The sequence below is a fragment of the Oxalobacteraceae bacterium OTU3CINTB1 genome, assembly GCA_024123955.1.
Classification (GTDB): Bacteria; Pseudomonadota; Gammaproteobacteria; order Burkholderiales; family Burkholderiaceae_D; genus Rugamonas.
The window spans coordinates 230,686-346,028 of record CP099652.1; the positions used below are offsets into that span (position 1 = coordinate 230,686).

Consider the following 115,343-nt stretch of genomic DNA (forward strand, 5'->3'; position numbering starts at 1 on the left):
GGTTGCAGACGCTCGCGCTTGAGCTTCAGCGCGGCCTGGTTGACGATCAGGCGCGAGGAGATGTCCATGATGGCTTCGACTTCGACCAGGTCGTTGGCGCGCAAGGTGTTGCCGGTGCTGACCACGTCGACGATCGCGTCGGACAGGCCGACCAGCGGCGCCAGCTCCATCGAGCCATAAAGTTTGATCAGGTCGACGTGCACGCCCTTCTTGGCGAAGTGCTCGCGCGCGGTCTGCACGAACTTGGTGGCCACCCGCAGGCGCGCGCCCTGGCGCACGGCGGTCTCGTAATCGAAGCCGTTCTTGACCGCGACCGACATGCGGCAGGCCGCGATGTTCAAGTCGATCGGCTGGTACAAGCCCTCGCCGCCGTGCTCCAGCAGCACGTCCTTGCCGGCCACGCCGAAATCCGCCGCGCCATGCTGCACATAAGTCGGCACGTCGGTGGCGCGCACAATGATCACGCGCACATCGGGATCGTTGGTCGACAGGATCAGTTTGCGCGACGTCTCGGGGTTCTCGGTGACGGTGATGCCGGCCGCTTCCAGCAGCGGCAGGGTGTCCTCGAAAATACGTCCCTTCGACAGCGCCAGGATCAGCTGCTGGTTGGCGGGGGCTTGGGCTTGGAATGCGCTCATGTTTTACTTAATCCGTTTGATGTTGGCGCCAACGGCGGACAGCTTCACTTCCATCTGGTCGTAACCGCGATCGAGGTGGTAGATACGGTCGATCAGGGTCTCGCCGCGCGCGGCCAGCGCCGCGATCACCAACGAGGCCGATGCGCGCAAGTCGGTCGCCATCACCGGCGCGCCGACCAGCTGCGCGACGCCCTTGATGTGGGCCGTGTTGCCGTCGGTCTCGATGGACGCGCCCAGGCGGTTCATCTCCTGCACGTGCATGAAGCGGTTTTCGAAAATCGTCTCGGTCACGCGGCTAGGGCCGGAGGCGATGGTGTTGACCGCCATGAACTGCGCCTGCATGTCGGTCGGGAAGCCGGGATATTCGGTGGTGCGGAAGGTGACCGGTTCCGGGCGCTGGTCCATCTGCGCGCGGATCCAGTTGTCGCCGATGGTCATCTTCAGGCCCACTTCGCGCAGCTTGTCGAGCGCCGCGTCCAGAATGTCGACGCGGGTGTTGCGGATCGTGATGTCGCCGCCGGTGGCAGCGACGGCGCACAGGAAGGTCGCCGCCTCGATGCGGTCGGAGATGACGGCGTGCTTGGCGCCGTGCAGCTCGGCCACGCCCTGGATCACCAGGCGGTCGGTGCCGATGCCTTCGATTTTGGCGCCCATGGCCACCAGCAGGTTCGCCAGGTCGGTCACTTCCGGCTCGCGCGCGGCGTTTTCCAGAATCGTTTCGCCTTCGGCCAGGGTCGCGGCCATCAGCAGGTTCTCGGTGCCGGTCACGGTGATCATGTCGGTGACGATGCGCGCGCCCTTGAGCTTTGCGCACTTGGCGTAGATGTAGCCGGCGTCGATGGTGATCTCGGCGCCCAGCGCCTGCAGACCCTTGATGTGCTGGTCGACCGGGCGCGAACCGATCGCGCAGCCGCCCGGCAGCGACACCTTGGCTTCGCCGAAGCGCGCCAGCAATGGGCCGAGCACCAGGATCGAGGCGCGCATGGTTTTCACCAGCTCATACGGCGCTTCCAGCTTGTCGATGTTGGCGCCGTTCAGCGTGACGGCGTCGCCGTCCTGCTTGACCTGCAGGCCGGTTTCCTTAAGCAGTTTGAGCATCGTGGCGACGTCGTGCAGGTGCGGCACGTTGGTCAGTTCCAGATCGCCGGCGGTCAGCAGGCCCGCGCACAGGATGGGCAGCGCCGCGTTCTTGGCGCCGGAGATGTTGATGTCGCCGTGCAGGCGGTTGCCGCCTTGGATGAGGAGCTTGTCCATGCTTATCCTTTGTATTCTTCAGGGGTGAGGGTTTTCATCGACAGCGCGTGGATCTCTTCGCGCATGCGGTCGCCCAGCGCGGCGTAGACGATCTGGTGGCGCTGGATCGGGCGCTTGCCCGCGAACGCCGGCGAGACGATAACCGCCTGGAAGTGCTGGCCATCGCCTTCGACTTCGAGGTGGGTGCATTCGAGGCCGGCGGAGATGTAGCCGTGGATCAGTTCTGGAGTGGTGGTCATGATGAATCCTTAAATATTAATGGCGCCGCTTTAGTGACGTAACCCTCAGTGGCGTAAACGATAGCCGCTGCGCAGAAGACGAATGGCGGCCAGCGACAGCACCACCAGGAAGCCGGAGACGATGGCAAGGCTGGTCCATGGATTGGTGTCGGACTGGCCGAAGAAACCGTAGCGGAAGCCGTCGATCATGTAGAAGAAAGGGTTCAGATGCGACACCGTCAGCCAGAACGGCGGCAGCGAATGGATCGAGTAGAACACGCCGGACAAGAAGGTCAGCGGCATGATCAGGAAGTTCTGGAACGCGGCCAGCTGGTCGAATTTTTCGGCCCAGATGCCGGCGATCAGGCCCATGGTGCCGAGGATGGCGGCGCCCAGCAGCGCGAACACGATGATCCACAGCGGCGCGGTGAACGACATATGCGCGAAGTAGGCGGTGGCGGCGAACACGCCCAGGCCGACCGCCAGGCCGCGCACCATCGCCGCCAGCACGTAGGCGGAAAAGATCTCCCAGTGCGACAGGGGCGTGAGCAGCACGAACACCAGGTTGCCGGTGATCTTGGACTGGATCAGCGACGACGACGAGTTGGCGAAGGCGTTCTGCAGAACGCTCATCATCACCAGGCCGGGGATCAGGAACGAGGTGTAGCTGACGCCTTCATACACCTGCACCCGGCCTTCGAGCACGTGGCCGAAGATCAGCAGGTACAGCATCGCCGTCAGGATCGGCGCGGCGACGGTTTGCGTGGCCACCTTCCAGAAGCGCAGGGTCTCCTTGTAGACCAGGGTGCGGAAACCGCTCGAGATGAAGTTCATACGGTCCCCTTGTCCATGATCTGCAGGAAGATGTCTTCCAGGTCGGCCTGTTGCAGCTGCATGTCGTCGATGACTGCGCCCGATTCGCGCAGGCGCGCCAGGATGGCCTCGACCTCCGAATACTCGTTGATGCGCAGGCTGTATTTACGACCGTGGTCCGAAGTTTCAGGATGCGTGACCAGGTGCTGCAAATCGGCCGGCAGCTCGCCCTGCACCATGTTGACGATCAGCTGCGAGCCGGAGATGCGGCGGATCAGCGCCGCCATCGTATCGAGCGCGACGACCTTGCCGCTTTTGAGCATGGCCACGCGCTTGCACATGGCTTGCGCCTCTTCCAGGTAGTGGGTGGTCAGCACCACGGTGTGGCCTTCGCGGTTCAGGCGCGAGATGAACTTCCACAAGGTCTGGCGCAGTTCGACGTCGACGCCGGCGGTCGGCTCGTCGAGCACGATGACCGGCGGCTTGTGCACCAGCGCCTGCGCCACCAGCACGCGACGCTTCATGCCGCCCGACAGCGCGCGCATATTGGTGTCGGCCTTGTTGGTCAGATCGAGGTTGTGCATCACCTCGTCGATCCAGGCGTCATTATTGGGCAGGCCGAAGTAGCCCGACTGCAGGCGCAGGGTTTCTCGCACGGTGAAGAACGGGTCGAACACCAGCTCCTGCGGCACCACGCCGAGCTTGCGGCGCGCCTCGCGGAAGTCGCCGGTGACGTCGTGGCCGTGGATCGAGACCTTGCCGGCGTCGGGCCGGATCAAGCCGGCGATGATGGAAATGAGCGTGGTTTTGCCGGCGCCGTTGGGGCCCAGCAGGCCGAAGAATTCGCCCTCCTCGATCGAGAGGGAGACGCCGCCCAGTGCCTGGAGCGACTTGTAGCGCTTCTCGACGTTCGTTATTTGGATCGCTGTCATGCTTGACTTATCAGTTGGTTGCGGCGGCATGGCCGGCGCAGGATGCGTATTGATGCCTAACGGCGGAAGGTGTAACCAGGCGCCACGGCTCTTAGGCGGTGGCAACGTTCAATTATATTGGAAATCTGGTCAGGCAGAGCCGGACCGGCAATAACTGGGGGTGACTCTGGCTACAACTAAAGATACAAACTGGGTAATGCGCGGCGGGGTGGGGCGGGGGTCAATGATGGTGGTGCAGGTCGGCAGGCACGTCGGCCTGGCCGGCGCAAGCTTGCGCGGGATCGCTTTGTTCGGGGAAGACCAGCGCGCAGACGCCGTACAGCTTGGTCAAGCTTTGCAGCGCCGGCGGCAGGTTCTTCAGTTCCAGCTTGAGACCGGCCTCGCTGGCGGCGCGTTGCCACGCCAGCAAGACCGAAACGGCCACCGAATCGACCGTCAACACGTGGCGCAGATCGAACACCGCCTGGCCGGCCTTGATGGCGGCCAGGCCGCGCTCAAGCGCCGCGGTGGCGTTGAGCACGGTCAGGGACGTGAGCGATTGCAGGTTGTCGGTCGGTTCGGACATGGTCGTTATTTTCTAATAAACATCGCGGTGGCGTTATTTTGCCGTAGTTTTCAAAGGTTTGCTGGCCAGCGACTGGTTTTTCGCGGTCAGGGTCTTGATCAGGCCGTCGACGCCGCCCTTGCTGATCTCGGACGCGAACGTACCTTTGTAGGTCTCGACCAGCCAGGCGCCCATGACGTTGATGTCATAGATCTTCCAGCCGGCGGCGCCCTTGGCCACGCGGTAGTTCAGGGTGATCGGCTCGCCACGGGTCATGTTGACCTTCGAGCGCACTTCCACCTCGGTGTCCGACGGGTCGGCGCGCAGCGGCTGGAAGTCCACGGTTTCGTTCTTGATCTGCGACAGCGCGCCCGAGTAGGTGTAGATCAGCAGGGTGCGGAACTGCTCCGACAGCTGCTTTTTCTGCTCGGGGGTGGCGTCGCGCCAGAAGCGGCCGGCCGCCAGCGAGGTCATGCGGTCCGAATCGACATACGGCAGGATCTTGGTCTCGACCAGCTGCATGACTTTCTTGGTGTCGCCGGCCTGGATCGCCTTGTCGGACTTGGCGGTCTCGATGACGTCCTGGCTGATGCGCTTGACCAGCGCGTCCGGCGCTTCGTTGGCGGGACCGGCGGCGTGGGCGTTGAACGCCAGCGAAACGGTGGCAATGGCTAACAGCTGTTTAAATAATTTCATCTTTTATCTACCTATGTGGGTTCTTCGGGGTCACAGGCTGGCGTTGCTCGCAGCCGGCGTACCGGAGTTTAACTCCTCGGGTGCCGATTCGGATGACACGCTTGCGGATTTTTCCGCAGGTTTCGCGTCGGCAGGGCCTTGCGGCGTGACCGGCGCGGCCGGGGCGGCGTCGGGTTTTGCCGCAGGCGCGCCCTCGTCGGCCGCTGGCTCTTGCTTCTTGGAACTATCCGGATTGCCGTCCGGATGGATCTGGCTCTCGCGGCGCTGCATGTAGCCGTCGCGGATGAACTCGTAGCGGTCCAGCGCGGCGTCTTCCAGCATGCTGGTGGCGTCGAGCAGGCTGGCGCGGGTGTCGACCAGGTTGACGCCGGTGCCGATGTTACGCACGTGCACCGGGTCCTTGTAGCGCCAGATGTTGCCGGCGAAGTCGGCAGGCAGCGCCACCGTGTCGCGCACCGTCGACGGGCCCAGCAGCGGCAGCATCAGGTAGGGACCGGAGGCCACGCCCCAGGTGCCCAGGGTCTGGCCGAAGTCTTCCTTGTGCTTTTGCAACCCGGCCTCGGAAGCGATGTCGAACAGGCCCAGGATGCCCAGGGTCGAGTTCAGCGCGAAGCGGGTGATGTCGGTCATGCCGGCCTCGCCCTTGCCTTGCAGCAGATTGTTGACGGCGGTCCAGGCGTCACCCAGGTTGCCGAAGAAGTTGCCCACGCCGGTCTGCACGAACGACGGCGTAACGTCGCGGTACACGGTCGCAACGGGCTTCAACGCGTAGGTGTCGACCTTGTCGTTGAAGTTGAACACGGCGCGGTTGTAGCTCTCGTACGGATCGCGCGGGTTGGGACCGGCGCAGCCGGCCAGCATCAAGGTGACGCCCAGCGCCAGCGCGGCCTGACGGAAGTGTTTCGGGGTGCTAGACATTTATTCTTCCTTTTTTCCTTCAGCGGCCTTGCTGTAGATGAACTGATTGATCAGGTCTTCCAGCACGGCGGCCGATTGGGTTCGTGCGATTTTGTCACCGGCGGCCAAATTATTGGTGTCGCCGCCGGCCTCGATGCCTACGTATTGCTCGCCCAGCAGACCGGCCGTCAGAATTTTGGCGGAACTGTCCTTAGGGAATTTATAACCTTCTTCCATATTCAAGGTTACCAGCGCCTGGTAACTCTTGTCATCAAACTTGATCTCGCCGACGCGCCCGATCACCACGCCCGACGCCTTGACCGCCGCCTGCGGACGCAGGCTGCCGATGTTGTCGAACTTGGCCGTGATCGGGTACGTTTTGCCAAAGGACATGGAACCCATGTTGCCGGCTTTCAGGGCCAGGAACATCAGCGCGGCCACGCCGATGACGATGAACAGACCGACCCAGACATCCAGTGATTTACGTTGCATAGCTCTTCCTCGCGTAATACTACTAAGTATTCTTTAATTATGTTTTATTTGCTGAACATCAAAGCGGTCAGCATGAAATCGAGCCACCAGATCATCAGCGATGAGATCACGACCGTGCGGGTGGTGGCGCGCGCCACGTCTTCCGGCGTCGGTTGGGTCTGATAACCCTGGTACAGCGCGATAAAGGTGATGGCGATGCCGAACACCACGCTCTTGACGAAGCCGTTGAAGATATCCTTCCAGATATCGACGCCGCCCTGCATCTGCGACCAGAACGCGCCCTCGTCGACCCCGATCAGCTTGACGCCGACCAGCCAGCCGCCCATGACGCCGACCGCGCTGAACACCGACGCCAGCAGCGGCACCGAGATCAGGCCGGCCCAGAAACGGGGCGCCAGCACGCGCTGGATCGGGTTGACGGCCATCATCTCCATCGCCGACAGTTGCTCGCCGGCCTTCATCAGCCCGATTTCCGCCGTCAGCGAGGTGCCGGCGCGGCCGGCGAACAGCAGCGCGGTGATGACCGGGCCCAGTTCGCGCGTCAGGCCCAGCGCCACCAGCAGGCCGAGCGACTGCTCGGCGCCGTATTTATTCAGTGTGTAATACCCTTGCAGGCCCAGCACCATGCCGACGAACAGGCCGGACAAGGTAATGATCAGCATCGAGTAATTGCCGATGAAGTGCAGCTGCTCGATCACCAGGCGCGGACGGCGCAGCAGACCGGGCGACAGGCGCAGCATGTTGAGGAACAGACGCGCGCCGTAACCGATGCTTTCGATGTAATCGCGCAACGGCGCGCCCAGCTGGGACAACCAATTTCTTACAGTCATGCTTTCCCCCCCAGGCCCAGATCATCGGCCAGGGACTTGCCTGGATAGTGGAACGGCACCGGACCGTCCGCTTCGGCGTTGACGAACTGGTGCACGTAAGGATCGGTCGACACCATCATGTCGGCCGGCGTGCCGTGCGCGACGATCTTGCCCTGCGACAGGAAGTAGACGTAGTCGGCGATCGCGAAGCATTCCTTGACGTCGTGCGACACCAGCACCGTGGTCGAGCCGAGTGCGGTGTTGAGGTTGCGGATCAGGTTGGCGGTGACGCCCATCGAGATCGGGTCGAGGCCGGCGAACGGCTCGTCATACATGATCAGTTCCGGGTCGAGCGCGATCGAGCGCGCCAGCGCGACGCGGCGCGCCATGCCGCCGGAGATCTCGGCCGGTTTCAATTTGGCGGCGTTGCGCAGGCCGACCGCGTGCAGCTTCATCAGCACGAGATTGCGGATCAGCTCTTCCGGCAGATCGGTGTGCTCGCGCAGCGGGAAGGCGACATTTTCAAAGACGGTAAGGTCGGTGAAGAGCGCGCCATGCTGGAACAGCATGCCCATTTTGCGCCGCAGCAGATACAAGCCGGCGGTATTCAACTTGTGCACAACCTGGCCCTGGACTTTGACCTGGCCTTTTTGCGGGCGGATCTGGCCGCCAATCAGTCGCAATACCGTCGTCTTGCCGCTGCCCGAACCGCCCATCACTGCGATCACTTTCCCGCGTGGGAAATCCATCTGGAGGCCCGACAGGATCGAGCGCTTTCCATAGGAAAAGTGTAAATCACGGATTTCGACAAGATTAGGCACGACTGAACTCATTATTTTTAATGCCGTATTGTAGTGCAGAAAGGTTAATCTCTGCTGGAGACGGCCCATTCCGGGCCGCTGGAGCCATGGTGCGTGGCAGATAATACAACACTACTGAATCTCAAGTCAGCAATTTACACGAGGCATGAAATGTTACATTGCTGCGGCGCGATAGCCAGTGTGCCAGCATAAACCTTACCGGATTCTGACTGACTGCCAATAAACAACCGTGCGCACAGGCACATTGCCCGCGATGTAAACCTGCAGGGTCAAGTCTGACATTCGGACACGAACGGATGCGTTGGCCGCGCAGTTTCCGTTCTACGGCTTAGCCTGTGTCCGAATGACAGACTTGACCCCAAATAAAAAAACCGGGCAGCGAACGGGGATCACCCACTCGCTCCCGGCTGGGAAGCAAACCGTTCCGCTGCCTCTACTTAGCGTGGCAGGTCGGAATAGCCCATCAGGAACTCGTCGACCGCGCGCGCGCACTGGCGCCCTTCGCGGATCGCCCACACCACCAGCGACTGGCCACGGCGCACGTCGCCCGCGGCAAACACTTTCGGTGCGGAAGTCTTGTAGCAACCCTCGCCATCGGTGGTGGCCTTGGCGTTGCCGCGCGCATCCTTGTCGATGCCGAAGGCGTCGAGCACGTTGGCGACCGGCGACACGAAGCCCATCGCCAGCAGCACCAGATCGGCCTTCATTTCGAATTCCGAGTTCGGCACTTCGGCCATCTTGCCGTCTTTCCATTCGACGCGGCAGGCGATCAGCTTGTCGACCTTGCCGCCCTTGCCTTCCAGACGCTTGGTGGCGACCGCCCAATCGCGCTCGCAACCTTCTTCGTGCGACGACGAGGTGCGCAGCTTGGTCGGCCAGTACGGCCACACCAGCGGCTTGTTCTCTTGCTCCGGCGGCATCGGCATCAGTTCGAACTGGGTGACCGAGGCGGCGCCGTGGCGGTTGGAGGTGCCGACGCAGTCGGAACCGGTGTCGCCGCCGCCAATGACGACCACATGCTTGCCGGTGGCCTTCAGCTGGTCCTTGACCTTGTCGCCGGCGTTGACCTTGTTTTGCAGCGGCAGGAAGTCCATCGCGAAATGCACGCCCTTCAGCTCACGGCCCGGCACCGGCAGGTCGCGCGGCTGCTCGGCGCCGCCGGCCAGGATGACCGCGTCGAATTCTTTTTCCAGGTCTTCCGGGAAAATGGTTTCCTTGGCCCAGTTGTTGACGTTGGCCGGGAAGTCCTTGCCCACCAGCACGCTGGTGCGGAACACGACGCCTTCTTCTTCCATCTGCTTGATACGGCGGTCGATGTGCGACTTCTCCATCTTGAAGTCTGGAATGCCGTAACGCAGCAGGCCGCCGACGCGGTCGCTCTTTTCGAACACGGTCACGGCGTGGCCGGCGCGCGCCAGCTGCTGCGCCGCCGCCAGGCCGGCCGGGCCGGAACCGACCACGGCCACTTTCTTGCCGGTCTGGTGGGCCGCAGGCTGCGGCACGACCCAGCCGTGTTCCCAGCCTTCGTCGATGATCTTGTGCTCGATCGACTTGATGCCGACCGGATCATTGTTGATGCCCAGGGTACAGGCCGATTCGCACGGTGCCGGGCAGATGCGGCCGGTGAATTCCGGGAAGTTGTTGGTCGAGTGCAAGGTGTCAAGCGCTTCGCGGTAGTTGCCGCGATAAACCAGATCGTTCCAGTCCGGGATGATGTTGTTGACCGGGCAGCCCGTGTTGCAGAATGGGATGCCGCAATCCATGCAGCGCGCGCCCTGCACCTTGGCCTGCTCGTTGGTCAGGGTGATGACGAACTCGGAATAGTTCTTCAAACGCGCCGCTGGCGGCAGATAGCCCTCGTCCTGGCGCTGGAATTCCATGAAACCGGTGATTTTACCCACGATAAATCCTTAAATTATTCAGTCAACAAGACGGCGCTTAAGCGGCGATCGGCTGGACGGCGGCGGCTTCGTTCGCCACGTCCTGGGCCATTTCGGCCAGGGCGCGTTTGTATTCGCTTGGGAATACCTTGACGAACTTGCTGCGGCCATCGGCCCAGTTGTCCAGCAACAGACGGGCGCGCGTACTGCCGGTGTGCTTGAAGTGACGCTCGATCAAGCGTTTCAGGATCACCTCGTCCGCTTCCGCGCCCTTGTCCTTTTGCTGGATGTGCCACGTGGCCTTGTCCGCTTCCTGCTGCTTGGCGGTCACGACCGGCTCGAGCGACACCATGGCGGTGTTGCAGCGCGATTCGAAATCGCCGTCCGGGTCGTAGACGTAGGCGATGCCGCCCGACATGCCGGCCGCGAAGTTGCGGCCGGTGCAGCCCAGCACAACGACGGTGCCGCCGGTCATGTACTCGCAACCGTGGTCGCCGGTGCCTTCGACAATGGCCGTGGCGCCGGAGTTGCGCACCGCGAAACGTTCGCCGGCCACGCCGTTGAAGAACGCTTCGCCGCTGATCGCGCCGTACAGCACCGTGTTACCGATGATGATGTTGTTGACGGCCCAGCCGCGGAACTCGGTGTTCGGACGCACGATGATGCGGCCGCCCGACAAGCCCTTGCCGACGTAATCGTTGCCTTCGCCGACCAGGTCGATGGTGATGCCGTGCGCCAGGAAGGCGCAGGCCGACTGGCCTGCCGTGCCCTGCAGCTGGATGTGGATGGTGTCGTCCGGCAGGCCGGCGTGACCATAGCGCTTGGCCACTTCGCCCGACAGCATGGTGCCGACGGTGCGGTTGACGTTGCGTACCGGCGAGATGAACGAGACGCGCTCGCCCTTCTCCAGCGCGGCCTTGGCTTGCGCGATCAGCTTGTGGTCGAGCGCCTTGTCGAGGCCGTGGTCCTGGTCCATCGTGTGATAGATCGAGTGGCCGTCCTGCACTTCCGGCTGGTAGAAGATGGCGCTGAAGTCCAGGCCCTTGGCCTTCCAGTGCGTGATCGCCTTCGACTTGTCCAGCAGGTCGACGCGGCCGATCAGCTCGTCATAGGTGCGGATGCCCAGTTGCGCCATCAGCTGACGGGCTTCCTCGGCGACGAAGAAGAAGTAGTTGACCACGTACTCAGGCTTGCCGGAGAACTTGGCGCGCAGCACAGGGTCCTGCGTGGCGACGCCGACCGGGCAAGTGTTCAGATGGCATTTGCGCATCATGATGCAACCTTCGACCACCAGCGGCGCGGTCGCGAAGCCGATCTCGTCGGCGCCCAGCATGGCGGCGATGACGACGTCGCGGCCGGTGCGCATCTGTCCGTCCGCTTGCACGCGGATGCGGCTGCGCAGGCCGTTCAGCACCAAGGTCTGCTGCGTTTCAGCCAGGCCCAGCTCCCAAGGGGTGCCGGCGTGCTTGACCGACGACAATGGCGAAGCGCCCGTGCCGCCGTCATGGCCGGCAACGACGACGTGGTCGGCCTTGGCCTTGGTGACGCCGGCGGCAACGGTGCCGATGCCGACTTCCGACACCAGCTTGACCGAGATCGAGGCGCGCGGATTGGCGTTCTTCAGATCGTGAATCAGCTGCGCCAGATCTTCAATCGAATAAATGTCATGGTGCGGCGGCGGCGAAATCAAGCCGACACCAGGCACCGAGAAGCGCAGGGTGGCGATGTATTCCGACACTTTATGGCCGGGCAACTGGCCGCCCTCGCCAGGTTTCGCGCCCTGTGCCATTTTGATCTGGATCTGGTCGGCCGAGTTCAGGTAGGCGGCGGTGACGCCGAAACGGCCCGAAGCAACCTGCTTGATGCGCGAGCGCAGCGAATCGCCTTCCTGCAAGGGAATGTCGACCACCATCTGCTCTTTGCCCATGACCGAAGCCATGGTCTCGCCCTGCTTGATCTTGATGCCTTTGAGTTCCATCGTGTAGCGCGATGGGTCCTCGCCGCCTTCGCCGGTGTTGGACTTGCCGCCGATGCGGTTCATTGCCACGGCCAGGGTCGCGTGCGCCTCGGTCGAGATCGAACCCATCGACATCGCGCCGGTGGCGAAACGCTTGACGATTTCCTTGGCTGGCTCGACTTCCTCCAGCGGGATCGCCTTGGCCGGGTCCAGCTTGAACTCGAACAGGCCGCGCAAGGTCAGGTGACGCTTGCTCTGGTCGTTGATGATCTGTGCGTACTCCTTGTAGCTGGAGAAATTGTTGCTGCGGGTCGAATGCTGCAACTTGGCGATCGCGTCCGGGGTCCAAAGATGGTCCTCGCCGCGCACGCGGAAGGCGTACTCGCCGCCGGCGTCCAGGTTGTTGGCCAGCACAGGATCGTCGCCGAAGGCCAGGTTGTGCAGGCGCAGCGCTTCCTCGGCCACTTCGAACACGCCGATACCTTCGACGTTCGAGGCGGTGCCCTTGAAATACTTGTCGACCAGCGACTTGTTCAGGCCGACCGCTTCGAAGATCTGCGCGCCGCAGTACGACATATAAGTGGAGATGCCCATCTTCGACATCACCTTCATCAAGCCCTTGCCGATGGCCTTGGTGTAGTTGTAGACCGCCTTGTCGCCGGACATGTCGCCCGGCATGCCGTGCGCCAGCTCGACCAGGGTTTCCATCGCCAGGTACGGGTGGATCGCTTCGGCGCCGTAGCCTGCCAGCAGCGCGAAGTGGTGGGTTTCGCGGGCCGAGCCGGTTTCGACGACCAAGCCGGTCGAGGCGCGCAGGCCTTTGCTGACCAAATGCTGATGCACGGTAGATGTGGCCAGAAGTGCGGGGATGGCCACACGATCGGCGCCGATCGAGCGGTCGGAGACGATCAGGATGTTGTGGCCGGACTTGACGGCGTCGACCGCCTCGGCGCACAGCGACGCCAGGCAGGCTTCGACGCCTTCCTTGCCCCAGGCCAGCGGGTAGCAGATGCTCAGCTCGTACGACTTGAACTTGCCGCCGGTGTGCAGGCTGATGCCGCGCAGGCGCGCCATGTCGTCGAAGCCGAGAATCGGCTGCGACACTTCAAGGCGCATCGGCGGGTTGACGTTGTTGGTGTCCAGCAGGTTAGGCTTGGGGCCGATGAACGACACCAGCGACATCACCATCGCTTCGCGGATCGGGTCGATCGGCGGGTTGGTCACCTGGGCGAACAGCTGCTTGAAGTAGTTGTACAGCGGCTTGAGCTTGTTGGACATGACGGCCAGCGGCGAGTCGTTGCCCATCGAGCCGGTGGCTTCTTCGCCGGCGGCGGCCATCGGCGCCATCAGGAACTTCAGGTCTTCCTGGGTGTAGCCGAACGCCTGCTGGCGGTCCAGTACGGACGCGACGGCTTTTTCGCCCGGCGCGGCGCTGTACTTGACGCGGTTGTGCGCCAGCTGGCTTTCGCTCAGCTTGATTTCGTTGAGCTTGATGCGCACGGCGTTGATCCACGCCTTGTACGGCTTGGCGTTGGCGTACGTGTCTTTGAGCTCTTTATCGTCGATGATGCGGCCCGCTTCCAGGTCGATCAGGAACATCTTGCCCGGCTGCAGACGCCATTTCTGGATGATTTTCGATTCCGGGATCGGCAACACGCCTGATTCCGACGCCATCACCACCAGATCGTCGTCGGTGACGATGTAACGCGCAGGACGCAAACCGTTGCGGTCCAGGGTGCCGCCGATGTAGCGGCCGTCGGTGAAGGCCATGGCGGCCGGGCCATCCCACGGTTCCATCATCGCGGCGTGATATTCGTAGAACGCGCGGCGATTGTCGTCCATCGTGCCGTGATTTTCCCAGGCTTCCGGGATCATCATCATCATCGCCTGGGCGATCGGATAGCCCGCCATCAGCAGCAGTTCGAGCGCGTTGTCGAAGCAGGCGGTGTCCGACTGGCCTTCATAAATCAGCGGGAACAGCTTCTGCAGGTCTTCGCCCAGCACGGCGGATTTCATCACGCCTTCGCGCGCGCGCATCCAGTTGAAGTTGCCTTTGACGGTGTTGATCTCGCCGTTGTGGGCGATCAGGCGGTACGGGTGGGCCAGCGGCCACTCCGGGAAGGTGTTGGTCGAGAAACGCTGGTGTACCAGCGCCAGCGCCGAGACGCAGCGCGCGTCCTGCAGGTCTTTATAGTACACGCCGACCTGGTCGGCCAGCAGCAGGCCCTTGTAGACGATGGTGCGGGCCGACATCGAGGCGACGAAGAATTCCTTGCCGTGCAGCAGCTTGAGCGCCTGGATGGCGTGGCCGGACGATTTGCGGATCACATACAGTTTGCGTTCCAGCGCGTCGGTCACCATGATGTCGGCGCCGCGGCCGATGAAGATCTGGCGGATGACAGGCTCTTTGGCGCGCACTGTCGGCGACATTGGCATTTCGCAGTCGACCGGCACATTGCGCCAGCCCAGCACGACCTGGCCTTCGGCGCGCACGGCGCGCTCGATTTCCTGTTCACAGGCGATGCGGGACGCGTTTTCCTTCGGCAGGAATACCATGCCGACGCCGTATTCGCCCGGCGGAGGCAGTTCCACGCCCTGCTTGGCCATCTCGTCGCGGTAGTACTGGTCCGGAATCTGGATCAGGATGCCGGCGCCGTCGCCCATCAGCGCGTCCGCGCCCACGGCACCCCGGTGATCGAGGTTCTTCAGGATCAGCAGACCCTGTTCGACGATGGAGTGGCTTTTATTTCCCTTGATGTGGGCGACGAATCCGACGCCGCAGGCATCGTGTTCATTGGAAGGATCGTACAGACCTTGGGCTTTCATGGGGCTTCTCCGCTGGCAATTAGGCTAATGAGAAACTAGAGTAGTGCAATGCAGCGTAAAAAACAACTATAACAAATAGGGTCGGAGTCGAATTAAATTTTTTGAAGTTGCTTAAAATTTTAATTAGGGACAGAGTGAACCGGCATTTAAAAAAACCGCAGGAACGTTAGTTTCCTGCGGTTTGGCCGAATTAGCTCAGGTGGATTCAGTCTTGATTTTGAAGGGACGGCCCCGTTTCGCCGGCAATACCTGACGCTTGACCTTGTTCTGCAATGCCGTTTTGAACTGGTCCGATCCCAGCGGCCAGCCCTTCAGCAGCGCCTTGCTGATAGAGGAGATCTGCTCTACCGTCAGCGGCGGTTCGCTCAGGGCCGTATACGCCGCCTCGCGCTGGAACGGCGTATTGCCAAGCGCCCAGAATTGCGCGTGATCGACCACCAGGCCGTCCGAGCGGATACCGGCGTGATGGCAATAGCTGGACCATGGATAGTCCTCGGCGCGGCTGACCATGCCGTTGCGGACCGGGTTGAACTCGATGTAACGGCTGCACAGCATGAAGTATTCATCGGCGTCGATCAGCGAGGTTTTGTAGCGTCCGTTCCACAAAGTTCCACTGCGGCTATATTTCTGGTTGAAGTAGGGAACGTAGTAGCGGCCGATCCACTGCATCATCTGGCCCAGGCCGTTTTCATCGGACGGCGTGACCAGCAAATGCAGGTGGTTGGGCATCAGGACGTAGGCATGCACCGCCACCTTGTGATTTTTGGCGGCGGTGCGCAGCCAGCCGTGGAAAGACTGGTAATCCTCGGCATCGTGGAAGATCAGCTGGTCGTTGTTGCCGGTCTGGATGACGTGGTGCGGCTGGGCGGGGACGATCAGGCGTGGGAGACGTGCCATATAAGCTAAGTGGAAAGCCGCCTTGGTGACACGTAGGGCGGATTAGGCGGCACGCCGTAATCCGCCAATGCATGCGCCATCGAAACGCACGCATTGGCGGATTACGCTGCGCTAATCCGCCCTACGTGTTTCAGATGGTTCGGGCGTTGGTGGTCGAATACGAGATTCTACACCACTCTGTCCCTAATTACGTCAGGACAGATTGAAGCTGGCCGAGAGGCTGTAGCCTTCGCCATAGGCGCTGCGCAGCGGCAGGTCCTGGCCCAGGCCGGTGCGCGCCTTTTTGCGCAGGCGATATACGAGCATGTCGACGCGGCGGCCGGCGTCGGGATCGTCGCCGCCGATGCCGGCCACGATGACCTGGCGCGGCACCGGACGGGTGTTAATCGTCAGCAGGTGCAGGAAATTGCATTCCTTTTCCGTCAGGGTGATCGCCAGGCCTTGCAGCTCGAGCTGGCGGGCGCTCACCTTCAGCGTCCACTTGCTCGGCAGCGGAATGGTTTCCTGCGGGCCGACGCGGCGGTCGAGCGCCTCGATGTGCGCGGCCAACTCGGGGAATTTGATCGGCTTGGTCAGGTAATGGTCGGCTCCGAGGCGCAGACCGAGGATGCGGTTGTCGAAGGCGACGCGGCCGGTCAGCACCAGCAGGCCGATCTGCGGGTAAAGCTGGCGCATGCGCGGAATGACGTTGAAGCCGTCTTCATCGGGCAAGCCGAGGTCCAGCACCACCACGCCCACGTTTCCCTGGCTGAGGGCCGTCCACATATCGCTGGCGTTATTGGTGATGTGCACTTCGTGTTGTAGCTCAATCAGGAACTCCGCCATTTCTTCGGCGTAGTCCAGATTGTCTTCCACGATAAGTATTTGCGTCATTGATGCGCCATTTGATCGATTGTTGAGCGTTGCGCCCGTACTCTTCAGCTTGTATGCGGGGAATTATCACTGCTGCCACCCGCTCGCGCAAGGCTTTTCCCGGGAACGGTAGTTACCGGCAGCCAAATCCGAAATTCCGCGCCGCTTTCAGAAACATTCCTGACCGTGACAGTGCCGCCGTGGACGTCGACGATGGCGCGCGCCATGTACAGCCCCAGGCCGGATCCCGCCACGCCGGCAGCGTTACTGCCACGGTAAGCCTTGGCGAAGATTTGCTCCAGCTCGGCCGCCGGCACGCCGGCGCCGCCATCGCGCACCAGGAACTCGACACCACCCTCGGTTGCAATTTTGCCCATCAATTCTAACGGAGTATTCGCATCCGTGTATTTGATGGCATTGTCGATCAATATTTCCAGGCACAGTCGGATGCCGGCGGGGTCGCAGCGCATCCATTGCGGCAGCGCCTCCACGCGCAGATTGACGCGGCTGCGGCGGCTGCGGGCCTGCTCGGCGACCGATTGCAGCAGCGCCGCCGGCGAGATCTCGTCGGGCTGGCGCGCGCGGCCGATGCTGGCCATGCGCTCCGGCGACAGGTATTCGTCGAGCATCGCCAACATACGGTCGACCGCCGTCTGTATCTTGCGGTAGCGCTTGCGGGTGCCTTCGTCGTGGTGGGCGCCGGTCATCTCCAGGCGCTGCACGGCGCCGTCGATAGTCGACAGCGGCGTGCGGAATTCGTGCGACAGCATCGAGGCGAATTTCTTTTGCTGTTCGGCCAGTTCGCGGCGCGCCGTCAGGTCGCGCACCACGCCGGCCACCTGCACCGGCACGCCAGCGTCGTCGAGGATCAGGAAGGAGTCTATTTCCACTGGCAACAAGCGGCCGTCGGCGTGCACAAGTTCGGCCTCGCGCAGTACGCGACGCCGGCTGGCGTCGCCGCCGGCAAAGCGCGTCAGGCGCGGCGCCAGATCGCCCAGCAGGCCGGCCGCCATGGTGTCGGCGCTTTCAAGCGTATAGCCGAACTGGCGTTCCGCCGCCGCGCTGAGCCAGGTCAACCGCAAGCTGGCGCAATCGGCCACCCAGCTGACATCGACGCTGTTGTCGAGCAGCAGGCGGTAGCGGGCCTCGTTCGCCCGCGATCGCGCCAACGCCGCCTGCAACTCGTCGACGGTGGCCGCCACCTTACTCAACCAGCGGCGCGAAGATCTGCTGCAGATCCTCTTGCGTGAGCGCCATTTTCTGCGACTCGCCCTCGGCCAGGATCGATTGCGCCAAGTCGGATTTTTTCTGCTGCAGCACCTGGATCTTCTCTTCCAGGGTGCCTTTGGCGATCAGCTTGTAGACGAACACCGGCTTGTCCTGGCCGATGCGCCAGGCGCGGTCGGTGGCCTGGTTCTCGGCCGCCGGGTTCCACCACGGATCGTAATGGATCACGGTGTCGGCCGCCGTCAGGTTCAGGCCGACGCCGCCGGCCTTCAGGCTGATCAGGAAGATCGGCACCGCGCCCTGCTGGAAGGCCGCCACCTGCGCGCTGCGGTCCTTGGTGTCGCCGGTCAACAGCGCGTACGGGATGTCGCGCGCCTCGAGCTCTTGCTCGATCAGCTCGAGCATGCTGGTGAACTGCGAGAACACCAGGATCTTGCGGTTTTCCTCCAGCAAATCCTCGACCATCTGCATCAGGTCGATCAGCTTGGCCGAGCCGGCCGTCTGCTTCTTCGACGGCAGCGACTTGACCAGGCGCGGATCGCAACACACCTGGCGCAGCTTGAGCAGCGCCTCGAGGATGACGATCTGGCTGCGCGCCACACCTTTGCGGTCGATTTCCTCGCGTACCTTTTGGTCCATCGCCAGCCGCACGGTTTCGTACAGGTCGCGCTGGGCGCCGGTCAGCTCGACCTTGCGCACCATCTCGGTCTTCGGCGGCAACTCCTTGGCCACGTTATCCTTGGTCCGGCGTAACAGGAAAGGCTTGATGCGGCGGTTCAGCAGCGCCCGGCGCATCGGATCGTCCTGGCGCTCGATCGGATGGCGGAACACGCTGTTGAAGCCCTTCTCGTCGCCCAGCAGGCCCGGCAGCAGGAAGTGGAATTGCGACCACAGCTCGCCCAGATGGTTTTCCAGCGGCGTGCCCGACAGGCACAGGCGGTGGCGGGCGCGCAGCAGGCCGGCGCTCTGAGCGGCCTTGGAGCGGGTGTTCTTGATGTAGTGCGACTCGTCCAGGATCACCAAGTGGAAATCGTGCTCGCGCAGTTTTTCCTCGTCGCGCGGCAACAGCGCGTAGGTGGTCAGCACCAGGTCGGCCTCGTCGATCTGGTCGAACTGGCCCATGCGGTCCTTGCCTTGCAACAGCAGCACGCGCAGGCTTGGCGCGAATCGGGCCGCCTCCTCCTGCCAGTTGCCCATCAGGCTGGTCGGCGCGATCACCAGCGCCGGCGCCGTCAGGCGGCCCGCCTCTTTTTCGATCAGGATGTGGGCCAGGGTTTGCACCGTCTTGCCCAGGCCCATGTCATCGGCCAGGATGCCGGCGAAGCCGTATTCGCGCAGGAACTGCATCCACGACAGGCCGTCGGTCTGGTAATCGCGCAGGGTCGCCTGCAGGCCGGCCGGCGTCTCGACCTTCTTGACTTCGCCGAACTGGTTCAGGCGCGCGCCCATTTCGCGCAGTTCGTCGCCGCCGTTCCACTTCAACTCCACGTTGCGGGCCAGCTCGTCCAGGCGCGCGGCGTCCAGGGTCGCCATGCGCAGCGAGGTCTTGATCTTGTCGCTGAAATACAGCTCGCCCAGGGTCGACAGGATCGGCTTGATGCGCGCCCACGGCAGCGCCACGCGCGCGCCGTCGGCCAGGGTGGCCAGCATCTGGTCGTCGTCGCCGTGGCTGGCGATGGCCTTCGGATTGAAATCGTTGGGCGCGTTGCGTATCAATTGCACCAGCACGGGCAGCAGCGGCACGCGCTCCTGGTCGACCATGATGCCCAGTTCCAGTTCGAACCAGGCGCGGCCGCCGTCGGCAGGGTCCGCCGTGACGTCGGCATACCAGTCGCCCACTTCCATGACGTCGTAGCGGTATTTGGTGGTTTTTTCGACTTTCCAGCCGGCGTCCTTCAGCGCGGCGATGCCGTCGCGGGCGAAGCGTATCCATTCGGCCTGGCTAGGCAACAGCAGCCCGCCTTTGACACTGCTCAGCGGCAACGCGGCCGGCGTCTGGAAATGGCGCTCGTTCAGCAGAGCCAGCGCTTGCTCCTCGGCGCCGGCGTCGCGCTGGATGATCTCGGTGACCTCGCCCTTCTGGCGCACCACGCGCTGCGACGGATCGAAGGAGACGCGCTCGCCGTCGTAGTCGAACGACAGCACGGCGAAATCGTGCCAGCGTTGCAGGGAGCCGTCGGCCAGCATCGCCGAGTCCAGGGTCAGCACCGGGCGCGGCTTGACGTCGTCGCGCACCCGCTGCGGCAGCGGCTGCGGCAGCGGCATCAGCTGTTGCAGGCCGTGCGCCAGCAACAGTTGCGACACGCGCATCTTGTCGTTGGCCGTCAGCAGCGGCGCCTGGGCAACCAGCGCCTGCAGGTCGGCCAGCGGAATCGCGGCGCCGCCCTGGTTCAGTTGCAGCACGCCGCAGGACAGGTTGTCGATGTACCAAGGCGGGTCGGTCGGCAGCATGTAATCGACCTGGTCGGCGCCGTTGCTGGTTGCGCGCGCGCCCGGCGGCGGCTGCACCTGCCAGCCCAGACGCAGGCCCTTGCCCTCTTCGCGCCAGGCCAGGTTGGCTTCGCGCAGCACGCCGCCCTTGAGCGGATACACCAGGCCGTTGCCGACGTCGGCCCACGAATTTGCCCACAGCAATTTATCCTGCTCGGCCAGCATTTGCAGCAGCGCCGCGCCGATCTTGCCGCGCGGCTCGGTGGCCGAGCCGGTCTGCGAATTCTGGCCGCTGCGCATGGCGACAAAGAAACGAATCAAATCCTCGTCGCCGGACGCCAGGAAGGTCGGCGGCGCCGACAGCAGCGAGAACACTTCGCTGACCGGGGTGGCGGCGGCGACGTCGCCGTTCGAGCGCAACCGCGCCTTGTACAGGCACAGCGCCACGTGGCGGCCGCCGCTGGTCGGCGCCATCACGTAGATCAGGCGGTACTGGGTTTGTTTCGGATCGCTATCGACCGGGGGCGCGGTCAGCTTGGCCTTGGGATGCGCGGCGGCGTCGACCCGTTGCAGCCAGGTGGCCACCGCGTACGACAATTGGTTCGCCGGCGGCGGCGGCAGGCGCGTGGGAATCGCAGGAACTGCGGCCGGCACTGCCGCCGGGGCGGCTGGCTTGGCGGGAACCTCGTCGGTGGCGTCGTCGCGGGTAAAATCCATAGGTCGCATTGTTGTTCAAAGATGGTTCAAAAACGGCAACAGGCGATATTATCCGCCATACACGCGTTCGTGTTTGCGGATTCTTTTGAAAAACCCGCGTGCTTATGTGCCTTTGGTGTCTTTCGACGCCTCAAACACGGTTCAAACTTTGCGGATCGGCCATATCTTCGTCCATTTGGACTGTCAAGACTGGCACAATCGCGCCGATTGCGTATCATTCCGGGCTTGACCGCTAAGGAACGACCCACATGCTGCCTTCCATCGAACAACGCCTCGCCCTCGAACTTGCCGCTAAACCGGTCCAGGTCGCCGCCGCCATCGCCCTGCTGGACGAAGGCGCCACCGTGCCCTTCATCGCCCGTTACCGCAAGGAGGCCACCGGCGGACTCGACGACATTCAGCTACGACTGCTCGAAGAACGCCTGCGCTACCTGCGCGAGCTGGAAGACCGCCGCGCCGCCATCGTCGCCTCCATCACCGAGCAGAACAAGATGACGCCGGCCTTATTAGATGCTGTCATGCATGCGGAAGACAAGACCCGGTTGGAAGACTTATATCTTCCGTACAAACAAAAACGCCGCACCAAAGCGCAAATCGCCATCGAAGCGGGCCTCGCGCCGCTGGCCGACAGTCTGCTGGCCAACCCCGAACTGACTCCTGAAACGGAAGCCACCCGCTTCCTGCGCGAAGCCTTCACCACCGCCGACGGCAACAATCCCGGCGTCGCCGACACCAAGGCCGCGCTCGACGGCGCCCGCCAAATCCTGATGGAGCGCTTCGCCGAGGACGCCACCTTGCTGCAGTCGTTGCGCGAGTACGTACAAGAGCATGGCATCGTTGAATCGAAAGTTATTGAAGGAAAGCAAGACGAAGGCGAAAAATTCGCCGATTACTTCGACTATTCGGAGACCATCGGCACCGTGCCGTCGCACCGCGCGCTGGCGCTGATGCGCGGGCGCCGCGAAGGCATCCTCGACGTCACCCTGCGGCTCGACACCGAAGCCGAGAAACCGAAGTGGGACGCGCCGCACAATCCGTGCGAAGGCCGCATCGCCGCCCGCTTCGGCATCAAGAACCAGGGCCGCGCGGCCGACAAATGGCTGGCCGACACGGCGCGCTGGACCTGGCGCGTGAAAAGCTTCATGCACCTGGAGACCGAATTGATGGGTGCGCTGCGCGAGCGTTCCGAGCTTGACGCGATCAACGTCTTCGCCACCAATTTGAAAGCCCTGCTGCTGGCCGCGCCGGCCGGACAGCGCGCCACCATGGGCCTGGACCCGGGCCTGCGCACCGGCGTCAAGGTGGCCGTGGTCGACGCCACCGGCAAGGTGGTCGACACCGCCGTCATCTATCCGCACCAGCCGAAGAACGACTGGGACGGCTCGCTGCACATCCTGGGCCGCCTGGCCGCCAAGCACAACGTCTCCTTGATTTCGATCGGCAATGGCACCGCCTCGCGCGAAACCGACAAGCTGGCGCAGGACCTGATCAAGCAGCATCCGGATCAGAAGATGACCAAGATCGTCGTCTCCGAGGCGGGCGCGTCGGTGTACTCGGCGTCCGAATTCGCCTCGCGCGAGCTGCCGGACATGGACGTGTCGCTGCGCGGCGCCGTCTCGATCGCGCGCCGCCTGCAGGACCCGCTGGCCGAGCTGGTCAAGATCGACCCGAAATCGATCGGCGTCGGCCAGTACCAGCACGACGTCTCGCAAACCCAGCTGGCGCGCTCGCTCGACGCCGTGGTCGAGGATTGCGTCAATGCCGTGGGCGTGGACGTCAACACCGCGTCGGCGCCCCTGCTGGCGCGCGTGTCGGGACTGTCGACGTCGGTGGCGCAGGCCATCGTCTCCTACCGCGACGTCAAGGGCGCTTTCGCCTCGCGCGCCGCGCTCAAATCGGTGCCGCGCCTGGGCGACAAGACCTTCGAGCAGGCGGCCGGCTTCCTGCGCGTGATGGGCGGCGAAAATCCGCTGGACGCCTCGGCGGTGCATCCGGAATCGTATCCGCTGGTCGAAAAAATCCTCGGCGACATCAAAAAGGACATCAAGGCCGTCATCGGCGAGACCGCCTTGATCAAGTCGCTCAACCCGGCCAAGTACGCCGACGACAAGTTCGGCGTCCCGACCATCACCGATATTTTGAAGGAGCTGGAAAAGCCGGGCCGCGATCCGCGTCCCGAGTTCACCACCGCCACCTTCAAGGACGGCGTCGAAGAAATCCGCGACTTGCGTCCCGACATGATCCTCGAAGGCGTGGTCACCAACGTAGCCGCGTTCGGCGCGTTCGTCGACATCGGCGTGCACCAGGACGGCCTGGTGCATATCTCGGCGCTGTCGAACACCTTCGTCAAAGACCCGCACACGGTGGTCAAAGCCGGCCAGGTGGTCAAGGTGAAGGTGCTGGAAGTGGACGAAAAGCGCAAGCGCATCGCGTTGACGATGCGCATGACCGACAGCGCCCCGCAAGCTGGCGCCCAGCCGCAGCAGCGCAGCGACCGCACCGACCGCAAGAGCATGGGCCAGCACCAAAAGCAAACCGCCCGCGCCGAACCGATCGGCGGCAGCATGGCGGCGGCCTTCGCCAAACTGCGCGGCTAAACCCTGTAAACCCTGGGGTCAGGTCCGACATTCGGACATTTTTGAACTTTTGCCAACCAAAAAAGTTCCGCAAAATCTGGATTTGTCCGAATGTCGGACCTGACCCCGTGGGTTGTTGGTACGCGGGGGCCGCATTTCTTATAAAATGTGGGCACCTAATACTTATTTATACTGAGGCAGCTATGAGCGACGTACAAACCTGGATCAAAGAAACCGTGACCGCCACCCCGGTGGTGCTGTTCATGAAGGGCACCGCCCAGTTCCCGCAATGCGGCTTCTCCGGCCGCGCCATCCAGATCCTGAAAGCCTGCGGCGTCGAAAACATCGCCACCGTCAACGTGCTGGAAGATCCGGAAGTGCGCCAAGGCATCAAGGACTACTCGAACTGGCCGACCATTCCGCAGCTCTACGTTAAAGGCGAGTTCATCGGCGGCTCGGACATCATGAACGAGATGTTCGAGTCCGGCGAGCTGAAAGCCCTGCTGGATGCCTGATCGCCCCCGGCGGATAATCATCGCCATCACCGGCGCCACCGGCGCCGTGTATGGCGTGCGTCTGCTGCAACATTTGCAACATACTGAAAACGTCGAGACGCATCTGATCGTCTCCGAAGCGGCCGTCCTCACCCTGCACCAGGAAACCGGCCTGCAGCGCAAGGAAGTCGAATCGTACGCTCACGTGGTGCACAAGGTGCGCGACGTCGGCGCGTCGATCGCCAGCGGCTCGTTCCAATCGGATGGCATGATCGTCGCGCCCTGCTCGATGAAGACCTTGGCGTCGGTGGCGCATGGCCTGTCGGACAACCTGATCGCGCGCGCGGCCGACGTGGTGCTCAAGGAGCGCCGCCGGCTGGTGCTGATGGTGAGGGAGACGCCGTTCAATCTCGCGCACTTGCGCAACATGACGGCGGTGACGGAGATGGGCGGCATTATCTACCCGCCGCTGCCTGGCTTTTATCATAATCCGCAAAGCATTGCGGAGATGGTGGACCACACCGTGGGCCGCGTCATAGACCTGTTCGGCATCGAGCACACGCTGACCCCGCGCTGGCATGGTATGAAACCAGCCAGCCCGTCCAACGACGATGGCGCCGGTCCCGCCTAGCGCTTATCGAACTGCGATCCGCTGGCGCGTTTCAAATCCCTGGCTTCCTCCACCATGCGGCGGTGCGCGATGCGCTTGCGCATCACCTCGGCATGCTGGGCGGCGGTCATGGGCGGGACGGTCATCAAATCTTTTAGCTGCGCGACGTTGCTGTAGTTACTTTTCATAGGACGGCTCAAAAGCTTGGCTCCGAAGTAAATGCTGCGGTTCAGCGGCGCTGACTCCCCATTGTGCCTGAAATCCATGTCGAAACGATGACAATTCGCAAACGGGCCCAAAATAAAAAGTCACCACTTCAAATGCACCTTTTCCGAACAAAAACCGGTGAAATCATGAAACTAGTTTCACAGACCACTTGCCCGAAAAGCCGTCACCAAAGGTCGACATATCGCCGTACCAGTACTTAAAATGACTACTTTTGGTAATTTACGCGCACCAGCATGCGAATAAATTCGCGGGCGATTTGCCGGTGATGCTCGTCCAGGCGCTGTAAGTCGGCGATGAGTTTGACGTCGGCCGACTCGAAACGGGAGGCGCCGTTGCCGTTTTCGCCGGCCGGGGCGCCCGCCTCGGCGCCGCCGAAGCGCAACCATTCGGCGGGCACACCCAACCATTGCGCGATCATGCGCAGCTTTTCCTGGGTCGGGATGGCCTCGCCCACCAGCCATTTCCGGGCCGCGTGGACGGTGATCGGTCTGCCATCGAACCGAATATTAAATTCCCTGGCCAGCCTTGTGGGGCTGTCGGGCGAGTAGTGGGCGTTCTTAAGAGCCTGCTGCAAGCGCTGGCTAAAGCTTTCGCGTTCATTGGAAGAGTTCATGGGTGCACTATTTCACGTTGCGTCATGAAAGTCAGTCTCTTGAACAGGAGCGCTGACGGTGACGTGGTGGGATGTCGAAATTGGCATTCTATCCTCTGAAAGTGCGTATGCCGGCGAGCAAGCCGACCAAATTATGTTTGGCCGGGCACTGCAAAAGAGGCAAGATCATCCCTCTCTTTTGAGGGATGCCGAAGTTGCAAATTTTACCATTATTCGTCGGCTGAAGACCAGACCACTTTTACGCGGAAGCGTATGATGCCGCCGCCCCCCGATCGGCGTCGCACGATACCTGGGCGCCACGGATCGGGGCAATCGACCACGCCGGCGCCGCGCCGGGCGCGCTACAATATCCGTTACGTTGACGTTAACGGAAATCGAACGACTTACCGCACTGATCCCGATGCCTACCTATACCATTACCGAACTGGCCCGTGAATTCGACATCACGGCGCGCGCCATCCGCTTCTACGAAGACCAGGGCCTGCTGAGCCCGTCCCGCGAGGGAGCCGGCGGCCGCAGCCGCGTCTACACGCCGCGCGACCGCACCCGCCTCAAGCTGACCCTGCGCGGCAAGCGCCTCGGCCTGTCGCTGTCCGAAATCAAGAGCCTGGTCGACATGTACGAGACGCCCAAGGACACCAGTGCCCAGATGAACCGCTTCCTCGGCGTGCTGGCCCAGCACCGCCAGACCCTGGAACAGCAGCGCGAGGACATCGAGATGTCGCTGGCCGAGATCACCGCGCACGAGGACGAATGCAAACGCCTGCTGGCGGCGCAGGAAGAGGCCAAAACGGCCTGACGTATTTGACGCTTACTTTACGTTTACGTAAACGTCACTCCAAGGTATGATTGCCGTTCAAATCCAACCAGAAGAATGAGGATGACATGCTCCATCTCCCAGGCCTGACCTTTGACCACGGCGAAGACATCGCCGCCCTGCGCGAAGCCGTGCAACAGTTCGCCGCCGCCGAGATCGCCCCGCGCGCGGCCGAGATCGACCGCAGCGACCAGTTCCCGATGGACCTGTGGCGCAAGATGGGCGAGCTGGGCGTGCTCGGCATCACCGTCGGCGAGGAATACGGCGGCGCCAACATGGGCTACCTGGCCCACATCGTGGCGATGGAGGAAATCTCGCGCGCGTCGGCCTCGGTCGGCCTGTCCTACGGCGCCCACTCGAACCTGTGCGTCAACCAGATCAAGCGCAACGGCACCGAGGAACAAAAACAAAAATACCTGCCGAAACTGATCTCGGGCGAATACGTCGGCGCGCTGGCGATGTCCGAACCCAACGCCGGCTCCGACGTCGTCAGCATGAAGCTGCGCGCCGACTTCAAGGGCGACCGCTGGGTGCTCAACGGCACCAAGATGTGGATCACCAACGGCCCCGACGCCGACGTGCTGGTGGTCTACGCCAAGAGCGACCTCGAGGCGGGACCGAAGGGCATGACCGCCTTCCTGATCGAGAAGGGCTACAAGGGTTTCTCGGTGGCGCAAAAGCTCGACAAGCTGGGCATGCGCGGCTCGCACACGGGCGAGCTGGTGTTCGAGGATTGCGAAGTGCCGGTCGAGAATGTGCTCGGCGGCCTGGGCAAGGGCGTCAACGTCTTGATGTCGGGCCTGGACTTCGAGCGCACAGTGCTGTCCGGCGGTCCGCTGGGCATCATGCAGGCGTGCATGGACGCGGTCGTGCCCTACATCCACGACCGTAAACAGTTCGGTCAGGCGATCGGCGAGTTCCAGCTGATGCAGGGTAAGATCGCGGACATGTACTCGACCATGATGGCGTGCAAGGCTTATGTCTACGCGGTTGGCCAGGCCTGCGACCGGGCCACCACGCCGGAGGCCGTGCGCCAGCTGCGCAAGGACGCCGCCGGCGCCATCCTGTACAGCGCAGAGAAGGCGACCTGGATGGCCGGCGAGGCGATTCAGACCCTGGGCGGCAACGGCTACATCAACGAGTATCCGGTCGGCCGCCTGTGGCGCGACGCCAAGCTGTATGAAATCGGCGCCGGCACCAGCGAAATCCGCCGCATGCTGATCGGCCGCGAACTGTTCGCGGAAACCCGCTAATTGCGCATCGGGAGTGCGACCATGACCCAGGCTGCATTCCCAAAACTGCTGCGCTCGCAGATCGCGTTCGACATCGCGCGCACGATCCGCGACGGCTTCGACAAGCACTACCGCCTGTTCCGCCAGACCAGCCGCCAGGCCAAAGAGCATTTCGAGCGCGGCGCCTGGGGCGCGGCGCAGCAGGCCGCCCGCGAGCGGATCGATTTCTACGACCGCCGCGTGCAGGAATGCGTGCAGACGCTGGAAGACGAATACAGCCAGTCCGACCTGACCGACGAGGTCTGGCGCGAACTCAAGCTGCACTACATCGGCATGCTGTCCGACCACAAGCAGCCGGAGCTGGCGGAAACCTTCTTCAACTCGGTGTGCTGCAACATCCTGCACCGCAGCTATTTCCATAACGAATTCATCTTCGTGCGGCCGGTGGTCTCGACCGAGTACATCGAGACCGAGGAGCCGGCGCCCACCTACCGCGTCTACTATCCCGGAACGGACGGACTGGGCGTCACGCTGGAGCGTCTCGTCACCAACTTCCAGCTCGACGCCACATTCGAAAACCTCCCGCGCGACATCGAACAAGTGCAGGCGCGGCTGCAGGAACTGTTCGGCGCGGGGCGGACCGAGCCGAACAACCAGATCCAGGTGCTGTCGAGCCTGTTCTTCCGCAACAAGGGCGCCTACATCGTCGGCAAGGGCATTAACGGCAACAAGGAGTATCCGTTCGTCGTGCCGATCCTGCACAACCGTCACGGCGAACTGATACTCGACACCGTGCTGTTCGATCAGGAACTGATCACGATATTGTTCTCGTTCACGCGCGCCTACTTCCTGGTGGACATGGAGGTGCCGTCGGCCTATGTGCAATTCCTGCGCACCTTGCTGCCGCGCAAGCCGCGCAGCGAGATCTATACCATCCTCGGCCTGCAAAAGCAGGGCAAGACGCTGTTCTACCGCGACTATCTGCAACACCTGAAACATTCGTCTGACCAGTTCGCCATCGCACCCGGCATCAAGGGACTGGTGATGCTGGTGTTCGCGCTGCCGTCATTCCCCTACGTGTTCAAGGTCATCAAGGATTTCTATCCGCCGCCCAAGGACACCACACGCGCGCTGATCAAGGAAAAATACCTGCTGGTCAAACACCACGACCGCGTGGGCCGCATGGCCGACACCCTGGAGTATTCGAACGTCGCCTTCCCGCGCAACCGCTTCACCGAGGAACTGATCGCCGAGTTGAAACATTTCGCGCCGTCCCAATATGAGGAGGAGGGCGAAAAGGTCATCATCAAGCACCTGTACATCGAGCGCCGCATGGTGCCGCTGAACATGTGGCTCGGCAACGCGGACAAGGACGGCAACGACGCCCAGCTCGAACACGGCATCCTCGAGTACGGCAATGCCATCAAGGAGCTGGTCGCCGCCAATATTTTCCCCGGCGATATGCTGTACAAGAACTTCGGCGTCACCCGGCACCAGCGCATCGTGTTCTACGATTACGACGAAATCGAATACATCACCGACTGCAATTTCCGCGATATCCCGGAAGCGCGCAACGAGGAGGACGAGATGGCGTCGGAGCCGTGGTATCCGATCGGCAAGCACGACGTCTTCCCCGAGCAGTTCGGCCGCTTCCTGCTGGGCAACGCGAAGATCCGCAAGTATTTCATGAAGCATCACGCCGACCTGCTGACGCGCGAATACTGGCAGGCGCGCAAGCAACGCATCCTCGACGGCGTCGTCGAGGACGTTTATCCGTATCCGCAGCACATACGGTTCTTCCACGAAAACCAGTCCAACATTCCGGCGGTATCGATCCCGGTGCCGCCACCCTTTATGGAGACGCTAGAAAATGAATGATCCTATTGTTATTGTTGGCGCAGCCCGCACCCCGATGGGCGCCTTCCAGGGCGACTTTTCCGGCAAGGCCGCGCACGACCTGGGCGCGGTGGCGATCGCCGCCGCCGTCGAACGTTCCGGCATCGACGGCAAGCTGGTCGAACACGTCTACTTCGGCAACTGCCTGATGGCCGGCCAGGGCCAGGCGCCCGCGCGCCAGGCCTTGTTGAAAGCGGGCCTGCCGGCGTCGACCGGCGCCGTCACCCTCTCCAAAATGTGCGGTTCCGCGATGCAGGCCGCCATCTTCGCCCACGACCAGCTGGTCGCCGGCAGTGCCGATGTGGTGATCGCCGGCGGCATGGAATCGATGACCAACGCGCCGTACCTGATTCCCAAGGCACGCGGCGGCTACCGCATCGGCCACGGCATGATGTTCGACCACATGATGTACGACGGCCTCGAGGACGCTTATTCGCGCAACGAGAAAACCGGCGAAGGCCGGTCGATGGGCACGTTCGCCGAGGAGTGCTCGGCCAAGTACGAATTCACCCGCGAGGCGCAGGACAACTTCGCCATCGAATCGGTCAAGCGCGCGCAGGCCGCCACCAACGAAGGCTGGTTTAAATGGGAAATCGCTCCCGTGACCGTCACCAGCCGCGCCGGCGACACGGTCATCGACAAGGACGAGGGGCCGCTGAAGGCCAAGGTCGAGAAGATCCCGACCCTGCGCGCCGCGTTCAAGAAGGACGGCACCATCACGGCGGCCTCGTCGTCGTCGATCAACGACGGCGCCGCCGCGCTGGTGATGATGCGCGAGTCGACCGCCAAGCAACTGGGCGCGACCGTCATCGCCAAAATCCACGGCCACGCCACGTTCGCGCAGGAACCGAACCTGTTCACCACGGCCCCGATCGGCGCGGTGGAAAAGCTGTACAAGAAAATCGGCTGGGCCAGCCGGGACGTCGACCTGTTCGAGATCAACGAAGCGTTCGCCGCCGTGCCGATGGCCGCGATGCGCGACCTCGACATCCCGCACAGCAAGATCAACGTGCACGGCGGCGCCTGCGCGCTGGGCCACCCGATCGGCGCCTCGGGCGCGCGCATCCTGGTCACCCTGATCGGCGCGCTCAAGCGCACCGGCGGCAAGAAGGGCGTGGCCGCGCTGTGCATCGGCGGCGGCGAGGCCACCGCCATGGCCATCGAACTGGTGGAGGCATAAGCGATGGCGACCGCACTCATCATCGGCGCCTCGCGCGGCATCGGGCACGAGCTCGTCAAACAATACCTGGCCGACGGCTGGCGTGTGATCGCCACCGCCCGCAAGGCCGATGACTGCGAAGCGCTCGGCGCGCTGGGGGCCGAGCCGCACCAGCTCGACGTCACCGACGTCGAAGCGTGCGCCGGCATCGGCTGGAAGCTCGACGGCGAGGAGCTCAACGTCGCCATCCTGAACGCCGGCGTGTACGGCCCGCGCCACGACGGTTTCCCGTTGCAGACCGACTTCGATACCGTGATGCATACCAACGTGCTGGCGGCGATGCGCCTGCTGCCGATCATCGCGCCGATGGTGGGCGCGGCGCGCGGCAAGCTGGCGGTGCTGTCGTCGAAGATGGGATCGCTGAGCGAACGCAGCAGTCCCAGCGGTTCGCTGTACCGCGCCAGCAAGGCCGCCTTGAACTCGGTGCTGATCGACACGGCGCTGGTGTTCGGCAAGCAGGGCGCCACCTGCGTGGCCTTCCATCCCGGCTGGGTGCGCACGGAGATGGGCGGCGAGGGCGCCGACATCTCGGTCGAGGAGAGCGCCGGCGGCATCCGTGCGACGCTGGCAGCGCTGCCGGCGTCGGAGCGCGCCGTCTACCGCAACTACGACGGCACCGAGATCGGCTGGTAACGACGCACCCATCAACGGCGAAACCCGCACAGCCAGGCGGGGACGTACCCCGTACGGGGTACGTCCCCAGCATCCGGGGTGCGGGTTAAAAATTAAAAACAAGAGACGACATGATACTGACCGAAGAACACGAAATGATCCGCGACGCCCTGCGCACCTTCGCGCAGGAACGACTGGCGCCACAGGCCGCCCGCTGGGACAAGGAACACCACTTCCCGAAAGAGGAATTGAAGGAACTGGCCGCGCTGGGTGCCTTCGGAGTCGCGGTGCCGGAAGCCCTGGGCGGCGCCGGCATGGACTACGTCTCGCTGGCGCTGGTGCTGGAAGAAATCGCGGCCGGCGACGGCGGCACCTCCACCATCATCTCGGTCAACAACTGCCCGGTGTGCAGCATCGCCATGATGTACGCCAACGACCGGCAGAAGGAACAATGGCTGCGTCCCCTGGCGCAAGGCGACATGCTGGGCGCCTTCTGCCTGACCGAACCGCACACCGGCAGCGACGCCGCCGCGCTGCGCACCACCGCCACGCGTGATGGCGGCGACTACGTCATCAACGGCGTCAAGCAATTCATCACCAGCGGCAAGTACGCCGACGTTGCCATCGTGCTGGCCGTCACCGACAAGGCCGCCGGCAAGAAGGGCATCAGCGCGTTCTGGGTGCCGACATCGACGCCGGGCTACACCGTCGCCGGGCTGGAACAAAAGATGGGACAGCACTCGTCGGACACGGCGCAGATCCTGTTCGAGAACTGCCGCATCCCGGCCGAGAACCTGATCGGCGAAGAGGGCCAGGGCTACAAAATCGCGTTGTCAGGGCTGGAGGGCGGCCGCATCGGCATCGCCTCGCAAGCGGTCGGCATGGCGCGGGCGGCATACCAAGCGGCGCTGACGTACGCGCGCGACCGCGAAAGCTTCGGCAAGCCGATCTTCGAGCACCAGGCGGTGCAATTCCGGCTGGCCGACATGGCCACGCAAATCGAAGCGGCGCGCCAGCTGATCCGCCACGCCGCCTCGATGAAGGACGCCGGGCTGCCCTGTTTAAAGGAGGCGGCGATGGCCAAGCTGTTCGCCTCCGAGATGGCGGAAAAAGTCTGCTCCGACGCGATCCAGGTGCACGGCGGCTACGGCTATGTCTCCGACTTCCCGGTCGAGCGCATCTACCGCGACGTGCGCGTGTGCCAGATCTACGAAGGCACCAGCGACATCCAAAAGCTCCTCATCGCCCGCGCGCTCTAACCCCGGGGTCAAGTCTGACATTCGGACACGAACTGAAGCATTGTGTAGTACAGCCCGTGTCCGAATGACAGACTTGACCCCCGCATTTTTACGAAAACGCGGACGAAAAAAAAGCCCGTATCTCAACGGGCTTCGTTCCAATGTATTACCAATGCTTTAATCGTGCCGTCGTCCAGTGCTATCTGCAAAGTGACTTCAGCGTTTCTCGGACGCCCATGCTATCTGCATGGTGCCTCCAACGTGTAAAACGACCAATGTATTCGAAACTACAACTCCAGGTAGCGCCAGCTGTGATCCGCTCTTACACATATCGGACTACGGCACTTGCCTCGGACGTGGGACTGAACGCTTGGAAACCAAGAGAACCTCAACCACGAACGTAGTGTAACACAGTTGTTTGTGCGACGCACAAATTATTTCATCTCTGTCGCTTCCGTGGTCAGCGGCGTTGGATTGCGGCGCGGCTTGTGGCGGCAGGCCCGTTCGAACTCGGAAATCACCTGGGCGCCGAACAGGAGCAAGGTGGCGCCGATTTCCAGGCTGAACATGACGATGATGGCCGTCGTCATCGAGCCGTACACCACGTTCACCTGCGACAGGGTCGAGAAATACCACACCAGGATGTGGCGCGCCAGTTCCCACAGCAGCGCGGCCGTCACGCCGCCGATCAGGGCGTGCGACAGGGACAAGCGGCCCACCGGCATGACCAGATAGATGGCCGTCAGCACCAGCACCTCGCCGCCCAGGCCGAGCATATACAGCAGCGCGCCGGACACGCCCTCGAGCGACCAGTCATAGCCGAACAGGTGCACGCTTTCCTCGCCCATCACTTGCAGGCTGCCGGCCACCAGGGTCACCAGCAGCATGCCCACGCCCAGCGACAGGATGAAGCAGTACGGCATGATGGCCGAGATCAAAAACCGCCGGCGCTTGATCTCGACCCGGTGCTTGAAGATGACCGACATGGCATTCTCCAGCACCGTGAAGGCGAGCGAGCTGAAAAAGATCATGCTGACGAGCAGCACGCCGCCGACCACGTCGCGGTGTTCGAGGAAATGCCCGACCTCGGTGACGAACGGTTTCGTTTGTCCGGGCACCAAATAGTTCAGATAGCGCCCCACCGTTTCCAGCAGCACATCCTGGTCGATGACGTGCGACAACGCCACCACCACCAGCATCAGCAGCGGGACGATCGATAGCAAGGAGTAATAGGCCACCGCGCCCGCCAGCAGCAGGCCTTGGTTGGCGCGAAAGCCCTTGAGGCATTGCACCAGGAAGTCCATGGGGTGGGTCAGCACGTAGGCCAGGCCCCGGCGATTGAGAAATTTCATTTGTCCATTCTACGCGGCAGCTCAGCGCGGGGTCTGTGCGTCGACGTCCAGATAGCGCCAGTTGGTGAATTCCACCGGGTGGCGCGTGTAATGTTTGAGCCATGGCTGCTGCAAATCGGCGGCGATCGGATGCGTCAGCAGCACCCATGGCGTGTACGCGTGAATGATCTGCGCCATTTCATCATACAACCTGGTGCGCGCCGGCGACTCCCCCATCGTGCGGGTTTGCTCGTAGCGCTGATTGTAGGCCGGCAGGTTGAAGCGGGCGTAATTCGGTCCCGCCTTGTTCGGGCCGTACAACAGTTGATAGAAATTGTCGCCGTCGGGGAAGTCGGCCACCCAGTTGGTTTCGAACATCATCACGTTGCCCAGGCGCGAGGCTTTGATGATCTCGGTCTTCTTGTCGCTCTTGAAGGTGACGTTAAGGCCGATCGCGTTCAAATTCTTGCGCCACAGTTCGTCGCGCAGGCGGCCCACCATCGACGGCTCGGTGTGCATGACCAGGGTCAGCGGCTTGCCGTCGGGCAGGGTGCGGAAGCCGCCCGCGCCTTTTTTATAGCCGTAGCGGTCCAGCAGCGCGTTGGCCAGCGCCGGATCGTAGCCGACCGGGCTGCGGTAGGCGGGGTCGTAACCGAGCACGTTCGGTGGCAGCGGCGACTCGGCGCGCAGCGCCAGCCCCTTTTTCATCTGGGCGATGTCCTCGGCGCTGTTGTAGCTGAGCGCGATGGCGCGGCGCAGCGCCAGCTTGTCCTTGCCGTAGCCGCCGATCAACGGGTCTTCCATGTTCATCCACATGTAATAGGTTTGCAGCACGGGGAAGGGCGACAGCACCAGCCCCTTGCGCGCCAGTTCCGGCTTCAGGGTCGGTGTGGCGTCGTCGGTCAGCACCATTTCCTTCATCGATTCGGGCAGTTGCTCGAGGAAATCGAATTCGCCGTTCAAAAAGCCCAGCACGCGCGACTGGTATTCCTCCATGATCTTGATGTCGACCCGGTCGACCAGCGGCAAGCGCCGAGTTTGGAAATACACCGGCCGGAAGTCGCGGTTGGCCAGCAGCGAGATCTGGTCGCTGCGCTTCCAGGTGCCGATCTTGAACGGGCCGGTGCCGACCGGATGGTTGCCGACCTGAACGCCGTACGCCTCGACCACCTCGCGCGCCACCACGCCCGTGGCGGGAATGGCCAGGTAAAACAGGAAGTTGGGATCGGCGGTGTTGAGCCGGATGCGCAAGGTGAACTTGTCCACCGCCTGCAGGCCGGCGATGTCGCCGTCGTAGCCGAAGCGGGTTTTGAGCGCCGCGTCGCCGACGATTTTTCCTTCCAGCAGGAAGCTCCACGGCGATTTGAGCGCCGGATCGTACAAGCGCTTGAGGCTGTAGACGTAATCCTGCGCGGTCACCTGCCGGCGCGCGCCCTTGAACGCCGGATCGGCGGTGAAATACACGTCCTGCCGCAGGTGGAAGGTGTAGGTCAGGCCGTTGTCCCCGACCGTCGGCATGGCGGTCAGCGTGTTCGGCTGCAGTTTGACGGGACGGGCTAGATAATCGTAGCGCAACAGCGGGTCGAACAGGTTTTCCAAGAGGCTGAGGCTGGCGATGTCGGAGGCGACCGCCGGATCGAGGCCGGTTTCGCCGGTGCTGAGGAAGGCGCGCAGGACTTTGGGGGCGGCCGCGGGCGCCGCCGGCGCGGCAAGTCCGACCACCAGCGCCAGCACGGCCGCTGCATAACTTTTCAGCATGGCATCCATTTCACATCGCATACGTAAAGCGGCAGCTTATAACTTTTTCCGCGTGCCGACCCGCTATACTTTGCCTGTCGCCCACAGTTTCAAGAAAATCCGCACATATGTCGCTCAATTACATCTGGTCTGGCTTCTTCCTCGTCGGGTTCGCCGCCGCGCTGGCGCAGTTCCTGTTCATGGGCGACACGGAAATTTTCAAGCGCATCATCGACGGCACGTTCGAGTCGGCCAAGAGCGGCGTGATGGACATCGCGCTGCCGCTGGCCGGCGTCATGACCCTGTGGCTGGGCATCATGAACATCGGCGAGAAGGCCGGCGCCGTCAACCTGCTCGCGCGCGTCATCGCGCCGTTCTTCTCGCGCATCTTTCCGGGCGTGCCGAAGGACCATCCGGCCACCGGCCACATGCTGATGAACTTCTCGGCCAATCTGCTGGGCCTGGACAACGCGGCCACGCCGTTCGGCCTGAAGGCGATGGAAAGCCTGCAAACGCTCAACCCCAGCAAGGACGAGCCGACCGACGCCCAGATCCTGTTCCTGGTGCTGCACACCTCCGGCCTGACCCTGATCCCGGTGGCGATCATGGCGCAGCGCTCGATCCTGGGCGCGGCCGACCCGTCCGACATTTTCATTCCGTGCATGATCGCCACCTATGTGGCCACCGTCACCGGCCTGATCGCCGTGGCGATCCGCCAGCGCATCAACCTGTTCGACCGCGTGGTCCTGAGCTGGCTCGGGTGCAGCACCGCCGCCATCGCCGCGCTGATCTGGTATTTCACCCAGGTGCTCACGCGCCCGGAGATCGAACTGTTCTCCAAGGTCTTCAGCAACCTGGTCCTCATCGGCGTCATCGGCGGCTTCATCATCGGGGCGCTGTGGAAGAAGGTCAACGTCTACGAAGCCTTCATCGAGGGCGCCAAGGGCGGCATCCAGACCTCGCTGACGGTCATCCCGTATCTGGTCGGCATGCTGGTGGCCATCAGCGTGATCCGCAACGCCGGCCTGTTCGGCTTTATCGTCGAGGGCTTCAGCTGGCTGTTCGGCGCGCTCGGCTTCAACACCGATTTCGTGCCGGCGCTGCCGACCGCGCTGATGAAGCCGCTCAGCGGCAGCGGCTCGAAGGCGATGATGATCGACGCCATGCAAACCTATGGCGTCGACTCCTTCGTCGGCCGCCTCGCCTGCGTGTTCCAGGGCTCGGCCGACACCACCTTCTACATCGTCGCGCTGTACTTCGGCTCGGTCGGCATCCGCAAGACGCGCTACGCGATCTCGTGCGGCCTCATCGCCGACTTCGCCGGCGTCGTCACCGCCATCGCCGTCGCCTACGTCTTCTTCCATTGAACGGATTAACCATGTTTCGTCGTCTTATCCTCGCCAGCGTGGGGGCGTTCATCGCAGCCGGCGCCGTCCACGCCGCCGACCTGCCGGAGCCGGTCGCGCGCCTGATGCAATCGGCGCAAATCCCGCCCGAGGCCGCCGGTATCCTGGTCATGCGCGGCGACACCACGCTGATCTCGCACAACGCCCAACAAAGCATGCAGCCGGCGTCGACGATGAAGCTGTTCACCACCTTGACCGCGCTCGAGCAACTGGGGCCCGTGTTCCGCGGCCGCACCGAGTTGCTCACCAGCGCAGCGGTCGTCAACGGCATGCTGCAGGGCGACCTGATCCTGCGCGGCGGCGCCGACGCCGACTTCAACGAGGACGTCCTCGGCCACATGCTGCGCGCGCTGCGCAACCAAGGCATCAAAAACATCAAGGGCGACATCGTGCTGGACCGGCAGCTGTTCCAGCCGTCGCGGCCCGACCTCGGCCAGCCGCAGTTCGACGAATATCCCTGGGCGTACTACAACGTCGTGCCGGACGCGCTGCTGGTCAACACCAACCTGCTGAAGGTGGAGATGCGCTCGGTCGGCGGCAAGCTGTCGCTGGCGATGATGCCGGACCTGGACCAGGTCAGCGTGCGCTCGGAAATGGCGGCCAGCGACGCGCCCTGTCCGGCGTGGGAAAACGGCTGGCGCAATCCCGACTTCAAGCGCAGCGGCGACAAGATCGAAGTGGTGTTGCACGGCAGCTTCCCCCGCGATTGCGTCAAATCGATCAGCATCAACGTGCTCGACCCGCACGATTATCTGGCGCGGCTGGTGCGCCTCACCTGGCAAAAACTGGGCGGCAGCCTGAAGGGCGAGGTGCGCGAGGGGAGCGCGCCGACGCCGTTGCCTTCGCCGGAACCGGCCGCCACCGCCTCCAATGCCGACACCGACGCCAGCGCCGCCACGAACGTGCCGACCACCCCGCCAGCGGCCGTGGCCGCGCCGGCCACCACGCCGGTGCTGCGCCTGCTGGCCGAACACGTCTCGCGGCCGTTGCCGGAAGTGCTGCGCGACACCAACAAAAACTCCGACAACACCTTGGCGCGCACCATCTTCCTGAGCCTGGGCAGCCTGGAGGCCGATCCGGTCCTCGGCAGCCGCCCGCTGCCGCCGGATGCCGCCCAGCCCACCACGGCCGCGCGCGCGGAGGCGGCGATCCGCACCTGGCTGCAACAACACGCCATCGACGGCAACGGCCTGGTGATCGACAATGGCTCGGGCCTGTCGCGCACCGCGCGCGCCACGCCGGCGCAGGTGGCCGGTGTGCTGCAGGCGGGCCTGAAAAGCCTGTGGATGCCCGAGTTCCTCTCCAGCCTGCCGATCGCGGCCACCGACGGCACCATGCGCCGACGCCTCAAGGACAGTCCGGCGGCGATGCGCGCGCGCATCAAGACCGGCAGCCTCAAGGGCGTGATCGCCATCGCCGGCTACGTGCAGGACGCCAACAACCAGCCCGTCATCGTGGTCGCCATGCTCAACGACGAGCACGTCGCCAACGGCGCCGGCCGCGCGGTGCTCGACGCGCTGATCGACTGGGTGGCGCGCTCCGGCGTGCCGGCCGCCGCGGTCCCCTATGCGCCGAGCGCGCCTTCGGCCACCAGGTAATCGATCATGGCCCGCACCTTCAGCGCCAGGTGCGGGCCGGGCATGTAGACCGCGTGCACGGTGCCCGCATACGGCTGGTCGAACGTCCAGTCCGCCAATATCCTTATCGCCCGCCCCTGCGCCAGCGCCGCCCGCGCGGTGAAGTCGGGCACCAGGCCGATACCCCCGCCGGCCTCCACCACGGCCATCAGCGCCGCGCTGTTATTGATCGTCAAGCGGGACGGCACGCGGATGCTGGCGATGTCCGGACCGCCCGTCCCCTCGCGACGCATGGTCCAGGCGGCGCCGAAACGCGCATAGCCCAGATAATTGCACCGATGACCGGGCAACTCCTGCGGCGTCGCCGGGGTCCCGTGCGCGGCCAGGTATTGCGGCGACGCCACCAGCAGATAGCGCATCGGCCCCAGCGGCCGCGCGGCCAGCCCCGGCGCCAGGTCGGCCGAGATGCGGATCGCCAGGTCGATGCCCTCCTCGATCAGATCGACATTGCGGTCCACCAGCGACAGGCGGACATCGACCTCCGGATAGCGGTCCAAAAACGCCGGCAGCAAGGGCGCCAGCCACAGCTGACCCAGCACCACCGGCGCGCTGATGCGCACCACGCCGTTCGGCCGGGCGCTGTAGCTGCCGGCCAGCGCGTGGATCTCGCGCGCCGTGTTGACCATGCGGACACAGGCTGCGTGCACCTGTTCGCCGAGTTCCGTCGGCGACACCGAACGCGTGGTCCGCTGCAACAGCCGCCCGCCAATATAAGTTTCCAGCCGCGACACGTGGCGGCTGACGGCCGACGTCGTCAGGCCCAGGTGGCGCGCGGCGGCCGAGAATCCTCCGCTGTCGACCACCTGCGCGAAGATCGCCATTTCCTTCAGCATTTCCATAATTGAGCCGCCTCACCGTTGCACCTGCATCAATAATGCTTTGCATTTTAATCGGATTGTGGATTTTTTAGATGGTGGCATACTGAATCCCATCCAACCGACAGGAGGTCAACATGAAACAACGCAATTTAGGTAGCCAAGGTTTGACGGTCTCGGCGCAGGGCCTCGGCTGCATGGGCATGAGCAACACCTACGGCCCTGCTGACCAGAATGAAGCGGTTGCCACCCTGCACCGCGCGATCGATCTCGGCGTCAATTTCTTCGACACGGCCGAGCAATACGGTCCCTACGACAACGAGGCGTTGCTGGGCCGTGCCTTCGCCGGGCGTCGCGACGAGGTCATCCTCGCCACCAAGTTCGGCTTCGACATCCGCGACGGCAAGACTGTCGGCGTCACCAGCGACCCGGCGGGCATCCGCGCCAAGGTCGAAGGCTCGCTGCGCCGGTTGAACACCGACTACATCGATTTGCTGTACCAGCACCGCATCGATCCGCTGGTGCCGATTGAGGATGTGGTGGGCGTGATGGCCGATCTGGTGAAGGAGGGCAAGGTGCGCTATCTGGGGCTGTCCGAGGCGGGGGTGGCCAACATCCGCCGCGCGCACGCGGTGCACCCGATCAGCGCGGTGCAAAGCGAGTATTCGCTGTGGGAGCGCAACCTGGAGGCGGACGTGATTCCGGCGCTGCGCGAGCTGGGCATCGGGCTGGTCGCGTTCAGTCCGCTGGGACGCGGCTTCCTGGCCGGCAGCGCCAAGCGCGCGGAGGAATATCCGCCGAGCGACTTCCGCCATCTGGACCCGCGTCTGCAAGGCGAGAATTTCGACCGCAACATGCAGGCGGCGGCCATCGTGCGCGAGCTGGCCGACGCGCGGCAGGTCACGCCGGGCCAGATCGCGCTGGCGTGGGCGATGCACAAGGGCGACGACATCGTGACGATTCCCGGCACACGCCGCCGCACCTACCTGGAACAGAACGTGGCCGCCGCCGGGATCACGCTCGATGCCCGCGAGATGGGCGTACTCGACAACGCGTTGAAGCAGGTCGCGGGGCCGCGCTACAGTCAGGAGCGCATGGCGATGGTGGACCGGTAACGGTGAGACTGATCCCGAACGACTCCGGGGGCAGTAGCCTGAAAAAGCCGGATTTACTAATCCCTGCTATTCGCAACTAACCTTTACTACTCCGCTCTGTCTCTTACTAAAATTCCTATGCAACACACTAAAACTTACTAAATTATCGCGACACCTGAGAAATAGTACGAATTAGCGCTTTTTAGTGTTCGGCGTAGCGGCAAATAGCACGAAATAGTGGGGAATAGCTCAGTGTAGTAAGAAATAGCAGGTTTTAGTAAAAGCTGAAAAAAGAGCTCCCCTCCCTCGCTGCCGGGCGGCGGGGCCTCAGGGGGGGTCTACAGTACGCGGGCGTAATCGCGCCGAACCAACAGCCGATCTCCACAGTCGAAATGCCACCATTCGCTGTTGATGCCGACAAAGCCGGCCTGGAACATCGCGCCCCGCAGCCAGCGGCGGTTTTCGATGTGGTGCACGCTCAGCTCGCCCCGCGCCAGCAACAGTGCCTCCTTGGCCGGATGCGAGCGCTCACTCAAGTCGTCGAAGCCGGTCCCCATGTCCAGCTCGCGGCCTTGCGCGTCCACCAAGGTGACATCGAGCGCCATGCCGAACGAGTGGATCGAGCCGCGCGCCGGGTCGGCGATGTAGCCAAGCAGATCGGTGCCCTGCAGTGCTTGCCAGAGTTGCTCCTGCACCCGTTGCGGGCGCAGGGCGTCCAACACTAAAAACTTGTAATCCGGACGGCGCGCCGCCAGCCATGCCACCGCCCGCTCGAGCGCGGCCGCCGCATCTTTATGCAGGAAGCTGCAATCCAACGGCGAATAGAGATCCCTGCCGACAAAGTTGTCCGGCGTGGCGTAGCGCAGATCGACGGCAATGCCCTGGATGGTGTCGAGACGACGGAAATCTGGGTGGCCGGCAATCGTTTCGCAGTGGATGGGAGACGTCATTGCAGGCACCCGGTGGCTTATTGCGACTCGACCGGCTCGGTGGGAGGCACCGGCTGCGGAGGCACGGCCGGAGTCACCGGCGTTGGCGCGGGCGCGACCGGCGCAGGCGTTGCGGGCAACGGCGTGATCGGTGCTGGCGTCACCGGTGCTGGCGTCACAACCGCCGGCGCGACGCCAGCACCCTGCGCCGGCACCGCGGGCAGCGGACTGGTCAACACATCCAGAATCGCCGCCGTCTCCGCATCCGGCACGCCGTCAAACAACGACTGCCGATACTTCGACTGGAACACCGTCAACACATTGCGCGTCGCCTGATCGAATTGCCCGGTTTGCGGCACCGCGTAGCCATGCTGCGCCAGCTTCAGCTGGAACCACAGCACATCCGGCAACTGCTGCTGATACCCCGGCAGGCGCGCGGCCACGCGGCTCGGCTCCGGCCACGTGATCAGTCCTGCGTCCGCAAGTTGCTTCCACGGGAACAACGGCCCCGGGTCCTGCTTGCGCTGCGGCGCGATATCGTTGTGGCCGAGAATATTCTCCGGCTTGATGCCATGGCGCTTGACGATATCCTTGAGCAGCAATATCAACTGGTCGATCTGCGCCTGCGGGAACGGATACCACACCCGTCCCTGCGGCGATTCGGTGAAGCCGCGATTGACGATCTCGATGCCGATCGACGCCGAATTGAGCTGGTTGTAGATCTTCCAGCTGCTGATGCCGGCGTGGTTCGATTGCCGCGACTCGTCGACCAGCGCGTAGAAGAACGGCTGCTCGGTGTCGGTCAGCAGATAATGCGCGCTGACATCCTGCTGCGTCAGTATCTTGATCGAGCGCGGCAGGTCCGACACCGTGTAGTGAATGATGATGTACTTGACCCTGTCGCTCTGCCCGCGCGAGCTCAGGCTGCGGTCGATGCGCGGCTCGGACGGCGGCACGGTGGCGCAACCGGCCAGCAGCGCCATCATGGTGGACAAAACGGTCAACGGAACAATCTTCATGGGCAATCTCGGCAGCGGTTCAATTCAGTGAGTTTAGAGCAATACGGGCCGCCGCGTGGTGCGCTTTTGTTGCGCGCTGCGTCAGCAACAACGCTTCGGGCAACGCCGCGCGCATCGTTTGCGCAATCAGCGGATGCAAGGTGGCGGCGCGTCCGGCCAATGCAATTGGACGCGGCCCGTAGCGGCGCACCAGCGCCAGCGCGATGCGCGCCAGTTCGCGGCCGGCCTGTTCGAGGATGCCGCGCGCGAACGGATCGGCGTCGGCACTGGCGGCGACGGCCAGCGCCAGCCGCCCGATCGCGCCCCGCTCCTGCCCGTAGATAAACTGACGAGACAAGGCCCAGTCGCTGCCGCCGACGTGGTCGAACACAGCGCGCGCCATGGCCGAACGTTGCCACGCGCCGGGCTCCTCGTCCTCCAGGCGCCAGATGTGGCGCATCGCCTCGCGCGCGATCCAGAAGCCGCCGCCGCCGTCGTCCAGGGTCACGCCGCGTCCGCCGGCGCGGTGGAACTGGCCGTCCGGCGCGATCCAGGCGGCGATCGAGCCGGTGCCGGCGTACACCAGATAGCCCTCGCCGGGCGCGAAGCCGTCCAAATAGGCGATTTCGATATCGCTGCGCACGGTCACGGCGGCCGGCGCGACGTTCAGCAATTCGGCCAGCCATTGCGCCGGCAAGCCGGCGGCGCCGTCGAAACCGGTCAGGCCTGCGCACACGGCCACAGGCCGGCCGGCGGCCAGCACCTGCGCCGCCAAGTTGGCGAAGACGGCGCGCACGGCGTCGCGGCCGCCGTCATTGCCCATCTGCGTGGCCGACATGCCGTCGACCGCACCCTCGGCGACGACGACGCCGGCCGCATCGGCCAGCGCCCAGCGGGTTTGCGTGCCGCCCGCGTCGATGCCAAGGCCCAGGCCGTTCACCGTCAGCTCCGTTTGTAGACGCTGATGCGCGGGCTTTCATTGCCCAGCCGGTCGACGGCGCTGACCACCACCGTCTCGGCCGCCTGCCCGGCCGCGTCGTCCGCCAACAGCAGCACCGCGCGCGACGCGGGCGCCACGGCGAAGCGCCACTCGGCGCCGTAGCGGCTCCAGATCGCGTAATGCGTCACCGGCTTGCCGCCGCCGGCCGCCAGCCGCAGGCCAACGCCCTGCGATTCGCGCTTGGCGGTCGCGCTCGGCGCGACCGGCGCTTCGGACCCCAGCCACGGCGTGGCCGGCGACAGCGCCGGCGCCTGGTAGGTGCGCGCCTTGAGCTGGTCGGTGATGCCCTTGCGGTTCTGCATCAGCGCGGCGACGGAGAAGTGCAGATGGCCACGGGCGCCGGCGCGGCTGCGCGTAACGCCGATCTGCTTGACGATCTCCTCCGGCGCGAACGTCTTGGCCGTGTTGTCGATGCGGCTGGTGTAGAGCCCGGGCCAGACGTGGCGCGCGCGCGTGTTCTGCGCCAGCCAGTAATCGAGCAGCACGTCGAACGCCTGCGGCGCCTGCGCCACCGGCCAGTACAGCTGCGGCGCCAGATAGTCGAGCCAGCCGTTGTTGAGCCATAGTTCGGCGTCCGCGTACAGCTTGTCGTACTGGCTCAGGCCGACGATGCCGGCCGGGCGCCGGTCCGGCCGGCCGATGCCGAAGGGGCTGATGCCGAAGCGCACCCAGCTTTTTTCCTTGTGGATGCCGATATACAGCGCCTGGATCAACGCATTGACGTTCTGGCGCCGCCAGTGCGGCCGGTCCAAGGTACCGCCGCCGAGCAGATAGCGCTGCCACGACGGCTGGTCCGGAAATTCCAGTTCCTGCCTGCCGCCGCCACCACCCGCGCCGCCGTCCAGCGCCACGCCCTCCGGGCCGGCGGCGTTGGGCGTGTCGATCGGATACGGATAGAAATAATCGTCGATGTGCACGCCGTCGATGTCGTAGCGCCGCACCACGTCGAGGATGACGTCGAGCGTGCGCTGCGAGGCGGCCGACTCGCCCGGGTCCATCCACAGGTAGCGGCCGTAGGTCTTGACCGCTTCCGGGTTGGTGTTGGCGATGTGGTTGCGCGCCAGCGCCGACTTGGCCGTCGCGTGGCGGGCACGGTAGGGGTTGAACCACGCATGCAGCTCGAGCCCGCGCACGTGCGCCTGCTCGATCCAGAATTGCAGCGGATCGTAGCCGCCCTTGGGCGCGCGGCCCTGCTGGCCGGTCAGGAACTCCGACCACGGCTCGAGCTCGGACGGATAGATGGCGTCGGCGCTTGGACGCACCTGCAGCACGATGGCGTTCAGGTTCAGCGCCTTGCAGCGCTCCAGGATGGCGACGGCTTCGGCCTGCTGCTTCTCGGAACTCAGGTTGCTGCGGCTGGGCCAGTCGATATTGGCAACCGTGGACACCCAGGCGGCGCGGAACTCGCGCGGCGCCGGCGGCGGCATGTTCGGATCGAACGGCAGCGGTGGCGGCGCGATGGCACCCGGCGGGCGCGGCGTGCCGGGCGGGGGCGAGGGCGGCGGCGGGGTGGCGCCATCGGCGGCGGGCGCCGACGGCGTACTTGAACAACCATCCAGCAGCGCCGCCATGACGCCGGCCACGCCGGCGGTCAAGGTCAGCCGTTTCTTTGCATTAAAAACCAAAACCATTCCCCGATACAGTTGAGCCTTCTATTGTAAAGCCGGGGACGTCTATTTCTTACCGAATTCAATCGGGATACGCACCCTGGCGGTCATGAAAAACGCCGGCAAGGTCGAAATACATGCCCAGATGAAAAACTTTTGATAGCCCAAATGGTCCTGGATCCAGCCGCTGACCATTCCCGGCAGCATCATGCCCAGTGCCATGAAGCCGGTGCAGATGGCGTAATGGGCGGTCTTGTGCGCGCCGTCGGCCACCAGGATCATGTACAGCATGAAGGCGGCGAAGCCGAAGCCGTAGCCAAACTGCTCGACGGCCAGGCAGGCAGAAATGAACACGGTATCGGTCGGCAAGGCGGTCGCCAGGTAGACGAACACCAGGTCCGGCACGTGCATGATGAACACCATCGGCCACAGCGCGCGCTTGAGGCCGAAGCGCGAAATGACCACGCCGCCGGCCAGGCCGCCCAGCACCAGCGCGCACACGCCGATGGTGCCGTAGACCAGGCCGAACTCCGACGTCGTCAAGCCCAGGCCGCCCTGGTCGCGCGGATCGAGCAGGAACGGCGCCGCCATTTTGAGCAGTTGCGCCTCACCCAGCCGGTACAGCAGCAGGAAACCGAGGATGGCGACTATGCCGGGCTTCTGGAAAAAGCTGCGGAAGGTATTGATGAAATCGGTCCACAGCGCGCCGCCGCCGGCGTGGCTGCGGTCCGAATCCGGGCGCGGCAGCACGAAATGGTGATAGGCGCACAGCAGCAGGAACAGCGCCGACATCACGCCGAACACCACCGACCAGGCCCAGGCCGGATCGCCGCTGGACTTGATCAACTCGCCGGCCATGTAGACGATGCCGCCCTGGCCGGCGATCATCGCCAGCTTGTAAAAGGCGCTGCGCACGCCGACGAAGGCCGCCTGCTGGCCCTGGGTCGGCAGGCCCAGCATGTAATAGCCGTCGGAGGCGATATCGTGGGTGGCCGAGCTGAACGCCATCAGCCACAGCACGGCCAGGCTCATGGCGAAGAATTGCGGCAGGTGCAGGGTCAGCGCCACGGATGCCAGACAGGCGCCCGTCAACAGTTGCAGCAGCACGATCCAGCGCCGCTTGGTGCCCACCAGCTCGACCAGCGGCGACCACAGCGGTTTGATGACCCACGGCAGGTACAGCCAGGCCGTATAAAACGCCAGATCGGTGTTGGAGATGCCCAGGTTTTTATACATCACCGTCGACAGCATCATCACCGCGACATAGGGCACGGCCTGGCTAAAGGAAATGCTGGGCACCCAGCTCCACGGGTTGCGTTGTTGCTTCATACTTCCTTTCGCGGCGGCCGCTGCTGTTATGCTCACGGCAGTTACCATACGCACACAACGAACAATACGCAACCGAGCGCCGCCAAATCATGTACCTGCTGACTTTTTTGCTGATCCTGCTGTCCTACCCGCTGATGTTTTTGATGATTACGGTCTACATCTTCGGGCCGCTGAACATGTACCTGGGCTACCGCGCCTACCGCGGCACACTGAACAAGCATCCAAGCCTGAGCGCCGGGCGCAAGCTGTGGGCCGCCCGGGCGCTGCTGGCGGCGGCGGCCTCGTTCGCCTTCCAGGTTTATTTGATCACTACCCAATACAAAGCCTGACCCGGCCGCGTTACAGTATTGCCGCCCGCCCCCGCAGGCGGCTGGCATCGGTGGCGGGCGCCTCGCCATACAGGCGCCCATACTCGCGGCTGAACTGGGAGGCGCTGTCGTAGCCGACCTTGAAGGCCGCCTGCGCCGCGTCCATGCCCTCGGCCACCATCAGCCGCCGCGCCTCCTGCAGCCGCAAGCGGGCCCGATACTGGATCGGACTCAAGTGGGTAATCGACTTGAAATGCGCATGCAGCGACGACGGACTCATGCCGGCCTGCTCGGCCAGCACATCGATGGTGATCGGCTCGCGATAATGGTCCCTGATCCAGCCGATCGCCCGCGACACCTGGTTCAGGCTGCGGTCGCCGCTGGCGATATGATGCATGACAGCCCGCGCCGGCCCGGTGGCCAGCCGATAGATGATTTCCTGCTCGATCAACGGCGCCAGGGTCGCAATGTCGGCCGGCGTGTCGAGCAACTCCACCAGCCTGGTGAACGCGTCCACCAGTTGCGGCGTCGTGTCGTGAACCGCCAGCCCGCGCACGGGACCGGATGTCCCATCCTGCCGCACGGCGGCGTCGACTTTCAACGCCAGCCTGGTCAACTCCGGCCGGTTGAAGCGGTAATACACGCACAAATAGGGCCGCGCCACCGTGGCCTCGGTCACCGCGCCGACGGCCGGCACGTCCACCGCCGCGATCAGATAACGGGTACTGTCGTAGTTCAATATCTGCTCGCCGGCCAGCACCTGCTTGCTGCCCTGCGCCATCACGCAAATGGACGGTTCGTAGACCGCCGGCATCGGCGTGGTCGGCGTGGACGAGCGGATCAAGGTCACGCCGGGCAGGGCGCAATCGTGCATGCCGTCCGCTGGCGCGTGGCGCAGCATCAATGAGGTCAGTTTGTCGGGCATGATCGTGACGACAGTGCCGGCGTCGGGGTCAGGTCGCGCGCCGCATCTCGGCGACGAAGTCGTAATGGTCACTATGACAATATGAATGCGTCAACTCCATCGCCTCGCCGGATTCCAAATAGGCAATACGCGTAATGTACAGCACCGCCTGCCCCTCCGGCACGCCCAGCTGGCGCGCCAGGTCGGCCGACGCGTTCATCGCGCGGATGTGCTGCAGCGCCCGCACCGGCGACTGGCCGATGCTGTCGAGATACTGGTACAGGGAGGCGCCGACCGCGTCCGGGTCGTTGAGCACCGTCTGCGGCAACACGCTGACCTCGTAGGCCATGACCACGTCGTCGGCCAGCCGCAGGCGCTCGAGCCGCGCCACCTTCGAATACGGCGACAGGCCCAGGCTCAGCTGCTCCTCGGGCGTGGGCGTGACGATCGCCCGCTTGAGCCAGCGCGAGCCCGGCACGTGGCCGCGCTGCTGCAACTGCTCCGAAAAACTGGTCAGGTTCGACAACGGCTGCTCGATGCGCGGCGCGATATAGTTGCCCGAACCGCGCCGGCGCACCACCAGGCCCTGGTCGACCAGCTGGTCGATGGCCTTGCGCGCGGTCACCCGCGAAACGTTGAGCAACTCAGACAGCGCCCGCTCGGACGGCAGCGCCTGATCGACCTGATAGCGGCCGTTATGCACATCGTCGCTCAATTTCCGGGCAATCTGCATGTACAGGGGCGAACTGTCGTTGGCGTCCGCCTTGAATTCAAAACCACTCTGGCTCATTTGTTTCTCCTAACCCCCCTAGTGTAATAGCGATACGCAAGCCCGTGCGCCCGCAAGGCCGTAAAACACATTATTTAGTGCGCCCGGCGAAACGCGGGGCGGTGCGCAAGCGGCCCATTTGGCGGATAATGCTGGCTTGTCACACCAGCCCGTCCTGCCACCCATGTCCAAGAAGTCCGCCGCGCCCGCCGGCTGCCCATGCGGCGGCCCGTCCCTCGCGGCCTGCTGCGGCCCCTATATCGCGGGCGCCGCCATCCCGCCCACCGCCGAAACGCTGATGCGCTCGCGTTACACCGCCTATGGCCTGCGCGACGAGCCCTATTTGCTGGCCACCTGGCACGCCAGCACCCGCCCGAGCGAGCCGATCCTGAGCGACGAAGAAAAATTGCAATGGTTGGGACTTGAGGTAAAATCTGCTTTACGTTTACGTCAACGTAAAGCAGTAGTTGCATTGGTGGCAACTGCGAAGACAACTGATCCGGAGCGCGACACGGTCGAATTCGTCGCCCGTTTCAAGGTCAACGGCAAGGCGCAGCGCCTCCACGAGATCAGCAACTTCGTGCGCGAGCCGACCGAGGGCGGCCCGCGCTGGTATTACGTTGACGGTAGTTTTCCCGAATAATCATCACGACGCGTGCGAGACCACGCGCACAAAGGAAAAACAATGCCGCAGATCGAAAGCAAGCTCAATCCCCGCAGCGAGGACTTCAAGGCCAACGCCGCCGCCATGCGGGCCGTCGTCGACGACCTGCGCGCCAAGGTCGCGAAAATCGCGGCCGGCGGCGGCGAGGCGGCGTCGGCCAAGCACGTCGCGCGCGGCAAACTGCTGCCGCGCGACCGCGTGCAAATGCTGCTCGATCCCGGCACGCCGTTCCTCGAACTGTCGCAGATGGCCGCCTACGGCATGTACCAGGACGCCAACGGCGCCGACGCCGCGCCGGCGGCCGGCATCATCACCGGCATCGGCCGCGTCGCGGGCCAGGAGTGCGTCATTGTCTGCAACGACGCCACCGTCAAGGGCGGCACCTACTACCCGATGACGGTCAAGAAGCACCTGCGCGCGCAAGAAATCGCCGACCAGAACAACCTGCCTTGCATCTACCTGGTCGACTCGGGCGGCGCCAACCTGCCCAACCAGGACGACGTCTTCCCCGACCGCGACCACTTCGGCCGCATCTTCTACAACCAGGCCAACCTGTCGGCCAAGGGCATTCCGCAGATCGCCGTCGTCATGGGGTCTTGCACGGCCGGCGGCGCCTACGTGCCGGCCATGAGCGACGAATCGATCATCGTCAAGGACCAGGGCACGATTTTCCTCGGCGGTCCGCCGCTGGTGAAGGCGGCCACCGGCGAGGTGGTGACGGCCGAGGACCTGGGCGGCGGCGACGTCCACACCCGCCTGTCCGGCGTGGCCGACCACCTGGCGCAGAACGACCTGCACGCGCTGTCGCTGGCGCGCACCATCGTCTCGAACCTGAACCGCAGCAAGCCGCAACAGGGCGCGCTGCGCGAAGCGGAAGAACCGAAATACGCCACCGAAGAATTGTACGGCGTGATCCCGGTCGACACCCGCAAGCCGTTCGACGTGCGCGAGGTCATCGCCCGCATCGTCGACGGCAGCGAGTTCGATGAATTCAAGGCGCGCTACGGCACCACGCTGATCTGCGGCTTCGCCCACATCTTCGGCATGAAGGTGGGCATCATCGCCAACAACGGCATCCTGTTCTCGGAATCGGCATTGAAGGGCGCACACTTCATCGAGCTGTGCGCGCAGCGCAAGATCCCGCTGGTGTTCCTGCAAAATATCACCGGCTTCATGGTCGGCCGCAAATACGAAAACGAAGGCATCGCCCGCAACGGCGCCAAGATGGTCACCGCCGTCGCCACCGCCGCCGTGCCGAAGTTCACCGTCATCATCGGCGGCAGCTTCGGCGCAGGCAACTACGGCATGTGCGGCCGCGCTTTTTCGCCGCGTTTCATGTGGATGTGGCCCAACGCCCGCATCTCCGTCATGGGCGGCGACCAGGCCGCGTCGGTGCTGGCCACCGTCAAGCGCGACGGCATCGAGGGCAAGGGCGGTTCGTGGACGGCGGAGGAGGAAGCGGCCTTCAAGCAGCCGATCAAGGACCAGTACGAGCACCAGGGCCACCCGTATTACGCCACCGCGCGCCTGTGGGACGACGGCGTCATCGACCCGGCCGACACCCGCATGGTGCTGGGCCTGGGCCTGTCGGCCGCGCTCAATGCCGAAATCCCCGACACCAAATTCGGTGTCTTCAGGATGTAAAAGACGACCATGCGCCATCGCCTTCACCCCCGTCACCGTTTGGCCGCGCCTTTGTGCGCGCTTCTTTGCGTGCTGGCGTGCGCCTGCGCCGGCGCGCAGGAGGGGACGCAGGTGAAGATGCTGCAGCCGCTGACGGCGCCCGGGCAGTCGCTGCCGCTGGTCGAGAAACGCATGGGCGAACAAGTGGTCGACGTCCCCGCCACCATCGGCGGCGATCCGATCACCTTGCAAACGACGATCTTCAAACCACCGGGCAACGGCCCGTTCCCGGTGCTGTTCATGAACCACGGTAAATCGGGCGGCGCAGACGCCCACCAGCAGGAGCGTGCCCGCTACGTCGTGCTGTCGAAGCAGTTCGTACGGCGCGGCTACGCGGTCGTCATCCCGATGCGGCTCGGTTTCGCCGGCTCGGGCGGCATCTACGTCAACTCCCACTGCCGCGCCGAGAAAAACGGCGACGACCAGGCCAATTCGCTGTTCTTCGCGATGCAATACGCGATGAAGCAGCCGTGGGCCGATCAAACCCACGTGCTGCTGGCCGGCCAGTCGCACGGCGGCCTGACGGCCATCGCCGCCGGCAGCCACAATATCAGCGGTGTGCGCGGCGTGATCAACTTCGCCGGTGGCGTCAACAGCCGCTCCAAGTGCGACTGGCAGGGCGCGCTGGTCGACGCCTTCAAGGCCTACGGCGCGCGCAGCAAGGTGCCGACCCTGTGGTTCTACGGCGCCAACGACGCCCACTTCGGACCGAAGCTGGCCGAGGACCTGTACGCGGCCTACACAGGCGCCGGCGGCAAGGCGCAACTGGTCGCCTTCGGCCCTTTCAAGAAGGACGCGCACACGATGGTGTTGAGCGCGGACGGCGTGCCAATCTGGCTGCCGGAGACCGAACGCTTTCTCAAATCGGTCGGCATGCCGACCGAAATCAAGTACGCAATCAAGGAGTAGGCATGGCTTTCACCACACTCAACGTTACCCGCGACGGCAAAATCGCCACCGTCACGCTGAACCGGCCGGACACGCGCAACGCCTTCAACGAAGAGACCATCGCCGAAATCACCCGCGCCTTCCGCGAGCTCGGTGCCGACGACGAGCTGCGCGCCATCGTGCTGGCCGCGAACGGCCCGGCCTTCTGCGCCGGCGCCGATTTGAACTGGATGAAAGAAATGGCGGGCTACACGCACGCCGAAAACCATGCCGACGCCCTGCAACTGGCGGAGATGCTGCGCACGATCTACCTGTGTCCCAAGCCCGTGGTGGCCAAGGTGCAGGGCGATTGCTACGCCGGCGGCATGGGCCTGGTGGCCGCCTGCGATATCATCGTCGCGGTCGACGAGGCCAACTTCTGCCTGAGCGAAGTGAAACTGGGCCTGATCCCCGCGACCATTTCGCCCTACGTGATCAAGGCCATGGGCGAAAACGCGTCGCGCCGCTACTTCCTGACGGCGGAGCGCTTCTCCGCCGGCGAAGCGCTGCGCATCGGCTTCGCCCACGAGGTGGTGGCCGCCGACGCCCTCGACGCCATGGTGGCGGAAATCGTCAAGGCGCTGGTCAACAACAGCCCCAACGCGGTGCGGCAAGCCAAGGCGCTGGTGCGCGACGTCGTCGGGCAACCAGTGAACGATGCGCTGCTGGCCGATACCGCCGAGCGCATCGCGCATATCCGCGCATCGGAGCAGGGCCGCGAAGGCGTGGCCTCGTTCCTCGAAAAGCGCAAGCCGAACTGGCTGACGCATTAAAGACATCGGAGTTTCCTTGCAAGACAAAACACAAAGCGAATGGGTGGCACGCAGCCTGCGCAGCGTATGGCACCCATGCACGCAGATGCAGCACCATGAGACAGTACCTTTGATCCCGGTCAGCCGGGGCAAGGGCGCGTGGCTGTACGACCATGAAGGCCGTCGCTACCTGGACGCGATCAGCTCCTGGTGGGTCAACCTGTTCGGCCACGCCAACCCGCGCATCAACGCCGCGCTGAAGGACCAGCTGGACACGCTGGAACACGCCATGCTGGCCGGCTTCACGCACGAACCGGTGATCGAACTGTCGGAAAAACTGTCGGCGCTGACCGGCCATGTGCTGGGCCATAGCTTCTACGCCAGCGACGGCGCCTCGGCGGTGGAAATCGCGCTCAAAATGAGCTTCCACTCGTGGCGCAACAACGGCAAGGCCGGCAAGCAGGAATTCGTCTGCCTCAAAGGCAGCTACCACGGCGAGACCATTGGCGCGCTGGCCGTCACCGACGTCGCCCTGTTCAAGGACGCCTACGGCCCGCTGCTGCGCGCCTCGCAGACGGTGATGTCGCCGGATGCACGCAACGCCGCCGAAGGCGAGACGGCAGAGGACATGGCGCGCCGCGCCGCCGCCGACGTCGAACGCCTGTTCGTCGAAAAAGCCGACAAGATCGCCGCCATCATCATCGAACCGCTGGTGCAATGCGCCACCGGCATGGCGATGCACGACCCACTGTACCTCAAACTGGTGCGTGAACTGTGCGACCGCCACCAGGTGCACCTGATCCTCGACGAAATCGCCGTCGGCTGCGGCCGCACCGGCACCTTCTTCGCCTGCGAGCAGGCCGCCGTCTGGCCGGACTTCCTGTGCCTGTCCAAGGGCATCAGCGGCGGCTACCTGCCGCTGTCGCTGGTGATGACGCGCGACGACATCTACCAGTCCTTCTACAGCAGCGACGTCACGCGCGGCTTCCTGCACTCGCACTCGTACACCGGCAACCCGCTGGCCTGCCGCGCCGCGCTGGCGACCTTGCAAATCTTCGAGGAAGATAATGTCCTCGACGCGAACAAGGTCAAGGCGGCGCGCCTGACGGCCGCGCTGCAACCGCTGGCGCAGCACCGCCAGGTGCGCAACTTCCGCCAGCGCGGCATGATCTGGGCCTTCGACGCCATCGGCGCCACGCCGGACTTCTCGCGCCGCTTCTTCGCCACGGCGGTCGAGCATGAACTGCTGATGCGCCCCATCGGCGCCACCGTCTACATGATGCCGCCGTATATCCTGAACGACGACGAAATCGACGGCCTGGCCGCCAACACGCTGGCCGTGTTCGACAAAACGATGGCGGGCTGACGATGGATCTGCTGAACAAACTCACGGGCCAGCTGCGCGCGCTCGACGAGCAAAGCCTGATCCGCAAGCGCCGCACCGTCGACACGCCATGCGGCGCCCGCGTGTCGGTCGACGGCCGCCAGTTGCTGGCTTTCTGCAGCAACGACTATCTGGGCCTGGCCAACCACCCGAAGCTCAAGCTCGCGCTGCAGGAAGGGGCCGCGATCTATGGCGTCGGCAGCGGCGCCTCGCACATGATCAGCGGCCATGTCCGCGCCCACGCCATGCTGGAGGAGCGCCTGGCCGAATTCGTCGGCGCCCATCTGGAATCGGCGCGCGCGCTGACCTTCTGCACCGGCTACATGGCCAACCTCGCCATCATCACCGGCCTGACCGCCGGCGACCGCGAGGCCGAGATCTTCTCCGAATCGCTCAACCACGCCTCGCTGATCGACGGCGCCCGACTGTCGCGCGCCAAGGTTACCGTCTACCCGCATGCGGATCTGGAAGCGCTGGGCGCCATGCTCGCGGCCAGCAACGCCGCTACCAAGCTGGTAGTGACGGACAGCGTCTTCAGCATGGATGGCGACCTGGCGCCGCTGCCGGCCCTTCTCGCGTTGTGCGAACAACACGGCGCCTGGCTGGTCATCGACGACGCCCACGGCTTCGGCACCCTGGGCGACCATGGACGGGGCGCGCTGGAGCATTTCAACTTGCGCTCGCCCTATCTGGTCTATATGGGCACCCTGGGCAAGGCGGCCGGCGTGGGCGGCGCCTTCGTCGCCGCCCACGAGACGGTGATCGAGACGCTGATCCAGAAAGCCCGCCCCTACATCTTCACCACCGCTACGCCGCCGGCGCTGGCGCACGCCCTGCTGACCAGCATCGACCTGATCGAGGGCCAGGAAGGCATAAAACGGCGCGCGCACCTTGCCGCATTGGTGGCACAATTGGACGATGGCGAGGTTGGGCTCAAACTGCGTCGCTGGCGGCGTTTGCCGTCGGTGACGGCGATCCAACCTATCCTGATCGGCGATAATGCCGAAACCATGCGCGCCGGCGCGGCTCTGTACGAACAGGGGCTGTGGGTCGGCACTATCCGTCCGCCCACCGTCGCGCCAGGCACATCGCGCCTGCGGGTGACGCTATCGGCGGCCCATAGCAGCATGGAAGTGGCGCAGCTGATCACCGCGCTGAATAATTTGGATGCCTTCGAAAAGGACGTCAGATGAGTCTCGATGATCCCGTCATAGCAGTCGACATACCGTCCGACGCGCCAGCGGTCGATGAGGTACTGGAGCAGGAGCCAGAGATGCAGCCGGCGGTGCTGGCAGGGGGCCTGCCGCCGCGCTTTTGCTGCTTCGTCACCGGTACCGACACGGAAATCGGCAAGACGCTGGTCTCGTCGGCGATGCTGCACGCCTTGGTGAAGGCCGGCGTGCGCGCTTGCGGCATGAAGCCGGTGGCAGCCGGCGCCGAGCTGCGCGACGGCGAATGGCACAACGACGACTGCGACCAGCTGGCCGCCGCCGGCAACGTCCACCTGCTGCCGACGATTACCACGCCGTTCCTGCTCAAGGAGCCGGCCGCGCCGCACATCGCCGCCGCGCTCGAGGGCGTCACCATTTCGGCGGTGCCGATCCTGGCCGCCTACGTCGAAATCAACGCCGCCTCCGACGCCGTGGTGGTCGAGGGCGTGGGCGGCTTCCGCGTGCCGCTCAACGACGAATTCGACACCGCCGACCTGGCCGAGCAGCTCGCGCTGCCGGTGGTGCTGGTGGTCGGCCTGCGGCTCGGCTGCATCAGCCACGCGCTGCTGACGGTCGAGGCGATCGAAGCGCGCGGCCTGACGGTGATCGGCTGGGTCGCCAACGAGACCCAGGCCGACATGGCCTTTGCCGACGAAAACGTCGCCGCGCTGGCGCAGCGCATCGACGCGCCGCTGCTGGGACGCATCCCGCGCCTGGAAAACCCCAGCGCGGAGGCGGCCGCCGCCCATATCGATTTTACCGGGCTGCCCAACTGGCCAACCCGGAACAAACTTTGAACGAACTTTGAACAGACAAGGAAACACGATGTCCCTGACCACCCTCCAAGAACCTAAAACCGTCGCCCTGCACCGTCCGACCGCCGCGATCACCCTGCCGCCGGCGGCGACCTGGCCGCTGGAAGACGTGATGGCGCTGTTCGACCTGCCGTTCAATGACCTGATGTTCAAGGCGCAGCAAACGCACCGCCTCAACTTCCCGGACGGCGACGTCGAACTGGCCACGCTGTTGTCGATCAAGACCGGCGGCTGCGAGGAAGACTGCGGCTACTGCCCGCAAGCGGCGCGCTACGACACCGGCGTCGAAGCCAAGAAGATCCTCGACATCGACACGGTGCTCGACGCCGCCCGCCAGGCCAAGGACAACGGCGCCACCCGGTTCTGCATGGGCGCCGCCTGGCGCAGCCCGAAGGATCGCGACATGGACAAGGTCGAGGAGATGGTGCGCGAAGTGAAGGCGCTCGGCCTGGAAACCTGCGCCACCTTGGGCATGCTGGAGGAAAGCCAGGCGCAGCGCCTGAAGGACGCCGGCCTGGATTACTACAACCACAACCTGGATACGGCGCCCGAGTTCTACGACAACGTCATCTCGACCCGCGAATACCAGGACCGCCTGGACACGCTGGGCCGCATTCGTGAAGCGGGCCTGAAAGTCTGCTGCGGCGGCATCGTCGGCATGGGCGAGACGCGCCTGCAGCGCGCCGGTTTGATCGCGCAGCTGGCCAACCTGAACCCGTATCCGGAATCGGTGCCGGTCAACCACCTGGTGCAGGTCGAAGGCACGCCGCTGTACGGCATGGACCCGCTGGACCCGTTCGAATTCGTGCGCACCATCGCCGTCGCCCGCATCACGATGCCGAAGGCCCGCGTGCGCCTGTCGGCCGGCCGCCGCCAGATGGGCGAAGCGGTACAAGCGATGTGCTTCATGGCCGGCGCCAATTCGATCTTCTACGGCGACAAGCTGCTGACGACCGAAAATCCGGAAGCGGAGGACGACCGCAACCTGCTGGCGAAACTGGGCCTCAAAACCCGTGGCGCCGTACTGGAATCGGCCCCAAAAGAGAAGTGCGGCTGCTAACCCGCAAAGCTGGGCGGGGTCGTACCCCGTACGGGGTACGACCCCAAACCCCCGGCCCGGGCGAACCTGCGGCATGGTGGTGGGTTAAAAACAAAAAATATACGGAGACAAAAATGTTCACCAAAATCCTGATCGCAAACCGTGGCGAGATCGCCTGCCGGGTCGCCGCCACCGCACGCCGCATGGGCATCAAAACCGTCGCCGTTTACTCCGAGGCCGACGCCAACGCCAAGCACGTCGCCGTCTGCGACGAAGCGGTGCTGATCGGCCCCGCCGCCGCCAAGGAGAGCTACCTGTGCGGCGACAAGATCATCGCCGTCGCCAAGGCCACCGGCGCGCAAGCGATCCACCCCGGCTACGGCTTCCTGTCCGAGAACGCTGCCTTCGCCGACGCCTGCGCCGAGGCGGGCCTGGTCTTCATCGGCCCGCCGGCATCGGCGATGCGCGCGATGGGCTCCAAGTCCGCCGCCAAGTCGCTGATGGAAAAGGCCAACGTGCCGCTGGTGCCGGGCTATCACGGTGAACAGCAGGACGCCGACTTCCTGCACACGCAGGCCGACAAGATCGGCTACCCGGTGCTGCTCAAGGCCTCGGCCGGCGGCGGCGGCAAGGGCATGCGCGTGATCGAGAACTCGGCGCAGTTCAAGGACGCGCTGGCGTCGTGCAAGCGCGAGGCGATCAGCTCCTTCGGCGACGACAAGGTGCTGGCGGAGAAATACCTCCAGCGTCCGCGCCACATTGAAATCCAGGTCTTCGCCGACACCCTCGGCAACTGCATCTACCTGTTCGAGCGCGATTGCTCGGTGCAGCGCCGCCACCAGAAGGTATTGGAGGAAGCGCCCGCGCCGAGTATGACGGCCGAGCGCCGCGCCGCCATGGGCGAGGCTGCGGTGGCCGCCGCCAAGGCAGTCGGCTATGTCGGCGCCGGCACGGTGGAATTCATCGCCAACCAGGACGGCTCGTTCTACTTCATGGAGATGAACACCCGCCTGCAAGTCGAGCATCCCGTCACCGAGATGGTCACCGGGACCGACCTGGTGGAATGGCAGCTGCGCGTGGCCGCCGGCGAACCGCTGCCGAAACAGCAGCACGAACTGGTCATCAACGGCCACGCCATCGAGGCGCGCATCTACGCCGAGAATCCGGAAAAAGGCTTCCTGCCGTCGATCGGCACCTTGCGCCATCTGGCCACGCCGGACGCCGTCTCGTTCGAGCTTGGCGGCGCGATCAATCTGCCGGCCGGCGTGCGCATCGATTCCGGCGTGCGCGCCGGCGACGCCATCTCGCCGTTCTACGATCCGATGATCGCCAAGTTGATCGTCTGGGGTGCGGACCGCAAACAGGCGCTGGCCCGCATGGCGCAGGCGCTGTCGGAATACCAGGTGGTCGGCCTGGCGACCAACATCGCCTTCCTCAAACGCCTGGTCGAAGGCCAGGCCTTCTCCACCGCCGATCTGGACACCGGCCTGATCGAACGCAATCAGGACGCGCTGTTCCCGGCGCCGCAGGCCGCGCCGAAAGCCGCGCTGGCGCTGGCCGTGGTGTCGCTGATCGCCGCCGAAAAACAAAGCGCCGCCGCGCAATCGCGCGCCAATCCCGCCGACCCGTGGGGCCAGGCGCTGGGTTGGCGCATGAACCAGCCTTACTTGCGCGCGTTGTCGTTCGGCGACGAATTCGCCAGCGACCAGCCCTACACCGCCCACGTCAGCTACCGCGCCGACGGCTGGCTGTTCAGTATGGGCGCGGGCGCGCAGCCCGAAGCCCTCAGCCTCACGGCCGAAGGCGCGGACGGCTACAGCATCAAGCTGGGCGACCAGGCCGTGCACGGCGCTGTGCGCCGCGACGGCGATGTGCTGCACGTCTTCACCGGCGGCGCGCACTACCAGTTGACCTACAACGACCCGATGGCCCACGCCGGCGAGACGGAGGCCGAAGGCGGCCGCCTGACCGCGCCGATGCCGGGCAAGGTGGTCGCGGTGCTGGCCACCAAAGGCCAGGAAGTGAAAAAAGGGGATGCCCTCGTCATCATGGAAGCCATGAAAATGGAGCACACCATCGCCGCGCCGCACGATGGGGTGGTCGACGACATCCTCTACGGCGTTGGCGACCAGGTGGCCGATGGCGCACCGCTGCTGGCGTTCAAGACGGCGTAAAGAACGATCAGGAGATCATCATGCGCATTCTTTTACATCGCGCGGACGGCAAGACCGAGCCGTGGATCAAGGACTTCACCAAGTTCCTGCCCGAGGCGGAATTCGAGATCTGGCACGCCGGCGAAACCAGCCAGCCTTGCGACTACGCGGTGGTGTGGTCGCCGCCCGAAGCCATGCTGCCGGAGCTGGCGCAGGTCAAGGCGATCTTCAACACCGGCGCCGGCGTCGACGCGCTGCTGCGCTTCGGCGACGCCATTCCGCGCGAAGTGCCCATTATCCGCCTGGGCGACGCCGGCATGGCGGTGCAGATGGCCGAATACGTCACGTATTCGGTGCTGCGCTACTTCCGCCGCTTCGACGAATACGAGGCGCAGGCGCGCTCCGGCCTGTGGGCGCCGCTGCCGCAGCACGTCAAGAGCGACTTTCCGATCGGGGTGCTGGGCATGGGTGTGCTGGGCACCCGCGTGCTTGAAGCGCTGGCGCCGTTCGGCTTCCCGCTGCGCGGCTGGAGCCGCAGCGAAAAGCGCATCCCGGGCGTGCAGTGCTACCACGGCAGCGATGGACTGGACACCTTCCTGCGCGGCAGCCGGGTGCTGGTCTGCATGCTGCCGCTGACGCCGGAGACGTCCAACCTGATCGACCGCACCAACATGGGCAAGCTGCCGGCCGGCGCCTTCATCATCAACGTCGCGCGCGGCGCGCACATCGCCGAACCGGATCTGCTGTCGCTGATCAAATCCGGCCACATCGCCGCCGCCACGCTGGACGTGTTCCGCAACGAGCCGCTGCCGGCGCAGCACCCGTTCTGGCAGGAGCCGCGCATCACGATCACGCCGCACATCTCGGCGCTGACCCTGCGGCGCGAAAGCGTGCAGCAGATCGCCGAGAAAATCCGCAAGCTCGAAAAGGGCGAACCCGTCGCCGACATCGTCGACCGCAACCAAGGATATTGAAGATGAACAGTTCGCCAAGGCAGGTCAAGATCGTCGAAGTGGGACCGCGCGACGGCCTGCAAAACGAAAAAGCCAGCGTGCCAGCCGACGTCAAGATCGAACTGGTGGACCGCCTCACCAGCGCCGGCTTCCAGAACATCGAAGCGGCGTCCTTCGTCTCGCCGAAGTGGGTGCCGCAGATGGCCACCAGCACCGAGGTCATGGCCGGCATCGCGCGCAAGGACGGCGTGATCTACTCCGCGCTCACGCCCAACATGCAGGGCCTGACGGCGGCGCTGGCCGCGCGCGCCGACGAAGTGGTGATTTTCGGCTCGGCGTCGGAAGCGTTCTCGCAAAAGAACATCAACTGCTCGATCGCCGAATCGATCGCCCGCTTCGAGGAAGTAGCCAGGACCGCCAAGGAAAACGGCCTGCGCCTGCGCGGCAGCATCAGCTGCTCGTTCGGCTGCCCGTACCAGGGCGACGTGCCGCTCGACGCGGTGGCCGACGTGGTGGGCCGCATGCGCGACCTGGGCTGCGACGAAATCGACATTGCCGACACCATCGGCGTGGCCACACCGCGCAAGACGCAGGCGGTGATGGAGCGCGCGATCCGCGAGTTCCGCGCCGACGGTCTGGCGGGGCACTTCCACGACACGTACGGACAGGCGCTGGCCAACATCTACGCCAGCCTGGAGGTGGGCATCTCGATCTACCACTCGTCGGTGTCGGGACTGGGCGGCTGCCCGTACGCCAAGGGCGCGACCGGCAACGTCGCCACCGAGGACGTGCTGTACCTGATGCAGGGGTTGGGGATCGAAACCGGCATCGACCTCGATATCGTGGTCGATGCGGGCCAGTTCATCTCGCACTTCCTCGGCCGCAAAGGCGCCAGCCGCGCCGGCAACGCCATCGCCGCCAAGCGCGCGAACTAGAACGCTACATCTGACGAAACTGGCGCGTGAACGCCTCGCTCACGGCCAGTTTCTCCGATCTCCCTTTCAAACGAATCTCCATCGCCGCGCCATCGCGGTCGATACGCTCGATCGCCTCCAGGTTGACGATCGCCCCGCGATGCACCTGCGCGAACTGCCCCGGGTCCAGCTGCTCGATCAGGCTTTTCAACGGCACCCGTATCAACGCGTCGCCGCTGGCGGTCACCACCCGCGTGTACTTGCCGTCCGACGTGAAGAACTGCACATCCTTCACCATCACCAGCCGCACCGAACTGCCGGTCGACGCCTTGATCCACTTCAGATAGACCGGTGCGGCGGCCTTGCCGAACAACCGCTCCCACACCTCCGGCGCGACCACGCGGCTTTCGCGGCTCTTCAACCGTTTCACCGTTTGCAGCAGGCGCGCGGCCGACAGCGGCTTGACCAGATAGTCGGCGGCGCCGGCGTCGAAGGCATTCAACGCGTGTTCCGCATACGCGGTGACAAAAACGATCTGCGCCGATTCCGGCACATGCCGCGCCACCTCCAAGCCATTCAAGCCCGGTATCTGGATATCGAGAAAAACGATATCCGGGCGCAGCGCCTCCAGCATCGCCACCGCCTCGATGCCGTTTTCCGCCTGTCCTGCGATCTCCAGTTCGGGCCACAGCGCCGCCAGCTGGTCCGCCAGCTCGGCACGCAGCAGCGGCTCGTCCTCGACGATCAAAGCGCTGGTCATGCCACCTCCAACACGGGCAACGGCACCGACAGCGTGGCCTCGACACCGCCATCGTCCAGCGCCTCCACCGTCAGCGACGCGCCCTCTCCATACAACAGCCGCAAGCGCTCGTGGATGTTGGCCAGGCCGAGTCCCTGGCCCGGCTGATCGCTCAGGCCCGCGCCATTGTCGCGCACCGTCAGCCGCAGCGCACCGCCGTCGACGGTGGCACGGATCAGCAGATCACCGGGACGGGTCGCGCTTTCCAGCCCATGCTTGATCGCGTTCTCCACCAGCGAAATCAGCATCGCCGGCGGAAACGGCAGCGCGCGCACCGCTTCATCGGCGTCGATGCGGAAGCGCAGCCGCTCGCCCATCCGTATCTGCATGATCGACAGATAATCGCCCGCCAGCGCCAGCTCGCGCCCGACGGTGGACGACACGGAGCGCATGTCCGGCAGGGCGCTTTGCAAATAACCGACCAGATGATCGAGCATCAACTGCGCCGTGTCGCCATCGGTGCGAATCAGGTATTTGAGGTTGGCCAGGGTATTGAACAGAAAATGCGGCTCCACCTGCGCCTGCAGCGCAGACAGTTTCGCGTTCAACGCCGCGCGTTCCAGCTCGTGCTCGCGCCGCGCCAGTTGCAGCGTGTGGTGGCGGCGTTTGACTTCGACATGCAGATGATGGGCCACCGTCTGCACCGCGTCCCATGGCTCGCCCCTCTGCACCTGGAAAAACTCCAGGCCGAAGCGGCGCCGCACCTGGATTTGCGTCGGTTGCCCGGGTTCGCCGATCACCAGCACTTCCATGCGCCGCCATAGCCACAAGGTGTGTGGCGGCGAGATCCGGATCCTGCCCTTGAACTGCTGGTGCGAAAACGACGCCGGTCCCGGATAGCCCAGCGCCAGGCCCAGGGTCAGTCCGGACAAGGTTTCGGCGCACAGATCGAAGGTGCTGAGCGTGTCGAGAGGGGAGCTCACCGTCATGCTGGGCCGCGAGGAGATCATCTCCGGCGTCAGCGCCGTGCCGGCCTCGCGCAGCTTGCCGAGGTAACCGCACGCCATGGCGATGAGCACCGGGAACATGAGGATGAAATCGATCAGAGGTAACAGGTAGAACCAGTTGACGCTGTCGGCGACGTAGCCCTGCGACCACCAGGCATATGCGACGGGAAGCGACAGGCACAGGCCGCACACCAGCACCGCCGCGAGCGCATGCCGCAACAGCGTTTGCAAGAAATACCGGCGCACCAGCGATGGGTCATGCTCGACAAGCGCAACCCTGGCGTTGAACGGCAATTTGAACGACATCATGGCGTCACCTCCGGTTTGAACTGAAGGCATTCTAGCGAGCCGTCCCGCGTTCCTGGGGCAGATGCGACCGACAGCCGAATTTGCGGGATGAACACGGTTTTGAAATGGAAAAACCCCCGTTTGACGTTGCCATCAAACGAGGGTTTTAAATACTGGTCGGAGTACAAGGATTCGAACCTTGGACCCCCTGGTCCCAAACCAGGTGCGCTACCGGGCTGCGCTACACTCCGAAGAAGCAAGATAATACAAGCTGCCCCAGTATCCGTCAAGTGCCGCTATAAAAATCATTATGTACCACCGCCGATTTTTTTCAAGGTAATATCCCGGGGGTATGCATAACTTAACTAAAAAACCATGAGCGCGACCTTGACCCTGGGCCAGCCCGCACGACTGCGGCGGCCCGGGATGATATGGGGCATCGCCGTTTCGATGGTTTTGCATGCGCTGTTAATTTTCGGCTACCGGCTGACCTCGCCACAGGCGCCGGCCGAGCTGACCATCCACTTTATCCGGAGCAGACGGGGACCGAGCTGGCGGCCAAAATGGAAGGCGCCAAAGGTAAAAGTTGCCTCAACCAGCCCGGCGCCAACCTGCTGACGCCGCTATTCTGGTTGTTGGACAAGAAGGATCACGGCTGCAAGTTCTGATCAGTCTTCTTCTTTCAGTTGCAACGCACGGTCGTACAGCGCGTTTTTCTTGCGGCCGGTGATCTGGGCGGCCAGGTTGGCGGCTTGCTTGACCGAGCATTCGGTCAGCAAGATCTTCAATATCCGCTCGGCTTCGACATCCTGCTCGTCCTCGGCCGCCGGCGCGCCGGCCAGCAGCACGACGAATTCGCCCTTTTCGCGGTGCGGATCGGCCTTGATCCACGCCTCCGCCTCCGACAACGGGCAGCGGTGGATTTCCTCGAACATCTTGGTCAGCTCGCGCGCGAACACCACTTCGCGCTCCGGCTCGAACGCGGACGCCAGCGCCACGGCGCAATCGAGTATCCGGTGCGGCGCCTCATAGAAAACCATCGTCGCCGTCACCGCGCGCAATGTGCCAAGGAAATTCTCGCGCTGCTTGGCCTTGGCCGGCAGGAAGCCGACAAAGTAAAACTGGTCATTGACCAATCCGCTGGCCGACAAGGCCGTGACCGCCGCCGACGCCCCCGGCAGCGGCAACACGCGCAAACCGGCCGCCCGCACCGCGTCGACGATGCGCGCGCCCGGATCGGACACGCCCGGCGTGCCGGCGTCCGACACCAGCGCGATGCGCTCGCCGCCCTGCAAACGCGCGATCAGGGTCTCGGCCACCTCGCGCTCGTTGTGCTGGTGCGCGGCGATGAGCGGCTTGTGCAGCCCGAAACGGGTCATCAGCTGCGCCGTGTTGCGCGTATCCTCGCAGGCGACCGCGTCGACCAGGCTCAAAACGTGCAACGCGCGCAGCGTAATATCGGTCACATTGCCGATGGGGGTCGCCACGATATACAAGGTTGCGCTAGGATAGGCCTGGTGCGCCGTTTCACCCAGCACGGGAAGGGTGGAAATGGCGCGGGAATCTTGGTCGGTCATTGGGGGTCGAATGAAAAGTATGAGGTTGTCGCTGCGGTGTGCGGCTATTACGACGATTGCGGCGGTCACGGCCGTCGCCTTGAGTGGCTGCGGCAGCACGCCGATCCCACCCATGGCGCCCATTATAAGCGCAACCCCGACACCGCCCGCTCCGCCTCCGCCGCTGCCAAAGCCGCCACCGGAGCCGACGCCCCCGGCTGCCGAAACCTTCGCCATCGACCTGCCGGGCGGCGCCGCCCCCGCAGCGCCCGGCGCCACCGCCAGCAGCACCGGCGACCAGCCGCAGGGCCGCCTGGCCGACGAGGGCGCGCGGCCGTCCAACGCGCCGGTCAACATGGCGCTGCTGCTGCCGCTGCGCTCCGAAACCCTGGGCGCGGCCGCCGAATCGCTGCGCGCCGGCTTCATGGCGGCGTGGGAGCGCGACCGCGACAACATCACCGTCACCGTCATCGAGACCACCGACGTGCCGCAGGACATCCTGTCGACCTACGCCAGCGCGGCCGAGCGCGAGGACATCATCGTCGGCCCGCTGGCGCGTTCGGCCGTGGCGGCGATCGCCTCCAGCCCGCTGGTAAGCAAGCCGACCATCGCGCTGAACTATCCGGAAGGCTACGGCAGCGCCGGCGCCGCGCCGCTGCCGCCGAAGATGCTGGCCATGGGCCTGTCGATCGAGGAAGAAGCGCGCCAGGCCGCCCAGTGGGCCGCCGCCGACCATCCCGGCGCCAGCGCGATGATTCTGACCACCAGCTCGTCCTGGCAGCGCCGCATCGCCGCCGCCTTCGCCGGACAGTGGCAGCGCATCGGCCAGCCGGTGCGCATGGTCGAGCTCAACGCGCCCAACGGCTACCTCAGCGATCCGGACCTGGTGCAGCTGCGCGCGCGCCTGGCGCAGGATCCGCCCGGCCTGCTGTTCTCGGCCATGGGCGCCGACCAGACCCGCCAGCTGCGCGGCGCGCTGAGCGCCCCGGTGACGACCGAGCCGACCAATCCCACCATCAGCACCGCCGACGCCATGCCGGCCCAGCCGCCGGTCCAGCTCAGCTCGTTTAGCGCGCTGCCGGTCTACGGCACCTCGGCGCTCAATCCGGGAACCACCATGGCCTTCGCCGGCCCCGAGCTCGACGGCGTGCGCCTGCTGGACCTGCCGTGGCAGGTGCAACGCGACCATCCGGCCGTGATGGTCTATCCGCATCCGGTGCAGGCCGGCACGGCCGACATGGAACGCCTGTACGCGCTCGGCATCGACGCCTACCGCGTGGCGCGCGAAATCAGCCGCCGCCCGGCCGGCCGCTTCAACATCGACGGCGTCACCGGCCGCCTGACGGTCGATTTCGGCGCGGGCACGTCCAGCTTCGAGCGGATCGAGCAGCCGGCCATCTACAAAAACGGCGTGCCGCAGGCCGTCGCACGATGAGATCGCCATGTCGCCGCCACGGCAACGCGCTGGTTCCTCCGGCGGGCAACCCACCGAGCAGCAACGGCTGGGCCGGCTGGGCGAGGACCGCGCGCTCGCCCACCTGATCGGCCAGGGCCTGACCCTGGTCGAGCGCAATTTCCTGTGCAAGGTCGGCGAGATCGACCTGATCATGAAGGACCGGGGCGGCCTGGTGTTCGTCGAAGTACGGCGCCGCGCGGCGGCAGGCTTCGGCGGCGCGGCCGCCAGCGTCACACCGGCCAAGCGCCGGCGCCTGATCAACGCCGCCCAGTATTACCTGCTGCGCCACCCCGATCCGCCCCCATGCCGCTTCGACCTGGTTGCCATCGACGATGAAACGTTGTCATGGATGCAAAACATTCTGGAGTTGTAAGCATTTTTAACAGAGCTTGTCCGGCTCCCCGAGGGACTGCACTATAATCAGCACACTATGAATAATCAACGCATCCTGGCGCACTTCCACGAAAGTGCCGAAATCAAAATCCAATCCGCCACCGTCCTCGCCCCGCATTTGGCGCAGGCGATCGAACTGATGTTCTCGGCGCTGTCCAACGGCAACAAGATCCTGGTGTGCGGCAACGGCGGTTCGGCCGCCGACGCCCAGCACTTCGCGGCCGAGCTGGTGGGACGCTTCGAGCGCGAACGCTTCCCGCTGCCGGCGATGGCGCTGACCACCGACACCTCGATCCTGACGGCGGTGGCCAACGACTACAGCTACCGCGAGATCTTCTCCAAGCAGGTGCAAGCGTTCGGCCAGGCCGGCGACATCCTGCTGGCGTTCTCGACGTCGGGCAACTCGGCCAACGTGATGGCGGCCATCGAAGCGGCGCTGGAACGCGAAATGCGCGTGGTGGCCATGACAGGCAAGGGCGGCGGCGCCATCGGCAAGATGCTGACCGACGCCGACGTCCACATCTGCGTGCCGGCCGACCGCACCGCCCGTATCCAGGAAGTCCATCTGGTATCCATACATTGCATTTGCGACGGCATCGACGTCGCGCTATTCGGAGGAGATGTGAATGACTAACCCAGGTGCTATCTGGAACAAGATCCAGCGCCCGCTGGCCCTGAGCGTGCTGTGCGCGGCGATGATGACCTCGTTGACCGGCTGTATCGCGCTGGTCGCCGGCGGCGCCATCTCCGGCACCCTGGCCGCGTCGGACCGCCGCACCTTCGGCGCCCAGACCGAGGACACCACGATCCAGATCAAGGCCGCGAACAAGCTGCGCAACGTCGTCGGCGACGCCGGCCACACCAACGTCAACAGCTTCAACCGCCGTGTGCTGCTGACAGGCGAAGTGCGCGACGAGACGATGAAAGCGGCCGCCGAGCGCGAAGTGCGCAGCGTCGAAGGCGTGATTTCGGTCACCAACGAGCTGGAAATTGCCGGCCCGGCCAGCTACACCTCGCGCTCCAACGACACGCTGATCACCACCAAGGTCAAGGCCAGCCTGGTCGACGCCAAGGATATCTCGGCCAACTCCTACCAGGTCACCACCGAGCGCGGCACGGTCTACCTGCAGGGCCGCGTGACCCAGCGCGAAGGCCAGATCGGCGCCGACATCGCCCGTGGCGTGAGCGGCGTGAACAAGGTGGTCAAGGTGTTCGAGTACATCTCCGAGGAAGAGTACAAGCAGTACCAGGCAACGCCTGCCCCAGCCCCGGCTGCAGCCCCGGCCAACGCCGACAGCGGTGGCGCCACCACCCACTCGGTGCAGTAAAAACGGCTCGCGGGCGTCGTCGGGGATACCGGTCTATAATGACTCCACCCTCTTCGGCGCCCGACACCATCATGCAAGATACGCTCACTTCCGCTGCTCCTTCCCCTACTTCGTCGTCGCGCGGCTGGATCAAGCCGGTGCTGGCGGCCGTGGTGATCGCCGCCATCGGCTTTGGCGGCTATCTCTCGCTGAACAAGCGCCCGGTCGCGCCGGACGTCGGCTTCGTCACCATCAAAGGCGAAAAGATCTCCCCCGACGCCTTGCGCGGCAAAGTCTACATGGTCAATTTCTGGGCGACGTCGTGCACCACGTGCGTGGCCGAAATGCCCCAAATGGTCGAGACCTACAACAAGTTCAAACCACAGGGCATGGAATTCGTCGCCGTGGCGATGAGCTACGATCCGGCCAACTACGTCATCAACTATGCCGAAACGCGCCAGTTGCCCTTCAAGGTGGCGCTGGACACGGACGGCTCGGCCGCCAAGGCCTACGGCGACGTCTCCATGACGCCGACCACCTTCGTCGTCGGCAAGGACGGCAAAATCCTCAAGCGCTATCTGGGCAAGCCGGATTTCGACGAGCTGCACAAGCTGCTGGCGACGTCGCTCAAGAGCTAGTCGCCGTCACGCCGCAGGCGCTGGCATAGCGCTTGCATGCTCCATGACCATCCCAACCCGAGGAGCCGTCATGGACCGCCAACAAGTCACGCATAAAATCCTGTCCGTCAAAGTCGCCCGCAAAATGCTGTGGGGCGACATCGCCAAAGAGATCGGCCAGAGCAAGGAATGGACGACCGCCGCGCTGCTCGGCCAGATGACGTTCAACCGCCAGCAGGCCGACACGGCGCAGCGGCTGTTCGACCTGACCGACGAAGAGGCGGCATGGCTGCAGATCGTGCCGTACAAAGGCTCGCTGCCGTCGGCGGTGCCGACCGACCCGCTGATCTACCGCTGGTACGAGATCGTCAGCGTGTACGGCACCACCATCAAGGAATTGATCCACGAGGAGTTCGGCGACGGCATCATGAGCGCGATCGATTTTTCGATGGACATCCAGCGCGAAGAAGATCCGAAGGGCGACCGCGTGCAGGTGGTCCTGAGCGGCAAATTCCTGCCCTACAAATCGTATTGATCAGAACCCGGCCTGCACCGACAGGTACACGCCGTGCTGCTTTTTGGGATTGAAGATGGTGATGTCGCCCAGCTCCGCGTAGGCCGCCGTCACCGAGAGATGCTTGGTCGGGAACCAGGCCACGAAGGCGTCGTAATATGCCTTCTCGTCATCGACGGTCAGGTTGCGCGGCTTGCGCCGGTACTCGGCGCCCACCGCCAGCTTGCGCGAAACCAGGTACGCGGCCGAGAACTCCGGCATGAAGCGCCGGCTGTCGCGCAGGTCTCCGCCGAATCCCAGCAAACCCATTTGATTGGCATTGGTCGACCTCAAAGTGGCGTTGAGCAGCAAACTTTGCTCGAACAGGATCTTGGTCGCGGCGACGTAGTAATCGTAGCCATGATCGTCCTTCGCGCCCAGCTGCGTCACATTGGTCACGCCCAGCGCGCCCAGGCCACCGATGCCCTTGTTCTTCTTGTACATGGCGCCGACGGCGATCTGCGGCAGCCAGCTATCCTGTTCGTAGACGGCGTCGCCGGCGACTTTCACTTTCACGCCGACGATATCCTGCTTGATCGCCAGCTGGTTGAGCGGCGCCAGGCTGCCCTTGAATTCCTGGTTGGCCAGCGATATCTCGACCCGGTCGGCGATCCCCACCGCCACGCCATAGCTGGTCAACTTGTAGTCCTGGGTTTTGAGATAGGTGTAGTGCGCGTTCGCGCCCCAGCTGTCGCGCGTGCCATAGCCGGAAATCAGCGCCCACGGCACGATGCCGCCGCCGCCCGCGCCTTCGACCTGGCTGACGCCACCGGTGGCGAGGAACTTGCCCATGTCCGGCATCGCCTGCGCGGCCGCGCCGCCGCACGCCAAAGCCGCAGCTACCGTCGCCAGGATATTTTTCAAAGGATGATTGTTCACTGCGGGGCTCCCGGCCGGGTTATTTGGTCACGATGGCGCGCTGCATCGGCGCCAGCTTGGCTATCAGCTTGTTCGCCACGCTATTGGGCACGTTGTTGCGCTCCATGGCGATCTGCAAATCCTCGGTCAGCGCATTGAACATCGCGTTGGTGACTTTCAAATCCTGGTGCACGGTCGCCATGTCACGCTCGGTGCCGACGCCGTCCATCGTCTTGTCGCGGTATTTGCCGGTGTACTTGCACGGGCCGCCGGCGAACTCGCAGAACTGCTCCTGCAGGCGCACGTTCAGCTGCTCCATGTCGAAGTCGGTAAAGCTGTCCTTGATGCGCGGATCGGCCAGCATCAGCGGAATGAAGGTATCGACGATCTTCTTGATGCCCTCCTTGCCACCCAGTCCTTGATAGACCTTGTCGTCGGTGTACGGCGTCTGCGCGAATGCCAGCGAGGAGGCCAAGGAAGACGCCAAAATCAGGCCCAGGCCGACGCCGGCCAGCTTCGTGAATCGACTCATTTGATATCCTTGTGCGAGGGTTGCTCCCATGCACAATTTATCAGCTATTTGGCGCTATTTGGGGAACAAAACCATCTGTGTGCAGCGGAACAACGCTATTGTTTTACCAGTGGCCTGGCTGGTCACCACCGCGTCCCACACCTGCGTGGTGCGGCCCAGATGAACCGCCTTCGCCGTGGCCACCACCACGCCGTCGCGCGCGGTGCCGAGGTGGTTCGACTTCAGCTCGATGGTGGTGAAGTTCTGCGCGCCTTCCGGCAGGTGCGCGAAACACGCGTAGCCGCAGGCGGTATCGGCCAAGGTGACCACGCTGCCGGCGTGCAGGAAACCGTTAGGCGCCAAGTGCTTGGCCGCCACCTCGAACTGCGCCACCAACTCGCCTTCGCGCACCTCCGTAATGACGATGCCGAGATGGGAGGGCAGCGTCTCCTGGCCGAACTGATTAAAGTACTCGGGCGTGAATTTTTGCGCGTCCATTGCCAGCCTTTCAGTTTTTAAAATTTAGCTGGCAATGATAGCAATTTTCGCAATTTCGGGCTGGTGCGCCGACTTCGTGCGCTGAAATCGATTGGCTTGACGCACTACAGGAATGTCGTAAGGGATGTGGAGTACGTTGTGTCGTAATGCGCAGTCTCTCCAACTTTGACATTGAGCGTCGGAAGCATAAGGTCGCCGTCATGGTTACAAAGGCCAATTGAAGAATAGAGCCGTAAACGGGAATGGCCCACCGAAGTGGGCCATTCTAACTCTCTTGTCCCCAGGGGAAAGCCGAAGCTAACAAGTCCTGGAAATCACAACCTGATTGTATACGAATCCTAAAACCGAAGCATCAAATTTGATGAAAATGGCCCTAACACCCGCCCAAACCGTCGCTGTTAGCCGCACTATCTCGCCAGTGCGATTGGGCACCTATCTCGCTGCTACGGGGTTTTCCCCGGCCGCGACCGCTCTGGATATTTACGTTTGGAATGCTCTGGTGTCCGGCGCTTTCTTCTCATCGCTACATATCTGCGAGGTAGTTATGCGCAACGGCATCGCTCATGCGCTCGAACTCAAGTATGGACCCGACTGGCCGTGGGATGCCGGTTTCGAACGCACGTTGACGGCAGCGCGCAAAGGCGATCTTCAACAAGCTCGCCAAGGCATCCCCGTCGGTGCCACCGGCAAAGTGATCGCCGAGCTGAAATTCGTTTTCTGGTGCAAGATGTTCACCGTACGCCACGACCCTCATGTCTGGAATGTTAATTTGCGGATTGCGTTTCCCTTCTTGCCCTTTCCGCTGACAGTGGCAGCGGCCAGAACCAAGCTGTATGACGAAATGGAAGCACTGCGGGGATTTCGAAACAGAATCGCTCACCACGAACCGATTTTTGCCCATCCATTGGATGAGCATCATTTGCGGATAGCCAGGCTAATCAAGAGCCGTTGCGTTGAGACGGCACGGTGGTTGGCACAATGGGAAGTGGTAACGGCTGCGCTCGCGGCGAAGCCATGAATTCATGGCTGAGCCCTGGCCCGGAGTAAGGGCCGAAGCCAATACTCCCCATGATACCAACTACATCACGCGTACCCAAGCGCCTTTGTACAGGATAGGACCGGTCGGGCCGTCGGCCTTCGGCGAGCCGCCCTTCGGCTCCAGGGTCACCGCCAGCAGCGCGACGTCGTCGCCGATGGCGTTGCTGGTCAGCGCCAGCTTGACCTCGCCCCGATCGGCCAGCAGACCGAGCGAACGCGGATTGCCCTGCTTCGGCACCGCCCACAGCTCGAGCGATTTATCCGCAGGCACCGGCGCGTTGCCCACCATGCGCACCGTCAGCGCCTTGCGGCCGGTGTCGCCGGTCAGCACCAGCGCGGTCTGCGACTTCTCGTCGGTCAGCGTGGCGACATAATCGAGCTGCGGCGCGTCCAGCGTGCGGGTGGTGATGACCACCACCAGCAGAGCCGCCAGCGCCGTCGACACCACGCCCAGCGAGCGCCAGAACGTGACCGACTCATTGCGCCAGAATTGCCAGGCAGAGTGCGCGCGCTTGAGGTTCAGGCGCCGTTCGATGTTGGTCCACACCTGGCGGCGCGGCGCTTGCGGCGTCGCAAACTCTGCCAGCGGCGTCAATCGGTCCGCCCACTCCTGCGTGGTGCGGCGCAGCGCCGCGTCGTTGTGCATATAGCCTTCGAAACGCCGCCGCGCGCCCCCCTTCAGGGTGCCAAGCACGTATTCCGCCGCCAGCTTCTCGCGCAGCGGTCCGTTGTCGCGGATGTTCATGATTGCTCCCGCTTCGACAAGCAGGTCTTCAGCCGTTCCAGGCTGCGGCGTATCCACGTCTTGACGGTGCCGATCGGCAGCGCCATCTGCGCCGCCACCTCGCTATGCGACAGGTCGTGGAAGAACGCCAGCCCCACCACCTGGCGGTGCAGCCCTTCCAGCGCGGACATGCAGTAGGCCAGTGCCTTGGCGTCGCTGCTCATCTGAAGTGCCTCGATCGGCGTGGCGCCCGGATCCCGTAATGCATTGATAACCTCGCTGTCAAACTGTTCCCCATCGATTTCGGTGGTCACATCGCTGCGGCGCAAGAGATCGAAAGCCTTGTTGCGCACGATGGTGGTCATCCACGTCATCGGTGCGGCCAAATGGCTTTGATAACTGCCAGCGTTGTTCCAGATCGCCACGAAACTCTCTTGCAACACCTCTTCGGCAAGTTCGCGCTTGTTCAATATACGCAGCGCGAAGCCAAACAGTTTCGATGATGTGGCGTCGTAGAGGGAACGGAAGGCGGCGTCATCGCGGTTGGCGGCGCCTTGCAGCCACGTGCGCAGCTGCTGGGGATCGAGTGAATGAACGTCGGACACTGCGCGCCTTGAAAGTGATGATGCATTGATGGGAAACAAATTGGGCGTGTGAAAAATACCATATTCTCACGCGCGCGCGAAAATATATTATCGGGTCAGCAATTGAATCCGAACCGCCTCCCCCTCCGTACAACTACCCAACTTTGAATAAAAAATAACTCGGGTTGGGAGACGCGATGGGGATGAAACGCAGCATGGCAACGGTACTGGCCATGGCCGCCACACAGGGGCCGGCCGGCATGGCGCTCGCCGCCGAGGACGCCGAAGTGGCCGGCACGGTGGCGATGAGCCGGGTCACGGTGTTGGCGCATTACGACAACGCGGTCGGCACCTCGGACGCGGCCAGCCAGGGCACGGTGACATCCAGCCTGATCGCCAGCCGCGCCGCGCTGCGCACCGGCGAGCTGCTGGAGTTCGTGCCCGGCATGATCGTCACGCAGCACAGCGGCGACGGCAAGGCCAACCAGTACTTCCTGCGCGGCTTCAACCTCGACCACGGCACCGACTTCGCCACGTATGTCGACGCCATGCCGGTCAACATGCGCAGCAACGCGCACGGCCAGGGCTACTCCGACCTCAACTTCCTGATCCCCGAGCTGGTCCAGCGCATCGACTATAAAAAGGGTAGCTACTTCGCCGACGAGGGCGACTTTTCGTCGGCCGGCGCGGCCCACATCCGCCTGTCGGACCGGCTGCCAGAAGGCATCGCCAGCCTGACCTTGGGACGCTACGGCTACCGCCGCGCCTTGCTGGCGGACTCGATGGACGCCGCCGGCGGCACCTTGCTGTACGGCATCGATCTGGGCCGCAACGACGGTCCGTGGCAAACACCGGAACAGGTGCGAAAATACAACGCCATGCTGCGCTACAGCCGTGGCGACGCCCAAAATGGCTACAGCGTCACCGCCATGGCCTACCGCAACCGCTGGAACGCCACCGACCAGGTGCCGCAACGGGCCGTGCGCGACGGCCTGATCGGCCGTTTCGGCACGCTCGACGCCAGCGACGGCGGCGAAACGTCCCGCAGCAGCCTGTCGTGGGACATGCACCGGCGCGACGACGGCCGCATCACCGAAGCGTCGGCCTATGTGGTGCGCTCCAGTCTGGATCTATACAGCAACTTCACCTACCTGCTGGCCGACCCGGTCAACGGCGACCAGTTCCAACAGAGCGAGCGGCGCACCATGGGCGGCTTCAACGCCAGCCAGACCTGGCTCGACAAGATAGCCGGCATCGACATGCGCAACAAGGTCGGCGTGCAGACGCGCTACGACCATATATCGCCGATCGGCCTGTACGCCGCGCGGGAACGCGAGCGGCTGAGCACCGTGCGCGAAGACCGCGTCAAGGAAGCGAGCGCCGGACTGTATCTGGAGAACACCAGTTATTGGCTACCGGAATTTCGCACCATCGCCGGCCTGCGCTATGACGCCTACCGCTTCGACGTCAACGGCAACAGCGCCAGCGCGAACAAGGCCTCGCCCAAGCTGTCGCTGATCTTCGGCCCATGGGCCAAAACCGAATACTTCATCAATTACGGCGCCGGCTTCCACAGCAACGACGCCCGTGGCGTGATCGCGCCCGGCGCGGCCGGGGCCACGCCGCTGGTGGGCACGCGCGGCGCCGAGCTGGGCGTCCGCAGCGAATGGCTACGCGGCCTGCAAAGCTCGCTGTCGCTGTGGACGCTGGACATCGACTCCGAACTGGTCTACGTCGGCGACAGCGGCGACACCGAGGCGAGCCGCCCCAGCCGCCGCAGCGGCATCGAATGGAGCAACCACTACATCGCCGCGCCGTGGCTGCTGTTCGACCTGGACCTGTCGGCATCGCGCGCCCGCTATCGTCGAGACGACCCGGCCGGCAACCGCGTGCCGGGATCGCTCAACAAGGTGGCCTCGTTCGGCGTCACGGTCAAGGACCTAGGACGCTGGTTCGGCGGCATGGAGCTGCGCTACTTCGGACCCCGCCCGCTCATCGAAGACAACAGCGTGCGCTCGGCATCGACGGCGCTGGCCTACGGCCGCATCGGCTACCAGCTCGGCAAGCGCACCAAACTCACGCTCGACGGCTTCAACCTGTTCAACCGCCGCGCCAGCGACATCGATTACTACTACGCCTCGCGCCTGCCCGGCGAACCGGCCGAGGGCGTCGACGACGTCCACTCGCACCCGGTCGAGCCGCGCACCTGGCGCGTGACGCTGTCGCACAGTTTTTAACGCATCACTTTTAAATATATTTTCAAAAATCTTATCGAATCTGAATCTGGCGTCATGAACGCCGCGTATACGACCGTGCAGTCCAATCAAATCAACCAGTTGGGGAGAAATCGAATGCAAACAATCTTCAAGCAGGCGCTGTACGCGGCCGTGCTGGGCACTCTTGCCGGCGCCATCGCACCGGCGGCCATGGCGTCCAGCCACCGCGAAGCACCGTTCGTCACGCAAAGTCCCAAAGTCGACGCCACCGACTTCTATATGTTCCGCAGCTACGAGAGCGGCCGATCCAACTTCGTCACCCTGATCGCCGACTACGTGCCGCTGCAGGACGCCTACGGCGGCCCTAACTACTTCGCCATGGACCCGAACGCGTTGTACGAGATCCACATCGATAACAACGGCGACGCCAAGGAAGACTTGACGTTCCAGTTCCGCTTCACCAACACCAACAAGGACACCAAACTGTCCGTCGGCGGCAAGGACGTCTCGATTCCGCTGGTGATCAACGGCGGCGCCATTGCCGGCGTCAACGCCCCCGGCGCCAACGTGCGCGAGACCTACACCGTCAACGTCGTGCGCGGCGACCGCCGTACCGGCACCAAGGCTGCCGTGACCAACGTCGCCGGCGGCGCCACCTTCGACAAGCCGCTCGATAACATCGGCAACAAGTCGATCCCCAACTACGCCGCGTATGCCGCTGCCCACGTCTACAACGTCAACATCCCCGGCTGCAGCACGCCGGCGCGCCTGTTCGTCGGCCAGCGCAAAGACCCGTTCGTGGTCAACCTGGGCGAGACCTTCGACCTGGTCAACATCAAGGCGCCGGCCACCGAGTTTTCCGCCGGCGCCGAGAAGGGCGCCAAGGACGACCTGGCGACCAAGAACGTGACCGCGATCGAACTGGAAGTGGCGGCATCGTGCCTGACCGCGTCCACCGGCGGCGACCCGGTCATCGGCGGCTGGACCACCGCCAGCCTGCGCCAGGGACGCCTGTTGAACCCAACGCCGAACTCCAGCTCGCCGTCGAAAGAGGGCGGCGCCTGGACCCAGGTATCGCGCCTGGGCGCGCCGCTGGTCAATGAAGTCGTCATCGGCCTCAAAGACAAGGACACCTTCAACGCCAGCAAGCCTTCCGGCGACGGCCAGTTCGCCACCTATGTCACCAATCCAACCTTGCCCGCGCTGATCGAAATCCTGTACGGCAGCGCCGGCGCCAAGGCGCCGACCAATTTCCCGCGCAACGACCTGGTGGCGGCCTTCCTCACCGGCGTCAAAGGCTTGAACCAGCCGACGACTGTCACCGCGTCTGAAATGCTGCGCCTGAACACGTCGACGCCAGCCGTCGCCGCCGGCGCGCAGAAGCGCCTTGGCGTCATCGACGGCGACAACGCCGGCTTCCCGAACGGCCGCCGTCCGGGCGATGATGTGGTCGACATCGCGCTGCGCGTGGTGATGGGCAAACTGTGCACCCTGAACCTGGGCTGCGCACCGGCCGACGCAGCTGCCGGCGGCCTGCACTTCACCGACGGCGCCTACCTGGACGACAGCTTCTTCAACGCCTCGTTCCCGTACCTGAAAACGCCGATCGCCGGTTCGCCGCAGATGTAAGGGGGACGACATGAGATCCCTTAAATATCTGGGCCTGGTATGCGTGCTCGCGTTGAGCGCCTGCGGCGGCGGCAGCGACCACATCGCCTCCACACCGCCGGTGACGCCGCCTGTGGTGACGCCACCGGTGGTCACGCCGCCGGTCAGCATGTTGGATAGCTTCTTTGCCGCGGTGATGTCCCTCATCGGCGATGGCAGCGAAACCACCACCGAGCCGACGGCGACCGATCCTGTCGCCGTCACCACGCCGGACGACACGGAACCGGCAGCCGTGAAGTAAGCAAGCAGTGACAAGGGCGGACGCCGCATGGTCCGCCCTTTACGCCGTTTAGAGGTCCGTTTAGAGATCGATTCAGAGGTCCCCATGAGAACAACAATAATCATCGCCCTGGCATTGCCGGCCGCCCTCGCGCAAGCCGCGCCCTATATACCGTCCAGCGGCAAGCAAGTGATCGAAACGCTGCCGCGCCGTGGCGATCCGGTGCAGCAGCAGTTGCGCAGCCTGCGCGCGGAACTGAACGCCAAGCCGACCGACGTCGCGCTGGCGACCAGCGTCGCGCAGCGCTACATTTCGTTGGGCCGCAGCGAAACCGATCCGCGCTATCTGGGCTACGCGCAGGCCGCGCTGGCGCCGTGGTGGTCGCAGGCCGCGCCACCGCCACCGGTGCGCCTGCTGCGCGCCACGCTGCTGCAAAGCACCCATCAATTCGGTCCCGCGCTGGCGGACCTGAAAGGCGTGCTGGCGGCGCAGCCGGACAACGCGCAGGCGTGGCTGACGCAAGCGACCGTGCAAACGGTGCAGGGCGACTACGCCGGCGCCACGGCTAGCTGCGCGCATTTGTCGGCGCTGTCGATAGAACTGATCACCGTGACGTGCATCGCCAATGTGGGCACGGTCACGGGCCGCTCCGTCAAAAGCGAGCAGTTGCTGGAGCTGACGTTGGAACGCAGCGCCAACGCACCGGAGGAATTGAAGGAGTGGGCGTTGACGCTGCTGGCCGAAATGGCGCAGCGGCGCGGCGACAGCGCCGTGGCCGAGGCGCGCTACAAGAGCGCGCTGGCCATGGCGCCGAACGACAGCTATCTGCTGGGCGCCTACGCCGACCTGCTGCTGGAGCAAAAGCGGCCTGGCGAGGTGTTGACCTTGTTGCGCGACCAATCGCGGATCGACGCGCTGCTGTTGCGGCGCGCGCTGGCATTGCAGCAGCAGGATGGCAAAAGCAGCGTGCTGGCGGCCGATGTCAAGGAGCTGGCCGCCCGCTTCGACGCCGCCGCGCTGCGCGGCGACACGGTGCACCAACGCGAGCAAGCGCGCTTTGAATTGCTGCTGCGCCGGGATGCACCAACCGCACTGACACTGGCGAAGAAAAACTGGGCGATACAAAAAGAGCCGGCCGACATGCGCATCTATCTGGAAGCGGCGGTAGCGGCACGCGACACCGCAGCGGCCAAGCCGGTCACCGACTGGATAACGCAGCACAAGATCGAAGACGTCGCCGCGCAACGCCTGATGCGCCAACTCACCACGGGAACATAATGGCACGTCTTTATATATTCCTCGCGCTGCTGTTCGGCGCCATGCTGCCGGCGCAGGCGCACAAGCCGAGCGACAGCTATCTGTCGCTGACCACGCAAGGCGATCACATCACCGGCCAGTGGGACATCGCCCTGCGCGACCTGGACTTCGCCATCGGCCTCGATCAAGATGGCGACGGCAAACTGACCTGGGACGAAATCCGCGCCCGCCACGCCGCCATCTCCGCCTACGCGCTGGAGCGCCTGAAGCTATCGAACGAAAGCGGCACGTGCGCCATCAACATCGCCGACCAACTGATCGACGACCACACCGACGGCGCCTACAGCGTGATGCGCTTCGGCGTCACCTGCCAAAAACCGGTGACACAGCTCAGCATCGACTACCGCCTCTTCGCCGACCTCGATCCGCAACACAAAGGCTTGCTGCGGCTGACGCACGACGGCGAAACCTCCACCGCCATCTTCGATCCGCAGCACGCGCGCCAGACCTTGTCGCTGACGGCCCCGAACCGCTGGCAGCAATTCGCCACCTATATCAAAGAAGGCGTGTGGCATATCTGGATCGGCTACGACCATATCCTGTTCCTGCTGTCGCTGCTGCTGCCGGCGGTGCTGCTGGCCGCGCCGTCCGACAATCTGCGCGGTGCCTTCATCGACGTGCTCAAGGTGGTGACGGCGTTCACGCTGGCGCACTCGCTCACGCTGACCTTGGCCAGCCTGTCGCTGATCTCGCTGCCGTCGCGCTTTGTCGAATCGGCCATCGCCGCCTCGGTCATCCTGGCTGCGGTCAACAACATCTACCCGCTGTTCCGGGGACGGCGGCCGGTCGCCGCTTTCGTGTTCGGCCTGATCCACGGCTTCGGCTTCGCCAGCGTGCTGATCGATCTTGGCCTGCCGAAGACGGCGCTGCTGGCAAGCTTGTTCGGATTCAACCTCGGCGTGGAACTTGGGCAATTGTGCATCGTCGCACTGTTCCTGCCGCTGGCATTTACGCTGCGAAATACCGTGTTCTACCGGCGCGCGCTCACCGGTGGTTCGGCCGTGATCGCCTTGGTGGCATTGGTCTGGTTCGTCGAGCGTGCGTTCGACATCCAGGTGTGAGGGATCACGCGCGATATTGACCCACCTCGCATCCGTTGTCTTTTTGTTCAGCTACGATCAACGCCACTTTCATCGATCGCGGGAACAAAAAAATGTGTGGAATATGGGGCATGATCAACAATGGCGCGCCGCAATGCGACAACTCTGCCGCATTGGCCGCCGCCTTTCGCTACATCAACGGACGCGGCCCGGACGCGCGCGGCGCCCGGCAGGTAGCCTGTCGCGGCCACGCCGTCACCATCGCCCACAGCAGGCTCGCGGTGATCGAATTGTCGGCGCTTGGCGCGCAGCCGATGGTCGATGCGGCGTCCGGCTGGTCCATCGTCTACAACGGCGAGATCTACAACTACCGCGAAATCCGCGAAGCACTGCAAGCCAACGGGCAAGTATTTAACGGCGGCAGCGATACCGAGGTATTGCTGCGCGCATGGGCGCTGTGGGGCCCGGACGCCTTGCAGCGCCTCAACGGCATGTTCGCCTTTGCCGCGTTAAACGAAAAGACCGGCGAGCTCTGGCTGGTGCGCGACCGCTTCGGCGTCAAGCCATTGCTGTGGGGTCGCTGCCAGAATGGCGATATCGTCTTCGGCTCGTCGGTCGCCAGCATCGCCAGCGCGGTTGGCACCGACATCGACACCGACTACTGCGCGCGCGGCGTACGCTACAAAGCCTATGAAACCGCGCAATCGGGCTCGCCCTACAAACACGTGAACGCGGTCGGCGCCGGATGCTGGGTCAAATTCCAGCTGTCACCCGAATGCATCGGCATCGCCGAAGGCCGCTGGTACTCGCTGCGCGACGCGGTGGCGCGGCGGCGCGAGGCCATGGCGCACACCGGTGACGCCGACCTGCTCGAAGAATGCCGCCGGCTGCTCGACAGCGCCGTGCAGTTGCGGTTGCGCAGCGACGTGCCGGTGGCCGTGTCGTTGAGCGCCGGCCTGGATTCGGCTGCTATCGCCTGCATGATGCAACGCCACGGCGCCGACACGCACGCGTTCTCGTTCGGCTCGCCGTCCGAACGCACGTCCGAAGGCCCCGGCACGCAATCGCTGGCCAAGGCCACCGGCATCGACGTCACCTACGTCTGGCCGCGCTACAGCGGTTGGGACTTGTACGAGGTGCTGGAGAAGACCATGGCCTTCCAGGAGGCGCCGTTTTCGGGCATGAGCCCGATCGCGCAGAACGCCGTGTTCCGCGAGGTCGGCAAAGCCGGCTTCAAGGTGCTGCTGGGCGGGCAAGGCAGCGACGAGATCTTCGCCGGCTACCGCAAGTTCATCGTCATCGCGCTGCGCGAGACGCTGCACCGGCGCGAGCCGAAAGGCGCGCTGCGGTTGATGTATTCGCTGGGCCTGATGCTCGCGCACGAGGCTGGCCAGGCGCGCATGTACTGGCAAAACCTCAATCGCTACAAGGGCGGCAAGCGCAAGGCGGCCGCGTTCCGCCTGCTCGACTGGGAGCCGGGCGCGCACAACCTGTGGGGCGAGGCCGGGATCTCGCTGCCGGACCGGCAGATCGAGGACATCCAGCAATGGAGCCTGCCCACCCTGCTGCGCTACGAGGACCGCAACTCGATGGGCTACGGCATCGAGACCCGGCTGCCGTTCATGGATTATCGCCTGATCGAATTCGCGCTGGCGCTGCCGACGCGCATGAAGATCGCCAACGGCTACGGCAAATGGATGCTGCGCCATGCGGCCAAGGGCCTGGTGCCCGACGCCGTGCGGCTCAACCGCAAGAAGCGCGGCTTCGACGTCACGCAGAACTGGATCACCCAGGGCATCGGGGCGGCGCTGCGCGGGACCATCTTCGACCATGCGACGGCATTGCAGGGGCCGCTCAAAAACAGCCAACAGCTCGACACGCTGCTGTCGGACGAAGCGCTGTCGCGGGACCCGGACCTGCTCGATGAAGCGCTGCTGTTGACATGGCTGGTCGATCCGACACGCGTGCCGCGCCGGCAGACCGGGGCGTCCAGGCTGGCGGCCTAGCGACGGAGCCGTGCCATGAAAAAAATCTGCCATTTTTCGTCGGTGCATCCCGGCCTCGACATCCGCATCTACCGCAAGCAATGCGTCTCGCTCGCGCAGGCCGGCTTCGACGTGCATCTGGTCATCGGCGCCGACGCGACGCAAGTCGCCGAGGCGGCCGGCGCCGGCGTCACCATCCATCCGCTGACCGCGCTGCCGGGCGGGCGTTTGCGGCGCATGGTGGCGCACAGTTGGCGCTGCTACCGGACCGCCAAGGCGCTCAACGCCGACGTCTATCATTTTCACGATCCCGAGCTGATTCCGTATGGCTTGCTGCTGAGCTGGCAGGGCCGCAAGGTCATCTACGACCTGCATGAGGACCTGCGCGCCGACATCCACTCGAAGCAATGGATACCGAGGCCGCTGCGCCACGTCATCGGCTCGGTCGCGCGCGCGGTGGAGCACTTCGCGGCGCGGCGCTTCGCCGCCATGGTCGCGGCCACGCCGTACATCGGCGCGCTGTTCGACAAGAGCGCCGCGCGGGTGGCGGTGGTCCACAACTATCCGGCCATCAACGAGCTTGCCGCCGCGCCAGCGACGGTGTTGACCGCGTTCCCGCGCGACAGCGTCTGCTATGTCGGCGCGATCAACGAGATGCGCGGCATCCGCCACATCATCCAGGCGCTGGAGATGGTGCCGGTCAAACTGCTGCTGGCCGGCGCCTTCGACCCGCCCGCGTTGCGGGTGGAACTCCGGGCTTATCGCGGCTGGCATCAGGTCGAGGAATACGGCTTCGTCGACCGGCAAAAGGTGGGCGAGATCATGGCGCGCAGCCTGTGCGGCCTGGTGACGTTGAAGCCGGAGCCGAACTTCGTCAATGCGCTGCCGATCAAGCTGTTCGAATACATGTCGGCCGGCGTACCGGTGATCGCCTCGGACTTTCCGCTGTGGCGCGGCATTGTGGAGGACGCCGAATGCGGCATCTGCGTCGATCCCGAAAATCCAAACGCGATCGCCAAGGCGATCAACTACCTGCTGACGCATCCCGAGGAGGCCGACGCGATGGGCCGCAACGGCAGGCGCGCGGCCGAAAGCAAATACCGGTGGGATTGGGAAGGCGCCAAGCTGGTGGCGCTCTATGCAGACATTCTGGCGGAGGTGCCAGATACCGGGGAGGTCAGGCTCGGCGGGCAAAAGCTGTGACTACTTCGGATTCGGCGAAGGAGTCTTGCGGCCATACGTACAAAAATCCTTGCTCAATTACCTTGGCTTGAGGCGCACCAATTTTTACTGGTGGAGATCGCGCCACAATAGGCTTGGAATTTTCTCAAACCACTTTCGGAGGTAACATGGCAACCGACGCATACTTGAAAATAGACGGGATCAATGGCGAATCAGCCGATGCAGCGCATAAGGGGTGGATCGAACTCACGGTAGCGCATTGGGGTGTTGTGCAACCTCGAAGCGCCACCGCATCATCTGGAGGCGGCCACACGGCCGAACGCTGCGAGCACAGAACCCTGTCGTTTTCTAAAGTTGCAGACTTAGCGTCGCCGATACTGATGCAAACCTGCTCGATGGGTAAAACAATCCCAAAGGCCACTTTAGAGTTTATGCGTGCTGACGGCGAGGGTAATCCGGTCAAGTATTACGTGGTTGAATTAGAGAACGTCATGATCGCCAACATGGATCAGCAGATGAGTGAAAGCGGCCTGGTACAGGACGACATCGGACTGCGGTTCTCAAAGGTAAAGTGGAAGTACACACAGCAGAAAATCGGCGGCGGCACCGGCGGCAGCACAACCGGCGGCTGGGATTTGGCCTGCAATAAGTGTGCGTAAGGGAGCCGCCATGCTCGAAGTCCAACCAAAGGATTCACGCGGCTACTTCATACTGCCGCAGACACCGGAAGACGCCGGTTACTATGTGTACGGGACGCCCGATCGGGGACGGGCGCAGTACGCTAGCCCCCGATTGCTTTCCGTGATCTTCTACATCGAGCGCGAGTGGCAAGCTATTGATGATCGGAAGTTCGGCATCGGAAACATCAGCATCGCTGGCGGGCTACCGTACGACGGACACCGCAGCCATCAAAAGGGGATAGAGGTGGACATTCGACCTGTCCGAAAGGACAAGGTGGTGGGCCAAGGTGCCAGTTTAACGCGGTTTGATTCGGCCTACGACCGCGAGGCCACCACCAAGCTTATTCGTCTTTTTGCGAATCATCCGATGGTGAAGATCATCTACTTTAACGACGACAAGGTACAGCAGGCCATTGGCGGCAGCCGCGTGAAGTCTCTGACAAGGCATGATGACCACTTTCACGTCGATCTCAAGGTGATGCCATGAATGTTCCCGTCCTCTGCATTATCGGTGCGCTTGCGCTATTCTCAGCCGCTTCGGCGGCAGAAAAAAAACAAGAATGGACGCCAGAGTTCAAACCTTTCAGCGGGCGGTACCAAGTCTATTCAGGTTCGCCGTCAGAGAGGCAGCCGCCGACATCCTCCGACAAGCAGGCTTTGGTCGTGCTGACTGGTCGTGCAGCGAAAGACCTGTTCGACCAGATCGGCCCCAATGTGAAGGATGCATGTAGCTCCGATCCGAATTATCGGGAACGGCGCAAGGGTCACCTCGATTGCTCCTATACAAAGGAGAACGGCTATCAGTGCTTTATCGGCATTGACCTTAAAACCGGGAAAAGCATGAATGGCTCGGTCTGTTAACCACGGCTAAATTAGTGTTCATCTCAGCAGAGCAAAGTAAAGGAGGATGCAGTCGCCTATCCATCGGACGGCGCACAGTAACGCTTGTACGCCGCTTAATATTCTTTGCGATAGGCCTAATTTTGACTACTGGCCTTAGGAATAGCGCATTCGTGGCACTTCAAACTTTCCATCATCAGCAAGCGTGTCGTCGTTGACTTTTCTCCAGAAACGGAAGCTACCATCTTTGCCCGCCTCCTTACCAATCATGAACACGCGTCCGTACGTGATATGCGCGGCAGCCGCTTTAGCTCGGTCGTAATATTGCAGGTGTGCACCTTTAACTTCAGCTAACGCCACTCCACCGCCTTCGACTCGCTCTTTAAGATGCAATACAAAGTCAGGGAAGAACCCCATGCCGTCAGCCCATTTATATAGCGCCACGCTCGACGGCTTGCGAACCGGGTTACGGTGCCACCAAATTACATCAGTTGATGTGTCAAGTTGCTCCGCGAATTCACGCTCCTGCGGGCTCATGTCTGCGGGGAAAACGCCGAATATATTTCTCGCAGCGGACTCTAACGGAACATCGCTTACCAGGCTGTCGGGGAGATGAACATTCGAGGCATGTACCTGCTCAGCACGCATGCGTTTATGAGCCTCTTTAACCAAGTTCGGATTACGCACAAGAACTAACTCAAGCTGATGGGTTAGCTCTTCATCGATTGCTGGAGGGATATGACCCTCCGCTATCAAGGTGCTGTGAAAACGAGTTTTTAGTGCTTGGAGCATCTCCCTGCGGTCCACATCATCGAATTCGAACGCCAATTGACGAGCCTTTGCAGCAATCATCGGGGTCGATACCTGCGCCCAGATGTCGCGGTCTTCCACAACGGTACTGGCGTCAAATACGTCAGTGGTACGCTCGGTCATTTTGGAGCGTACCTTAAGGCGGTCACCAAGCACTTTTGCGAAGTCAATACAGCTCACCAATCGCTCTTCAAAATCGTCTGGGACAGCGGGCAAGGTCTCCGTCACTAAGGAGTGTGGCATGTATTCGCGTCGCGCATAGACGAAGCGCTGGTCGTTTTGCGCGTCTAGCTCAAACGCTTTCGTTAGTGCCGTGTGCCCGTCCTTGTAACCAGGCGAAAAATCGGAAGGCGGTGTTGCTAGCAATGCGAATAACGGAGACTGCTTGGTGAGAAGCTGCGATGGATTGTCGGCCATTACCGTCCCTGTCAATTCTTGCGGTGCCGTTTTGACTGGGTATGCATCCGGCTCGGGTAGCAAGGTCAGAGACTGGCCAGGCTTAACCACTTGCACAACAGTTTCGCCCGCGACCACGGTAACGACAGTGGATGCGCCAGCTTGGGCCATTTGCTCAGGCATTTGATTGATTTGTGCCGCCGCACTCAGTAGTCCCTCCTGCGCCGCGCTATTAGCTAAGAAGACATAGCCATAGCTAAGCAGTTTTGACAGCAAGTCCAATCGGCCTTGAAGGCTGCGATGAACGCGCATAATACGGCCGACAACCTGCACGCCGAAATCTGCGTCGCGTGCTCCGCGTAACGCCGCTAAAGTGAAAGCTCGCGGAGCGTCAAAGCCCGTAGCAATTGCCATCTTAAAAAGAATCACCTCCACGCTAGGGTCATTCGCCAGCGCATCCAGATTAGGGTCCGGCTCATCGGCAGTATGCTCTCGCACAGCCGATTCAGGAAACTTTAAAACATTTACCAAGTATGCCTTTGCGTCCTTAATGGCCTGCCCGCCGTTTGGTACTTGCACCAACATCAATGGTGTGAGGCTAATATGCTCGTCCGCAAGAGTTTTCTTTATAAGTCGATGCATGGCCGCGCACTCGGAGAGCGCGACCTCTTCATAGGCAATCAGTTGAGCATCGTCCGCATTCTGGCTAATAAAACGTACCGCCTTTACAGAACGTTTGAGTAGTTGCGCGTCGACACCTTCATGACGAGAGATCGACGCCCACTCGCTTTGCGGACCAATGCGGTATCCGGTCTGAGTCGCAAATTTTGCGGCATCTGTATCTCTCGGCGTAGCAGTCATTAAGAGTACATAATCTGGCGCCAGTACTTCGGTGAAAAAACGCCCAGCCTCTGCGGCGCGGACGAAGCCGTGGTGGGCTTCATCAACGACAACGCCGATACGATAGCCCTGTGCCCGTGCAGCACCTATGAGGTCATCAATGGACCACCCCGCGTCACTATCCTGCCGAGCTAGCCGACTCTCTTTACTTCGTGCAGCGACCGTCTGCCACGACAATACAAAAATGCTGCCGTCGGACAGCTTCTCGGGACTACGATCTGATTCGATGCTTAGCAAATTAAGCGAGGGAGCTTGGCGAGCTAACGTCGCTTTTGCCTGTGCAAGGACGCCGGTGAATGGCGCGAACCAGAACCAGATGACCCGGTCCTTAGCTGAGAACTCTGCTAACAATTCGCAAGCCATCAACGTCTTGCCAATACCGGTAGGTGCTTGAAGCATAACGCAAGCACCATTTTTCCGCGCCAAGGTCACTTGCTTTGAAACAGGCTTAGGTCCCAAAGAGTCATAAACTGCTTTCATGTCGTCGAATCGAGCAACCAACGCCTCAATATGTTTAGCTTGGAATTTAAGCGGCATTATGCGACTCATCCGACGTCTCCCTGATGTACTTCCTCAAATTGTTCTTCTTGCGCTTCGCGTACGTTACCTTGCTTGAAAGCACGGTGGAGGTCGTACGGTACTGACACTACTCTAATACGCTGCGAGAACTCCTGAAGCCGTTCGGTGACAACCGCAGGTGCCCAAGTCAGGACTACAACGACCCCATTATGTTGAGAGATTGCAGTCTGTAGCTCGTCGAGCGTTGCAGTTTTGACGTTGCAGCAATAAGCCACCATGTGTTCCCCCAAGACAGATACGGCGAGGCGTGGAGTAACGGGCGTCAACGGATGGCCGCAAGCTTGCAGCGCAAAATTCCACGCCATACTGTCAGTGATACCTTCTTCCAGACGATGCATTGGCACACGTAAGGCTTTCACATAGGCGAAATTGCCGCCTAACCCCGCAACGCTTTTTCCATTCCCATTTTCGTACCCTTCGATAGCATTTCGCACCCGTGCCGCGCATACGTCTCTGCAAAGATTACGTTCTGGACTTTCTGCTGTCGCTTCTGTGCTTGATACCAATACAAACTTGCGTTGGCCATCGTCTTCCTTGTTTAAGGCTAGGAGAGCTTGCGCCAAGGTTCCTGAACCGGCGAAGAAATCGACAACCAGGTCGCCCGGCTTAGTCGCCATGCGCAGAATGCGGTCCATCAACTGCAACGGCTTTGGCGTTGAGAATACGTCCTCATTACGCTCTTTGGGCAGTATGTCGTTTAGCTGCTTTTTTGCATCCTGAGTATGACCAACGGCATCGTAGGTCCAAAGAGTCTGTGGCACTACACCTTGCTTAACTTCAGAAAGGAAGCGCTTCATGGCTGGGATGTTGTTCCCATCTTTGCCCCACCAGATTCGACTATCGGCATTTAGCTCATCAAATTTCGAGCGCGACACGCGCCAATAGGTCCCGGCTGGAGGACCTTCAATTAATCTGCCTGATGGACAAGTTATAGGATACCGACCTTCGCCATAATAATTGCGTGCTGTCAGGTCACTGGGCTTCCATGGACCCCGAAGGTCGTTGTCTGGATTCTTATACGCTTTGTCTTGCTCGGCAGAACGGGGCAACGGGTTCGGGCGCCAGCGGTCGCGGTCTGCGGCATAGACAAGGATGTACTCGTGGTCATCCGAAAAATGGACGGCTGTATTTTTTGGTGAATAGACTTTTTGCCAGATGACGTTTGCGATGAAATTATTTTCGCCAAACACTTGGTTCATGAGCAGCCCAAGATTGAACAACTCGTTGTCATCAATCGATACGAAGATAACGCCATCCTCTGCAAGTAGGTCTTTGGCCAATCGCAAACGCTGGTACATGAACTCCAGCCACGTCGAGTGCCGGTACCGGTTGGTCGGTTCAAAGAAGCTGTCGTTGTAGACAAAATCTTTCCTGCCGGTGTTATATGGTGGGTCAATGTAGATGAGTTTGACCTGTCCGGCATGCGTCGTCACAAGGTGACGTAGGGCGTCAAAGTTGTCGCCCTCTACTACCAAGTTAGTCCAAGGTCCGGGACCCACCGATTGTTCTTTGTCTAGCTCGAACCCGACGAAGTCGCGGTTGAGAGACTTATCTTGCGCGATACCGTCGCGTTCCCAACGCAGTCCGTAGCGGGCCAAGGCATCGCGCCTCTGTAACACTGCAAGCAACTCTTCTCTCGTCAAATCGTCGTAATTCACTAGCTATCTCACTTTTTTTCAAGATTCCATCTTAACTCTTCCGCTATGAAACAGGAAAGGGAAGAAGGGCGCTCAACAGTGACGGATAGTATGATTCTCAGGAATATAAGCGCCGAGCTTTCGCTCTTCAACCTCAATCCTTGGAGCGCAATCCGAGTAAAACCGGCGCACGGTCTGTTGATTTACATTTTTGCAACATTGCATACCTTAGGCCCAATAATCTCCTCTGCTTTCTGCGGTGGCGCGGCATTGAGAGAGAGGCAACAGGGGCAATTTGAGCGATCCCGAGAAATCCAACTCGACCACCAAGGCAGTAACCCTCCTGTTGCGTAGTTTGAGGCAGAAGGGGCCGCCCGCAACGATATGCTCGCCACCGAAAGCAAATATGGATGGGATCGTGATGGTATCAAGCTGGCCGCGCAGTAAAACGACATCCTAGCGGGCGACCAAGGTCGGCGGGTTCAGGTCAGGACGGATTGGAGTACGGCTGATGACATATCGAGGGATGCATTTTTTGAATGGCCTAGCGGGATCCGGTATCGATTCTAACCCCCGTAAGCTTTTTTTAGCTTTCCAGTCAGCGTCGATATGCCCGCTTTCACTGCGACAGCACGAAGCTTGGCGGGATTCTTCTTCAAGTCCGAGACAATAGCTCGAAATGTCGCCAACTCCGAGTTGGCGGAATATTTTATGCTGAAGCGGCCTGAAGCGGATGAGCGAGTAGCGCTAGACTTTGTCATGATAGTCTCCCACGTGACTTCAAATTATAGCCCACGCCTGCGGCGATTTGATATGAGGCGACATGACGCCGCTCAGAGAGAGATGGACAGGATTGTGCCCCTAACATCCAGCCCATCGAGAGCTAGCGCATCGTTGAAATGCTGGGGACTGAGAAGCGCAGGTGGCCACGATCCGTGACCACCCGGCAGTGCGGGTGATTACTCGTTGACGGCGGCCAGCACGTTATGCGCCTGCTCGTCCGCATGGTACGAGCTGCGCACCATGGCGCCGACGGCGGCGTGCTTGAAGCCCATCTTGTACGCTTCCGCCTCGAACATCTTGAACACGTCCGGGTGCACGTAGCGGCGCACCGGCAGGTGGCTGTTCGACGGCGCCAGGTACTGGCCGATGGTCAGCATGTCGATGTTGTGCTCACGCATGTCGCGCATCACTTGCAGGATTTCCTCGTCGGTCTCGCCCAGGCCGACCATGATGCCCGACTTGGTTTTGACTTCAGGATACAGCTCCTTGAATTCCTTGAGCAGTTGCAGCGAGTGCATGTAGTCCGAACCCGGACGCGCTTCCTTGTACAGGCGCGGCACCGTTTCCAGGTTGTGGTTCATCACGTCCGGCAGGCCGTCCTTGAAGATGTCCAGCGCCTTTTGCAGGCGGCCGCGGAAGTCCGGCACCAGCACTTCGATCTGGGTCTTCGGCGACAGCGCGCGGGTGTTCTGGATGCACTCGACGAAGTGGCCGGCGCCGCCGTCGCGCAAGTCGTCGCGGTCGACCGAGGTGATGACCACATAGCTCAGGCGCAGCTCGGCGATGGTGCGCGACAGGTTGCCCGGCTCTTCCTTGTCCAGCGGATCGGGACGGCCGTGGCCGACGTCGCAGAACGGGCAGCGGCGGGTGCACTTGTCGCCCATGATCATGAAGGTGGCGGTGCCCTTGCCGAAGCATTCGCCGATGTTCGGGCAGCTCGCTTCTTCGCAGACGGTGACCAGCTTGTTCTCGCGCAGGATGTCCTTGATCTCGTAGAAACGGGTCGAGGCCGACGCGGCCTTGACGCGGATCCACTCCGGCTTCTTCAGACGCTCAACTTGCTCGATCGGCACGATCTTGATCGGGATGCGCGCGGTCTTGCTGGCGCCTTTTTGCTTTTCGCTCGGGTTGTAAGCGGGGGCAATGCTGGAGGTGGTCTCAGTGGTCATTTGGCTGCGTGCCCTCGCGGGCATAGTTTGGTTGTTCGTGTATTGCTGCTGGTTCTACAAGAGCCAGGACGCGTATCAGTTCGTCGGCCAGTTGCTGTTGCACGTCCGACAATTGCGCCTGGGCGCCGACGGACCGCATATCGACTGTTTCCAGCCCGGCATAGCCGCAAGGATTAATCCAGGAAAACGGGGCCAAATCCATCGCCACATTCAGCGACAGCCCATGGTAGGTGCAACCGTTGCCGCGCACTTTCAAGCCGAGCGCGGCGATTTTGGCGCCTCGCTTCGGCCCGCCGGCCATATAAATGCCCGGCGCGCCTTCAACGCGCTCACCGACGAGATTATACGCCCCTAATACATTGATGATCCCCTGCTCGATTTTATGGACGAATTGCCGGGCATACAGCTTGCCGCCGGGCTTGTTGCGGCGCAGGTCGATCAGCATGTAAATCACCACCTGGCCGGGGCCGTGGTAAGTGACTTCGCCGCCCCGGTCGGTCTGCACCACGGGGATGGCGGACGCGCCGGCCAGCAGGTGGCCACGGTCGGCGCCCAGGCCCAGCGTGAAAACGGGCGGGTGCTCGACGATCCACAGTTCGTCGCGGGTGTCCGGCGTGCGCGCGTCGGTGAAGGCGCGCATCGCGGCAAAGGTGCTGTCGTAGTCGGCGAGACCGAGGTGGCGGATCAGCGCCGGCCCGATTTGGGTAGGAGACGTCATGCCGCCATTATAAATCAGCCGGCAAAGCGGGGCTGAAGGCGGCCAGCCCGGCTGATGACCCGGCGGCCACTGCTGCATCGACCGACCTTGCATTGGACGGCGGCATCATCCTGCAATTTTTTCGGCTCGTCGATACACGGCCGCCGGCTTGGCTAGATTTATTCACATGCCACACCTTGCCGTAGCGCCTGTATAACGTTATATTTTCGTGATTCCTGCTAATTTTATTCACATAGTTATCCACAGCATGCCGACCTGATGAGCGCCAGCCGCCGCCTGCCCAATTTTTCCGCTTTGCGCGCCTTCGAGGCGGCGGCCCGGCACGAGAACTTCTCGCGGGCGGCGGAAGAGTTGCATCTGACGCATGGCGCGATCAGCCATCAGGTCCGGGCGCTGGAGCAGGAATTGGGCAGGCCGCTGTTCGTGCGTCACGGCCGACAGGTGAAAATAACCAGCGACGCGCTCAAATTTGCCCAGTTTTTAGGCAAATCCTTTGCCGATATTGCCGCTGCGGCCGACGCGATGCGGGCGGCCAGCGTCAACCAGCGGCTGACGGTGACGTCGATTCCGTCGTTCGCGGCGCGCTGGCTCGCGCCCCGGCTGGGGCGGTTCATCGACTTGCATCCCGATATAGAGGTGGTGCTGCAGTCGAGCGGGCAACTGCAGGATCTGGCGCGCGACGGCATCGATGTCGGCATCCGTTTTGGCCGGGGCGACTATCCGGGCATGGTGGTGGAGCGGCTGATGGGCGACGTCTACTATCCGGTAGTGAGTCCCCACTATCGCGACGGCGCCCTGCCGGCAACGCCGCAACACCTGCCGCAGCAGACGCTGCTGCGCTCGGTCGAGCCCTGGTCGCCATGGCTGAGGGCGGCAGGCGTCGACATGGCCGAGCCGTCGGGCGGAGTGATGTTCGAAGATTTGTCGATGCTGATACGCTCCGCCGCCGATGGCAACGGGGTGGCGCTGGTGCGCCATATGGTGGCGATGCAGGAGATCGCCTCCGGGCAACTGGTGCGGCTGTTCGATATCGCCACACCCTGCCCGGATGAGTATTTCTTCGTCGCGCCGGCCGCCTCGGCCGACAGGCCGCAGGTGGTGGCGTTCCGCGACTGGTTGCTGGAAGAGATAGCCGCCTTCCAGCGCCAGCAACTTACATGACGATCTTCACCATCGGGTGCGCCGACAGTTCGGAATACAGCGCGTCGAGCTGCTCGCGGCTGACGGCGCGCACGGTCACGGTCAGGCCGGTGTAGTTGCCCTTGGCCGACGGCCGTACTTCCATTTTGCCTTCGTGGAATTCCGGATCGTGCTTTTGCACGACCAGCACGATGGTCGGGGCGAAGTCGATATGAGTCGGCCCCATCACCTTGATCGGGAAGTCGCTCGGGTATTCGATGAGGGACTCTGACGGCGGGATCGCTTGCATATTCATTCCAATCAAAAAGAAAACCGGCGGCATCAACACGATGCCACCGGCCTCTATTGTAGCGAATTCACGGTAAGCGCCGCGTGGCTTACGATTTGCCCATCTCCAGCGCGGCCGGCGCGGCGGCCTGCTGGCCCGACAGCCGTTGCAGCCGCGCCAGCGCCGACTCGTTGCCCAGGCCGGGCTGGGTCACCGATTTGCGGATCGCTTCGAGCTCGGCCGCCTGCTCGTAAGGACGCTGGCCGATGTCGGTGACGATCTTCAGGCCGGCCGCCTCGTTGTTGATGGCCTGGGCGCGGCGGGACAGCGCGTTGAGGGCGCTCGAATTGCCGCGCATGCCCGACAGGCCGGCCAGCTGGGCCTGGCGCTCGGCGCGCAACTCCTGCAAGTCCTGCTGGGCGCGCGCGCTGGCCAGCGCCTGCATCGCCTTCTTCGCCGCCGAATCGAACTCGGCCAGTTGCTTGGACAGCGCGTCGACGATGGTTTGCAGCTCGTCCATGTACTGGCGGGCGTCGGCCTCCTCCTGCAACTCCTGCGGCATGCGCTGCTTGTTGGCCTCCAGCTCGTCGCAGAACAGGGTGATCGTCGCCTCGGAAATCTTACCAGAGGCGAGGCGGTCGGCCAGGGTGCCGGCGGCCTGCTCGTCGGTGGCGATCAGCTGGCGCAGCTTGACCACGTCCGCCGCCTCCTTGTTGAAGGAGGCGCGGGCGGCCGCCAGCTTTTGCGCGGTGCTGCGCAGGCTGTCGGCCAGGCGGTCGCGGTCGGCCTCGGTCGCCGTTTCCGGATCAAAATTGGCGATCGCCTCGGACACGCGGTCCCCCAAGGCGCCAAAGTGTTTGGAGATCAGGCGCGCGGTCAAACCCCAGCCATTCGAGTTGCTCATATCGTTCTTCCTTCTACATTGAAGTTAAAAATGCGCATCATTGGATAACGATGCGTTCCTGCTCCACCGGGATGCCGATGACAAAGTCGACATGGATCCCGCGCTTCGATGCATCGCCGTTCACGCTGCTGATGATTTCAGTCGTGATGAGCAAATATTCGCTGCCGCCGTCGCGCAGCTGGCGCACGTACGGCATGAAATACATTTCCTGGCGTAAACCGAGGCTGCCGCTCGGGTTGTCGATCCGGGTCTCGGTGCCGGAGAAGGGCGCGATGAAGTCCTCGTCGTCGCTGCCGGCGTCGCGCCAGTAGTCGACGCCCTCGTCGGCGCCGAACACCAGGTCGAGGTCGGCCTCGTCCAGGCCGATGTCGCTCAGCTGGGCGCGCCACAAGGTATAGCTGCGGTCGCCCAAGCCGGCGTTGGCCAGGCCCATGTAGGCCTCCTGGTCTTCCACCGTCTCGGGAATCACGCGCGCCAGCTGGGTGCAATACATCACCTCGGCCACCTTGCCTTCGGCGTTCTGGTACACCTGCAAAAACTTTTCCTTCTCGTTCACATCGCCCGTGTCCAGGTAGTAACGGTACAGGCCGCCCGTCTGCTTGAGGCGGATTTGCGAAACGGCAACGATGCGGTTGTCGTCGGCGTCCGGCATCGCGATCAGCGAGCCATTGGCCAGCGCGCCCAACAGCGGCGACTGTTGCAGCCGCACCAGGCTGCCGATGCGGGCGCGCAGCGGCAGGTCCTGATCGGTGCGGGGCGCGTCGGCCCCGCTCAGCTTGGCCACGCCGTTGCGCAGGTAGTTGTAAGCGTCCGTCCAGCTCATCTCAATTCCTCTCGAATGAATAGTGGGGCTGTCTGGCCGCGCGCAGCCGGCGCACCTTGCGCACCGCCAACACGGCCGCCCAGGCGATGCCGCTCCACAGGGCCAGCCAGGCGAACCAGCGTAGTACGCTGGCGCCGAACGACGGTTGAGGCGGCGCAGGCGTGCGCGCATTGGCGGCCGGCGCATCAACTGCAGCCGCATCGCCGAGGCCGGGCATGCCGGTGATCTGGCCGGCCTGGTTGATGGCCGGCATGGGCGGCGGCACGCTGCCCGCCGTGGCCGGGGTGGTCGCGGCCACGGGCGAGGGCGACGATGTCGAAGATGTGGGGTAAGCCACCGGCTGGTTGGCCTGGCTCATCGCCCGGCCCAGCATGAATCCCACCACGCCGCTCATCAGACCGCTATTGCCGGACGGCGGCGGCTGCACGATGGGATAGCCGGACGGCACGGTGCCGGTGTTGCGGGACGCAATCGCATCCGGCCGGGCCGGACGCACCGGCGTATCGTTCAACGGCGGCAACGGCGCCGGCGCGCGCCCTGCTGCGCGCCGGGCCTCCAGATTGTTCAGCGCCCGGGCTTGCGTCGCGCTGCGGTCGAGGTCGCGCGAGGCCGCCGATGCATTCGCAGGGCGGTTACGCGGATAGGCGGATGCCGGCGAGCCGGGCGCCTTGCCGAACGCGCCAGGACCGCTCTGGCGGTCGGCCGGTGGCGCCGATGGCCGGCTCCTCGCGGCATTGCCTTTTTGTGAAGAAAATCCACTTTTGTAGGTTGACGATGTGCCAAAATAAGGCTGGGCCTCGGCTTGCGCCGGGGCGCTGGCGCCGAGTGCAAGGCAAAAGCTCAGCAACAGTGCGGATTGAAGGGGCTTCATGATGTCTTTTCACAAACAAGTTGAATAAAAAGCAGCATAGCGCCCGATTGCGGCGGATGCATCGGTAATAAAAGGCACGCTTCACCATGACTCGCAAATACCTGGACATGAACCAACACGACGCGCTCTACAAGGTGGCGCGCAGCTATCCCGGCGGCATCGACGCGCTTGCGCAAGCGATGGGCATCTCGGTCAACGTGCTGCGCAACAAGCTGGCGCCGACGATCGCCTCGCACTATCCGTCGTTCGAGGAAGTGTCGGCGGTGGTCGACCTGTGCCACCGTGCCGGCGTGGCCGAGGCGCACCTGCCGCTGCACGCGCTGCTGACGCGCCACGGCATGGCCGCGTTCGTCGTCCCGCTGCCGGAAAGCATCGGCGACGACGACCTCTCGCAAACGGTGTGCAAGGTGATGAGTCAAGTGGGATCGGTGGCCGAAGCGGTCTCGACGGCGCTGATGGACGGCAAGGTCACGGCCGCCGAGGCCGACCTGATCGAGCGCGAATTCCAGGGCGCGCTATCGGCGCTGGGAGAATGGCGCGCCCGCCTGCGCCAAAAAGCCGCCCGCAACCCCGGCTAATCCAAAACAACTCCGGGGTCAGGTCCACCATTTCTACACAAGCTGAACAGTAGAGCGGAGAATCGCGCCCTACAGCTTAGTCCGTGTAGAAAAAGTGGACCTGACCCCGGATTTGGGGGCAAAAAAAAGCCAGCCCGTAGGCTGGCGAAGACTATTCTCTCTCGGGAATTACCTAGAAAATAGCAGGGCAAATGGATGCGGTCCCGACGGCCTTGCGCGGCGGACGATCTCGTCCTTGTCTTCGCGCTGCCACCGTTTTGCAATGTTGCTACTGTATGCAAAGCGGTGGACCACTGCCAGCCGATTGTGACGAACTGCATTTTTTGCTGCCTGAACTGCCATTTTCCGGGTTAAACCGTCGCTCACTGCAGGTTGTGGGTCGGCCGGTTGCCGTTGTTGCGGCCCTGGCCTTGTCCCTCGTTGCGTTGCGCCGGTTGAGGGCGCGGCTGGGGCTGCGCTTGCGGCTGGGGTTGATGCACTTGCGGCTGCGGCTGGCTTGCCTGCGGCGGGGGCGATGGACGCGGCGCCGGCTGGAACTGCTGCTGCGGCGGCTGGAACTGCTGCGGCTGCGACGGCCGCTGCGGTTGCACCTGGACTTGATGCGGCTGCGTTTGCTGCTGCGGCTGGAACGCCGGCCGTTGATCGCGTTGCTCACGCTCACGCGCTTCCCGCACATCGTCGCGCTGACGCGATGGCCGGCGGCCGTTGTCGTCGTCGCGGTTGAAACGGTCGCGGTTCGGGTTGACCTGCAAGATCGGCGCCGGCATCGCGCCCGGCTGCACCGAATTCTGCGGACGGGGACGGTAACCCGGCCGCAGCTCGATGCCCACATCGTTTGGATTGATCGTCTGCGCCGGCGCGTTCGGCGTGCCGAACTGTCCCGGCGCGAGCGTGGTGGTGGTCTGCGGACGCCCGGGGCCCTGGCCGATTTGCACTTGCGGCTGTGGCTGCGACGGCGCGGTGATCACCCGCCCCGGCTGCTGGCCGTTGTTGCGCTCGAAACGGTCGTTGCGCTCGAAACGGTTGTTGCCGTCGTTGCGCCCGACGCGGTCCGGCCGTCCATCGCCGTCGCGGTCCGGCCACGGCCGCCGGCCGGGTTCGCCCACCCGCGTGCTCAGGGCCGGCGGCGGCGGCGCCACCGTCACCGCGTTCTTAACCAGGTTGGCCGGCGGAATCACCACGCCGCCGCGATTGACCGGCACCGTGTGGCGGCCCTCGAATTGATCGCGCGGCAACATCGTCACGCCGTCGCGGCGCTCAGGCCGGTCGGACCGTGGCCGGTACGGCTTGCCGTTGTAGCGCCACGTCATGCGGTCCTCGTAATGGTTCGAGACCCGGTAGTTCGGCACGTAGCGCTCGCGCGGCGACAGCGGGAACCAGCCCAGGCCGGGACCGCGCTGATGCCCGAACCCGTCGCCGCCGACCCAGCCGACCAGCGCCGGCGCCCACACGGGACGCCCGACCGGACGGCCCGGCGCCCAAAACCAGCGGCGGTTGACCGTCACCCAGCGGCCGTAATGCGACGGCGCGTAGCCCCACGGGGCGTTGTCGACCCAGGTCCAGCCCCACGGCGCCAGCCAGGTCCAGCGGCCGTCGCGGTAGGGCGCCCAGTCGACCGCGACATTGCGCGGCGCCCACAGCGGGCCGTATTCTGCGCTCTCGGTCCAGCTGCCGTTGCGGTCCAGTTCCTCGTAGCCGGTGATGCCGCTCGACACATAGCGGGACGTCACCACGGCCTCCGCCTGCCGGTCGCGCTCGTCGGCCCAGACATCGAAGCCGTCGCGCCGCGCCACGCTGGTGCGCACGTCTTCGCCGCTGATGTCGACCTGGCGGCCGTTGCCCACCACCACCGACGAACCGCCGCCCTCGACCCTGGCGCTGCCGCCCACCATGCTAACCTGGCTGGTATCGGCGACGCGCTCGGCATCGACCCGCAGCAAACCCGGCTCCAGCATCGTGACACGCGCCTGCGGCGTGGTCAGCTCGAAGTCGCGCAGCAGCTCAGGGCTGCGCACGCGGATGCTGACGCTGCCGTAATTGAGGCGCAGCCGCAACAAATCCTCGTCCATGTCGGTGATTTCCAGGTCGGAATCGCCGTCCAGCCGCACCGCCGTCGAACCGACCCGGAATTCGGTGCGGGCGCCGCCGGCGGTATTGATATGGTTGGCGCCCGTGACCGGCCAGTTCAGCGAGGCCGCGACCGGTTCGCTGTCGCCGTTGGGATCGTTGCTCACCAGGGTCACCTGGCCCTGGACGGCCGAAATCCGCCCCACCACTGCGGGCGGGTCGGCCAGTGCAAGCGAGCTGAAGCCGGCCAAAGCGGCCAGCACGACGGACGGGATGATCTTGCGGCTCATGGCAGCGCTCCTCTATTTACTTCACCTATAACGCCGCAGGCCGCGATTCGACTACCGGGGTTACAAATAATTGCAAAGTAAATCATACCTCAGGTGGTGGTACCTCAGGTGCTGGCGCCGCCCCGCTTGACGAAGAACAGCGCCGCGCCCACGCCCATCAACAGGCCGCCGAACACCCGGTTTTGCTTTTTGACGGCGCTGGCGTCGCGGAAAAAGCGCTGCATCGACGACGCCAGATAGGCGTAGCTGTGCATCACCACCAGATCGATGCAGCACATGGTGGCCGCCAGGATCAGCAACTGCGGCAGCAGGGGCGCGTGCTGGTTGATAAACTGCGGCAACACCGCCACCATGAAGATGATGCCCTTGGGATTGGTGGCGTTGGTCAGGAAGCCGGTCAAAAACCGCTTGCGCGCCGACGGCACGACCACTTCGGCCAGGGTTTTCTGTTCGCCGATGGTCACCTTGGCGCGCCACTGGCTCAGGCCCAGGTAGATCAGGTACAGCGCGCCCACCGTCTTGACGACATTGAACGCCAGTTCGGACGCCAGCAACAAGGAGCCGACCCCGGCGCCGGCAATGAAAAACACCAGCAGCAGGCCGGTCTGCAGGCCGATAATGGTGCTGCTGGCACGGCGCACGCCGTACGACAGACCGTGCGACATCGACAACACCGCGCCCGAGCCGGGCGACACGGCGATGATGCAGGCGGCAATGAAAAAACCCATCCAGGTGGCAAAACTCATACGTGATCCATTGTGTAGGTCGCAGCGGCGCTGCGAGGCAACGCACATTGTAGCTGTGAAGCCATATCGCCGTGCCCTGCCTCTGGGTTAATATTGCTCCTTTAATATTGCTGGCTACCAAGGACAACCAATGACCCCTACCACCACCCCGACCCCGCAAGGGAGCCGCTAAGATGGCCGGCTCCAGTCTGTTCGCGCTGATCGACGACATCGCCACCATCCTCGACGACGTCGCCCTGATGAGCAAGGTGGCGGCCAAGAAAACCGCCGGCGTGCTGGGCGACGATCTGGCGCTGAACGCGCAGCAAGTGGCCGGCGTGCGCGCCGACCGCGAACTGCCGGTGGTGTGGGCGGTGGCGCTCGGCTCGCTGAAAAACAAGGCGATCCTGGTGCCGGCCGCGCTGGCGATCAGCGCCTTCATGCCGGCCGCCATCACGCCGCTGCTGATGGTCGGCGGCCTCTACCTGTGTTTCGAAGGCTTCGAGAAGATTGCCCACAGCATCATGCACAAGGAAGAAGACGCGCAGCACAGGCAACAGCTGACCGCCGCGCTCAACGATCCGAACGCCGACATGGTGGCCATCGAAAAGGACAAGATCAAGGGCGCCGTGCGCACCGACTTCATCCTCTCGGCCGAGATCATCGTCATCGCGCTGGGCACGGTGGCGGCCGAGCCGTTCGCCAAGCAGGCGATGGTGGTGGTCAGCATCGCGCTGGTGATGACGGTGGGCGTGTACGGCATCGTCGCCGCCATCGTCAAGATGGACGACGCCGGCCTGTACCTGAGCCAGCGGGCCAACGGCGCCGTCCGCGCGCTGGGCAACGTGTTGCTGGCGGCCGCGCCACGGCTGATGAAGCTGTTGTCGGTGGTCGGCACGGCCGCCATGTTCATGGTCGGCGGCGGCATCCTGGTGCACGGCACGCCGGGCACGCACGACATCGTCCACCACGCCACCGAAGTGGCGGCGGCGGTCCCGGCTCTGGGACCGGTGCTGGGCTTCATCACGCCCAGCGTGATCGACGCCGTGGCCGGCGTCATCGCCGGCGCGCTGGCGCTGGTGGTGGTCACCCTCGGCGGCAAACTCTTGCGCGCGGTCAAGAAGCCGGCCTGACTCTTCTGGTTTGATGGGAAAGCGCGCGCCGGCCCGGCGCCGCCTTCCCCCACCAGCAAGGAGTCCCCATGGCCCAACCCCAACCCGGCCCCACCCCCGCCTTCGTCGCCGCCTCGTGGATCGCCCTGCTGGCCGGGGCGTCGGCCTTCATGATCGGCCTGTGGAACGCCAGCATGCAGCTCAACGAAAAGGGGTATTACTTCACCATCCTGATGTATGGTCTGTTCGCCGCCGTCTCGCTGCAGAAATCGGTGCGCGACCGCGCCGAGGGCACGCCCGTCAGCGGCCTGTATTTCGGCCTGTGCTGGCTGTCGCTGATGCTGACCTTGCTGCTGTTGACCGTCGGCCTGATGAACGCGACCCTGACCATGAGCGAAAAAGGCTTTTACGCCATGGCGTTCCTGTTGGGCCTGTTCGGCGCGGTGGCGGTGCAAAAGAACGTGCGCGACATCAGCGCCGTCAAACAACAGGCCGCCGGCCCGGTCGACACCAAATAATCCGGCCGCTTCTCGTCGAACTTTTTGCTTTGGGCTTGTTCTAAATGCTGTAAGCCTGGCTTTTGGAGCAAACGAGGTATGGATATCATTCAGCGCCATTTGCGCATGGCGCTAGACGCCGCGCGCATGACCATCTGGGATTCGCACATCACGGATGGCAAGGTGATCAACAGCGTCGTCCACTGGGTTGGGTGGGGCACCGGTTTGTTGGGACTGCCTCCCGGCGATCTGGCCCAGCCGTTCTCGCACTTTCTGCAATTCGTCTATCACGAGGACCGCGACTACCTGCTCAACACCATGCAGGAGGCGGTCGATTGCGGCTCGGGCTACGACGTCGAATACCGCGTCGCCTGGCCGGACGGCAGCCACCACTGGCTGGCCGCCAAAGCCCATGTGTTCTACGACGAGCACGGCCAGCCCACCGGCACGCTCGGCATCGTCTGGGACATCACCGAACGCAAGCGGATCGAACAGGACGCCGCCCGCGCGCGCGAGCAGGCCGCCGTCACCTTGCGCTCGATCGGCGAGGGCGTCATCACCACCGACGAACACGGCAAGACCCAATACCTGAACCGCATCGCCGAACAACTGACCGGCTGGAGCAACGACGAGGTGCACGGCCTGGACATCGGCACCACCTTGCCGCTGATCGACGACAACGACGCCCCGCTGGCCGAGCACGCCGCGCTGCAATGCCTGCGCCTGCGCCAGACCATCAACATGCCGTCGCAAAACCAGCTGGTCACGCGCGAGGGGCGCCGCATCGCGGTCGAGGAATCGGCCGCGCCGATCTGGTCCGACGCGGGCGAGCTGCTGGGCGCGGTGGTGGTGTTCCGCGACGTCAGCCACGAGCGCAAGCTGAGCAAGCAGCTGTCGTGGAACGCCAGCCACGACATGCTCACCGGCCTGATCAACCGGCGCGAATTCGAGGCGCAGATCGCCCACGCGCTGCACAGCGCCAAGGAGGAGGACCATGTGCACGCGCTGCTGTACATGGACCTGGACCAGTTCAAGATCGTCAACGACACCTGCGGCCACAGCGCCGGCGACCTGCTGCTGCAACTGCTGGCCAAGATGCTGCAGACGGAGATGCGCGACAGCGACATCCTGGCCCGCCTCGGCGGCGACGAGCTCGGCGTGCTGCTGCCGCACTGCCCGCCGGATCAGGCGCTGCTGGTGGCCGACGGCATCCGCCAGTCGATCAAGAATTTCCGCTTCGTGTTGGACAGCCGCACGTTCGAGCTGGGCGTGAGCATCGGCGTGGTCGAGATCAACCGCCACAGCAAATCGATGACCGAACTGCTGATCGCCGCCGACCAGGCCTGCTACGTGGCCAAGGAGCGCGGCCGCAACCGCGTCCACCTGTACCAGGAATCGGACTTGCGGCTGGCGCGCCGCCAGGGCGAGATGCAATGGGTGTCGCGCCTCAACGAAGCCTTCGAGCACCAGTATTTCCGGCTGTACGCCCAACCCATCGTCGGCCTCGGCACGCGTGGCGAAGTGCACGACGAAGTGCTGATCCGCATCCAGTCCGACCCCGGCGAGCTGATACTGCCGGGCGCCTTCATCCCGGCCGCCGAACGCTACGACATGATGGCCGCGATCGACCGCTGGGTGATCCGCGCCGTGTGCCGCCACGTGCGCAACGTACGCGAGAGCAAGGTGGCGGCGGACGCGAACATCCAGGCGGACGGCACGCAACAGCCCGGACCGGACCGGTATTCCGGCCAGTATTCGATCAACCTGTCGGGCACGTCGCTGGGCGACGAAGGCTTGCACGACTATATCCTCGCGCAATTCGCCGAGCACAACGTCGATCCAGGGCAGATCTGCTTCGAGATCACCGAGACGGCCGTCATCGCCAACCTGGTCAAGGCGCAGGATTTCATGAGCCGGCTCAAGGCGCTCGGCTGCCGCTTCGCGCTCGACGACTTCGGCAGCGGCCTGTCGTCGTTCGCCTACCTGAAGGCGCTGCCGGTCGACTTCCTCAAGATCGACGGCGTGTTCATCCGCGACATCGCCAACAATTCCATCAACCGCGCCATGGTCAAGGCGATCAACGAGGTCGGCCACGTGATGGGCATCTGCACCGTGGCCGAATACGTGGAGGACGACGACACCTTGGCGGTGGTGCGCGAACTGGGCGTGGACTACGCGCAGGGCTACGCGGTCGGCCAGCTGCGTCCGTTGCATATCCACTAGGCGCGGCGGCAATCCGGGGAATTTTGATCTACATCAATAAAATTTGCGGTTCGACTCCGTACACTGGCTGCATCTATTGTGATAGAGCAACAATTCAGCCGGAGCTATGTGATGCGCAACAATCAACCCGTCAGCAACCGTGAAGTAGACGTCCTGGACGACCAGGCCATCGTGTCGAAAACTGATTTAAAGGGCAACATTACCTATGTAAATCCCTATTTCGTCCAAATCAGCGGCTACAGCGAGGCCGAGCTGCTGGGCGCGCCGCAAAATATCCTGCGCCATCCGGACATGCCGGCCGAGGCCTTCGCCGACCTGTGGGCCTCGATCCAGGCGGGCACACCGTGGACCGGCCTGGTCAAGAACCGCTGCAAGAACGGCGACCACTACTGGGTGCGCGCCAATATCACCCCCATCCGCGAAAACGGCAAAACCATCGGCTACATGTCGGTGCGCGTCAAGGCCGCGCGCGAGCAGATCGCCAAGGCCGAACAGGCCTACCGCGACATCCTCCTCAAAGAAGGCCACGGCATCCGCATCAAGAACGGCCAGGTGATCCGTCCCGGCGTCGGCAACCTGCTCTCGCGCCTGAGCCACGTCTCGCTGGCGATGCGCGTATGGTTGGCCACCAGCGTGGTCAACGTGCTGCAGGTGATCGTCTGCGCAGCCGCGCTGATGAGCGGCGGGGGCGGCCACAGCTACGCCATCTTCGGCGCCACCTTCATCGGCCTGCTGATCAACGTGTTCCTGTGGTACACCCTGCGCGTGTCGGTGCTGCAACCGCTCGACCGCGCGCTGCACGGCGCCCGCGCCATCGCCGCCGGCGACCTGTCGGGCAGCTTCGACACCGAGTCCACCGACGAGGTGGGCCAGCTGCTGCGCGCGCTGCAGCAAATGAACAGCAACCTGATCGCCACCATCCGCGACGTGCGCGTCAATGTCGAGACGATGGCCGTGGCCACGCGCCAGATCGCCGCCGGCAACGCCGACCTGTCCGGCCGCACCGAGGCGCAGGCCGCCAGCCTGGAGGAAACCGCGTCGTCCGTCGAGCAGTTCTCGTCGACCGTCAAGCAAAACGCCGACAACTCGGCCCAGGCCAACGCGCTGGCGCAAAACGCCTCGACGGTGGCGGTGCAGGGCGGCGCCATCGTCGCCGACGTCATCGCCACCATGGACGAGATCAACAATTCCTCGCGCAAGATCGTCGACATCATCGGCCTGATCGAAGGCATCGCCTTCCAGACCAACATCCTGGCGCTCAACGCCGCCGTCGAGGCTGCCCGTGCCGGGGAACAGGGACGCGGCTTCGCGGTCGTCGCCGGCGAGGTGCGCAACCTGGCCCAGCGCAGCGCCACCGCCGCCAAGGACATCAAGAACCTGATCGATATTTCCGTCGGCAAGGTCAGCGCCGGCATGACGCAGGTCGACCGCGCCGGCGCCACCATGAAGGAAGTGGTGGCCTCGGTGCGGCAGGTGACGGCCATCATGGAGGAGATCTCGGTCGCCTCGCGCGAGCAGAGTATCGGCGTCGACCAGGTCAACTCGGCCATCGCCCACATGGACCAGGTCACGCAGCAGAACGCCGCGCTGGTCGAAGAGGCGGCCGCCGCCACCGCCAGCCTGGCGCTGGAGGCGGGCGGCCTGACGCAGGCGGTCAGCCTGTTCAAGTTCGGCCGCGCCACGCCGGTCCGGCCAACCGCGCGCCCGGTCCGCAAATCGCCGCCGGCCGCGCGCCTGGCCGCGTGAGCAAGGTCTTGACCATGCATACCAGTCCAAGTTCAAGCAACAGCGTCAGCCCCAGCCACGCCGGCGTCGGCGCCGCCTTTCCGGCCGTCGAATTCGACGCCGCCATCATCGGCAAACTGAGCCAGTCGGGGCCGCGCTACACCTCGTATCCGACCGCCGACCGCTTCACGCCGGAGTTCGGCTACGGCCAGTTCCTCGAGGCGGTCGCCGGCCTGCGCCTGCGGCGCAGCCAGCGGCCGTTGTCGCTCTACATCCACATCCCGTTTTGCGACACGGTCTGCTACTACTGCGGCTGCAACAAGATCGTCACCAAGGACCACGGCAAGGCCGCCACCTACCTCGGCTACCTCAAGCAGGAGCTCGACATGCAGGGCCGCCTGTTCGCCGGCATCGGCCAGCTCGAACAGTTGCACTTTGGCGGCGGCACGCCGACCTACCTGAGCGACCGCCAGATGGGCGACCTGATGGCGCACCTGCGCGCGAACTTCGATTTCGCGCCGGACGCGCTAGGCGAGTATTCGATCGAAATCGATCCGCGCACCGTCAGCGTGGAGCGCGTGCACAGCCTGCGCGCGCAGGGTTTCAACCGCATCAGCCTGGGCGTGCAGGATTTCGACGCCGACGTGCAAAAGGCCGTCAACCGCATCCAGCCGGAGGCCGAGACGCGCGCCGTCATCGACGCCGCGCGCGACGCCGGCTTCCGCTCGGTCAGCATCGACCTGATCTACGGCCTGCCGAAGCAATCCATCGCCAGCATGGAACAGACGCTGGTCAAGGTGATCGACGCCAGCCCGGACCGCATCGCGCTGTACAACTACGCGCATCTGCCGCACCTGTTCAAGCCGCAGCGCCGCATCCTCGACGCCGACCTGCCCAGCGCCGCCGTCAAGCTCGAGCTGCTGGCCTTGTGCATCGACCGGCTGTGCGCGGCCGGCTATGTCTACATCGGCATGGACCACTTCGCCAAGCCGGACGACGAACTGGCCGTGGCTCAGCGGCAGGGCCGGTTGCAACGCAACTTCCAGGGCTATTCGACGCGCGCCGAGACCGATTTGATCGCCTGCGGCGTGTCGGCCATCAGCGCCGTCGGCGCCACCTACAGCCAGAACGAAAAAACGCTCGACGCCTACTACGAAAAACTCGACAACGGCGTGCTGCCGATCACGCGCGGCATCAAGCTCGACACCGACGACCTGCTGCGCCGCATCGTTATCCAAAAGCTGATGTGCAATTTCGAGTTATCGATCTCGTCGCTGGAGCAGGCCTATCCGATCCGCTTTCCGCTGTACTTCGCCGACGAGCTGGAAAAGCTGAAAGCCTTCGAGGAAGGCGGCCTGCTGACCGTCGACGCGCACTGGATCAGCGTCACGGCCAAGGGCAGGCTGCTGATCCGCAATATCTGCATGGTGTTCGACCGCCATCTGACCCTGGCGCGTGCCGACGCCACGCAGCCGCTGCGCTACTCCAAGACCATTTGACATCATGAACACCGGCTACCAGCTGCTGCCCGTGTTCCTGGTCGGATTGGCCGGCAGCGTCCATTGCGTCGGCATGTGCGGCGGCATCGTCGGCGCCATCTCGGCCAGTGGGGGCGGCAAGCCCTTGCCGCGCAACGTCATCCCCACCCAGACCGCCGCCAGGTTCGCCGGCGGGCCGACGGCCGCGTTCATCCCACGAGCGGCCGCGCCGGTGCGGGCGATCCCGCGCGTGCTGGCCTACAACGCCGGCCGCATCGGCAGCTACATGCTGGCCGGCGCGCTGGCGGGTGGCCTGGCGAACGGCGCGCAAAGCCTGGCCGACCTGGTCGGCTGGCAACTGGGTTTCTACTGGCTGGCCAACCTGATGCTCGTGGCGCTGGGCCTGTACCTGATGAACGCCTGGCACGGCCTGACCAAGCTGGAGCAGGCCGGCCGCACGCTGTGGCAACGCGCCCAGCCATGGATGGCGCCGGCGATGAAAACCCTGATCCCTGCCAACCGGCCGCACCAGGCCTTCGCGTTGGGGGCGCTGTGGGGCTGGCTGCCGTGCGGCATGGTCTACAGTGTGCTGCTGACCGCCATGCTCACCGGTAGCGCGCTCGGCGGCGCCATCGTGATGCTGGCTTTCGGCCTCGGCACCCTGCCGATGTTGACCGGCCTCGGCCTGATGGGTGCGCGGCTGCGCAACGTCATGCAGCGACGCAAGGTCCGCGTCGCCTGCGGCATGCTGGTGCTGACGTTCGGCCTGCTCGGCGTCGCGCGCGCGGCGGTCGGTATCACGCCCGCCTGGATGGATATCCTATGCTTGACACCGCACCCTTGAACCACCCGGCGGCCGCGCCGCAAACCAGCAGCGCCCCCGCCGCCTGCTACCACTGCGGCCTGCCGGTGCCGGCCTCTGCCCCGAGCGCGTGGACCGTGCGCATCGACGACACCGACCGCGCGATGTGCTGCCCCGGCTGCGCGGCGGTGGCGCAGGCCATCGTCGATCTCGGCCAGCAATCCTACTACCGCGACCGCTCGGCCTTCGCCGCCACCGCCGAGGGCGCGCAACTGCTGCCGCCGGAACTGCAGCTGTACGACAACGCCGATCCCCGCTTCGCCTTGGACGAACACAGCCGCGAAACCACTTTGTCGGTCGACGGCATCCGCTGCGCCGCCTGCGTATGGTTGATCGAAAGCCGGCTGGCGCGCCTACCCGGCGTCGACAGCGCCCAGCTCAACGTCGCCACCGAGCGCCTGTATGTGCGCTGGCGGTCGGATGCCTGCCAGCCGGCCGACATCCTGACCGCGCTGCACACGATCGGCTACAGCGCCTACCCCTACGACGCCGGCCGCCACGGCGAACAGCAGCGCAAGGCCGCCCGCACGCTAGGCCGCCAGTTGTTCGTCGCCGGGCTGTCGATGATGCAGGTGATGATGTATGTGGCGCCGGCCTACCTGGCCGAGGACGGCACCTTGGACGACAACATGGCCGCGCTGATGCGCTGGGCCAGCCTGCTGCTGACCTTGCCGGCGATCTGCTACGCGGCGCAGCCGTTCTGGCGCGGCGCATGGACCAGTATCAAAGCCGGTGCGCCCGGCATGGACGTGCCCGTCGCGCTGGGCATCGCCGCCGCCTTCGGCGCCAGCGTCGTGGCGACCGTGCGCGGCCACGGCGACGTCTGGTTCGATTCGGTGACGATGTTCATCTTCCTGCTGCTGTGCAGCCGCCATTTGGAGCTGCGCGCGCGGCGCAAGGCCGGCGCCGCGCTCGAACGCCTGCACCACGCGCTACCGGCGTCGGCGACCTTGCTGGCCGACTATCCCGCCAGCCGCGAGGCCAGCCTGGTCAAGGCGGCCGCGCTGCTGGTGGATAACGTCATCATGATCAAGCCGGGCGAGGCGGTGGCCGCCGACTGCGTCATCGTCGACGGCGCCACCACGCTCGACCTGTCGCTGCTGAGCGGCGAAAGCGCGCCGGTGGCCAAGGCGGGGGGCGAGGCGCTGCCCGGCGGCGCCATCAACGCCGGCGCCGTCGTGCTGGCGAGGGTGACGCGCCGCGCGCAGGACAGCACGATGTCGAACCTGGTCAAGCTGATCGACCGTGCCGGGCGCGACAAGCCGCGCATCGCGCTGTGGGCCGACAAGGTGGCAGCCTGGTTCGTCGCCGGCCTGCTGCTGTTCGCGCTGGCGGCGTTCGGGTTCTGGTTCTGGGTCGACGGCGACGCCGCGCGCGCCTGGCCGATCGCCATCGCCGTGCTGGTGGTGTCGTGCCCGTGCGCGCTGTCGCTGGCCACGCCGACCGCGCTGGCCGCCGCCACCGACCGCCTGCTGGGGCAAGGCGTGCTGGTGAGCGGCGCGCAAACACTGGAAACCCTGCACCGCGCCACCCATGTCGTGTTCGACAAAACCGGGACCCTGACCTTCGGCCGGCCGGTGCTGCAAGACGTGTTGCCGCTGGGCGCGATGCGCGACGACTTCTGCCTGCAGGTCGCGGCGGCGCTCGACGCCGGCAGCGGCCACCCGCTGGCGCGCGCCATCGTCGGCGCCGCCAGCGAGGCGGGCGGTGGCGCGCGCGCCGACTGGCACGCCACGGCGCTGACGGAAACTGCTGGACGCGGTGTCGAGGGCAAGGTACACAACCGCCTTTACCGGCTCGGCAATGCCGGCTACGTCGCCGAACTCAGCGGCTCGGTCCCGCCACATACCGTCGCCGACGGCGCCACGCCCGTCTACCTGGGCGCCGACGGCCAATGGCTGGCCTGCTTGCAGCTGCACGACGGCCTGCGGCCCGATGCCCAGGCCACCGTCGATTACTTCCGCCACGCCGGCAAAACGGTGGTGCTGCTCAGCGGCGACCACGACGTACTGGCGCGCCGGGTCGGCGACCGGCTCGGCATCGGCACCACCGTGGGCGGCTACCTGCCCGACGAGAAACTGGCCTTCGTGCGGCAACTGCAAATGAAAGGCGCGGTGGTGGCAATGGTCGGCGACGGCATCAACGACGCCGCCGTGCTGAGCGCGGCCGACGTCTCATTCGCGATGGGCGAGGGCGCCGCACTGGCCCAGGCCCACGCTGATGCGGTGCTGCTGGGTGGCCGACTCGGCGCGGTGGCCGACAGCGCGCGCGTGGCGCGACGGACGATGGCGGTGATCCGCCAGAACCTGGCTTGGGCCAGCCTGTACAACCTGCTGGCGATCCCGGCGGCGGCGCTCGGCCTGCTCAATCCGTGGCTGTCCGGCGTCGGCATGGCGGCCAGCTCGGCCGTGGTGGTGCTGAACGCGCTGCGGCTGCGCGGCGGTATGCATCGGCGTGCAAAGGAGGAAACGTGATGGAAGCCTTGTTCTTGCTGGTTCCGCTCAGCGTGGCCTTGGTGTTCGCCGCGCTATGGGTGTTCTTCAACGCCGCCGACGACGGCCAGTTCGACGACCTGGTCGGCCCGGCGCTGCGCGTGTTGCAGGACGACGACTCGCCGAAAGTAAACCCCGCCGAAAAAGATCCATCCGGAAAATTTTGATCCACATCAAGGTTTTTTGAAGCCCCGATAAGTAACCTTTGATCTACATCATCAAAGCGTTCTAAGGGAGAACTTCGTGGACGGGAACTACAACTACAAGATCGTCAAGCAATTCGCGATCGCAACGGTAGTCTGGGGCATCGTCGGCATGCTGGTGGGGGTGATCATCGCCGCCCAACTGGCCTGGCCGGCGCTGAACCTGGACATCCCCTGGCTGACTTATGGCCGCCTGCGGCCGCTGCACACCAACGCTGTCATTTTCGCGTTCGGCATCTGCGGCCTGTTCGCCACCTCATATTATGTGGTGCAGCGGACCTGCCAGGTCCGCCTGTTCTCGGACAAGCTGGCCGCCTTCACCTTCTGGGGCTGGCAGGCGGTGATCCTGAGCGCCGTCGTGACCTTGCCGATGGGCCTAACGCGCGGCAAGGAATACGCCGAGTTGGAATGGCCGATCTCGATTTTGATCGCCGTGGTCTGGATCTGCTACGCCATCGTGTTCTTCGGCACGCTGCTCAAGCGCAAGGTCAAGCACGTCTACGTCGCCAACTGGTTCTTTGCCGGCTACATCATCGCCGTCACCCTGCTGCACGTGGTCAACGGCGCCAGCATGCCGGCCTCGGCGTTTAAATCCTACTCCGCCTACTCGGGCGTGCAGGACGCGATGATCCAGTGGTGGTACGGCCACAATGCGGTCGGTTTCATCCTCACCGCCGGCTACCTGGGCATGGTCTACTACTTCATCCCCAAGCAGGCCGAGCGTCCGGTGTACTCGTACCGCTTGTCGATCGTGCACTTCTGGGCGCTGATCTTCACCTATATGTGGGCCGGCCCGCACCACTTGCACTACACCGCGCTGCCGGACTGGACGCAATCGATCGGCATGGTGTTCTCGCTGGTGCTGCTGGCGCCGTCGTGGGGCGGCATGATCAACGGCATCATGACCCTGTCGGGCGCCTGGCACAAGCTGCGCACCGACCCGATCCTGAAATTCATGATCGTCTCGCTGTCGTTCTACGGCATCGCCACCTTCGAAGGTCCGATGATGTCGATCAAGACCATCAATTCTCTGTCGCACTACACCGACTGGGGCATCGCCCACGTCCACGGCGGCGCGCTCGGCTGGGTTGGCTTCATCACCATGGGCTCGATCTACTACCTGATGCCGCGCCTGGCCGGCCAGCAAAAGATGTGGAGCACCAAGCTGATCGACCTGCACTTCTGGGTCGCCACCATCGGCATCGTGCTCTACATCGCCGCGATGTGGATCGCCGGCGTCATGCAGGGCCTCATGTGGCGCGCGGTCAATCCCGACGGCACCCTGACGTACACCTTTGTCGAGGGCGTCAAGGCCACCTATCCGTACTACGTGGTGCGGTTCGGCGGCGGCTTGCTGTACCTGGGCGGCATGTGCCTGATGGGCTACAACACCTGGATGACCTTGCGTAACCGCGAGACCGCCGTCGCGCGCATTCCCGCGCTGGCCGCCGGCCACGCCTGATATCGGAGCACAAGATGAAATTTTCACCGAATTTTAAACATGAGTGGATCGAGAAAAACCCCTGGCTGCTGATCGCGCTGGTGACCCTGGTGGTCAGCGTCGGCGGCGCCGTCGAGATCGTCCCGCTGTTCTTCCAGAAGTCGACCACCGAGCCGGTGGCGGGGTTGAAACCTTATTCGCCGCTGCGCCTGGCCGGACGCGACGTCTACGTGCGCGAAGGCTGCTACAACTGCCACTCGCAAATGGTGCGGCCGTTCCGCGCCGAGACCGAGCGCTACGGCCACTACTCGGTCGCCGGCGAGTTCGTCTACGACCGGCCGTTCCAGTGGGGTTCCAAGCGCACCGGTCCGGACCTGGCGCGCGTGGGCGGCCGCTACAGCGACGAATGGCACCGCACCCACCTTGCCAGTCCGCGCGACGTGGTGCCGGAATCGAACATGCCGAACTATCCATGGCTGGCGAAAACCGCGTTGGTGCCGGCCGAGATCGTGCCGAAGATGCGCGCGCTGAAGCGCCTGGGCGACCCGTACACCGACGCCGAGATCGCCGCCGCGCCGGAAGAGCTGAAAGACAAGACCGAAGAAGACGCCCTGATCGCCTATCTGCAAGGCCTGGGCACTTTAATCAAGACGAGGAACTAGCATGGCTATCGAGAACCTGTTTGACCGCGCCAGCAGCGTGATGACGGTGATTTCCTTCATCACGTTCGCCGGCATCCTGTGGTGGACGTTCATCGCCAACAAGGAAGCCGACTTCGCCAAGGCGGCGCAGCTGCCCTTCGACGACGAGGAGAATGGCCATGGCTGATTTCACCAACGGTTTCTGGGACATGTATATCGTCGTGCTGACCCTGCTCGGCATCGCCGGTTGCGGCATCCTTCTGTATTCGCAAGCCAAGGTCAAGCTGGCCAAGGACAAGGATGGCAAGATCGGCACAACGGGCCACACCTGGGACGAGGACTTGACCGAACTGAACACGCCGATGCCGCGCTGGTGGATGTGGCTGTTCTATATCACCATCATCTTCGCGCTGGCCTACCTGTTCCTGTATCCGGGCCTGGGCACCTACGCGGGCAAGCTGGGATGGAAATCCTCGGGCCAGTACCAGGCCGAACTCAAGCAGGCCGAATCCGAGTATGGCCCCTTGTTCGCGCAATACCAGAAGCAGGACCTGAAAAAGGTCGCAGCCGATCCGAAGGCGCACGCCATCGGCCAGCGCCTGTTCCTGACGTACTGCGCGCAATGCCACGGCTCCGACGCGCGGGGCAACAAGGGCTTCCCCAACTTGACCGACAACGACTGGCTGTTCGGCGGCGCGCCGGAAACCATCAAGCAAACCATCCTGCACGGACGCGTCGGCGTGATGCCGCCGATGGGCGCCGCGCTCGGCTCGGACAAGGAGGTGGAAAACGTCGCCCACTACGTGCTCAGCCTGTCCGGCTCGACCGCCGATCCGATCAAGGCGGTGTTCGGCAAGGGCAAGTTCGGCGCCTGCATGGCCTGCCACAGCGCCGGCGGCACCGGCAACCAGGCGATCGGCGCGCCCAACCTGAGCGACAAGGTCTGGCTGTTCGGCGGCAGCGCCGAGACGATCATGGAAACCATCCGCAAGGGCCGCAACGCTACCATGCCGGCGTTCGAGGACTTCCTCGGCGACGCCAAGGTGCACGTGCTGGCGGCGTACGTGTGGAGTTTGTCGAACGACGTCAACGCGCCGGAATCGTCGCCTAACCCGCCCGCGCCTGCACCGGCCGTCGCCGCCACCACGGCTGCGGCGGAATAAGCGATCGAAGATTATGAGCTCGCCTGAAACCCAAGTCGTCCACATGTACGCCGCGCGGGAGGAAATCTACCCGCGCGAGGCCTCGGGCCGCTATGCCCGGCTGCGCTGGCTGTTCGTCTGGCTGACGCAGCTGGCGTTCTATTGCACCCCGTGGCTGCAATGGAACGGCCGCCAGGCCCTGCTGTTCGACCTGGGCGCACGCAAGTTCTACATCTTCGGCCTGGTATTGTGGCCGCAGGACTTCATCTACCTGGCCGCGCTGCTGATCATCTGCGCCTATCTGCTGTTCCTGGCGACGGCGGTGGCGGGGCGCGTGTGGTGCGGCTTTGCCTGTCCGCAAACGGTGTACACCGAAATCTTCCTGTGGATAGAGCGCAAGATCGAAGGCAAGCGCAGCGCGCGCATCGCGCTCGACCGCCAGCCGCCGTCGGCGTCCAAGTTCGCCAAGAAAAGCGCCAAGCACCTGGCCTGGGGCGCCGTCGCGCTGTGGACCGGCTTCACCTTCGTCGGCTACTTCACGCCGATCAAGCATTTGGCCGGCGAAGTGCTGACGTTGAGCTTTGGCCCGTGGGAATGGTTTTGGGTGGTGTTCTACAGCTTCGCCACCTACGGCAACGCCGGCTGGATGCGCGAGCAGGTGTGCAAATACATGTGCCCATATGCCCGTTTCCAGAGCTCGATGTTCGACCGCGACACCTTGATCATCACCTACGCCGGCGAACGGGGCGAGCCGCGCATGCCGTTGTCGAAGAAGGCGGCCGGCAAGGGCGGCGACTGCATCGACTGCTCGATGTGCGTGCAGGTGTGCCCGACCGGCATCGACATCCGCAACGGCCTGCAGTACGAATGCATCGGCTGCGCCGCCTGCGTCGACGCCTGCAACGGCGTCATGGACAAGGTCGGCCTGCCGCGCGGGCTGATCCGCTACAGCACCGAGCGCGCCATGACCATGCACTACACGCCGACGCAGATCCGCCGGCGCACCCTGCGGCCCCGGGTGCAGATCTACGCCGCCATTCTGGCGCTGATCGTGGCCGCCGTCGGCACTGCGCTGTACCTGCGGGTGCCGCTCAAGCTGGACGTGATCCGCGACCGTGGCGCCATGGGGCGCGAGGTCGAGGACGGCATGATCGAAAACGTCTACCGGCTGCAGATCATGAACACGTCCGAGCAGGCGCAGACCTACCGCATCCGCGTCAGCGGCATTCCAACGCTGGCCCAGGTCACGCCGGAGCTGGTGCGGGTCGAGGCCACCGACACCAAGGCGCATCCGATCCGGCTGCGCACGGCGCATGGCGCCGCCCATCCGGGCTCGAACAAGATCGCCGTCGAACTGACGTCGGTCGACGACCCGTCGCTGCATGTGAAGGAGGACGCGGTATTCATCGTGCCGCGCTAAGGAGAGCATCATGACCGTATCGATATCGCATACCACGGTAACGCCGTGGTGGAAGCAGCGCTGGCCGTGGCTGCTGATGGCCGGGCCGGCGATCGTCATCGTCGCCGGCGTCTACACCGGCTACCTGGCCTTCACGCGGCAGGACGCGCTGGTGGTGGGCGACTACTACAAGCAGGGCAAGGCCATCAACCAGGACTTGCGGCGCGACCGCCTGGCCAGCTCGCTGGGGTTGTCGATGTCGATCGGCTACGACGCCACGCAAGGGATGCTGGCCGGCCAGCTGCGCCGCAATAGCGACGAGCGCGGCAAGACGGAACGCTTGTTCGTGCGCCTGTCGCACGCCACCTTGCCGGCCAAGGATATCCAACTGGTGGTGCAGCCGGACGAATTCGGCCGCTTCCAGATCAATCTGCCGATGCTCGAGCGCAGCCGCTGGGTGGTGCTGGTGGAAGGCGAACAGCGCGACTGGCGCCTGGCCGGCGCCTGGAGCTGGCCGGCGCAGCGCGGCGTGATCCTCCGCGCCGAATAACCCCGGGGGTCAGCGCCGAATAACCCCGGGGGTCAGTGCCGACATTCGGACATCGGCGGCAAACCGCGGAACTTTTTGAACGGGCGAAAGTTCCTAAATGTCCGAATGTCGGCACTGACCCCGTGGTTGTTGCTCTGACCCCGTGGTTGTTGCTGACCCCGTGGTTGTTGCAGGTCTAGTGGCAGGTTTGGGTGCCGGCCGTGATGGCCTTGAGCATGGGCGGGTCGAGCAGTTCGATTTCGCGGTTGCTCACCCGGAGCAGGCCTTCCTTCTTGAACTTCGACAGCAGGCGGCTGATGCTTTCGATCGTCAGGCCCAGGTAGTTGCCGATCTCTTCGCGCGACATGCGCAGCTGGAAGGTGTTGGGCGAGTAGCCGCGCGCCTCGTAGCGCGACGACAGGTTGACCAGGAAGGCGGCGAAGCGCTGCGTCGCCTGCATATTGCCCAGCAGGAGCATAACGCTTTGCTCGCGCGTGATCTCCTGGCTCATCATGCGGTGGAAGTGCCGCAGCAGGGTCGGCATGTCGGCCAGCAGCTGTTGCAGGCTGCCGAACGGAATCTCGCACACCTCGCTGTCCTCCAGCGCGACGGCGGTGCAATGGTGCAGGTCGGTGCTGATGGCGTCCATGCCAAGCAGCTCGCCGGCCATCTGGAAGCCGGTGATCTGCTCGGCGCCCTCGCGGTTGACCTGGTAGGTCTTGAAATGCCCGAGCCGGATCGCGTACAGGTTCACGAACGGATCGCCGATGCGGAACAGGGTGCTGCCGCGCGCGACCTTGCGGCGGCGCCCGATGATCTGGTCGAGCCGCTCCATGTCTTCGTTGCCCAGTCCCATCGGCAGACACAGCT

General features: G+C 63.9%; 104 protein-coding genes, 1 tRNA gene and 1 pseudogene (2 of these 106 only partly in view). 57 read left to right on the plus strand and 49 right to left on the minus strand.

The genetic code is table 11. The features are described 5' to 3' along the window. From hisG to NHH73_00980, 17 genes are all read right to left on the minus strand, one after another. Positions 1-638: the 5' portion of an ATP phosphoribosyltransferase gene (gene hisG, locus NHH73_00900; protein ID USX26888.1), read on the minus strand. It extends 37 nt beyond the left edge of the window; 638 of the gene's 675 nt are visible here — the first part of the coding sequence; its start codon is at positions 636-638; the stop codon falls past the left edge of the window. 3 nt (positions 639-641) lie between these two features. Next, a complete protein-coding gene (gene murA, locus NHH73_00905) occupies positions 642-1,892 on the minus strand; it encodes a UDP-N-acetylglucosamine 1-carboxyvinyltransferase (GenBank protein ID USX26889.1) in 1,251 nt (416 codons plus the stop codon). A 2-nt stretch (positions 1,893-1,894) separates the two neighbouring features. Further along, the gene (locus NHH73_00910) at positions 1,895-2,131 is read right to left on the minus strand and encodes a BolA family transcriptional regulator (GenBank protein USX26890.1); all 237 of its coding nucleotides are present in this window, start codon (positions 2,129-2,131) and stop codon (positions 1,895-1,897) included. A 45-nt stretch (positions 2,132-2,176) separates the two neighbouring features. Next, positions 2,177-2,944 carry an ABC transporter permease gene (locus tag NHH73_00915; GenBank protein ID USX26891.1) on the minus strand — a complete coding sequence of 256 codons (768 nt, stop codon included), beginning with the start codon at positions 2,942-2,944 and terminating at the stop codon, positions 2,177-2,179. Continuing rightward, a complete protein-coding gene (locus NHH73_00920) occupies positions 2,941-3,855 on the minus strand; it encodes an ABC transporter ATP-binding protein (GenBank protein ID USX26892.1) in 915 nt (304 codons plus the stop codon). Before NHH73_00920 ends, NHH73_00915 begins: the two co-directional genes overlap by 4 nt. A 220-nt stretch (positions 3,856-4,075) precedes the next feature. Beyond that, positions 4,076-4,420, minus strand: coding sequence for an STAS domain-containing protein (locus NHH73_00925; GenBank protein ID USX26893.1), 345 nt, complete (start codon positions 4,418-4,420; stop codon positions 4,076-4,078). A 33-nt stretch (positions 4,421-4,453) separates the two neighbouring features. Then, the gene (locus tag NHH73_00930) at positions 4,454-5,095 is read right to left on the minus strand and encodes an ABC transporter substrate-binding protein (protein USX26894.1); all 642 of its coding nucleotides are present in this window, start codon (positions 5,093-5,095) and stop codon (positions 4,454-4,456) included. Positions 5,096-5,125: 30 nt separating this feature from the next. Then, a complete protein-coding gene (locus tag NHH73_00935; GenBank protein ID USX26895.1) occupies positions 5,126-6,013 on the minus strand; it encodes a VacJ family lipoprotein in 888 nt (295 codons plus the stop codon). Further along, a complete protein-coding gene (gene mlaD, locus NHH73_00940) occupies positions 6,014-6,484 on the minus strand; it encodes an outer membrane lipid asymmetry maintenance protein MlaD (GenBank protein USX26896.1) in 471 nt (156 codons plus the stop codon). It lies immediately after the preceding gene. Between the two features lie 44 nt (positions 6,485-6,528). Further along, positions 6,529-7,314 carry a lipid asymmetry maintenance ABC transporter permease subunit MlaE gene (mlaE, locus tag NHH73_00945; protein ID USX26897.1) on the minus strand — a complete coding sequence of 262 codons (786 nt, stop codon included), beginning with the start codon at positions 7,312-7,314 and terminating at the stop codon, positions 6,529-6,531. Next, positions 7,311-8,114 (minus strand): ABC transporter ATP-binding protein, encoded by an 804-nt coding sequence (locus NHH73_00950; GenBank protein USX26898.1) that lies wholly within the window; start codon positions 8,112-8,114, stop codon positions 7,311-7,313. The genes mlaE and NHH73_00950 overlap by 4 nt, the downstream gene beginning before the upstream one ends. Positions 8,115-8,551: 437 nt before the next feature. Continuing rightward, entirely contained in the window at positions 8,552-10,015 is a 1,464-nt protein-coding gene (locus tag NHH73_00955) for a glutamate synthase subunit beta (protein ID USX26899.1), read from the minus strand. 37 nt (positions 10,016-10,052) lie between these two features. Then, positions 10,053-14,777 carry a glutamate synthase-related protein gene (locus NHH73_00960; protein USX26900.1) on the minus strand — a complete coding sequence of 1,575 codons (4,725 nt, stop codon included), beginning with the start codon at positions 14,775-14,777 and terminating at the stop codon, positions 10,053-10,055. Between the two features lie 195 nt (positions 14,778-14,972). Beyond that, positions 14,973-15,674, minus strand: a complete 702-nt coding sequence (locus tag NHH73_00965; protein ID USX26901.1) for a transposase — start codon at positions 15,672-15,674, stop codon at positions 14,973-14,975. A 192-nt stretch (positions 15,675-15,866) separates the two neighbouring features. Next, positions 15,867-16,547, minus strand: a complete 681-nt coding sequence (locus tag NHH73_00970; protein USX26902.1) for a response regulator transcription factor — start codon at positions 16,545-16,547, stop codon at positions 15,867-15,869. 44 nt (positions 16,548-16,591) lie between these two features. After that, entirely contained in the window at positions 16,592-17,728 is a 1,137-nt protein-coding gene (locus NHH73_00975; GenBank protein ID USX26903.1) for a PAS domain-containing sensor histidine kinase, read from the minus strand. 1 nt (position 17,729) lies between these two features. Continuing rightward, positions 17,730-20,900 (minus strand): DEAD/DEAH box helicase, encoded by a 3,171-nt coding sequence (locus NHH73_00980; protein USX26904.1) that lies wholly within the window; start codon positions 20,898-20,900, stop codon positions 17,730-17,732. 248 nt (positions 20,901-21,148) lie between these two features. On the opposite strand from NHH73_00980, the gene NHH73_00985 reads away from it, so the two are divergent. From NHH73_00985 to NHH73_00995, 3 genes are all read left to right on the plus strand, one after another. Further along, positions 21,149-23,497 carry an RNA-binding transcriptional accessory protein gene (locus NHH73_00985; protein USX26905.1) on the plus strand — a complete coding sequence of 783 codons (2,349 nt, stop codon included), beginning with the start codon at positions 21,149-21,151 and terminating at the stop codon, positions 23,495-23,497. A gap of 182 nt (positions 23,498-23,679) precedes the next feature. Beyond that, positions 23,680-23,991, plus strand: a complete 312-nt coding sequence (gene grxD / locus NHH73_00990) for a Grx4 family monothiol glutaredoxin (protein ID USX26906.1) — start codon at positions 23,680-23,682, stop codon at positions 23,989-23,991. Next, on the plus strand, positions 23,984-24,601 hold the full coding sequence (locus tag NHH73_00995) for a UbiX family flavin prenyltransferase (protein ID USX26907.1): 618 nt from the start codon (positions 23,984-23,986) through the stop codon (positions 24,599-24,601). The genes grxD and NHH73_00995 overlap by 8 nt, the downstream gene beginning before the upstream one ends. Here the strand turns inward: NHH73_00995 and NHH73_01000 are convergent. Continuing rightward, positions 24,598-24,768 (minus strand): hypothetical protein, encoded by a 171-nt coding sequence (locus NHH73_01000; protein USX26908.1) that lies wholly within the window; start codon positions 24,766-24,768, stop codon positions 24,598-24,600. The two genes, NHH73_00995 and NHH73_01000, sit on opposite strands and share 4 nt — an antisense overlap. Positions 24,769-25,013: 245 nt before the next feature. Then, positions 25,014-25,421, minus strand: a complete 408-nt coding sequence (locus NHH73_01005; protein USX26909.1) for a hypothetical protein — start codon at positions 25,419-25,421, stop codon at positions 25,014-25,016. Between the two features lie 400 nt (positions 25,422-25,821). Here NHH73_01005 and NHH73_01010 point away from each other — a divergent pair, with 400 nt between their 5' ends. The 6 genes from NHH73_01010 (at position 25,822) to NHH73_01035 (ending at position 32,456) form a co-directional block, all read left to right on the plus strand. Then, positions 25,822-26,220: a MerR family DNA-binding transcriptional regulator gene (locus NHH73_01010; protein ID USX26910.1), complete on the plus strand. Its 399-nt coding sequence runs from the start codon at positions 25,822-25,824 to the stop codon at positions 26,218-26,220. An 86-nt stretch (positions 26,221-26,306) separates the two neighbouring features. After that, positions 26,307-27,491 (plus strand): isovaleryl-CoA dehydrogenase, encoded by a 1,185-nt coding sequence (locus NHH73_01015; protein ID USX26911.1) that lies wholly within the window; start codon positions 26,307-26,309, stop codon positions 27,489-27,491. 21 nt (positions 27,492-27,512) lie between these two features. Beyond that, positions 27,513-29,348, plus strand: coding sequence for a bifunctional isocitrate dehydrogenase kinase/phosphatase (aceK, locus tag NHH73_01020; protein ID USX26912.1), 1,836 nt, complete (start codon positions 27,513-27,515; stop codon positions 29,346-29,348). Beyond that, complete coding sequence (locus tag NHH73_01025) at positions 29,341-30,546, plus strand: acetyl-CoA C-acyltransferase (GenBank protein ID USX26913.1); 1,206 nt, start codon at positions 29,341-29,343, stop codon at positions 30,544-30,546. Before aceK ends, NHH73_01025 begins: the two co-directional genes overlap by 8 nt. Before the next feature lie 3 nt (positions 30,547-30,549). Continuing rightward, complete coding sequence (locus tag NHH73_01030) at positions 30,550-31,218, plus strand: SDR family oxidoreductase (GenBank protein ID USX26914.1); 669 nt, start codon at positions 30,550-30,552, stop codon at positions 31,216-31,218. Between the two features lie 110 nt (positions 31,219-31,328). Next, positions 31,329-32,456, plus strand: a complete 1,128-nt coding sequence (locus NHH73_01035) for an acyl-CoA dehydrogenase family protein (GenBank protein USX26915.1) — start codon at positions 31,329-31,331, stop codon at positions 32,454-32,456. A gap of 413 nt (positions 32,457-32,869) precedes the next feature. Here the strand turns inward: NHH73_01035 and NHH73_01040 are convergent, their stop codons facing one another. Both NHH73_01040 and NHH73_01045 read right to left on the minus strand, forming a co-directional pair. After that, positions 32,870-33,787, minus strand: coding sequence for a YihY/virulence factor BrkB family protein (locus NHH73_01040; GenBank protein USX26916.1), 918 nt, complete (start codon positions 33,785-33,787; stop codon positions 32,870-32,872). A 21-nt stretch (positions 33,788-33,808) separates the two neighbouring features. Continuing rightward, entirely contained in the window at positions 33,809-35,524 is a 1,716-nt protein-coding gene (locus NHH73_01045; GenBank protein ID USX26917.1) for an ABC transporter substrate-binding protein, read from the minus strand. A gap of 107 nt (positions 35,525-35,631) precedes the next feature. On the opposite strand from NHH73_01045, the gene NHH73_01050 reads away from it, so the two are divergent. Next, complete coding sequence (locus tag NHH73_01050) at positions 35,632-36,870, plus strand: hypothetical protein (protein ID USX26918.1); 1,239 nt, start codon at positions 35,632-35,634, stop codon at positions 36,868-36,870. A gap of 11 nt (positions 36,871-36,881) precedes the next feature. Next, positions 36,882-38,507: a D-alanyl-D-alanine carboxypeptidase/D-alanyl-D-alanine-endopeptidase gene (locus tag NHH73_01055; protein USX26919.1), complete on the plus strand. Its 1,626-nt coding sequence runs from the start codon at positions 36,882-36,884 to the stop codon at positions 38,505-38,507. Here NHH73_01055 and NHH73_01060 read toward each other — a convergent pair. Further along, positions 38,474-39,385 (minus strand): LysR family transcriptional regulator, encoded by a 912-nt coding sequence (locus tag NHH73_01060; GenBank protein USX26920.1) that lies wholly within the window; start codon positions 39,383-39,385, stop codon positions 38,474-38,476. The genes NHH73_01055 and NHH73_01060 overlap by 34 nt on opposite strands. A 113-nt stretch (positions 39,386-39,498) precedes the next feature. Here NHH73_01060 and NHH73_01065 point away from each other — a divergent pair, with 113 nt between their 5' ends. Then, positions 39,499-40,476 (plus strand): aldo/keto reductase, encoded by a 978-nt coding sequence (locus NHH73_01065; GenBank protein USX26921.1) that lies wholly within the window; start codon positions 39,499-39,501, stop codon positions 40,474-40,476. A 317-nt stretch (positions 40,477-40,793) separates the two neighbouring features. On the opposite strand, the gene NHH73_01070 is transcribed toward NHH73_01065, so the two are convergent. The 5 genes and pseudogenes from NHH73_01070 to NHH73_01090 form a co-directional block, all read right to left on the minus strand. Then, a complete protein-coding gene (locus NHH73_01070) occupies positions 40,794-41,405 on the minus strand; it encodes a M15 family metallopeptidase (GenBank protein USX26922.1) in 612 nt (203 codons plus the stop codon). Positions 41,406-41,611: 206 nt separating this feature from the next. Continuing rightward, positions 41,612-42,403, minus strand: a pseudogene (locus NHH73_01075) (N-acetylmuramoyl-L-alanine amidase). Between the two features lie 19 nt (positions 42,404-42,422). Beyond that, positions 42,423-43,322 carry an ATPase gene (locus NHH73_01080; GenBank protein ID USX26923.1) on the minus strand — a complete coding sequence of 300 codons (900 nt, stop codon included), beginning with the start codon at positions 43,320-43,322 and terminating at the stop codon, positions 42,423-42,425. A gap of 2 nt (positions 43,323-43,324) precedes the next feature. Next, on the minus strand, positions 43,325-45,013 hold the full coding sequence (locus tag NHH73_01085; protein ID USX26924.1) for a family 10 glycosylhydrolase: 1,689 nt from the start codon (positions 45,011-45,013) through the stop codon (positions 43,325-43,327). A gap of 42 nt (positions 45,014-45,055) precedes the next feature. Then, positions 45,056-46,318 (minus strand): MFS transporter, encoded by a 1,263-nt coding sequence (locus tag NHH73_01090; protein ID USX26925.1) that lies wholly within the window; start codon positions 46,316-46,318, stop codon positions 45,056-45,058. Positions 46,319-46,407: 89 nt separating this feature from the next. On the opposite strand from NHH73_01090, the gene NHH73_01095 reads away from it, so the two are divergent. Then, positions 46,408-46,647: a hypothetical protein gene (locus tag NHH73_01095; protein USX26926.1), complete on the plus strand. Its 240-nt coding sequence runs from the start codon at positions 46,408-46,410 to the stop codon at positions 46,645-46,647. A gap of 10 nt (positions 46,648-46,657) precedes the next feature. On the opposite strand, the gene NHH73_01100 is transcribed toward NHH73_01095, so the two are convergent. Further along, entirely contained in the window at positions 46,658-47,551 is an 894-nt protein-coding gene (locus NHH73_01100; GenBank protein USX26927.1) for an AraC family transcriptional regulator, read from the minus strand. 28 nt (positions 47,552-47,579) lie between these two features. Next, the gene (locus NHH73_01105) at positions 47,580-48,320 is read right to left on the minus strand and encodes a GntR family transcriptional regulator (GenBank protein ID USX26928.1); all 741 of its coding nucleotides are present in this window, start codon (positions 48,318-48,320) and stop codon (positions 47,580-47,582) included. 163 nt (positions 48,321-48,483) lie between these two features. On the opposite strand from NHH73_01105, the gene NHH73_01110 reads away from it, so the two are divergent. The 11 genes from NHH73_01110 to NHH73_01160 all read left to right on the plus strand — a co-directional run bounded on the left by NHH73_01110 (position 48,484) and on the right by NHH73_01160 (position 60,815). After that, complete coding sequence (locus tag NHH73_01110) at positions 48,484-48,942, plus strand: YchJ family metal-binding protein (GenBank protein ID USX26929.1); 459 nt, start codon at positions 48,484-48,486, stop codon at positions 48,940-48,942. A 42-nt stretch (positions 48,943-48,984) separates the two neighbouring features. Beyond that, entirely contained in the window at positions 48,985-50,607 is a 1,623-nt protein-coding gene (locus tag NHH73_01115) for a methylcrotonoyl-CoA carboxylase (GenBank protein USX26930.1), read from the plus strand. A 51-nt stretch (positions 50,608-50,658) separates the two neighbouring features. Continuing rightward, a complete protein-coding gene (locus NHH73_01120; GenBank protein ID USX26931.1) occupies positions 50,659-51,555 on the plus strand; it encodes a prolyl oligopeptidase family serine peptidase in 897 nt (298 codons plus the stop codon). A gap of 2 nt (positions 51,556-51,557) precedes the next feature. Beyond that, positions 51,558-52,346 carry an enoyl-CoA hydratase/isomerase family protein gene (locus NHH73_01125; GenBank protein USX26932.1) on the plus strand — a complete coding sequence of 263 codons (789 nt, stop codon included), beginning with the start codon at positions 51,558-51,560 and terminating at the stop codon, positions 52,344-52,346. Positions 52,347-52,362: 16 nt separating this feature from the next. Next, on the plus strand, positions 52,363-53,691 hold the full coding sequence (gene bioA / locus NHH73_01130; GenBank protein ID USX26933.1) for an adenosylmethionine--8-amino-7-oxononanoate transaminase: 1,329 nt from the start codon (positions 52,363-52,365) through the stop codon (positions 53,689-53,691). A gap of 2 nt (positions 53,692-53,693) precedes the next feature. Then, a complete protein-coding gene (gene bioF / locus NHH73_01135; protein ID USX26934.1) occupies positions 53,694-54,902 on the plus strand; it encodes an 8-amino-7-oxononanoate synthase in 1,209 nt (402 codons plus the stop codon). Next, complete coding sequence (gene bioD, locus NHH73_01140) at positions 54,899-55,717, plus strand: dethiobiotin synthase (protein USX26935.1); 819 nt, start codon at positions 54,899-54,901, stop codon at positions 55,715-55,717. The genes bioF and bioD overlap by 4 nt, the downstream gene beginning before the upstream one ends. 28 nt (positions 55,718-55,745) lie before the next feature. Then, positions 55,746-56,795: a biotin synthase BioB gene (bioB, locus tag NHH73_01145; protein USX26936.1), complete on the plus strand. Its 1,050-nt coding sequence runs from the start codon at positions 55,746-55,748 to the stop codon at positions 56,793-56,795. Positions 56,796-56,908: 113 nt separating this feature from the next. Beyond that, the gene (locus NHH73_01150) at positions 56,909-58,948 is read left to right on the plus strand and encodes an acetyl/propionyl/methylcrotonyl-CoA carboxylase subunit alpha (GenBank protein USX26937.1); all 2,040 of its coding nucleotides are present in this window, start codon (positions 56,909-56,911) and stop codon (positions 58,946-58,948) included. A 20-nt stretch (positions 58,949-58,968) separates the two neighbouring features. Continuing rightward, positions 58,969-59,901: a glyoxylate/hydroxypyruvate reductase A gene (locus tag NHH73_01155; protein ID USX26938.1), complete on the plus strand. Its 933-nt coding sequence runs from the start codon at positions 58,969-58,971 to the stop codon at positions 59,899-59,901. Positions 59,902-59,903: 2 nt separating this feature from the next. After that, positions 59,904-60,815 (plus strand): hydroxymethylglutaryl-CoA lyase, encoded by a 912-nt coding sequence (locus tag NHH73_01160; GenBank protein USX26939.1) that lies wholly within the window; start codon positions 59,904-59,906, stop codon positions 60,813-60,815. A gap of 4 nt (positions 60,816-60,819) precedes the next feature. On the opposite strand, the gene NHH73_01165 is transcribed toward NHH73_01160, so the two are convergent. The 4 genes from NHH73_01165 to rsmI form a co-directional block, all read right to left on the minus strand. Then, positions 60,820-61,554 carry a LytTR family DNA-binding domain-containing protein gene (locus tag NHH73_01165; GenBank protein USX26940.1) on the minus strand — a complete coding sequence of 245 codons (735 nt, stop codon included), beginning with the start codon at positions 61,552-61,554 and terminating at the stop codon, positions 60,820-60,822. Next, the gene (locus NHH73_01170) at positions 61,551-62,849 is read right to left on the minus strand and encodes a histidine kinase (GenBank protein ID USX26941.1); all 1,299 of its coding nucleotides are present in this window, start codon (positions 62,847-62,849) and stop codon (positions 61,551-61,553) included. Before NHH73_01170 ends, NHH73_01165 begins: the two co-directional genes overlap by 4 nt. Before the next feature lie 153 nt (positions 62,850-63,002). Then, positions 63,003-63,079 (minus strand) — tRNA-Pro (locus tag NHH73_01175). Between the two features lie 417 nt (positions 63,080-63,496). After that, a complete protein-coding gene (gene rsmI / locus NHH73_01180) occupies positions 63,497-64,405 on the minus strand; it encodes a 16S rRNA (cytidine(1402)-2'-O)-methyltransferase (protein ID USX26942.1) in 909 nt (302 codons plus the stop codon). Positions 64,406-64,517: 112 nt separating this feature from the next. On the opposite strand from rsmI, the gene NHH73_01185 reads away from it, so the two are divergent. From NHH73_01185 to cynS, 6 genes are all read left to right on the plus strand, one after another. Beyond that, a complete protein-coding gene (locus tag NHH73_01185; GenBank protein USX26943.1) occupies positions 64,518-65,819 on the plus strand; it encodes a penicillin-binding protein activator in 1,302 nt (433 codons plus the stop codon). Between the two features lie 7 nt (positions 65,820-65,826). Then, complete coding sequence (locus NHH73_01190) at positions 65,827-66,213, plus strand: YraN family protein (GenBank protein USX26944.1); 387 nt, start codon at positions 65,827-65,829, stop codon at positions 66,211-66,213. Positions 66,214-66,270: 57 nt separating this feature from the next. After that, positions 66,271-66,867 carry a phosphoheptose isomerase gene (locus NHH73_01195; GenBank protein ID USX26945.1) on the plus strand — a complete coding sequence of 199 codons (597 nt, stop codon included), beginning with the start codon at positions 66,271-66,273 and terminating at the stop codon, positions 66,865-66,867. After that, positions 66,860-67,561 (plus strand): BON domain-containing protein, encoded by a 702-nt coding sequence (locus NHH73_01200; GenBank protein ID USX26946.1) that lies wholly within the window; start codon positions 66,860-66,862, stop codon positions 67,559-67,561. The genes NHH73_01195 and NHH73_01200 overlap by 8 nt, the downstream gene beginning before the upstream one ends. A gap of 38 nt (positions 67,562-67,599) precedes the next feature. After that, positions 67,600-68,178, plus strand: coding sequence for a TlpA family protein disulfide reductase (locus tag NHH73_01205; protein ID USX26947.1), 579 nt, complete (start codon positions 67,600-67,602; stop codon positions 68,176-68,178). Between the two features lie 70 nt (positions 68,179-68,248). Further along, positions 68,249-68,692 (plus strand): cyanase, encoded by a 444-nt coding sequence (gene cynS / locus NHH73_01210; protein ID USX26948.1) that lies wholly within the window; start codon positions 68,249-68,251, stop codon positions 68,690-68,692. On the opposite strand, the gene NHH73_01215 is transcribed toward cynS, so the two are convergent. The 3 genes from NHH73_01215 to NHH73_01225 all read right to left on the minus strand — a co-directional run bounded on the left by NHH73_01215 (position 68,693) and on the right by NHH73_01225 (position 70,577). After that, on the minus strand, positions 68,693-69,511 hold the full coding sequence (locus NHH73_01215) for a DUF3034 family protein (GenBank protein USX29758.1): 819 nt from the start codon (positions 69,509-69,511) through the stop codon (positions 68,693-68,695). It lies immediately after the preceding gene. A 97-nt stretch (positions 69,512-69,608) separates the two neighbouring features. Then, entirely contained in the window at positions 69,609-70,100 is a 492-nt protein-coding gene (locus tag NHH73_01220; GenBank protein ID USX26949.1) for a group 1 truncated hemoglobin, read from the minus strand. 54 nt (positions 70,101-70,154) lie between these two features. Then, on the minus strand, positions 70,155-70,577 hold the full coding sequence (locus NHH73_01225; GenBank protein ID USX26950.1) for a PaaI family thioesterase: 423 nt from the start codon (positions 70,575-70,577) through the stop codon (positions 70,155-70,157). Between the two features lie 361 nt (positions 70,578-70,938). Between NHH73_01225 and NHH73_01230 the strand changes: the two genes are divergently transcribed. Continuing rightward, complete coding sequence (locus tag NHH73_01230; protein USX26951.1) at positions 70,939-71,595, plus strand: hypothetical protein; 657 nt, start codon at positions 70,939-70,941, stop codon at positions 71,593-71,595. A 60-nt stretch (positions 71,596-71,655) separates the two neighbouring features. On the opposite strand, the gene NHH73_01235 is transcribed toward NHH73_01230, so the two are convergent. Beyond that, positions 71,656-72,360 (minus strand): anti-sigma factor, encoded by a 705-nt coding sequence (locus NHH73_01235; protein ID USX26952.1) that lies wholly within the window; start codon positions 72,358-72,360, stop codon positions 71,656-71,658. Next, entirely contained in the window at positions 72,357-72,944 is a 588-nt protein-coding gene (locus tag NHH73_01240; GenBank protein ID USX26953.1) for a sigma-70 family RNA polymerase sigma factor, read from the minus strand. Before NHH73_01240 ends, NHH73_01235 begins: the two co-directional genes overlap by 4 nt. Positions 72,945-73,228: 284 nt before the next feature. Between NHH73_01240 and NHH73_01245 the strand changes: the two genes are divergently transcribed. The 10 genes from NHH73_01245 to NHH73_01290 all read left to right on the plus strand — a co-directional run bounded on the left by NHH73_01245 (position 73,229) and on the right by NHH73_01290 (position 84,092). Further along, the gene (locus tag NHH73_01245; protein ID USX29759.1) at positions 73,229-75,160 is read left to right on the plus strand and encodes a TonB-dependent receptor; all 1,932 of its coding nucleotides are present in this window, start codon (positions 73,229-73,231) and stop codon (positions 75,158-75,160) included. Positions 75,161-75,274: 114 nt separating this feature from the next. Beyond that, positions 75,275-76,768 (plus strand): DUF4331 domain-containing protein, encoded by a 1,494-nt coding sequence (locus NHH73_01250; protein USX26954.1) that lies wholly within the window; start codon positions 75,275-75,277, stop codon positions 76,766-76,768. Between the two features lie 10 nt (positions 76,769-76,778). Beyond that, positions 76,779-77,048, plus strand: a complete 270-nt coding sequence (locus NHH73_01255) for a hypothetical protein (GenBank protein USX26955.1) — start codon at positions 76,779-76,781, stop codon at positions 77,046-77,048. Between the two features lie 84 nt (positions 77,049-77,132). Next, entirely contained in the window at positions 77,133-78,305 is a 1,173-nt protein-coding gene (locus NHH73_01260) for a hypothetical protein (protein USX26956.1), read from the plus strand. Then, the gene (locus NHH73_01265) at positions 78,305-79,405 is read left to right on the plus strand and encodes a HupE/UreJ family protein (protein USX26957.1); all 1,101 of its coding nucleotides are present in this window, start codon (positions 78,305-78,307) and stop codon (positions 79,403-79,405) included. Before NHH73_01260 ends, NHH73_01265 begins: the two co-directional genes overlap by 1 nt. Positions 79,406-79,515: 110 nt before the next feature. After that, on the plus strand, positions 79,516-81,390 hold the full coding sequence (gene asnB / locus NHH73_01270; GenBank protein USX26958.1) for an asparagine synthase (glutamine-hydrolyzing): 1,875 nt from the start codon (positions 79,516-79,518) through the stop codon (positions 81,388-81,390). A 15-nt stretch (positions 81,391-81,405) separates the two neighbouring features. Continuing rightward, positions 81,406-82,572 carry a glycosyltransferase family 4 protein gene (locus tag NHH73_01275; GenBank protein USX26959.1) on the plus strand — a complete coding sequence of 389 codons (1,167 nt, stop codon included), beginning with the start codon at positions 81,406-81,408 and terminating at the stop codon, positions 82,570-82,572. Between the two features lie 146 nt (positions 82,573-82,718). Further along, positions 82,719-83,210, plus strand: a complete 492-nt coding sequence (locus tag NHH73_01280; protein ID USX26960.1) for a type VI secretion system tube protein Hcp — start codon at positions 82,719-82,721, stop codon at positions 83,208-83,210. Between the two features lie 10 nt (positions 83,211-83,220). Continuing rightward, positions 83,221-83,718 (plus strand): penicillin-insensitive murein endopeptidase, encoded by a 498-nt coding sequence (locus tag NHH73_01285; protein USX26961.1) that lies wholly within the window; start codon positions 83,221-83,223, stop codon positions 83,716-83,718. Beyond that, positions 83,715-84,092, plus strand: coding sequence for a hypothetical protein (locus NHH73_01290; GenBank protein ID USX26962.1), 378 nt, complete (start codon positions 83,715-83,717; stop codon positions 84,090-84,092). The genes NHH73_01285 and NHH73_01290 overlap by 4 nt, the downstream gene beginning before the upstream one ends. Before the next feature lie 135 nt (positions 84,093-84,227). Here NHH73_01290 and NHH73_01295 read toward each other — a convergent pair whose 3' ends face one another. The 4 genes from NHH73_01295 to lipB all read right to left on the minus strand — a co-directional run bounded on the left by NHH73_01295 (position 84,228) and on the right by lipB (position 91,063). After that, positions 84,228-86,714, minus strand: coding sequence for a DEAD/DEAH box helicase family protein (locus NHH73_01295; protein USX26963.1), 2,487 nt, complete (start codon positions 86,712-86,714; stop codon positions 84,228-84,230). Between the two features lie 8 nt (positions 86,715-86,722). Further along, complete coding sequence (locus NHH73_01300; protein ID USX26964.1) at positions 86,723-88,414, minus strand: site-specific DNA-methyltransferase; 1,692 nt, start codon at positions 88,412-88,414, stop codon at positions 86,723-86,725. A gap of 938 nt (positions 88,415-89,352) precedes the next feature. Beyond that, on the minus strand, positions 89,353-90,345 hold the full coding sequence (gene lipA, locus NHH73_01305; protein USX26965.1) for a lipoyl synthase: 993 nt from the start codon (positions 90,343-90,345) through the stop codon (positions 89,353-89,355). Then, entirely contained in the window at positions 90,335-91,063 is a 729-nt protein-coding gene (gene lipB, locus NHH73_01310; protein ID USX29760.1) for a lipoyl(octanoyl) transferase LipB, read from the minus strand. Before lipB ends, lipA begins: the two co-directional genes overlap by 11 nt. A gap of 258 nt (positions 91,064-91,321) precedes the next feature. On the opposite strand from lipB, the gene gcvA reads away from it, so the two are divergent. Further along, on the plus strand, positions 91,322-92,224 hold the full coding sequence (gcvA, locus tag NHH73_01315; protein USX26966.1) for a transcriptional regulator GcvA: 903 nt from the start codon (positions 91,322-91,324) through the stop codon (positions 92,222-92,224). On the opposite strand, the gene NHH73_01320 is transcribed toward gcvA, so the two are convergent. The 4 genes from NHH73_01320 to NHH73_01335 form a co-directional block, all read right to left on the minus strand. Next, the gene (locus NHH73_01320; GenBank protein ID USX26967.1) at positions 92,217-92,492 is read right to left on the minus strand and encodes a DUF493 family protein; all 276 of its coding nucleotides are present in this window, start codon (positions 92,490-92,492) and stop codon (positions 92,217-92,219) included. The two genes, gcvA and NHH73_01320, sit on opposite strands and share 8 nt — an antisense overlap. Positions 92,493-92,580: 88 nt before the next feature. Continuing rightward, positions 92,581-93,375, minus strand: a complete 795-nt coding sequence (locus NHH73_01325) for a hypothetical protein (GenBank protein USX26968.1) — start codon at positions 93,373-93,375, stop codon at positions 92,581-92,583. Between the two features lie 37 nt (positions 93,376-93,412). Next, the gene (locus NHH73_01330; GenBank protein ID USX26969.1) at positions 93,413-94,198 is read right to left on the minus strand and encodes a YjfK family protein; all 786 of its coding nucleotides are present in this window, start codon (positions 94,196-94,198) and stop codon (positions 93,413-93,415) included. Position 94,199: 1 nt separating this feature from the next. Continuing rightward, entirely contained in the window at positions 94,200-95,069 is an 870-nt protein-coding gene (locus tag NHH73_01335) for a hypothetical protein (protein USX26970.1), read from the minus strand. Positions 95,070-95,155: 86 nt separating this feature from the next. Here NHH73_01335 and NHH73_01340 point away from each other — a divergent pair, with 86 nt between their 5' ends. Next, positions 95,156-95,647 (plus strand): phage regulatory CII family protein, encoded by a 492-nt coding sequence (locus NHH73_01340; GenBank protein USX26971.1) that lies wholly within the window; start codon positions 95,156-95,158, stop codon positions 95,645-95,647. 362 nt (positions 95,648-96,009) lie between these two features. Here NHH73_01340 and NHH73_01345 read toward each other — a convergent pair whose 3' ends face one another. Then, positions 96,010-98,004, minus strand: coding sequence for a hypothetical protein (locus NHH73_01345; GenBank protein ID USX26972.1), 1,995 nt, complete (start codon positions 98,002-98,004; stop codon positions 96,010-96,012). Between the two features lie 104 nt (positions 98,005-98,108). Next, positions 98,109-98,750: a LysE family transporter gene (locus tag NHH73_01350; protein USX26973.1), complete on the minus strand. Its 642-nt coding sequence runs from the start codon at positions 98,748-98,750 to the stop codon at positions 98,109-98,111. A 173-nt stretch (positions 98,751-98,923) separates the two neighbouring features. Between NHH73_01350 and NHH73_01355 the strand changes: the two genes are divergently transcribed. The 14 genes from NHH73_01355 (at position 98,924) to NHH73_01420 (ending at position 114,494) form a co-directional block, all read left to right on the plus strand. After that, entirely contained in the window at positions 98,924-99,862 is a 939-nt protein-coding gene (locus NHH73_01355; GenBank protein USX26974.1) for a DUF808 domain-containing protein, read from the plus strand. Positions 99,863-99,930: 68 nt separating this feature from the next. Further along, positions 99,931-100,359, plus strand: coding sequence for a YiaA/YiaB family protein (locus tag NHH73_01360; protein USX26975.1), 429 nt, complete (start codon positions 99,931-99,933; stop codon positions 100,357-100,359). A gap of 78 nt (positions 100,360-100,437) precedes the next feature. Beyond that, positions 100,438-102,561 (plus strand): EAL domain-containing protein, encoded by a 2,124-nt coding sequence (locus tag NHH73_01365; GenBank protein ID USX26976.1) that lies wholly within the window; start codon positions 100,438-100,440, stop codon positions 102,559-102,561. Between the two features lie 111 nt (positions 102,562-102,672). Next, entirely contained in the window at positions 102,673-104,307 is a 1,635-nt protein-coding gene (locus tag NHH73_01370; GenBank protein ID USX26977.1) for a methyl-accepting chemotaxis protein, read from the plus strand. Positions 104,308-104,321: 14 nt separating this feature from the next. Further along, positions 104,322-105,785, plus strand: coding sequence for an oxygen-independent coproporphyrinogen III oxidase (gene hemN / locus NHH73_01375; GenBank protein USX26978.1), 1,464 nt, complete (start codon positions 104,322-104,324; stop codon positions 105,783-105,785). Between the two features lie 4 nt (positions 105,786-105,789). After that, positions 105,790-106,608, plus strand: a complete 819-nt coding sequence (locus NHH73_01380; GenBank protein USX26979.1) for a sulfite exporter TauE/SafE family protein — start codon at positions 105,790-105,792, stop codon at positions 106,606-106,608. Further along, the gene (locus NHH73_01385) at positions 106,587-109,100 is read left to right on the plus strand and encodes a heavy metal translocating P-type ATPase (GenBank protein USX26980.1); all 2,514 of its coding nucleotides are present in this window, start codon (positions 106,587-106,589) and stop codon (positions 109,098-109,100) included. Before NHH73_01380 ends, NHH73_01385 begins: the two co-directional genes overlap by 22 nt. Beyond that, on the plus strand, positions 109,100-109,285 hold the full coding sequence (gene ccoS, locus NHH73_01390) for a cbb3-type cytochrome oxidase assembly protein CcoS (GenBank protein USX26981.1): 186 nt from the start codon (positions 109,100-109,102) through the stop codon (positions 109,283-109,285). The genes NHH73_01385 and ccoS overlap by 1 nt, the downstream gene beginning before the upstream one ends. 76 nt (positions 109,286-109,361) lie before the next feature. Next, the gene (ccoN, locus tag NHH73_01395) at positions 109,362-110,783 is read left to right on the plus strand and encodes a cytochrome-c oxidase, cbb3-type subunit I (GenBank protein ID USX26982.1); all 1,422 of its coding nucleotides are present in this window, start codon (positions 109,362-109,364) and stop codon (positions 110,781-110,783) included. Between the two features lie 14 nt (positions 110,784-110,797). Further along, complete coding sequence (gene ccoO, locus NHH73_01400; protein ID USX26983.1) at positions 110,798-111,424, plus strand: cytochrome-c oxidase, cbb3-type subunit II; 627 nt, start codon at positions 110,798-110,800, stop codon at positions 111,422-111,424. Position 111,425: 1 nt separating this feature from the next. After that, positions 111,426-111,590: a cbb3-type cytochrome c oxidase subunit 3 gene (locus NHH73_01405; protein ID USX26984.1), complete on the plus strand. Its 165-nt coding sequence runs from the start codon at positions 111,426-111,428 to the stop codon at positions 111,588-111,590. Beyond that, positions 111,583-112,566: a cytochrome-c oxidase, cbb3-type subunit III gene (ccoP, locus tag NHH73_01410; GenBank protein ID USX26985.1), complete on the plus strand. Its 984-nt coding sequence runs from the start codon at positions 111,583-111,585 to the stop codon at positions 112,564-112,566. Before NHH73_01405 ends, ccoP begins: the two co-directional genes overlap by 8 nt. A gap of 13 nt (positions 112,567-112,579) precedes the next feature. Beyond that, on the plus strand, positions 112,580-113,965 hold the full coding sequence (gene ccoG / locus NHH73_01415) for a cytochrome c oxidase accessory protein CcoG (protein ID USX26986.1): 1,386 nt from the start codon (positions 112,580-112,582) through the stop codon (positions 113,963-113,965). A gap of 10 nt (positions 113,966-113,975) precedes the next feature. Next, complete coding sequence (locus NHH73_01420; GenBank protein USX26987.1) at positions 113,976-114,494, plus strand: FixH family protein; 519 nt, start codon at positions 113,976-113,978, stop codon at positions 114,492-114,494. A 175-nt stretch (positions 114,495-114,669) separates the two neighbouring features. Here the strand turns inward: NHH73_01420 and fnr are convergent, their stop codons facing one another. Continuing rightward, positions 114,670-115,343, minus strand: partial view of a fumarate/nitrate reduction transcriptional regulator Fnr gene (gene fnr / locus NHH73_01425; GenBank protein USX26988.1) — the 3' portion only. Its footprint extends 85 nt past the window's final position; the window shows 674 of its 759 coding nt (coding positions 86-759); its start codon lies off the right edge, out of view — the gene reads right to left on this strand; the stop codon is at positions 114,670-114,672.

Bases quoted from the DNA above. Each gene is read 5' to 3' on its own strand.
- murA (USX26889.1), bottom strand. From the start codon at position 1,892: ATGGACAAGCTCCTCATCCAAGGCGGCAACCGCCTGCACGGCGACATC.
- NHH73_00910 (USX26890.1), bottom strand. From the start codon at position 2,131: ATGACCACCACTCCAGAACTGATCCACGGCTACATCTCCGCCGGCCTC.
- NHH73_00915 (USX26891.1), bottom strand. From the start codon at position 2,944: ATGAACTTCATCTCGAGCGGTTTCCGCACCCTGGTCTACAAGGAGACC.
- NHH73_00920 (USX26892.1), bottom strand. From the start codon at position 3,855: ATGACAGCGATCCAAATAACGAACGTCGAGAAGCGCTACAAGTCGCTC.
- NHH73_00925 (USX26893.1), bottom strand. From the start codon at position 4,420: ATGTCCGAACCGACCGACAACCTGCAATCGCTCACGTCCCTGACCGTG.
- NHH73_00930 (USX26894.1), bottom strand. From the start codon at position 5,095: ATGAAATTATTTAAACAGCTGTTAGCCATTGCCACCGTTTCGCTGGCG.
- NHH73_00935 (USX26895.1), bottom strand. From the start codon at position 6,013: ATGTCTAGCACCCCGAAACACTTCCGTCAGGCCGCGCTGGCGCTGGGC.
- mlaD (USX26896.1), bottom strand. From the start codon at position 6,484: ATGCAACGTAAATCACTGGATGTCTGGGTCGGTCTGTTCATCGTCATC.
- mlaE (USX26897.1), bottom strand. From the start codon at position 7,314: ATGACTGTAAGAAATTGGTTGTCCCAGCTGGGCGCGCCGTTGCGCGAT.
- NHH73_00960 (USX26900.1), bottom strand. From the start codon at position 14,777: ATGAAAGCCCAAGGTCTGTACGATCCTTCCAATGAACACGATGCCTGC.
- NHH73_00965 (USX26901.1), bottom strand. From the start codon at position 15,674: ATGGCACGTCTCCCACGCCTGATCGTCCCCGCCCAGCCGCACCACGTC.
- NHH73_00970 (USX26902.1), bottom strand. From the start codon at position 16,547: ATGACGCAAATACTTATCGTGGAAGACAATCTGGACTACGCCGAAGAA.
- NHH73_00980 (USX26904.1), bottom strand. From the start codon at position 20,900: ATGGATTTTACCCGCGACGACGCCACCGACGAGGTTCCCGCCAAGCCA.
- NHH73_00985 (USX26905.1), top strand. From the start codon at position 21,149: ATGCTGCCTTCCATCGAACAACGCCTCGCCCTCGAACTTGCCGCTAAA.
- grxD (USX26906.1), top strand. From the start codon at position 23,680: ATGAGCGACGTACAAACCTGGATCAAAGAAACCGTGACCGCCACCCCG.
- NHH73_00995 (USX26907.1), top strand. From the start codon at position 23,984: ATGCCTGATCGCCCCCGGCGGATAATCATCGCCATCACCGGCGCCACC.
- NHH73_01000 (USX26908.1), bottom strand. From the start codon at position 24,768: ATGAAAAGTAACTACAGCAACGTCGCGCAGCTAAAAGATTTGATGACC.
- NHH73_01005 (USX26909.1), bottom strand. From the start codon at position 25,421: ATGAACTCTTCCAATGAACGCGAAAGCTTTAGCCAGCGCTTGCAGCAG.
- NHH73_01010 (USX26910.1), top strand. From the start codon at position 25,822: ATGCCTACCTATACCATTACCGAACTGGCCCGTGAATTCGACATCACG.
- NHH73_01015 (USX26911.1), top strand. From the start codon at position 26,307: ATGCTCCATCTCCCAGGCCTGACCTTTGACCACGGCGAAGACATCGCC.
- aceK (USX26912.1), top strand. From the start codon at position 27,513: ATGACCCAGGCTGCATTCCCAAAACTGCTGCGCTCGCAGATCGCGTTC.
- NHH73_01025 (USX26913.1), top strand. From the start codon at position 29,341: ATGAATGATCCTATTGTTATTGTTGGCGCAGCCCGCACCCCGATGGGC.
- NHH73_01030 (USX26914.1), top strand. From the start codon at position 30,550: ATGGCGACCGCACTCATCATCGGCGCCTCGCGCGGCATCGGGCACGAG.
- NHH73_01035 (USX26915.1), top strand. From the start codon at position 31,329: ATGATACTGACCGAAGAACACGAAATGATCCGCGACGCCCTGCGCACC.
- NHH73_01040 (USX26916.1), bottom strand. From the start codon at position 33,787: ATGAAATTTCTCAATCGCCGGGGCCTGGCCTACGTGCTGACCCACCCC.
- NHH73_01045 (USX26917.1), bottom strand. From the start codon at position 35,524: ATGCTGAAAAGTTATGCAGCGGCCGTGCTGGCGCTGGTGGTCGGACTT.
- NHH73_01050 (USX26918.1), top strand. From the start codon at position 35,632: ATGTCGCTCAATTACATCTGGTCTGGCTTCTTCCTCGTCGGGTTCGCC.
- NHH73_01055 (USX26919.1), top strand. From the start codon at position 36,882: ATGTTTCGTCGTCTTATCCTCGCCAGCGTGGGGGCGTTCATCGCAGCC.
- NHH73_01060 (USX26920.1), bottom strand. From the start codon at position 39,385: ATGGAAATGCTGAAGGAAATGGCGATCTTCGCGCAGGTGGTCGACAGC.
- NHH73_01065 (USX26921.1), top strand. From the start codon at position 39,499: ATGAAACAACGCAATTTAGGTAGCCAAGGTTTGACGGTCTCGGCGCAG.
- NHH73_01070 (USX26922.1), bottom strand. From the start codon at position 41,405: ATGACGTCTCCCATCCACTGCGAAACGATTGCCGGCCACCCAGATTTC.
- NHH73_01085 (USX26924.1), bottom strand. From the start codon at position 45,013: ATGGTTTTGGTTTTTAATGCAAAGAAACGGCTGACCTTGACCGCCGGC.
- NHH73_01090 (USX26925.1), bottom strand. From the start codon at position 46,318: ATGAAGCAACAACGCAACCCGTGGAGCTGGGTGCCCAGCATTTCCTTT.
- NHH73_01095 (USX26926.1), top strand. From the start codon at position 46,408: ATGTACCTGCTGACTTTTTTGCTGATCCTGCTGTCCTACCCGCTGATG.
- NHH73_01100 (USX26927.1), bottom strand. From the start codon at position 47,551: ATGCCCGACAAACTGACCTCATTGATGCTGCGCCACGCGCCAGCGGAC.
- NHH73_01105 (USX26928.1), bottom strand. From the start codon at position 48,320: ATGAGCCAGAGTGGTTTTGAATTCAAGGCGGACGCCAACGACAGTTCG.
- NHH73_01110 (USX26929.1), top strand. From the start codon at position 48,484: ATGTCCAAGAAGTCCGCCGCGCCCGCCGGCTGCCCATGCGGCGGCCCG.
- NHH73_01115 (USX26930.1), top strand. From the start codon at position 48,985: ATGCCGCAGATCGAAAGCAAGCTCAATCCCCGCAGCGAGGACTTCAAG.
- NHH73_01125 (USX26932.1), top strand. From the start codon at position 51,558: ATGGCTTTCACCACACTCAACGTTACCCGCGACGGCAAAATCGCCACC.
- bioF (USX26934.1), top strand. From the start codon at position 53,694: ATGGATCTGCTGAACAAACTCACGGGCCAGCTGCGCGCGCTCGACGAG.
- bioD (USX26935.1), top strand. From the start codon at position 54,899: ATGAGTCTCGATGATCCCGTCATAGCAGTCGACATACCGTCCGACGCG.
- bioB (USX26936.1), top strand. From the start codon at position 55,746: ATGTCCCTGACCACCCTCCAAGAACCTAAAACCGTCGCCCTGCACCGT.
- NHH73_01150 (USX26937.1), top strand. From the start codon at position 56,909: ATGTTCACCAAAATCCTGATCGCAAACCGTGGCGAGATCGCCTGCCGG.
- NHH73_01155 (USX26938.1), top strand. From the start codon at position 58,969: ATGCGCATTCTTTTACATCGCGCGGACGGCAAGACCGAGCCGTGGATC.
- NHH73_01160 (USX26939.1), top strand. From the start codon at position 59,904: ATGAACAGTTCGCCAAGGCAGGTCAAGATCGTCGAAGTGGGACCGCGC.
- NHH73_01165 (USX26940.1), bottom strand. From the start codon at position 61,554: ATGACCAGCGCTTTGATCGTCGAGGACGAGCCGCTGCTGCGTGCCGAG.
- NHH73_01170 (USX26941.1), bottom strand. From the start codon at position 62,849: ATGATGTCGTTCAAATTGCCGTTCAACGCCAGGGTTGCGCTTGTCGAG.
- rsmI (USX26942.1), bottom strand. From the start codon at position 64,405: ATGACCGACCAAGATTCCCGCGCCATTTCCACCCTTCCCGTGCTGGGT.
- NHH73_01185 (USX26943.1), top strand. From the start codon at position 64,518: ATGGCGCCCATTATAAGCGCAACCCCGACACCGCCCGCTCCGCCTCCG.
- NHH73_01190 (USX26944.1), top strand. From the start codon at position 65,827: ATGTCGCCGCCACGGCAACGCGCTGGTTCCTCCGGCGGGCAACCCACC.
- NHH73_01195 (USX26945.1), top strand. From the start codon at position 66,271: ATGAATAATCAACGCATCCTGGCGCACTTCCACGAAAGTGCCGAAATC.
- NHH73_01200 (USX26946.1), top strand. From the start codon at position 66,860: ATGACTAACCCAGGTGCTATCTGGAACAAGATCCAGCGCCCGCTGGCC.
- NHH73_01205 (USX26947.1), top strand. From the start codon at position 67,600: ATGACTCCACCCTCTTCGGCGCCCGACACCATCATGCAAGATACGCTC.
- cynS (USX26948.1), top strand. From the start codon at position 68,249: ATGGACCGCCAACAAGTCACGCATAAAATCCTGTCCGTCAAAGTCGCC.
- NHH73_01215 (USX29758.1), bottom strand. From the start codon at position 69,511: ATGCCGGACATGGGCAAGTTCCTCGCCACCGGTGGCGTCAGCCAGGTC.
- NHH73_01220 (USX26949.1), bottom strand. From the start codon at position 70,100: ATGAGTCGATTCACGAAGCTGGCCGGCGTCGGCCTGGGCCTGATTTTG.
- NHH73_01225 (USX26950.1), bottom strand. From the start codon at position 70,577: ATGGACGCGCAAAAATTCACGCCCGAGTACTTTAATCAGTTCGGCCAG.
- NHH73_01230 (USX26951.1), top strand. From the start codon at position 70,939: ATGAAAATGGCCCTAACACCCGCCCAAACCGTCGCTGTTAGCCGCACT.
- NHH73_01235 (USX26952.1), bottom strand. From the start codon at position 72,360: ATGAACATCCGCGACAACGGACCGCTGCGCGAGAAGCTGGCGGCGGAA.
- NHH73_01245 (USX29759.1), top strand. From the start codon at position 73,229: ATGAGCCGGGTCACGGTGTTGGCGCATTACGACAACGCGGTCGGCACC.
- NHH73_01250 (USX26954.1), top strand. From the start codon at position 75,275: ATGCAAACAATCTTCAAGCAGGCGCTGTACGCGGCCGTGCTGGGCACT.
- NHH73_01255 (USX26955.1), top strand. From the start codon at position 76,779: ATGAGATCCCTTAAATATCTGGGCCTGGTATGCGTGCTCGCGTTGAGC.
- NHH73_01260 (USX26956.1), top strand. From the start codon at position 77,133: ATGAGAACAACAATAATCATCGCCCTGGCATTGCCGGCCGCCCTCGCG.
- NHH73_01265 (USX26957.1), top strand. From the start codon at position 78,305: ATGGCACGTCTTTATATATTCCTCGCGCTGCTGTTCGGCGCCATGCTG.
- asnB (USX26958.1), top strand. From the start codon at position 79,516: ATGATCAACAATGGCGCGCCGCAATGCGACAACTCTGCCGCATTGGCC.
- NHH73_01275 (USX26959.1), top strand. From the start codon at position 81,406: ATGAAAAAAATCTGCCATTTTTCGTCGGTGCATCCCGGCCTCGACATC.
- NHH73_01280 (USX26960.1), top strand. From the start codon at position 82,719: ATGGCAACCGACGCATACTTGAAAATAGACGGGATCAATGGCGAATCA.
- NHH73_01285 (USX26961.1), top strand. From the start codon at position 83,221: ATGCTCGAAGTCCAACCAAAGGATTCACGCGGCTACTTCATACTGCCG.
- NHH73_01290 (USX26962.1), top strand. From the start codon at position 83,715: ATGAATGTTCCCGTCCTCTGCATTATCGGTGCGCTTGCGCTATTCTCA.
- NHH73_01295 (USX26963.1), bottom strand. From the start codon at position 86,714: ATGCCGCTTAAATTCCAAGCTAAACATATTGAGGCGTTGGTTGCTCGA.
- lipA (USX26965.1), bottom strand. From the start codon at position 90,345: ATGACCACTGAGACCACCTCCAGCATTGCCCCCGCTTACAACCCGAGC.
- lipB (USX29760.1), bottom strand. From the start codon at position 91,063: ATGACGTCTCCTACCCAAATCGGGCCGGCGCTGATCCGCCACCTCGGT.
- gcvA (USX26966.1), top strand. From the start codon at position 91,322: ATGAGCGCCAGCCGCCGCCTGCCCAATTTTTCCGCTTTGCGCGCCTTC.
- NHH73_01320 (USX26967.1), bottom strand. From the start codon at position 92,492: ATGCAAGCGATCCCGCCGTCAGAGTCCCTCATCGAATACCCGAGCGAC.
- NHH73_01325 (USX26968.1), bottom strand. From the start codon at position 93,375: ATGAGCAACTCGAATGGCTGGGGTTTGACCGCGCGCCTGATCTCCAAA.
- NHH73_01330 (USX26969.1), bottom strand. From the start codon at position 94,198: ATGAGCTGGACGGACGCTTACAACTACCTGCGCAACGGCGTGGCCAAG.
- NHH73_01335 (USX26970.1), bottom strand. From the start codon at position 95,069: ATGAAGCCCCTTCAATCCGCACTGTTGCTGAGCTTTTGCCTTGCACTC.
- NHH73_01340 (USX26971.1), top strand. From the start codon at position 95,156: ATGACTCGCAAATACCTGGACATGAACCAACACGACGCGCTCTACAAG.
- NHH73_01345 (USX26972.1), bottom strand. From the start codon at position 98,004: ATGAGCCGCAAGATCATCCCGTCCGTCGTGCTGGCCGCTTTGGCCGGC.
- NHH73_01350 (USX26973.1), bottom strand. From the start codon at position 98,750: ATGAGTTTTGCCACCTGGATGGGTTTTTTCATTGCCGCCTGCATCATC.
- NHH73_01355 (USX26974.1), top strand. From the start codon at position 98,924: ATGGCCGGCTCCAGTCTGTTCGCGCTGATCGACGACATCGCCACCATC.
- NHH73_01360 (USX26975.1), top strand. From the start codon at position 99,931: ATGGCCCAACCCCAACCCGGCCCCACCCCCGCCTTCGTCGCCGCCTCG.
- NHH73_01365 (USX26976.1), top strand. From the start codon at position 100,438: ATGGATATCATTCAGCGCCATTTGCGCATGGCGCTAGACGCCGCGCGC.
- NHH73_01370 (USX26977.1), top strand. From the start codon at position 102,673: ATGCGCAACAATCAACCCGTCAGCAACCGTGAAGTAGACGTCCTGGAC.
- hemN (USX26978.1), top strand. From the start codon at position 104,322: ATGCATACCAGTCCAAGTTCAAGCAACAGCGTCAGCCCCAGCCACGCC.
- NHH73_01380 (USX26979.1), top strand. From the start codon at position 105,790: ATGAACACCGGCTACCAGCTGCTGCCCGTGTTCCTGGTCGGATTGGCC.
- NHH73_01385 (USX26980.1), top strand. From the start codon at position 106,587: ATGCTTGACACCGCACCCTTGAACCACCCGGCGGCCGCGCCGCAAACC.
- ccoS (USX26981.1), top strand. From the start codon at position 109,100: ATGGAAGCCTTGTTCTTGCTGGTTCCGCTCAGCGTGGCCTTGGTGTTC.
- ccoO (USX26983.1), top strand. From the start codon at position 110,798: ATGAAATTTTCACCGAATTTTAAACATGAGTGGATCGAGAAAAACCCC.
- NHH73_01405 (USX26984.1), top strand. From the start codon at position 111,426: ATGGCTATCGAGAACCTGTTTGACCGCGCCAGCAGCGTGATGACGGTG.
- ccoP (USX26985.1), top strand. From the start codon at position 111,583: ATGGCTGATTTCACCAACGGTTTCTGGGACATGTATATCGTCGTGCTG.
- ccoG (USX26986.1), top strand. From the start codon at position 112,580: ATGAGCTCGCCTGAAACCCAAGTCGTCCACATGTACGCCGCGCGGGAG.
- NHH73_01420 (USX26987.1), top strand. From the start codon at position 113,976: ATGACCGTATCGATATCGCATACCACGGTAACGCCGTGGTGGAAGCAG.